Raw genomic sequence first — 115343 nt, 5'->3', positions numbered from 1 at the left:
ATTCTTTTTTACTAGGAAATCTTTTGTTAGGCAATCCTCTGGAGTATGCGGGATTGGAAATGACGCTATTGGGGCCAAAGATTGAATTTCATAAAAAAACTGTCATATCACTTACTGGCGCGCCCGTCGAGCCCTGTTTAAATCATCAACCGATTCCCATGTGGGAAAATATCATTGTTCAGGAAGGAGATATCTTATCGTTTAAAGGCGTAACGAATGGAGTAAAAACATATTTATGCGTATCGGGGGGAATACAAGTTCCTCAAATATTAGACAGCAAATCTACATATTCTTTGGCACAATTTGGCGGGTACCAGGGCCGAAAATTAAAAATTGGAGATGAGCTGATGCTTGCAGAGCCGCTGCCAGGTGTTTTTAAACAGGCGGGGAAACGAATTCCTAAGGAATTTATTCCATTGTTCAATAGAGACAATGAAATACGCGCGGTGATGGGACTTTCCAGCTACCGCATAAGCGATGAGGGCATCAAGTCGTTTCTTAATTCCGATTGGAAGGTTTCGTCGGAATCCGATCGTGTTGCATACCGGTACAAAGGAGAATCGATTTCTTTGAAAGATTTAGATTCCCCCTTTGGATCGGGTAATAGTCAGTATGGTATCGTCGATACGGTCTACCCAATAGGTGTAATATTAGTGCCAAACAACGAAGAAGTGATTGTTTTGTTGAATGATGGTACTTCCGGTGGAGGCTTTGTTACCATTGGTACTGTGATCAGTACCGATCTGGATATTATCGCTCAATCGAGACCCCTTTCCACCACCCGTTTCTCAGCCATCACTGTAGATAAAGCGATACAAGCGAGAATGGAAAGGCAGAAAGAAATAACCCGATTAACTGAGCTTTTAAGAAAATAAGGAGGATGCAACCACCTAGCCAAGCCGACACTAGGTGATTGCATTCAAAATATTTATGCGGTAATAACCGTACCAACATTTTGTCTCTTACAGACTGTCTGACAATGTGATTCTGCTGAACAGCATTGGGAGCATATATTATTGCCGTTGAAAGGGCAGTACAACATATCTTCAGTGATGAATTCACCTTGGCAACTTCCGCAGGTATGAACGGTTTCATTATATTCATTAGGGTGAGCCTGCTGCTGGATTTCTTCCATAGGCCGTGCAGTAAGGTAAGTTTTACCTTTTGTAACAAGAGCAATAATGATGCTGATCAGGCTGGAGAGAACACCTGCAATAAGTGCGGCTAATCCAGATAAAGTTGGGCCCCATGTACCGGAAGCCAGGATTGTGCCGATTGTACTAGAGATTATGATTGAAACCACGCCCACAGGATTCCACTCTGGTAAAAAGCCACGGCGATGCTCGATATGAACTTGGCCTAGCTTTAACCATTTTTTAATGATGATTGCATCTGTCACTAGGATTGACGCCCAGGCAAACAGAAACACACCCTGGAAAGTAAGCATTGGCCCGATATAAGTCAATACCCCGCATAGCATACTGATTATGGCAAGTACAGCGGTTGTTACCACCCAGAATACTCTTCCAGGTGTGAAGTGGAAAACTCTAGCGAAGAAATTTGCCAAAGATGTGGAGCCGCTATATAAATTTGTAACATTAATGCGTAGTTGTGTGAGAATAGCAAACGCCGCTCCCCAAATTCCCATGGCTGATACAAAATACACACCAGGATTATCTGTCATATAGCGAACACCAAACCAAATACCGAGCAACCCGGAGATAAAGAAACAGATAAGCGCTGGAATAAAGCCTATGGCAAATACACCGATTTTGAATTCTTCTTGTTTAATAAAACGTGCATAATCTGAAATTAGCAGCGCGATAATTCCAACTAAACCATTAATAATCCCAATACATGTGACCAGTCCGATCCCACCAACATGTTGGCCTGAAGGCAGAAAGCTTAGCCAATTTGCGTGGTCGAATTGGCGGTTTGCAGTCATAAAGATACCGGAAAAAAGAAGAATCAGATAGACTGGGAGTGAATACTTCTGAAATTTGTCTAGCTGCTTCACTCCGTACCAATTGAGAGGGACGACAGCTAGACCTAAGATAATCATTAGAACCCATGTCGGTACGAATTTAATGTATTCATGTACCGCTATAGCCATTATTGATCCTTCAATGGCACAATACATAATGAAGTTAATAGCATAGATGAAAGAAGTAATGGAAGCACCGATGAATCCGAAACCGGCACCGCGTGACATTAAATTTACATTTAATCCATTCTTAGCTGCCAAATAGGCTATGATAATCCCAAGAAATCCGGCGACTATAGTTGCGTAGATTTCGGCAATGAGGGCATTAATACTACCAAATTGTATTGCCATTAAACTTCCCATCTGCATAAAGATCATCGCTGTTGCGACACCGATCGCTACGTTTGTGACATTGAACCAGGGCATACGCCAATGCTTAGGTACTCGCTGTAGTGCATAATCTTCTTTTTGTTCATTCTTTTCATTTTTGTTTACTTTTAAAATCTCGGCCATTTAGATCGCTCCTTTTAAAATCAGTAGAGAAAAAGATGGGGGGTGAAACATTCAGTTCTAAAAAAGTTAAGACCAATATTGTAAGGTTCGTTTATACAACATGTTACGATACTGTTCCGTTGATGTCGGAAGGACATTGCCCGTTGTATAATCAATGATTACTCCGTACCGGCGAATTACATCAAGCTCATCAATTTCTCCAGCTTTAAATTTTTGTTGTACTAATAAAATGTCAGTTTGCATCCATTGCTTACGATTAGCACGAATATAATCCCTTTCCTGTACTGTGGCCTCTTCATCTATTTCAAATAGATCAATTTCGCGGTCGATTTCTTTGATCACAACCCCATAATCTTTTCGGGCACGTTCAATTGAAACGTATTGATCGATTACGTCCTCAAGCACAAGCTGCGGATCTCGCTCAAGCGAATCTCCTAATCCACCACCACCAGCAGCAGGGCGATCAAAGGAATCCCCTTGCTGTAAAGGAATGTTGGAAAATACTGTACCGAGAAAATGAGGGTCTTCGCTTTCCGGATTGAGCCAGGCTCCATGAGGCTGAGAAGGAAGACCCCCATTTATTCCCCATGTTACTGAACGGGAGCGGTCACAGCAGTAGGACATTACTGCATCCTCGCAAAGGGTTAATGTTCCCCCCTTGCGAACCCCTGCTCCGCCGCGGAATTTTCCTGGACCTGCTGAATCAGTTACAATTTCATGATGTGTGGTGATAACCGGAGAGAGACGTTCCTGACCTTCACAGGGCTGGATACTAAGACCGACACCGAACACCGGAGACATGGCATTAGCACCATCTTTAAAGGAACGGCCTCCATGTCCGCCCGCCATCCAGTCATACCACATAAAATAGTTGTTATAGCCATCACGGCGATCCGATCCACCAATCAGCAGATATTCCAGGTTAAATGAGCATGCAATAGCTCTTTCTGGCATGACTTGTGACCATAATTCAAAAATCGCGTTCATAATTTTTTCATAAGCCCCTGAACAAAAGCCGGTGACGGCTACTGGATGAGGAGCATTAACGACCGAATTTTCCGGTAATTCAACATGGACAAAGCGGTAAAAGCCGGAATTCAGCGGTATATCCGGGAAGAATGTTTTCGTACCAGAGATGACTGCAGAGAAGGAGGCACCAAAGCCGGAATTTAAGAAGGTGCTAACGTAAGAATGGGAACCTCTTAAATCATAAAAAATTTCATCTCCTTGAATGCTTAAACTAACGTGGATTGGGATCAACTGATCACCCAACTCCGGGTCCATATCGATATAGTCTGTTGTCTCCCAAGTTCCATCTGGCAGTTCTTCAATACGAGCCCGCCCCAATCGTTCTACATAGTTTTGCACCTCTTCAAAAGCAGTAACAACAGTACTTAATCCATATTTTTCAATAAGCCGCACCAGCTGTTGTTCCCCGACTTTTGTAGCCTCCGCCTGAGAGCGTAGATCGCCAAGACGTTCTTCCGGAACACGCATATTAGCAACCATTAGGTTCGCAACATCCTTCAAATATTGGCCTTTGCTCCAAATGCGAACGGGAGGAATTCGCATACCTTCACCATAATGGTCCTTGGACTGGACGTTAAAGGAGCCGGGTACACTGCCACCCACATCTGCCCAGTGGCCGTTGCATTGCATAAAAGAAATGAGTTTACCTTGGTAAAAGACTGGTCTGACAACTCTCACATCACAAAAGTGAGTGCCTCCACGATATGGATCATTAACCAAGAACACATCTCCTGGATGAATGTCTTCCCCAAAATCCTCGAGTACTGCTTTGGCGGTCAAATGAAGCGTACCAACATGTACAGAGATATCTTGTGTTCCTTGCATAATCGTATTGCCTTCTGCATCGCAGATCGCTGAGCTGAAGTCACGGCTGTAAATGACGAAGGAATAGCAAGTCCGTAAAATTTGCTCGGACATCTGGTCCACCAGGTTTACAAAAGCATTCTTAAGTACTTCGAAGGTTACGGGGTCTAAGCGTGTATCCAAAGACTCAGTTTTATTCATGATTTGGCCTCCATATCTTTGTAAGTTAAAATAAGATTTTTACAGGAGTCAACTTCTGCAATAAAATCAGGTGGAATAACAACCGTTGAATCTAGCTGGTCAACGATAGCAGGACCAAAGAAAATCGAACCAACGGGAAGTATAATCCGATCGTATATAGTAGATTCGATGAAACCACCACTTTCTTCAAAATAGACCTGGCGACTACCTTTTATGGCATCGCTCAAATTTCCTTCCGGTTGTTCTACCTGAAGATCAGGTTTTGGCACAAAGCCAGTTGCAGCAACGCGAAGCCCGTAGATTTCAACGCTTTGTTGTCGATTGGAGAATGCAAATTCACGTTCATGTTCTTTGTGGAACTGCTCCAGTGCTTGTTCCAGTGATGTAATAGGACGTGATATGGACACAGACAGTGAGCGCCATTGGCCTGTGTAGCGCATATCAATAAAACGTATCAGTTGGGAATCGCCCTCGTTCACTCCTTCTTCTGCCAAGAGATCTGCTGCTTCTATTTCCATCCGAATAAACTCATTCTCCAATTCAGTTAAAGATACGTCGATTATATTCTTAAGATAGGTTTTGGAAATATCGTGCCGCACATCGACCAGCAGGCAGCCCATGGCTGAAGTAATTCCTGGGTGAGGAGGTACGATAACGGTTGGGATTTCCATTTCCTTTGCCAGATGAGCGCCATGCAGTGCACCTGCACCTCCAAATGCCACCAGGGCAAAGTCACGGGGATCATAGCCACGACGAACAGAAATAAGACGGAGGGCGTCACACATATTTGCGTTTGCAACCTTGATGATGGCATTTGCGGCTTCTACCTCGGTATAACCAAATGGTTCAGCAATTTTGCGTATGGCTTCTAGGGCTTTCGATTTGTCAAGCGACATTTGTCCATCAAGTAGTTCCGTACCCAAGCGTCCTAACACGAGGTTGGCGTCACTGTTTGTCGGTTCTGTTCCGCCTTGTTGGTAACAGGCAGGTCCTGGCGTTGCCCCAGCACTCTGAGGACCATTGCGTAGTGAACCCCCTCCATCAATCCAGGCTAGACTCCCGCCACCAGCACCGATGGTCAAAATCTCGATGCTTGGGAATCCGATCGGATAACCGTATTCGATGTACCAATCTTTTGTGACACGCACTTTTCCATCGTACATTAGAGAAATGTCCGTACTCGTTCCACCCATATCGAGACCAATGGCGGATTGGAAGCCACACAGTTTAGCGATATGGGCACTTGCAATGGCACCAGCAGCAATCCCAGAACTTGCAAGGCGAGCTGCATAACGCGGTACCGTTTCTGACGTCATCACACCACCGCCTGAGTGAAGTACAAGCACGTCACCGTCATAACCGTCGTCATTCAATGAAGCAGAAAGTTCCTGTATGTAATTGCTAACTAGGGGTCCAAGCACAGCGTTTGCAATCGTTGTACTGATTCTTTCATGTTCAAAAATTTCCGGTAATGTTTCACTGGAAGTGCATACGTATATGCCTGGAATTTCCTCTTGTAGAATTTCTTTCATTCGCTGTTCGTTCTGTCCATTTACATAGGCATTCATAAACCCGACTGCGACGGATTCAACGCCGCGTTTTTTTAAAATACGGACCAACTCCCGGGCTTCTTGTTCATTTAGCGGGGTTATGATTTGCCCATTGTAATCAACCCGCTCGGTGATTTCAAAGCGATCACGGCGCTGGATATAAGGGGGAGCTACATCCTGATAAGTATCCCAAAGATCCAGTTTGGTACCGCGTCGGATTTCTGGCACATCACGAAAGCCCTTAGTTGCAATGAAGGCTGCCTTTGGTAAGCGTCTGGTAATCAATGCGTTGGTTCCGACTGTTGTTCCATGAGAGAAAATAGTAATTTCATCTAGAGGAACCAAGGATTTTTTAACAGCATCAAGAATTCCTCGTGCTGGGTTGTCATTCGTAGAAGAGACCTTTGTTACAGCAATTTCTCCTTTTTCTTCATTGAAAACAAATACATCTGTAAAAGTACCGCCTACATCCACGGCTACCCGGTATTTTCCCATGGTGCACTCCCTTTCTTGTATGATTAAAATAGAAATCTTTCATAATAAGGGTATTAGCAATTTTCATACCAAGGTCAGAATATTTAAACACATTAAACATGTGGAAGAACTCCCTTATCTCATGGCGTATAACTAATTCAAAACTTGTAAATAAAATAGAAGCCTTTTTACAAGCCTTATTAAATAGAAATTGAATTGGAACTATTACACTTTTAAGAATGTAGAAGGCTGGCTACAACAAAAAAAGTATATAAGCTAAGTTTCGAAATTGAAATGGCATATTCAGAAATGAAAGTCTATATCAGAAAAAGAAGTACGAAAGGAACAAGTTACAAAGCAGTTTCACTTTTAAAAGAAACGAACTAAATTGGGTGTACGGCGATACAAAAATAAGCTGCCAATGAAAATTGGCAGCTTTCATTTTCAGTGAGTGTTTGAATACCCACCACTCACATATTCTGATACGCATTCTGTTCTTTCCTTTTCTTTTTCAACCTAACTGGCAATATATTGGTGACAATGGCGATACTCAATATGATGATGATTAAACCAATTAAGGTATTGAAAAAGAATGACTCCCCAAGGAAAACGATGCCCCAGATGACGCCAAAAACAGGAACAAGAAATGTTACATACAAGGTTTTGACTGCGCCTACACTGTTTATTAAGTAAAAATAAATCAGGTACGCGACCGCCGTACACAGAAGTGAAATGCCCAGAATCGAATAGATAACTTCTGCAGGCGGCATCTTGTGTGGCATGCTTGTGATAGCAAATGGCACAAGCAGAACGCTTGCACCCAACTGTTGCCCAATCGCGATGTCCAGCGGTTTTGTCTCTTTAAATGTGCGGGCGGCGTATATTCCGCCGAAGCCATAGGACAAAGCCGCCAACAAGGTGCAGGAGGCAGATAAAAGGGTTGTTTTATCAAGCGGGATTGGGCTCCAGCCCACAAGTACAGCCACTCCTACTATACCAATAATAAGTCCTGTAATCTTTTTCATAGTAAGTGGCTCTTTGATCCAGCCCCACGCAACCAGCGTGGTAAATAGCGGGGTCGTCGCATTGAGGATGGAAGCCAGCGAAGCGCTTAAATGAATTTCTGCCGTACAAATAAAGGAGAAGGGGATAGCGGCGTTTAATCCGCCGAGAATAAGGTATTGTTTCCACTTCTTCAGGATGTTTACCCGGTACTTAATCAGGAGTGCATACAGCAGTAGCGCGATTCCCGCCAATAGAACGCGCAGCTCAACTGTAACGAATGGCCCGATAACAGGCGTGGCGATTCGCATGAATAGATACGACCCACCCCATAAGGCTGCCAGTAAAAATAATGCACCAAAACCTTTGCGATTCAATTTTTCTAAGCTCCTCTCCACTCTGTCTTTAAAACCTGTTTCTATGATATCATTCTAAGATTCTTTCCGCGAATATACTTTTCTAATATTGCTTTCTTATTCATGAACGGTAATGACAACGATGTAGGTGTGCTAAACTTTAAACCAGGAGGTGACAAGATGAAAGCCGAATTTTGGCAGGCAATCGTGGATTGTGATCAGGATTATGATGGAGAATTTTACTATGGGGTGCTGACGACCGGCATTTTCTGCAGGCCCTCATGCAAGTCGAGACTTCCAAAAATAAACAATGTCAAACTTTTTCAAAGCATAGAAGATGCAGAAAACGAAGGCTTTCGCCCGTGCAAAAGATGCCGTCCGCAGCTCTTGGTGAACCGATCGTCGGCTGAAGAACTCAGCCCACTTTTCATCCGTATTTTCTAAAGAGATTGGGCTGCCCCCATCAAAATACCGAAGCGTTAAAGAAAGCAGATTATAGGCCTTTGCTTACATATCAGTTCTTTATCTATTCTACGATTCATAGAATACTGCTAGAAACATTAAAACTTTTAGTTTCTTCCCACAAATAGTTTTGCTATAATTTATTTGTTACGAAATTGTCAATTTTTTATAATAAAAAGATAAGTAAGGGGGCAATAAGTATGAAAAGTATGAAGTATCTTGTAAGTGCAATGCTGCTCGGAGCAACACTTGCCGGCTGTAGTTCCAACTCTTCCAGTAGTGCAGGAGGGGCGGCGCAGCCGAGCACATCTGGTAAATCTGCCGATTCATCCAGCCAGCAAACAGTCAATGTGGCAGCTGACACAACTTTCCCTCCTTTCGAAACGCAGACGAATGGCAAGGTAACAGGCTTCGACATTGATTTAATCAATGCAATTGCCAAGAAAGAAAATCTAAAGGTAAATATGAAAACCATGAACTTTACCGGCCTTATTCCGGCCCTTCAAGCGAGCCAGGTGGATATCGCGGTAGCAGGCATCACGATCAAAACAAGCCGCGAAAAGGTGGTTTCATTCTCCAACGCTTACTATAAATCAGGCTTGTCCATCCTGGTGAAGAAATCGGATTCCTCCGTTAAAGAACTGAAGGATTTAGCCGGAAAAACCGTCGCAACCAAGAAAGCAACCTCTTCGGTTGATATCCTGAATAAAGTTGGCGGCGTCAAAGTGCAGCAGTTTGATAACATTGACGATGCTTACAACCAACTAGAAAATGGAGGAGCACAGGCTGTTGTATTTGACAACCCTGTTAATCTTAACTTCATGAAATCCCATCCTGAAGTGAAGACTGTTGGCGGTCTTCTGACAGGGGAGTATTACGGCATCGCTGTTCGCAAAGATGCACCGGATATCCTCAAAAAAGTCAACGATGGGTTTAAGAAGATGCAGGATAGCGGAGAATACGCCGCGCTCTATAAACAGTATTTTGGCGATGATAAAAATGGCCTTGTAACGACTACAATCGACCCGGCAACGGTTGCCCTGCATGACAAGTAATCCTACAATTTAACGGATGGATGATGGCATAGCACAAATTGGGGCTATGCCATCCTTACGTCAAGGTAAGAAAGGTAGTTGAATATATGGAATTCTTACAGGCCATTCAAGATGCGATGCCGCAGCTGCTGCATGGTTTGGTGTTTACGATTCAATATTCCATTCTGGGTGTACTTTTCGCATCCATTATTGGTCTAGTCGCCGCGTTTATGAAGCTTTCACTGTTTACGGTACTTCGCATTATCAGTAATGTTTATGTGGAAATCTTTCGCGGTACACCCCTGCTCGTACAGGTATTATTTATTTATTCAGGACTGCCACTCGTCCTCCCGCTTCATCAGTGGTTTGGTGAATCGTATCTTATTATTGCGGCGACAACAGCTCTTGCACTGAATGAAGGGGCCTACATAACGGAGATTATTCGGGCAGGTATCCTGTCCATTGATAAGGGCCAGAAAGAAGCCTCGGAAAGCATCGGGATGACAGGCTTTCAGGCCATGTGGTTCATTATCCTGCCGCAGGCTTTTAAACGAATGATTCCGCCGCTCGTGAACCAGTTTGCGCAGACGATTAAAGACACATCGCTCTTGTCCGTTATTTCTGTTGGAGAATTAATTTACTCGGGACAGATTATTATTGCGCAAACGTTTCAGGCTTTCCAGATCTGGACAGCGGTTGCATTTCTGTATCTCATCCTGATTTTCACCCTTACGCAGATTGCCAGGAATTTGGAAAGGAGATTTCAGATTGATAAGCGTTAAAAATTTAAAAAAATCATTTGGATCCCTTGAAGTTTTAAAAGATATCAGCATTGATATCCATCCGCAGGAAGTGGTGGTCGTTATCGGTCCTTCCGGAAGCGGCAAAAGCACCTTCCTTCGATGCCTAAACTTCCTGGAAAAGCCCACAAGCGGCCATATTATAATCGACGATATCGAGCTAACCCACCCGAAAACAAACATCACTAAACTGCGCCAGCGGGTGGGAATGGTTTTTCAGCGCTTCAACTTGTTCCATCACCTGACTGTTATGGAGAATATCACGATTGGTCCTCGCAAGGTGCTAGGCAAATCAAAAGAAGAAAGCGACAAGTTAGCGAGAGAGCTTCTCTCTAAAGTTGGACTCGCAGAGAAAGAAAAGAGTTATCCGGATGAACTGTCCGGCGGCCAGCAGCAGCGTGTAGCCATCGCCAGAGCACTTGCGATGAAGCCGGAAGTCATGCTGTTCGACGAACCAACCTCAGCGTTAGACCCGGAAATGGTGGGCGAAGTTCTACAGGTTATGAAGGATTTGGCGAAAGAGGGGATGACGATGTGTGTCGTCACCCATGAAATGGGTTTTGCGAAAGAGGTCGGGGATTGGGTCATCTTTATGGACCAGGGCTACATTGTAGAAGAAGGAACGCCGCAAGAGATCTTTTCAAACGCGCAGGAAGAACGCACGAAATCTTTTTTAAGCAAAATATTATAGCCTCTATATAAAAGAAGTGCTGGCTTGTATATGGCCAGCACTTTTGAACGTGTGCAGAAAGGATTCAACGTTAAATTATTGTTTATTACTGAGATTGTTTGTTTCATACACCAGTAATGACCCGTGATCGTCATCCGGTACGGCATAAAGCCGCATCTCTTGGCCGGCCTTCTCCAGGAACACCGGATTACGGGTAATCACATGTCCTTGCGGAGACAACTCAGTTACAGGTACTTCGCGAATGGTATTCAATGTCTTCATATCAACCAAGGCTAAACCGCCCAACTCGAATGGCTTCGCGTTGCCGGCTGCAGGATTTGGAAATTCAGTAACCCCGCTTAAAATCATTTTACCTTGCCCGACATAATGTCCGTCTTGATAATCCACATAGAAACTAGCGTTTTCTTTCACAAGCAGTTGTTGCCCTTTTTCGTTCCACTCATAAAACTTGCGTGAACCCCAGCTGTTACCGATAATTTTTCCGTTTTGGCCGTCGCGGACCAATCCACCGATGTGATCATGAACGCGGAATGCTACTGTTGCTGTCATAGCCTGCGGATCCACTTTATAGACAATGGATTCGCTGTTGGGACGATATTGAGCTACGGGAACCCAAATATTTTTTCCATCGAAATCGAGGCCGCCCGGATGATAGATGTCCCCTTCACCCAGTCGAATATCCTTTATGAGCTTACCTTGTTTATCAAAGACAAACAGATGACCGATTCCTTTTCCGGGCGTGCGATCATAGCCACCTTGTGGGTGGTCATATTTCACAGGCGTTTGGGTAACTTGAACAGCAGACATATAAAAGAGATTCCCAACACGAACCAATCCCTGTGAATGATAGTTATTAAATTGGAGATCAATCTTTTCTTTCTGCTGCCATTTCGTGTTTCGAGTGAGATTGTCGAATAGTGAAGCTAGATTCTGCCCCTCTGTGTTAGCCTGATACGTTTTAGAAGTTGCCATAGTTGGTCCGTTACCTTTAGACATAGCCAAAGCGGTTGACCCGGTACTAGATGCCGCAAAAGCCATTAATCCAGTGCTTATTGATACAATTACGGCTGCTGTTAATGTGGTTTTTCGCATGATGCCCTCCTTATTCCGTATACACTTTGCGAATATGCGCCTCTTCCAGCCTGCATGAAGTTTGGCGGTCGGGGTCAAAATTTGTATGTTGTTTCAATAAAATGTTACTTTGTTTTCAACGATAAAAAAAGGCTTTATACGGAAGCTTTACAGGAACATTACACGGCTTTTACATTTTGAATCTACGAAAACGCCCTACTACGTTTTTTCTTATCCTATAGGAGATTATATTTTGCTTTAACGTGTTGAAGTGAGTTGAGCTATTTTTTAAATGGGATCTCCGGTCCCGAAACACCCAAGGAAAACATCGTGAGGCGCATGGCCCGCGATGTTTTTCTCATTTTGCCCGGCGCGCATTCCATTTCCTGATTATAAACAGCAAAAGCCCAAGTGCTACAGCAGCGGATGCGAGGAGTATAAGGTGCGGGATATTAAGTATTTTAACCTGCAGCCTAATCTGGTTGTTCTGACCAGGAATCAGATCCCACTGATAAGTTGAGGCCTGATTATACAGGACCCTGTTGGCGTTGCTCATCGAGGCTTGAACCGGCAGTGTGACATTTAATTTTAAATCCATATTTTTTGCAACTAGACTGGTTAAAAACTCTTTGGATTGTTCGTTAAGGGCAATGGGAATCTTGTTAGCGAGATTAGCGCTGGATAGATCGATGTGTGTATTAAGCGTATAGATGTCATAAAACCAGTTGCCGGATTTCACGAGCTGCTCGGAAGTTGTTTGAATGCTTGTTCCAGCGAGGCTGTTTAGCTCAATTGTGAGTTGATTGATGCTACTTAAGTGCTTGCTGCCCTGAATGCCGGCGTAGTCCTGGTCATCTGTGATTGAAGTTTTATAGCCAGCCTGTTCGCTTTTTGTTTTCATTTGCTCCAGGGTGCCTGCATCCCCGAGAAAAGCGGTCGCTGTTTTCGCTATGTCCAGTTTATAAGCTAAATCAGCTGAACCATCTTTGTTTAACGTAATATCCACGTTTCCTCTGACGCATCCTGTGAGCAGCACAAGGAGAAGTGGAATCAGAACATAATAGAATCGTATTTTTGTACCCATATATTTCACCCGTCACTTATCGTATTTTTCTAGTGATTGCCGCTTATTGCCGTTTGTAAACTTGCTGATACAAGATACTCTGTTTAAAACCGAAGTATGCGTAATGCAGCTTGACGAATAAATATGTTTAACTTATTATTGTCATGACAAGTAAATGAGCGGGAGGGATGGAAACTGGACTCAAACGCATTTGATGAATCCATGGGTTTTATTATCGGGCAAACCTACAGGAAAATTATTCAATTATTGTTTCACCGGTTAAAAGATTATGGTATTACGCCTGAGCAATGGACGGTTTTGTACCGTATAAGCCAGGAGGACGGGATCAATCAGAAAGAAATTGCGGTCCGTACAGGAAAGGATCAGCCGACAACGGCGCGTATTTTAGATGTTCTCTATAAGAAGGGCTTCGTACAGAAGGAAATGAGCACAGCAGACCGCCGGGCTTTTCTTGTTTTTCTCACGGATAAAGGAAAAACGATTGTGGAACAGACGATACCCATTGAAAAAAGTGTGATTGGAGATCTCGTGTCAGGCATCAATTCTTCTGAAATAGAGCTTGTTAAAAAAGTTCTGATTCAAATGGGTGAAAATCTAAAAAATAATACCAGAGATTAGGAGTGCGGTGCTTTGGAACAACAGAGTCAAAAACTATGGACGGGAAATTTTATTGTTTTAACGATTTGTAACCTGCTGCTATTCTTGAATTTGCAAATGACGCTGCCTACATTTCCCTCATATGTAAAGGAAACTTTCCATGCGAATAATCTTACCGTAAGCCTGGTAACCAGCTTATTCGCGATTGCCGCTATTATAAGCCGCGTTTATGCAGGGGGCGCTCTACAGAAAGGGAAAAGAAATCAAATTCTCCTTATAGGACTATGTATTGCCGCGCTTTCGACAGCGGGATATTACTGGTGTGGAGCCGTTTCTTCACTTCTTCTACTACGAATCGGATTTGGCATTGGTTTTGGAATGACGAGTACGACTTTTCCAACAATGGTATCCAACATTATTCCGGCTAAACGGATCGGAGAGGGGATGGGCTTCTTCGGGTTATCGACAAGCCTTGCCATGTCCATCGGGCCCATGATTGGGTTGGCTCTGCTGGGATCTTATGGTTTTCACACGTTAGTCATTGCAGCAACTTTGATTACCTTCATCATTTTTCCATTAGCCCACACTGTACGAAACCTGCCATCTCCGCGGGAAGAGCATGCTTCAGTCCAAGTGGCGGGCAAACGCAGAAAAATTATCGACAAGAAGATTCTCCTTCCATTCTTCTTAAACTTTATGCTTTCTGTTACGTATGGCGGCCTGCTCAGTTTTTTAGCGTTATTTGGAAAGGAAGTACATATCTCCAATGTGGGAAACTTCTTCCTGATTAATGCCTTGGCCGTATTGCTCATTCGTCCATTCTCTGGCCGGATTTTTGATAGAAAGGGCCATATTGCCGTGTTGATTCCGGGAGCTGTTCTGGTGATTCTTGGGTTGATTTCTTTGTCTTACTCAACATCGATGGGCCGCTTAATGCTGTCTGCTGTATTTTATGGGCTTGGGTTTGGAATTCTGCAGCCATCTATCCAGGCCTGGATGATTAAAGAAGTGTCGCCAGGCGAGCGTGGCATGGCTAACGGAATGTTCATCAATTCGATTGACTTAGGGGTAGCTGTCGGTTCAATGTTGTTGGGAGTTATTGCTTCAGCCATCGGGTATATGGTAATGTACCGCATTTCGGCTTTATTTATGATCATCTTCCTTATTGTGTACATCTTTGCAGTGCGCGCTCAATTCAGGCATACAAAAAAATTGGATCCCTATAAAAAGATGAGCGCTTAGCAAGAACAGAGAAGCCACCCATTCCATTAACAGGAAGAGTGGCTTCTTTCTTTTCCAACCATAACGAATTTTAACAAGGTAACATAGTGACAAACACCACGGTTAAAACGGTTGCGTTGAACGCGAGCGTACAAACGAAGCAGCGTAGTGAGAATAAAGACCTAAGAAAGATATTTCAGGGTATTAGGAAATGGATTGAAATTACTATTATGAGAAAGTAATAACAAAGCGGGAGGAATTTTAAGAATTTTGCAGAAATATCTTAAGACATGATAAAATAGGGAAGGGGAAAACTTCTTGAGCGGTGCAAAGCAGTTTATAACAGGTGAGATGTCTGAAAAGAGCCCTAAGCTACAGAATGTAAATAAAAGCTCTAAGGTTTTTATACAGAAGCTGAGCTGTGAACTTCAGTATGAGAAAGATCAACTTTCTTTTTACAAAGAGACATTGCAGCAGCAGGACTGCCTCACTTTTCGCTTGCAGCGTAATTTCCTAGATTCTTATATTTTTACTTTTTCAGAAGGTAAACTAGCTCAAGAATTTGGAATCACAACACAAACCATTTACGGTTACACGTTAGAACAAGTGCTGCCGGATAAAGAAGTTGAGCGGGTCAGAGGTTGCGTTGATCGAGCTTTTGCAGGAACTGAAACGAAAGGCAGCCTTTCGTTCAGCAACCGCACCTTGCAATACTCTCTTCAGCCTGTTAGGCAGGCAGGAGGTATTATTGAGGTTATCGGTACTGCATTTGATGTCACGTTCTTAACAGATGAACTTCAAGCCGTCAGAAACAGCGTGGATGCGGCTAATTCAGAAATCGTTGAGATGGAGCAGCAGATAAAAAAATCAGAAATGCTGCATGTTTTAGGAGAATTGGCGGCCGGCATCGCGCACGAAATTCGCAATCCTATGACGTCCCTGAAAGGGTTCGTTAACCTGCTTCAGGAGAGCATCGATGGGTTCCCGTCCTATTTTGGCATTATGAATTCTGAATTGAAACGAATCGAATCGATTGTGACAGATTTCCTTTCGCTGGCGAAACCAACTGTTTCCGTTTTTGGTCCTACAGACATTCGGCATGTATTGAGCGAAACGATAGATTTAATGAGAGCCCAGGCGCTGCTCTACAATGTGGAGATTGAATCGGACTTTTCGGACAATCTGCCTTTTTTAAATGGCGATAAAAATCAATTAAAACAAGTCTTTATCAATTTATGTAAAAATGGGATAGAATCAATGCCGAACGGGGGTAAGCTTAGAATCGTTATTCAAAGGGATGGCGCAAATAAGGTTTTTATTTTGATTCAGGATGAGGGCTGTGGCATTCCCCTTGATAAGCTGAATAAACTGGGAGAGCCGTTTTTTACTACGAAAAATCAGGGGACTGGGCTTGGACTTAAGGTTAGTTATAAAATTATAAAGGATCACCAGGGCACCATAGATGTCCGCAGCCAGGAAGGAAAGGGAACCACGTTCGCAATCACGCTTCCGGCCCAAGGTGATTAATGCAAAAAATCTGGCTCACCGCAAGCCAGATTTTTTGCTGGTCTGCTTTTGGCTATCAGGCGTACACGACAACATCGAGGGTTTTTCTGCCGAATCGGTCCGCCTGTCCGGCATTTGCGACAAACAGATCCAGTTTGTTTCCTTTAATGGAACCCCCCCGATCCTCAACAATGTATGTCCGATGTAGCGCCGGTATGTACAAATGTGTTCCAATTGGTATATTAGAAGGAGCCGCAATCGTTCTTCCCGCAACAGCGATTCTGCCTGATGCGGTTATACAATGCTTGCTGTGGGAGCCGCCTTCGTCTGCAGAATAAGCAGTGATGACAAATTTTTTCACCTGATGGTGGCTGCTTCGGTGAGCAGTTTGTGCACTTGCAATGGAATCAAATAGCATCAACGGCGCAAAGGCCAATAGAATAAGGGATAATATAATCTTGGCGTATTGAATGAGTTTTTCCTCCTAAAACTAAAATCGCTCGGCTTGTATGGGCCGTTCCGGATGATACATACAATACAGGAAAAATGTGACCAATCTTTTACCATCCTTTTATATATTTGTGGTGGAAATAGCTGGGACATGATGTGTGAAAGCAGATTTTGAAGTTTGGCGTAAATGTGGTACAGTAATACACGAGAAGAGCGGTTGAATCAGGGGCAGTGATTGATATGACAATAATTCTAAACCACACAACACTACATACGTACAATAAAGAGTCTTAAACCGGAATACGAGTTTGAGGCTTTTTTGTTTCCTTAGGTAAAGAAATATGGAAGGATGAAAGAGAATGGAAGCCCACCATAAATCGTCAATAGCAGCCGCCTGGCTGAGTCTTTTTAGCAATATTATACTTACCATTATAAAACTGATTGTCGGGCTTTTGTTTCACAGTCAGGTCTTGATAGCAGATGGCATGCACAGTGCGGCAGATGTGGTGGCTTCGCTTGCATCCCTGGGCTCGATGAAAGTTTCAAACCTGCCAGCGGATGAGGATCATCCATACGGGCATGGTAAAGCGGAAATTATTGCTTCCGGCGTTGTATCTATATTGCTGGCGCTCGCTGCCTTGATGATGGCGTATAAGTCAATTGAGGCACTATTCACACCGGCTGAACCTCCGCATATACTTGCACTGGCGGCAGCTATACTGTCTCTTATATGGAAGCAGATCCTATATGTTTATACGGTGCGCATTGGCAGACAGGCGAACAGCAAAGGCCTGCTTGCCACGGCGTATGACCACCTGGCTGATGTATACGCATCGGCTGCAGCGGTGGTTGGAATTGGCATTGGCCTGCTTGGGCTCCACTTTCACCTTCCCTATTCTGAATATGGGGACCGGGCGGCAGGGTTTATTGTCTCCCTGCTTGTACTTAAACTGGCATTTGAAATGGGAAAGGAATCTATGTACACCCTTATGGAGGGCAATATTTCAGGTGAAAAGATTGAAGTATATGTCGAGGCTGTGATAGCCAATCCTGCCGTTAAACGTATTGACCGTATCCGGGCGCGTGAGCACGGCCACTATATTATCGTAGACATCAGGGTAGGCGTACCAGGTGATCTCACCATTCAACAAGGGCATGATATCTCACGCGAGATCAAGCAGGCCATTATGTCCAAGGATCCTGATGTTCAGGAGGTTCTTGTACATCTTAACCCGTGGTACGAAAAAGAGGGCAGCTGATACCAGACCAGCTACCCTTTTTGCCGTTAAATCGCCAGTTACGTGTTGGAAAGAGACAAACTTTTCTTTTTACAAATCGCCAAAATAGCATCCAGCGTTCTGGAGGATGCCGTTGTGTTGTGCAGCTTTTTCGCATTGGCTTTGAGCCTTTCACGCATCATGGGACTGGTAAGGAGAGACGAAAGGGCACTGGACACCTCGCTCATGCTGCTTGCCTGCATCGCCACCTGTGATTGTGTTAAGAATTTCGCATTCTCCTGCTCCTGGCCGGGAAGCGGCTTATAAAGCAGCATGGGAAGCTGAAGTGCAATGCCCTCAGATATGGTAATGCCCCCGGGCTTCGTAATCATGACATCAGCGAGCGCCATCAATTCATGAACAAAATCAATATAACCCGTAACAACGGTAGGGTGGTGGAAGTTGTTCACCTGTTTCTCCAGGTGTTTGCGCAAACGCCTGTTATGGCCGCATACGATAATGAGCTGGAATTTCTGTTTAACCGCTTCAAGCGCCTTAAGCAACCCGTCATCAATGATGCCGTATCCGCCTCCCATGACGAGCACAACGGGTTTATTTGGATCCAGTTTATATTTAGCGGCTAGCTGGCTAGTGTCATATGTATGGCAGAATTTACTGCGCACCGGAATCCCGGTAACTTTAATGAGAGAGTCAGGTATCGCGTACGCATGCAATTGCTTCCGGACCCCTTCCGAACCAACTACATACAGATCCGTGTGCGGGTGAACCCAATAGCTATGCGTGCTGTAATCTGTTATAACGGTAACCGTTGGAATATCCGTAAAACGATTTATTTTAAGCATGGACATAATGCCGGATGCTATGGGAAAAGTACTTACCACAACGGACGGTTCGATTTTTTCAATGAGCTTTCGAATTCGCATCATTCCCAGATGCAAAATTTGATTCAGAAAGAAAGAGTGCTCATCCCGGCTCTTCTCATACAAACGGCCATACAGGGTGGGAAATGACTTGACTCCCTGTATAAAAATAGAGCGGCTAATCGAATTAAAAAAAGGATAAGCCCATTCCATTACGTCAATCAGGCAGGTTTCCACGCCTTCCGGATACAGTTGGGCTGCATCCGCAATAGCTCTGGCAGCCTGCTGGTGGCCTTCTCCATAATTGCTGAAGAGAATGAGCACTTTCTCCTTTATTTGCATACAATGGTTCTCCTACTGTTGAATTGTTAATCCGCCGACTAAACTTATTTTATCATTTCCTTCAAAATATAAAGCGAAAAGAATGGGGAAAGTTCGGATTAATATATAAAGGCCAGATTCAGATGAATTATTGTATAATTTTATCAAAGTCCCATATAATCTTATCAAATTCTCATGAAGAAGATAAAATTTGATCATATTTTTGCCTTATACTGATTTTTACCGCCAAAATATCGACAAAATAAGTCAATAAGACTATAATAGTGGGCTGAGTATTACTGATTACAAAATAATATTTGCCGGCCGGATCGTATAAAAACTTGTGTGTTCTTTAATAGTATGGTTTGCTCCATTTGTTTGTACAAGCTATTTTATTCGAGATGATCCCATTTGGCCGGTTAGCAATAGATGGAGGAAATTATGTTAAAATCCAGTGTTGCCATTTTATCCGGAAAAATAGCCGGAAAGGCAAGTAAAATTATTGGCAATGGCGGCAGCAACATTCCTGGTATCGTAGCGAGGAAAATCGATCCTTCTCTGCTCCGTTCACTAGCCGTTCAGGTAGAGCATATTATATTGGTTTCCGGTACAAACGGTAAAACAACTACCGCGAACTTACTGGCTTCCATTCTGAAAGCAGCAGGAAAGCGCGTCGTTAACAATGAAGAAGGTGCGAACTTACTTACAGGCATTACAGCCTGCCTTGTTAATAACGCCACTTTTTGGGGCAAGCTTGCTTATGATTATGCTGTCATTGAAGTGGATGAAGCCTCGCTTTTGAAAATGACCGACCAGGTACGTCCTGAAATGGTGGTCATTACTAATTTTTTTCGGGATCAATTGGACAGGTTTGGCGAGATTGATATCCTGATTGACCGGGTGCTAAAGTCGATCGAACCGACCGATGCGAAACTACTCCTAAACGCCGATGATCCGTTTGTGATGAGGCTTGGCCTGATGGATAAAGAAAAAGTTTTCTTTGGCGTCGGTAGTGAGGCTTTTTCAACGGAATCCGGGAGGGTAAGCGAATCAAAATTCTGTCCGGTGTGCGGAAATGAACTGCAGTACAAGCATGTACATTACGGACAGCTCGGCGATTATGAATGCACATGCGGTTTTGCAAGGCCTGTGCCCCGTTATGAAGTGGAAGAAATTCAAGCGGGTGACGAGGTTTCCTTTACTGTTGCGCAAACAGCGTACAGGCTTTCGTTACAAGGCATCCACAATGTGTACAATGCGCTGGCTGCTGTAGCGTGTGCGAGGGAACTGGGGGTAACTGAAGCGGATATTGCAAAAGGTCTGCAGTCGTATAAAGCATCGAATGGAAGAATGCAAACTTTCGAATTCAATGGCTATCCCTACACGCTTAACCTCGTAAAAAACCCGGCAGGGGTGAACATCTCGCTGGCAGAGGTTTTGTCTGATGAGGAGCCTAAGCAGGTCGCTTTCGTCTTAAACGACCTTGTATATGACGGATTTGATATATCCTGGATTTGGGATGCCGATTTTGAGCGGCTGAATCGAGGCGATATTGAGCGCGTGGTGTGCAGCGGGCTGCGGGCGCGTGATATGGCCCTTCGCATGAAATACGCAGGGATAGATGAGGATAAGATTAATGTGATCGAATCCAATGAAGGTATGGTTGATGAATGCCTGAGCCATCCCATGAAGACCTACATTTTACCAAATTATACGGCGCTGGAGCCGGTTAAGAAATATCTTGAGAAAAAAGCAAATGCGTAAGTTTTGGAAGGAGCGGCCATGTACCTGACACTATATCATTTCTTCCCTGAAAAACTAAACCTTTACGGTGACCGGGGAAATGTTATTACCATGCAAAAACGTTGTGAATGGAGAGGGATCGAGCTTAGGGTGGTTGAAGTTCGCTCAGACGCCCCTCCTTTGCACGAAGCGGATATTATGCTGATTGGCGGAGGCAGCGACAGAGAACAGGATTTAGTGACCCGGGATTTAGAGAAAATAAAAGACGAGTTTAAATCCGCAATTGATGATGGAGTTAGCTGCCTGGCGGTATGCGGAGGTTACCAGTTTCTTGGGGAATACTATCAGTTGCCGAACGGGGACAAGCTCAAAGGCATGCAGCTTTTTGACTTCTATACGGTATCAAAGCCAGGCCGTCTCACCGGAAATATCCTGATGGAATCGGATGCGTTCGGCAGAATTGTTGGTTTTGAAAACCATGGGGGCAGAACGTATCATGAATATGACCCGCTGGGACGGGTGGTTAAAGGGCACGGCAATAACGGGGAAGACAGCAAAGAAGGCATTCATTATAAAAACCTGCTGGGTACATATCTGCACGGTCCCGTACTGCCTAAAAACCCATCCATGGCTGATTATTTAATCGGCCAGGCTATGCTCAGAAAATACGGAACGTCCGATCTGATGCCGTTGGATGATCGGATGGAAGAAAGTGCAAAAGAAAAAATCTGGGATAACAAGATGAAAGAGCAGTAACCTAAGAGAACCATCGCGAGTCAGCATCTTCGCGATGGTTTTTCGTTGTTCAAATCTTTTCCGTATGCTGCCCATGGCTGCTTTATCACTCCTTGCTGGTTAATGTCTCTGTGCCAATTTGACGGGAAGGGGAAGAGTTCTGCAAATCTCGTACAAGCTGGTGTGCCTCATTAAACAGCGCAAAGTTGAACCCCTTGTCGCCTAAATCAAGAAACGCATCTTTTATCTGCTTGCCCTTACCAGCATGTATCGGAACATTTTCCAAAGTCCTGGTGCACCAGTTATCAACAACGTCAGCAAATCCGGCAAAACGTTCGTGCCAATTCTTCCTATCTTCATTTGTCATCCGGCCGTTAATGCGCCAGTCTACTAGAATCTCCATCATTTCGGCCGCGTGAATGTAACTTTGTCCCAGGGCCTGCATTTCTTGTTTCAGGTAGGTCAGCCTCTCACACCGTTCTTTAAGAAGCGGACTGAATTTAATCGCTTTCTCTGCCTGTTTCACGTTATCTTCCAGCTTTCGTACGTCCTGCAACAGGGAAAACGTTTTGTGCCTCAGAATTTCCCCCTCCTTGATGGGTGCAGCCTGCTCTAGCCAGAGGGCAATTTCTCTAAAACGCGCTGCTAAAGCATCGGCACCTTTCGAAATGGAGGTTGCCGCCAAATTCGTGTAATCGGGGGGAAGAATGAACATATTAACGATTACCGCAATTACAGCACCAATTATCGTATCCACGATGCGATCTATTCCGTAACTGTAATTTCCAAGTACACTTCCAACGGTCAGGACCATGACTGTGCTGACTCCGACCTGGGAAATGGCTTGACTTGGGAGCTTGATCCAGCTTGCAACCGCCATTCCAATAAATACAAGCAGGGCTATGCTCCAATCGTGAATACCCAGGTAACGTGCAGCGAAATAGGCGATAATCACACCGCCGATAATGCCGATTACACGCTGATAGCCCTTCATAACTGAATCTTCAACGGTTACCTGTACACAGAGGACGGCAGCAAGGGGGGCGAAGAAGGGCCGGGCTGTGCCCGTCATCTGGGCAACATCCCACGAGATGCCTGCCGCCAGTGCAGCTTTCCAGATTAAGCTTGTCCGGTGGATAAAACGCCATAAGGAAATCCTTTTTCTATGCAGTTTATTTGTCTGTTTGCTCATAAAGAGATTCCTCAGCTTCATTTTTTTACATGCGGGTCAAGTCTGCGTGTGGTCAATCTTTTTATTTATCCTTACCCACCTCAGGCCTTTTTAACTTTGGCAATTTAACAAAACTTGTATGAATGCTTCAGGCAGAAGAAACAGGAACCCTTACGAAAGAGGGTATGAACCTTGCGTTATTTATTTGAGCAGAAAGGGTACGAGATAAGCAATAAAAGTACCCTTGATCATGAGTAAAACCATCCTTCGGCAAGATGGTTTTACTTGGATAGATTGCGCTATTGAGCCTTTTCAAAAGCCATGACAATAATGGTGCGGTTAAGCTCCTGGCTTAGCTGCTGTTCCAGCTGCTGGATTTTCTGGACCTCACCCTCATTTAACGGTGCCGGAGGGTATTGATCCATGTATTCGTTTTTCATAACTTCACCTCCTGAGGGGTAGTATAACCATCTTATTAACCTGAAGGCCTAATTTTTATTGATTGTTTATTCCAGTGAAGGTAAAAAAGATTTTTCTACTGCTTAACCGTAAAAGGGGTATCATCCTTGGAACAGTCGTGTTTCCTGTACTAGTTAAAATCAATGTGCAGCCAGGTAAGGCGTGGAAACAACTGCAATACTCCTACTAATTTTAAGCTACACAGCTTGGTGGAAAAGTGATACAGTTAACGGGTGATCATTTTTGCACGGTAAAGGAGTAATGTAAGGTGAAACATCATGCTGTATTAACACCAAGTGTTAACATGCCGTCACTTAAGAAAAAGGTGGCCAGTCCGTGGACTGTATGGTTTGTGACTTCTCTGGCTTATCTGTTTATTGTGAGCCAGCGGACGGCGCCTGGTGTGATTAGTGACCATCTGCTGCGTGATTTCCACACGACCGGTTCTGTATTGGGGATGGTTAGCGGCCTGCAATTCTTTATGTATATGATTCTGCAAATTCCGGTTGGTCTGTGGGGAGACCGGTTTGGACCCGCCCGTTTTCTTGTGTTTGGCGTCATCTGTAACGGTGCTGGAACGCTGATATACAGCATAGCGACCAGCTTGAGCTTCTTGCTTATAGGCCGCGTTCTGGTAGGCCTGGGGGATGCGATGATATGGGTAAACTGCGTCCTGCTCTTGAGTATGGTGTTTAGCCGGGATGTATTTGCTGAGGTCCTTGGTTGGACGGGAACAATGGGTAACCTGGGAGGCATCCTCACGACCATGCCGCTTGCCTGGTGGGTTACAGTCTCGGGCTGGCGTGTTCCTTTTATGGTTATGGGCATTATCCTGATTGTACACGCCACATGCATGATTTGGATTTTTCGCAAAAGCCTGGCTTCCCATCCGATGGCACCGGCTGCGGAGGACGGCAAAACGCTGCACGTTCTGCGAGAAATTCTTTTTCAAAAAAATTCTTGGCCCCCATTTCTTTGCCACTTCGGTATCGTCGGAACATACGCAGGTTTTATCAGCCTGTGGGCAGTCCCGTTCCTGCTTGACACGTACAGCATCAGCCGAACAGCCGCAGCGGGAATTGTAGGATTCGGGCTGTTAGGTGCGGTTGCAGGCGGTCCTCTGTCAGGTTTTGCAGCTAAGAAAGTAGAGGAATACAGAAAGCCATACATTGCGGTTCATGCGATGGTGGTGGTAATGTGGCTGCTATTGGCTCTTACTGGCGCTTCCTTGCCTTTGTGGGGGGCATACGTGTTGTTCTTTCTGCTGGGGTTTGGGAACGGCGGAAGCATGCTCACTTTTGCTTCCATTCGTGAAACGTTTCCGGTAAATCAGGTTGGCGTGGTATCCGGACTTGCGAATACCGGCGGTTTCCTGAGTGCGGTGTTAATTCCGCCGCTGATGGGGATTGTACTTGATCATTTGGGCATGCATGCGGCATCCTCCTACAGGCTGGCGTTTGTCATTCCTTGTCTGTTCTCTGTTGTTGGCTGTATTGGTTCCATCCTGCTCCCGGTACAGCGGCGGGTTAAGTAAGAGATAACACTGGCAAAGATAAGGCGCTTATTGAAGATGAAGAGCGGCCTTATCTTTTTCTCTCATAAATTAAAAAATAGTACGTATAAGGATTGTTCACATCGGTTATCCCCTGACGACTGGACACAATCCGCCACTCCGTTGACTTAATTTGCGGCAAGAAAACGTCCCCCTCAAACCGTTCCTCAATTCGTGTGACATACAGCTTGTCTGTGTAGGGTAAAAACGTTTTTATGACCTCGGCTCCACCGATGACGAACAAATCTTGATTGATGTATGTGTCCAGGATTTCATCCACGGAATGAGCAATGGTACACCCTTCCGCCTCGTAGCCGGGGTCTCTTGTTAAAATGATATTCTGTCGGCCGGGCAGTGGTCGCCCAATCGCCTCGTGTGTTTTTCTTCCCATTACAATCGGGTGGCCCATGGTGACTGTTTTAAAATAAGCCAAATCAGCGGGAAGATGCCATGGCAGGCTGTTATTTTTCCCTATAGTATTATTCAGGTCGATTGCCACAATAATTGCGATCATGCTGTTCCTCCTCTAAAACACTTTTCTATGCGATAACTGCCAGTAAAGCTGATTCCCATCGGAAAGCTGGGCGAGCTAAAGTTTCTAATGGTAGTTTACCCTGAATCGATTCTTTGCGTTGCAGCTTCTGGACATATCCCCTACAATTTAAATCATCGGATACTTTTATGCCGACATGCTCGCTGAATAGGGAAGGGGATTGCTGTGTCCATAATAGTTGAAATTTTAAGCAAAATTGGCCAAATGAAGCAAGCAAATCAGCTGATTTCAAATACCTGGGGTACAGGCGTTACAGCCAATCTTCTAATGGCACAATCCCAGGTGGGCGGTCTCATCATCGGTGCCTACGATAATGAGGCCATGATAGGTGTATCATACGGGTTTATCGCGTCTGATGAATTTGGCATTTTTCTCTATTCACACATGCTTGCTGTTGAACCCGAATATAGAAACAAAAAAGTTGGTGAGCTTCTTAAGCAGCGGCAGGCAGTGGAAGCAAAGGCGAGAGGGTATAGGTATATTAAATGGACGTTTGACCCGCTTGAAAGTAAAAATGCATACATTAATATTAGCAAACTGGGTGCGGTCTGCCGGGTTTATAAGGAAAATTTCTATGGAGAGATGGACGATGATTTAAACCGCGGCGCGCCGACTGACCGGCTGCTCGCGGAATGGGATGTCTTACATTCGCGCAATGAGCATGCTGCATCAGCAGATGGGGCTGTTCAAGGAGGGTATAGTTATCCGGTTAAGCTGGCTGAAACGGAAAATGGGAGTCCTATCCTTGTAAACTGGGACGCAGTCGAAGGAAATTTAGTGGCTATCCCCATACCTGCGGATATTCAAGAGATAAAAAAACAATCCATGGACCAGATGCTGTGCTGGAGGCGGGAGATAAGAGCGGTGTTAACCCACTACTTGTCGCGGGGATATACGGTAACCGGTTTTGACCGGGTGCCGGGGGGTGCTGTGCACTATTATCTGCTGGAGCGAACTAAAGCATCATCATGAGGAAAAGGATCGGCGTGATCGCGAACCAACACGATTAGTCCAAATTTTGATCGACACAAATACCAAACTGAGTCATCATAGTCAATGGCACCCGGTATTTACCAGTTGGCTTTCGGGCTGTCTCCTTGACAATGCGTGTGAAATCTTATATTATAGTTCTTGTGCCGCTAATGCGGTACGATGGAGGATTAGCTCAGCTGGGAGAGCATCTGCCTTACAAGCAGAGGGTCGGCGGTTCGATCCCGTCATCCTCCACCATTGGCTATCGCGGGGTGGAGCAGTTGGCAGCTCGTCGGGCTCATAACCCGAAGGCCGCAGGTTCAAGTCCTGCCCCCGCAACCAAAATATTCATTCTTTCAGCGTCGAATTGACATCTGCGTTGGAATGAAATCAGTGGTACCCGCAGGGTGCAGCCAAAATATTCATTCTTTCAGCGTCGATTAATTTCAATTGCATAGAATGAAATCGGTGTTACTCGCTAGGGTGCAACCAAATATGGAGCCGTGGTGAAGTTGGAGTTCACGCTGGACTGTCACTCCGGAGGTCGCGGGTTCGAGTCCCGTCGGCTCCGCCATTTATTCAAGAAGTAAACGCTCCTCTCACCCGAGAGGAAGTTCTGCTAAAAGCGCAACGTCCTGTTGCAACGCAGAACCTCGCACATCCTGTGCGTCGGAGTCCCATCGGCTCCGCCATTTTATTTATTTAATTCTACAGATGAAAACGACGCGGACATAGCTCAGTTGGTAGAGCACGACCTTGCCAAGGTCGGGGTCGCGAGTTCGAGTCTCGTTGTCCGCTCCATTAATATTCATTCTATCTACGTCGAATAAACTGCTTAGCAAAGAATGAAATCAGAAATACCCGACAGGGTGTTACATACACTTATTTCCTGCAATGTACGATTCACTTTTTATGTTTCGAACCTTACTATTTACTCGGGAGTTCTACATTAAGCGTTAGACACTATGCTCACCCGTTAATCGCTGTGAGACAGTGGAAGACGTTTTGCGAACACCCACCTGCGAGAGCGGGTTATGAAACATTTAAGTGGAGCGGCATAGGCGGGGCTACATACAACGCAAACACTTTTCCTCGTGAAAAGTGTTTTTTAATTTTAAAGAGCCTCCCATCGCCTGGATATGAGGCTTTAACTAAACAGGTATTTCAGTTCCTTCGAAAAATATTTCCAATAAATCCCTCGAAACCGCCATCCTGGCCGTTCTGATTTGGATTGTGCGGACCTTTATTGATTTTCATTGGCCTTTCACCTCTTATCGCGTTAGTTCTAGATTAGGTTTTATTTGATGTGCTATTCATAGAGATAGCGGTGGGCTAGAGAAGGTCGGGGTGTAATGATGCCATCAACACCTAGCTCAACCATTTTTTGGATATCATTCAGGGTATTGACCTGATAGGGTACGATCTTGAGGCCGTTTGCTCGCGCGGTATCAATAAATAATTCGGAAACCTCCTGCACCGGTGGATGAATATAGGAGCAGCCGTACTCCCTGGTATATGTCCACGGATCATTCAAAAATCCAAAATAGAGCAGAGCGTACGGAATTCCTTTGCATTTTTTCTGTAGTATCTTCAGGCTTAGCGGGTTAAAGGTTGAAATCACAGATCTTTGCTTCATATTATACTGAATAATTTTATCGATCACATACTGCTCAAGACCGTTTTTCATATCCAATAAGTTTTTGAGCTCAATATTTACGATGATGTTGTGCTTCGATGCCAGGCGGAGCACTTCATCGAGGGTGGGAATTTTCGTTCCTTTAAAAGCCGGGTTTTTCCAGGAACCCACGTCAAACTGCCGGATTTGCTTCAGTGTATAATCGCTGATTTGCCCTCTTTTCTTCAGAATGCGGCGCAGTGACAGGTCGTGAAAAACCACTACCTGCTTATCCTTTGTTAATTGGACATCGAGTTCTATTCCGTTAGCGCCTTCGGTGAGTGCTTTTGAAAACGACAGAATCGTATTCTCGGGGTACTTTATGGAAGAGCCGCGGTGGGCGTATATTAGAAAGATATCATTCATGGAGTATCCTCGCTTATATCAAACTGCTTTCTGTATAAAATTATGCGAGGTGCATAATACTAATGAATGTAATTGGGCATTAGCCAAGAGGTAAGGCAGCGGACTTTGATTCCGTTATGTAAAAGGTGCAATCCCTTCTTGCCCAGCCATACATCTAACTAAAAGTCCGGGGGAGAAAATCCTGGATTTATAAACGTCAAAAACCCGGAAAATCCTCAGGGAGGTTTCCGGGTTTTTGATGCAGTTAATTTATATTAAAAGCTCAGTTTTTTCCGCCTTATGCCAATCGATAGCACGATACCAACAAGTATAAAGTTGGTTAAAAGCGACGTACCGCCATACGATACGAATGGCAGTGTAATCCCGGCCACAGGCATAATGGCAAGGTTCATCCCGACGTTTTCAATGATTTGGAAGGCGAACATTCCGACCACTCCGGCGATATAATACGCAGAGAAATAGTCGGGAGCATTCAAGCCTAACTGAATCATCCGGTAGAGCAGGAAGAAAAAGAGAAACAACAGCAGGCTCGATCCTATGAAGCCAAATTCTTCGCCGATAGCGGAGAAGATGAAGTCTGTCCACTGCTCGGGTACCCAGTTCCCCTGCGTCTGTCCCGCGTTGGCAAAACCTCTGCCGAATAACTGGCCAGACCCAACGGCTGTAATTCCCTGCGTAACCTGATAACCGATTCCTTTCGGATCCGCATTCGGATCAATAAAGGTAATAATCCGCTGTTTCTGGTGCTTCATCACAGGCAGGTTATTGATAAAGTGAACCGACTGGTCGGGAAATATCGTTCGTATTGTAAAGATGAATCCGGTTAGAATAGCAAGGATGATCAGAAAGACAGCCAGTTGCTTTCTTTCTAAAAACAGAATCATCATAGCGCCGGTGATGCCAAGCATAACAAGAGCCTGGCCAAGAGCCGGCTGGGCAAGCGTTAGTGCAAACGGCACAAACATAACGCTGAGAATGACGAAGCCATGTTTGAAACCGAACGTTTCTCCTTTTTCTTTCGCTTTCTCCATGTAATCCGAAATGGTTAAAATCAGAAAAAGTTTAGCAAATTCCGATGGTTGAAATTGAAAGCCGGGGAGCGTTATCCAGCTGTGCGCCCCATTTTTCGCAGGGAAAGCAAATACGACAAGAAGCAGCAGGATCGTAACGAAGTATCCGATCCATGATAGCTGGTTTTTTAGATTTCGATAATTAAAAAAGGTAAATACAATCAGGCTGATGTACGATAACACCTGCCAAATTATTTCGCTCTTATATTGATTTTCAATACCAGCGCGATTCACTGTTGCTGAATAAATAGCAAGCGTGCTGAGGATAGAAATGCCGATTAAAGGTAAAACCATAAGGAAATCGAAATCCCATATCCGACGCTTCACCCAGGAGATATTCTTGGAAAAAAACTCTTCCATTATTTCCTTTCACTGCCTCTCTTCAATAATACAGAAATAGAAGTTTCTCTAGACGACTATCATACCATTCTTTTACCTAATTAAACACCCGGCCAATAGTTGTAGGCCGGGTTTTTTTTAGTCCGTGAGAATGTCAGCTTCGATGCCTGTTTGTTGATTAAAGATAAGATTTACCTTTAACCGTTCCGGGACGAACTGGTGGTAATCAGCCAAATAAACGGCAACGCCATCAATAATTTCCTGTTCGGTGAGCCTGATGTTCTGTTGATCTCTTCTTGCATCGGCTGCAAAACCAGAGGAGGGATTAAACTGCAGATCGACATCCACATCTTCCGGTGTGCAGTTTAGTCTTTTTGAGGCGAATACACAGCACGCATCGACCACGTCCTGCTCAAAAAAATGAATTTTCAAAAAGTGCACTCCTTCCCGTTTGTTAATTCCCTATTACCTTAACCGGAAACAAGGGTGAAATCAATTTTTGCAGGTATTCTAATTCCCTATCTCTTATGGATGATTATAAAAAATAGTGATTAAAATAACCTGAGAACCCTTCCTATATTTTAATTAGGTGTTATAATGTTAGAAAATATAACATCAACGGGCAGGTGATTTAACATGAAAGTGGAGGTCGAGACTACCTACAGGGTGCTTCTGAACGATGCAGACCAAAGCATTCTGCTGGCGACTCTTACTTATATGATGGGACAAAGACGGGATCGTATACAGGAATTGCGGGGAAAAATTGAACGCTACGAGCGAAAGAGGGAGCAGGAAAGAAATGCCTATCAGCAGATGTCAGCCATTCGCAGATGGCTGGCCGCCAGGACGCCAGAACATCACCTTGCCGTCGAACAATTGGTTTATGTTAAACAGCCGATGATGGAAATAGAACGATTAGCAGGGGAGCTAAGCCGCCTGCAAAGGGTCGCGGAAACAGCAGGGGCGGACTCTAAAGCTACCCTGTATATTCCAGCGGGGTGCAGCCAGGAACTGCTGGATAATTATGAGGAAAGGGGAGGTAAGCGTGGATAAAGTAGCTGTGCTCAGTACAGGAATGGATACCATATGGATTATACTGACCGCCGCCATGATTTTGCTTATGGAAGGCGGCTTTGCCCTGCTTGAGGCAGGATTTGTCCGCCGCAAAAACGCTGTAAGCATCATTATGAAGGTGTTTGTCGATATTACATTTGGCACGCTTTGCTATTATGCGGTAGGGTTTGCTTTTATGTACGGAAAAGATGCACACTCACTGGTGGGCATCACGGGGTTTATGCTTAAAGGCGATTTAAGCCATTTAATATACCCTTTCAGCCATGATACATTTTTTGTATTTCAGGCAGCATTTGTTATTGCGGTCATCTCCATCGTTTCAGGTGCGGTAGCAGAACGTATTCAGTTTCGCGCCTATGTGATTTATACCGTTTTTATGACGGCGCTACTCTACCCCTTATCCGGTCACTGGGTATGGGGAGGCGGCTGGCTGGGAAAGCTGGGCATGCTTGATTTCGCAGGTTCTGCGACCATCCATGCTCTTGGCGGATTCAGCGCGCTCGCGGCTGCGATAGTGCTCGGGCCCAGGATTGGCAAATATACGGAGCGAAGCGGTGTGATTTTACCAAGTAATATACCGCTGGCTTCAGTTGGCGCCTTTCTTCTTTGGTTTGGCTGGTTTGGCTTTAATGCGGGATCAACGCTGAGTGCATCCGATCCCAGAATTGGCCATATTGCCCTGACCACCATGCTGGCGGCATCATCAGGCGGCGCAGTTACGCTTTTGTACACGCTTTTTCGCTACAAAAGAGCAGATGCTCCGTCAGTCATAAATGGCTCGCTTGCGGGGCTGGTGGGCATCACAGCTGGTTGCGCATTCGTCAGCGATAATGCAGCTATTCTCATAGGGGTGATTTGCGGGCTTGCGATGCTGTGGGCTACGGACCTTCTTGACCGGTTTAAAACTGATGACCCGGTAGGCGCATTTCCTGTACATGCCGTATCCGGCTTAATCGGAACGCTTGCCGTTGGAATCTTTGCAAATAAAGGTGGCCTCTTATACGGTTTCGGGTGGCACTTGCTGGGCGTTCAAGCCCTGGGGCTTGTTGTTATCGCTTGTTGGGGGTTTGTTGGGACATGGGTTTTTCTGAAGCTGCTGTCCCTTGTTATGCCGCTTCGTGTATCGCCGGAAGATGAAGCGGTCGGACTCGATATTGCTGCACACGGTATGCTGGCTGTGACGGATGCGGATATGATTCATATTAAGGATAAATAGTGAATAGTATGATGCTTATCACTGCTTCTCCCTTTTATGCTATGGTACATTGAGTAAAAGGGGGACTTTAGCAATAGGAAATTGGACGATAGCGCGAGGAATATTGCTGCGTATATACAGTTAGCCTCTAAAGTTTGATACAATAGAAGTGGAGGTGTACGCAAATGGATTACAGTAAGATGTGCCCCAAATACGAATCGGCAATTGAACTTTTAGGCAAGAAATGGTCAGGCTTAATTATTCGTGTTTTGCTGGGCGGCCCGCGCCGCTTCAAGGATATAAAAGCTCAGATTCCGGATATGAGCGACCGCATGCTTACGGAAAGAATACGGGAGTTTGAGGAAGCCGGAATTATGGAACGTAAGGTATACCCGGAGACACCGGTTCGAATAGAATATGAATTAACAGAAAAAGGAAGAGACCTGGAAAATGTCATTCTCTCCATTCAGAGTTGGGGAGATCGGTGGATGTAAGTAAGCCAGACCGCTTAAGGGCGATCTGGCTTTTTTTCCTGCGCAATATAAGGTGATCCGGATTAAACAATCAGTCAAACCTTAAGTTGCACACGCCGCACTGTTATTCTGGGGCTGTTTCTGGTACGATGTAGAATAGTATGCGGTGTAGAAGAAGGAGATTTTTCATGAGAGAGATAACCTGTCCATATTGTACGAAAGAGTTAACGGGGAATCATCGTTACGAGGTCAGATGCTATCACTGCGGCAAGTACATCTATTTAACGGAAGGGCTTTCACCGGAAGATAATATGAGGCGCCTGCAGGAAATGGTTCCACAATACGCTTATGCCTATGTGCCAAAAAAAGTACGGGAATATGTTGATAAGTATGGCCTGGCACAATCGGGGCCAACAACGCTGAAATGGTTTAAAGACAATGAAGCAGAAGCCAGGCAAAAAATCGAAGCATTTATTTCAGAAAAAGTGGATCCGGAGACGTTATCAGAGCTGCACCGTGCATACAAAGGCGACGCACCATTCTTGCTTTATGTGCTGGACAAGCTGCGTTTTCCGGTGCCGCGCGCTCCGCTTGAGTGGGATATCGACTCATTTGACAGCGCTGAGTTTTAATTTGTAGGAGGAAGGCCCCTGTTCCTGAGTGAGTGGACGGGGGCCTTCCACTATCTATCGGCATGGATTTCCTGTCACTGCTATTGCGCGTTCGGGACTCTGATGATAGATTAAGGACATAAAAAGATGCGCACTTTATAAGAAGTAGCACAGTGGAGTTGAGAGCATAATGATACAGACGGAAGAGCGTATGGGGCTCAGGCAAAAGCCTTCACCGGAAGTGCTGTACTTTCGCGTGGAACAGATGAAGAAGAAATTCGAAGCGGCTGGTGATGTCACGAATGCGAGAAAAGCAGGCGAATTGCTGCAAAAGCTAAGGAATAACGAAATTACCGCCGCTTTCTGCGGGCATTTCTCAGCCGGGAAGTCTAGTATGATTAACATGCTGCTGGGTGGTGAAGTCCTCCCTTCAAGCCCTATCCCGACAAGCGCCAATGTTGTCCAGATTAAAACCGGTAAATCGGGTGCCCGCATCCATTTAAAGAATGGGGAAACGATTGAGTTTGGCGCCGGCTATAATGTAGATGAACTGAAGCAATATGCCATAAACGGTGGGGAAGTAGAAACCATAGAATTGCTTCATCCTTCTAACCTTCTTAATATTCCGTTGAGCATCATGGATACACCCGGGATTGATTCCACGGATGATGCGCATAAAGTGGCGACGGAATCCTCCCTTCATATGGCGGACATTGTCCTGTACGTAATGGATTATAACCATGTGCAGTCTGAGGTGAACTTTCAATTTACCAAGACGCTCAAAGACAGAGGGAAACCCGTTTTTCTTGTCATAAATCAAATTGATAAACATGTTGACTTTGAGCTACCGTTCAGCGAGTATCGGCGCAGCGTAGCGGAGTCTTTTGCCCACTGGGATATTCATCCTGACGGGATTTATTTTACGTCGCTGAAGGACCCCCGCCATGCTGAAAATGAATGGCCGAACCTGTTAAAAAAGGTAAAAGAGCTATTCAATGCCCGGGAATCGCTCATCGCAGATAGCGTTTATCATGCTTCTCTCTACCTGATCGAGGAGCACGGCCGCTTTATTCGGGAGCAATCTGATGAGCGACGGGAATCATACCTGGAGGCAATAAACCATGCCAATCCGCACGAGATACTTTACAACTATCATTCCCTTGTTGAGCATCTTGCAAAGATACAGATGCCCGCAGAGCAACTGGAGGAAGAGGGAAAAGCGGAACTGCAGCACATTCTGGATAATGCGCCATTAATTCCGTTCGAGACGCGCGAGTTTGCTCGTCTTTTCCTGGAAAGCAGGCAGCCTGGGTTTAAGGTAGGATTTATATTTTCGAGTGGAAAAACCAGAGAAGAACAGCAAAAGCGGCTTAATACGCTATATAATGATTTATCCGAAAAGGCATCGGCGAATCTTGAGTGGCATATTAAAGAAATGCTGCGCACCCTGCCGGCCCGGCATGGATACGACGACAGCAATTTCATGAAGGAAGCCATGGATTTCCACGTTTCGTTTTCCCATGATTTATTAATTGATACGGTTAAGCCCGGTGCGATGAATAATGGCGAGTATGTGCTGAATTACTCCAAAGACCTGGCCGAAAAAGTTAAAGCGCTGTTTCGGCGGGAAGCACTGGAGTTGATTGAGAAGGCGGCCGGTTCCCTGCGCAACAAGCTGCAAGCTGAAACTGCGGATGGGGCCAAACAATTGGAGGAACAGAAGCAGTGGAAAGAGTCTGCCGAACAACTCGTCCGCCTGAAGGAAAAAGAAGACAAGGCGGTCCACTCGCTGATGGATTTATTGCAGCACGGCACAGCCGGAGAAGAGAAGGCAGCACCGCTTCAGGGGACACACACAGACGTACTGGAAGTGATTGAAGAAGATCGTAGGTCATACGTAAGTGCAGCCGCTCCGGATAAACCGGTTGCCTTAAAACGCCATCAAACGGCTGATCCTTCACGCCAGTTTGCGACGGCCATGCGCAGGGATTATAAGGGACAGCTCATAGGCACCGCCGCAATGCTCCAGCAGGCTTCATCTCTAATTTCCAGTGTGCCCGGGCTGTCCGGTGCAGGCAGGGCCATGCTGCAGCGTGCAGAAAGACTTGAGCGGAACCGGTTTACCGTCGCTTTATTCGGTGCGTTTAGTGCAGGTAAATCTTCGTTTGCGAATGCCCTGATGGGTGATTTGATCCTGCCCGTATCACCCAATCCGACCACGGCTGCCATCAATAAAATATTGCCGCCGGATGAAAATAATCCGCATGGAAGTGTGCGGGTACGGCTGAAGAATCTGCGCGATATTACCGAGGATGTTATCCACTCGCTGGCCGTATTTGGACTTAACGGGCAAACGGTGGAAGATGCGATCACACTGGTGCAGAGCCTGGATCCGGCTTCTATTCAGCCTACTGCCAAGCCGCATTATAGTTTTCTGCGGGCAGTTCGGCAGGGATTCGCAGAAACCCGGGAGTTCTTAGGTACTGAACTCGTCATCGGACTGGCTGAATTTCAGGAGTTCGTCGCCCGGGAGGAAAAAGCGTGCTTTGTGGAATGGATCGAACTGTACTATGACTGTCCTTTAACTCGTCAGGGGATTATTCTCGTTGACACCCCAGGAGCTGATTCAATCAACGCGCGGCATACCGGTGTGGCGTTTGAATACATTAAAAATGCGGATGCGGTTCTGTTTGTTACGTACTACAACCATGCTTTCTCGCATGCAGATCACGAGTTTTTGATTCAGCTAGGGCGTGTGAAAGATTCATTTTCGATGGATAAAATGTTTTTCATTGTAAATGCTGCGGACCTTGCCCGCAGCGAAGAAGAGCTTGAGGGTGTTGTCAAGCATGTTAGGGATAATCTCGAAGCATGCAGCATACGAAATCCAAGAATTTATTCCGTTTCTTCACAGACTGCTCTGCTGGCAAGAATGGCTGCCGGACAAACATTAACGGAATCAGCCGAGAAAATTTACCGGAAAAGGCTTGGTTTGACCCAAGAAGCTGGGCTGCCTGAAATCGACGAGGCACTCCGCTTCTCCGGTCTATGGCATTTTGAGGAAGAGTTTATTTCCTTTACGGTTGAAGAATTAACCCAAATCGCGGTTCGCTCTGCTTTTGATGAATGCAAACGGTCCATCGGCACACTAGATGAGTTGATGGCGCGTGCGAGGCAGGACGAAAATACGCGAAACCGGCAGATAGCTGAAGCCAAGCAGGCCAGAGAGTATGCGGTACAGACAGTGGAGGGGTTGGATCAGGAAGTTATCCTAAGGTCGCTGCACAATGAAATCCATGAGCTGGCGTACTATGTCAAACAGCGTGTCATGCTGCGGTTCAGCGAAGCTTTCCGTTACTCCTTTAATCCTGCAACGCTAAAGAGTGACGGAAGCAGCATGCAGAAACTGCTTAGAGGCAGCCTGGAAGAGCTTTCACGTTTTCTTGCCTTTGATCTCGCGCAGGAGATGCGGGCGACGGCGCTTCGTACGGAGAATTATATAAACAAATCAGGCCAGCAAGAACAGGAGAAACTTAATAACAAACTGGGGATAGCGGATTTCTCGCTGCGTCCATGGGAGAAGAAAGAATATGAGACTCCCGATTTTTCTTCGAACCTGCCGGAAGATTCAACGCAGGAACTAGCGCAGCCGCTCAGTCTGTTTAAGAATCCAAAGCAATTTTTTGAACAGGGCGGGCAGGAAAAAATGAAAGATCAGCTAGATAAACTGTATCACGTTCCGGTCGGCCAATACGTTGAACTTGCAGAAAAAAGACTGCATGATTTTTACGAACCTGCTTATGAAAAGCAACTTAATGAAGTAAAGCAGGCAGTTGTTCAAGAGATTTTGGAGCATTTTGAAGGGGTGCTTGCGGCTCTTTCTATGAATATTGATTTGGATAAGTTAGCGCAAATAAGACAGCAGCTCAATGAATTGTACCTGAACGCTGAGAAGGCTTATTCCTGATCTTCAACCACCAAGGCTGCCGGTGTTCCGGCGGCTTTTTTTTTATGGATGACGTGTGGCAAAAGGGTCTGTTAACAGCAGGGGAAATTCAGCAGCATTCGCTCTGAACGGGTAAATATCTCTAGAAAGCCGAGGACTTCTTTGTCTGCAAAGATGACAGGCTGCTTTCTGCGAAAAAATATATCTTCATCATTTAGCTTATGAAAAATGCTTTCGTTGCAGTCGAAGAAAAAGATCCTCCCCGCATCCATGCAATAGCTGTGGAATTCAGCCGAGCGCCCTTGGTGGGTATGCATGGAGTCGCTTCGGCTCCTCACTTGTGTTTCCCACTGCCGGTAATCGTTGAGTGGAATGACAGACATGTGTATAACCGGTGATTTACCATGGGAGAAGAGAAGATGGGATACCTGGATTAGTTCGTTGAGATCCCGCGTCAAATTAATGAATCGGATGGATGGGGGCATACTGTGTACTCCTTTGCTCCTTTTCAATAAGTATCACCCCCTGCAGAAAGAGTTAAACAGAAGATCAACATGAAATAATCGGGGAATAAAAAATTGAGAATTTTAGAACATTAAATAGTTAGCGAAATACTACTAGGTATGCTGTTACAAATTTGTTACAATTAGATCCAGACAGCAAACGAAATTTAAACGGTTGGAGGTTACCTTATGCCTGAAACACAATTGAAAGAGATTTGTGAGGAATCTTACCACAGACTGAAAAAGGTGTGCATGGAGGTAGAAAAGTTTTTAAATTCAACCACGCTTGCCCAGCTTGTAGAAGCGTCCAAGGAACCTGAACAATATGAAGAATACTACCGGAACTATTTGTCAGATTTTCGTCATCTGCTAGTAAACTGTGAGAACGCTTACGAAAAATTAGGGATTTGCCTGCGCCGCGCTAAGTTTAATAAAGAATTTTCCGAAGAGGCACTTTACCTCGTATACCACACGTGCGTGAATGGATTCTTCTATCCAAAAGGCGAAGTATATGAAGAAGATGGACGCAACTCTTATACGGGCCGCGATGCTATTATTTTCCACAAAGAAGTGGATCAGCGTCTGAAAGAGTTGACCCTTGGTCTTTCGAAGGTATTTGAGTATCTCCGTGATGAGCTGCAGTATTACGAAACAGACTATATTACAATGAAAAGAATGAAAGTTGTACAGTAGAATTTATTTATACTTTTTTACCCCTTCGACAGCGAAGGGGTTTTATTTATTGTATAATGAATCATTTATCTAAATAGGTTCCGAAATTGTTCCGTCAGCTGTTCAAAGAAGCTGCCCGGAATCATTCGAGGCGGTGCAGCACTTTTTTGTCTTGGTTCTGCCATTTGGAGGGCACGCGACACGTTCATTAAACCGTAGCCAAAATAATGATCCCACCCGGGAGAACCATAATCATCCGCCGAGGTACGCAGAATGTTCATCACTTCACTGTTGGTAAGCGTCGGGTTTACTGACCGTATCAACGCTGCGGCCCCTGCTACATGCGGACAGGCCATAGAGGTACCGGATAGGGCTGCGTATTGGCTGCCTACATACGTGCTTGGTATTTCTACACCCGGAGCTACAATGTCCAGATAAGCACCGTAGTTGGAGAACGTCGCCCGCTTGCCAGCTGAATCTGCAGCGCCTACCGATAAAACCTCAGGATAGGCAGCTGGATAGCTTGGCTGTGATGTGTTGTCATTGCCGGATGCCGCGACAAGCACGACATCTTTTCCGTAAGCATACCGGATTGCTTCATGAAGGGCGCTTGAAGGGTGATAATTCCCGATGCTCATATTAATCACACTGGCGCCGTGATCGGCCGCCCATACAATTCCCTTTGCAATGTCCAGAGAGGAACCGCTTCCGTCCGCTCCTATACCCTTGACCGGCATAATCTTGCTGTTCCAGCTGATTCCCGCGATACCTTGATTATTATTTGCAAGGGCACCAATGATTCCTGCCACATGGGTGCCATGCCCGTTGTCATCCTGAGGAGGAGATGATTCATCAAGTACGTTATATCCCCCGGCGATCTTACCTGCAAACTCAGGGTGCTGATAATCAATGCCCGTGTCGACTGTAGCCACAACCACGTTCGCCTTCCCCTGGGTAATATCCCACGCATGCTCCATGTCAACCATGGGCATATCCCACTGATAGCGTGAGTAGTATTCATCGTTCGGAACTGTCCTGTGCAAAAGCAGGTAATTGGGTTCGGCATAAGCTACATCTGTTCTTTGGGAGAAATGATCAATAAGCCAGTGAGAAGAATGATTCGCCGATTTTATTACATATGTTGAGTTGTGCCGGTTTTTAACCTGCCCGTTTACCTCATGTAAAATCTTCTGAAGTTCTCCATCTGTAGGCTGCCTCTTGAATTTTACGGTCACCTCGTTTTTCATGTAGTGTGACTTGTTGTTGCTGTTGTGATGAATCGTCACAATATGGGTGCTGTTATCAAGCCTGGTTCGTGCTTGTTTTCCTTTCCCGATGTTATCCAACTGCAGGAGTCTAGGCCCGCTTTGGTGAGGATTTGGCATCTGTTCCGTAACAGTTGTACCGGGTTTTTGACTGCCCGTGCGATGTAAAGCCAGAGGAGACACGAGAAAAAGAAGCACAGCAGCAACCAGGGCAAGTGCTGCATATTTTAATGGATTGCGCATCCAAATACCTCCCATTTTGCCTTTAGATCAAGGGTTTTGTTTAATAGGATGGGCGTGAGGGAAGAAATTATGAAAGGACAAATATGGCATTGTGGAAAATGGAAAAAAGAAAAATTATAAAACAGTCATAATTTTTAGAAGGGATATCTTTCTCTATGTCGAAAAATATAGTAAAGTGTTGTATAACAAGCGAAAAAAGAGAAATACGTAGACATTTTTATGAGATGGGGGAAACCAGACATGACTACCAAACACAGGTCACAGGATATTTTATTGTTGGATGAAACCGCTAACTTAAAAGACTACGAAGAAGCAGCCCGCAACGCCAGGTGGCAAGATGCCGAGCAATATTTTTCCTGGCATGATACAGGTAAAGTAAACATGGTTTATGAAGCCATTGACCGGCATGTCGACAATGGCCAGGGTCAGAAACTTGCCCTGTTATATGCAGACGGAATACGCGATGAACAGTATACGTATCAGCAACTGCGCGACCTCTCCTGCAAGTTTGCGAATGGACTGCGCTCGCTGGGTATACAAAAGGGCGATCGGGTTTTTATATTTATGCCGCGCAGTCCTGAACTGTATATTGCCATGCTGGGAATTATCAGAATTGGGGCAATTGCAGGGCCCTTGTTTGAAGCTTTCATGGAGGAGGCGGTGAAGGATCGGCTGCTGGATAGCCGTTCAATTGCCGTTGTCACAACTTCGGAGCTTCTTTACCGTATACCAGTCGATTCCCTTCCAGATTTAAACCATGTCATTTTAGCCAATGGCAACGAGATAACCGGCCCGAAACAGGTGTTATATCGTGAACTGTTACAGGTATCGGACGAATACGTAATGGAATGGGTTGACCGGGAAGATGGAATGATTTTGCATTATACGTCTGGTTCTACAGGAAAGCCAAAAGGTGTCCTTCAGGTTCACGATGCCATGCTGCACCAGTATATGGCTGGGAAGTGGGTCTATGATCTGCGCGAGGGAGATATATACTGGTGTACGGCAGACCCCGGGTGGGTTACAGGTACATCGGCTGGCATGTGGTCCCCCTGGTTGAATGGGGTGACAACGGTTCTGCGCGGCGGACGCTTTAAGCCGGCAGATTGGTATGCCACTATCGAGAAATTCAAAGTTACCGTATGGTTTAGTGCACCAACCGCGCTCCGTATGCTGATGGGTGAAGGTGACGAACTGCCGAAGCAATATGATTTATCTTCTGTCCGCCATATCCTTTCGGCGGGAGAACCGTTGAATCCTGAAGTCGTCCGCTGGGGGCTTGATGTGCTGGAACGCCGGATTCATGATAACTGGTGGATGACGGAAACCGGCGCGAGTACGTGTGCCAACTACAGATCGATGCCGATTCGCCCAGGATCAATGGGCAAACCGCTGCCGGGCATCAAGATGGCGATTGTTGACGATGAAGGGAACGAGCTTCCGCCCAATACAATGGGCAATCTTGCTATTAAGCCTTCCTGGCCGGCGATGATGCGCAAAATCTGGAATAATCCAGCAAAATACGAAGAATATTTTGCCACGGGCTGGTATATGTCAGGCGATTCCGCTTATATGGATCAGGATGGTTACTTCTGGTTTGAAGGACGTGTGGATGACGTAATCAATACCTCAGGGGAGCGGGTGGGCCCGTTTGATGTGGAAAGCAAGCTGGTTGAACATCCTGCGGTTGCTGAAGCTGGCGTTATTGGGGTTCCGGATCCGGTTCGGGGAGAAATCATTAAAGCATTTATTAAATTACGAGCAGGGTTCGAGGAAACAGATAAGTTAAAAGAAGAAATACGGCTATACGTAAAGGAGCGGTTGGCTGCGCATGCTGCACCGCGGCAAATCGAATTTCGCGACAGGCTGCCAAAGACGCGTTCCGGTAAAATTATGCGCCGCGTGTTAAAGGCGTGGGAACTGGGGCTTCCAACAGGTGACTTGTCTACAATGGAAGATTAATAAACAGTTAAGAGCGGCAGAGTTGTCTGCCGCTCTTAACTGTTGGTATCGGAAGTATGTATCACTTTTAGGTGATAAACTATTTTGAATTGGTAACATTAGGTCCCATTCTTTTGTTGGTATGGAAAGTTTATGTGCTTCACAGTAATGATGGTGCCTTGAGAATTTTTTTAATGGGACCTACGGTCCCGAAACACCCAAGAAAAACATCGTGAGGCGCATGTCCGCACCTTTCTTTACCCTTGTTACACAAAGCGGCCGTAAAACTTCTATGAGGGGAAAGGAGAGAGCGGCATGGCCCGCGATGTTTTTTTTAACATTTATTTGACAGAGGCAATCGAAATGCGGTCCACTGCCTGGCGAATGGACTGCAGTTCAGTAAGTAGTTCATCATCGAACCGGTCATCTAATTTTTCTACTTTTTCCTCTAGCTGAATGACAAGCTGCGCAACCCGGGCTAGTTCATCTTTATTTGGCAGATTGTTATCATTAAGTATTTGATCCATCGTTTTTTTATATTGTTCCTGTGAATAGAAGAACCACTTCTGCAGCTGGCCGGTCCATGCGGCGTATTCCTCGGTTTTTACCCAGTCATCTAACGATTTACCCCAGGTTTTTTCTAGAACATCATACCAGCTTTTCCACAACTGAATTGGATCGAATGTATTGTTCATTAGACTCACAATCCCCTCCTGTGTATGTGTTAACCTACTCTTATCTATTATAGTAAAGGCTTGGAAAAAATAATACAAACAAAAATTTTGAACAATTCGAAACTATGGTTTACACCTAGGCCTGTTGTCATACATTTTAAAAGGAAGGTTCGATTTTTGTAAGAAAAAAGAAGGATTTACAGGAAGGGAATTTCCTTCAATCGGAGAAATAGTCGGTAGGAAGCGTAGTGTTTCGGTTTTCAACTTTGGGGGGAGTCACTTATGAAAAAGATACACCAGATTGAACAAGTCACATCTTCTGCTGAAACCATCGCTGACAGCGCGAATCATATTGTTGCGCAGGGTGACCAGATTAGCCGCTGGCCTCCGTGGCGGCGTCTGATACACAGGAAGTGGCCGCAGCTTCCCAGCAGCAAACCGCAACGATGGAAAAAATTAATGCCGCTTCAGAAGTGCTCGCGAAAATGGCCGAAGAACTGCAAACACAGGTAAGCCGGTTCAAAATATAGGGGAGTAGAAATCCACCTTTTTCTTCGGTAGAATGAAGGAATAGAGGGTGGAGGTGAAACAATTGGATTATGTAGATCAAAACCGGGTTTCATTTGATAAATTGGCCAATCAATCCGGCGTGAAATGGCGTCATAGAGATTTAACTATACAGTTCATATCCGCTTTTCAAATGCTATTGGGCGGCAGCCGCGTGCTGGACTTGGGATGTGGTGCCGGACACGACTCTTTGCGGCTTAAACGATACGACCTTCAAGTGCAAGGTCTTGATATCAGTGAAGTAATGCTTCAGCAGGCAAAACAATCTGTACAGGATGTGGAATTCATCCAGGGGGATTTCAGAAGTATCCCAACCGGCGATTCAATCTATGATGGGGTATGGGCTAATGCCTCTCTGATATATATAACGAAGGAAGATTTAAAGAAGGCACTGGGCGAGGTCTACCGGGTTATGAAGCCCGGCGGTGTATTTTTTTCTTCTTACCGAATTGGTGAGGGAAGCATCGTGGTAAACAACATTTTTAATCAGCTTTACCAGCAGGAAGAAATAGAAATGATGTTGCGATCTGAAGGCTTCCGTATATTTGATCGTATCAATACAGGTGTGCAGGATGAACTATTCATCAGTCTATACGCTGTGAAACAATAACAGAGTTACGTAGAAATTCCGGGTGCATAACCCGGAATTTTTTTAATTTTGTAGCCACACTGAAAATAACAACATTTTTGTTTGCGCCATAGGAGTATTGGATAGGGGGGAAGATGGTGTTAGGATAATGTAGTAAACAGACATTTCTGCGCCGTCCTTGGCGTACGAATTAATTTGGGGGTGTCTATCTTGGACGCAAAGACTGTGAAAGAATCCAGAACGATAAAAGCAAAACTGGTCCTCCCATCCGACACTAATAACCGGGGTACCATCTTCGGTGGCAACGTGATGGCTTACATTGATGAAGTAGCCGCTATAACGGCAATGCGCCATTCCCGCTGTTCTGTCGTAACAGCTTCTATTGATTCCGTCGATTTTATCACGCCGGCAAATGAGGGTGATTCTGTCTGCCTTGAAGCCAGCATCGCATCAGTTGGACGTACATCTATGGAGATTTTTGTTAAGGTAATCTCTGAAAATCTGTATACAGGTGAACGGAAATTGACGACCACCGCATTCACCACTTTTGTTGCGCTGGATGAGAATGGGAATCCTCACCCGGTTCCGGCCTTAATTCCGGAAACCGAAGAAGAGAAAAGACTCATCGAGAACGCCGCTGAAAGAAAACGGATGCGCGAAGAGAGAAGAAAGCACAACAGCAACTTCGTTAAAGATTTAAAAATCGATAAAAATATCTAAGGCTGTGTGCCCGAAAGCCCTGCATTGCTGATTAAACATCCGATGCAGGGCTTTTTCTTAGGCAATCCCCCAATTCCTACCGAATAGGCACTTGCCCGTGCCTGAGGGCGATTGACCTGAATAAGGATAGTAGGGAAGAAAGTTAAAAGAATTTGAGGGGGTTTACCATGCATTATGGTTTCGATCCTGCTGGGTACGGCAGTGATTATGCAATGAAGTACCAATATCATGTTGAGAAAAAGGTGTATTATGAAGTAAAATGCCGCGAGTATGCTCACCACAAAAAGTACTACAAAAAGTATTATAAGAAATATTGCTATCACAAAGAAATGGTAGCTTTCTATTCTAAGAGTGTGCAGGCGCCATACGCAGGGATGCCATACGCAGGGATGCCATACGCAGGGATGCCATACGCAGGAATGCCATACACAGGGGTGCCTTATGGCGGGGGAAAATGTTCCGGGGGATACCCTGCGTATCCGATGATGCACCATCACCACGGCCATTATTCGAGCAGCTATTGAGAAAAACATCGCGGGCAATGCCGCTCTCTCCTTTCCCCTCATAGAAGCTTTTACGGCCGCTTTGTGGAACGGCGGGCGGACCGGCAAAAACATCTGGGTATCTCAATGATGGAGACAGTTTGCCGGTCTTTTTCGCCCTCTGTTCCACACACTCCACAAGGGTAAAGAAAGGTGCGGACATTCGCCTCGCGATGTTTTCCTTGGGTGTTTCGGGACCGGAGGTCCCATTTAAAAAATGCTCTACGCACTTCAACACGTTAAAACAAAGTATACTTTCCTATATGAATCAATTTCATAACTCAAAACCCTTGAACGGTAAGGTTCAAATCAACATCAAAAAAGGAGTACCTCCCCAAATCTCGAATAGAGTAGTTGTCCAGACAACTCAATGAGAAAGGTTGGTCTCCTCATGTACTCAATTCGGCAAGGATGTTTATTTTCCTTGCAAGATTTATTAGATTTAGAACCTACCCAGCGCTACACAGCAATTTTTGAAGGGATAAACATCTTTCCTTTGCTAAAAAGTGTATCAAAGAAAGTGCGGAAAGGTGCTCCACAATCACTTAATTATCCCTCCATGATTTACTCTTTATTTGCTCGTATTTTAGAAGGCATTCCAACGGTTAAGCTTCTTGTTCGTCGCTTAAAGAAAGATATGCTCTTCTTTTTAGACTGCGGTTTTGCTCTTTCGGATCGAATTCCATCTGAAGCTTCTTTTTCCCGCTTAATCCGTAAAATCAAAACCTCAAACGTGCTGGATGAAATGAATCACGCACTTCTCCTACAAGCAATTGAAGAAGGTTTTATAGATGGTGAGCATATTGCTATTGATGCGACTCATATTGAAGCGAGAGATCAGGCCCCACACAAGGAGGAAAGTAAAGTAGGAGAACCCGTCAAAGAGCCTAAAAAACGGGGTCGTAAGAAAAAAGAAGCCTTTGAATCATACAAAAAAGAACAAGAAGAGATTGAAAACGCGCTTCCACTTTTTGAACAGAAAATCGAACAACAATTAAACCACACCTTCGGTGAACTTCAAAAAGAGATGCCATGCATTCCTAAGTGGGGAATTAAGAAGAACTCTGAGAACAAAAATGTTTTTTGGTTTGGATACAAGCTTCATTTAGCTGCGGAAACTAAAAGTCAATATATCTTGGTTCACTTGCTCTCTTCAGGAAATATGAACGATGCGAAAGCTGCTATTCCTGTTAAAAGGAGTGGCTGAGCGTTTTCCCGTTCTTAACATCACGAAAGTGATGGCAGACGCTGGATATGACTACAATCCGATCTACGAACAGATCCATCGCATGAAGGCGGATGGTATTATTGCTTATAATAAGCGAAATGAAGCACCAGCTATCGGTGTTGACAAGCATTTTGCACCCACATGTGTACGGGAGCATTCCTATCGTTATGACAGCTATGATAAGAAATACGAGACACTCAAATATACAAGACCGAAGGAATGCAGAGAATGTCCGCTAGCTCATGACACGTTATGTCAAAAAATCATTAAAATCAAAAAGACAAAGGATTTACGGCGTTACCCTGCTCCTGCCAGAGGAAGTAAGGCATGGAAAGAACTTTATAAAGAGCGTACTTCTGTTGAACGAGTAAATGCCTATTTAAAAGAATATTTCCAGTTAAATAATATCCGATACCGTTCTGGAGAACTTGCAAGAGTTCTCACTGATTTAATATGCTTACTGTTCAATGCCTCTAAAATTGCCGTTGACCGTATTAACACCAAATTAAATTGCAAAGCAGCCTAAGATATTACGACGACCTTAGGTCGTTTTAAAATCAAAATGCCGAAATTCTGGGAGCCTAGCATCTGAGCAAAAAATGATTATGAAATTGATTCATATGAAAAAAGCGCCCTGACCGGGCGCTTTATTTTTGGGGCCACCCGATAAACTGGTGGGCGCGTGTAAACAATGTCGGGTATACCAGAAAACCGAGCATGATGCTTGTAAGAGCGCCTGCTGCTGTAAAGGAAAACATAATTAAGAGCTGGTATCGAACGGCTGTAACCGGGCTGACGCCCCCGATAATTAATCCTGTCATCATGCCAGGAAGCTGTACCAATCCGACGGTTTTAAGCGAATCGATCGTCGGTATCATTCCCGCCCGGATCGATTCTATATTCATCCGCTCACTTGCCTGCTTTGCTGTAGCGCCAAGCGATAAAGCAACCAGTATTTCCTGCTCCATGGATTCGGTCCGCTGTTTCATCTGGTTAAGCAGCAGGGAACATACTACCATACTGCTGCCAATAATCATTCCGCCAATCGGGATTATAGCCTGCGGTTCCGCTTTTACAAGATGAAGAATGAGCATGAGGCCCAATGTAAAAGCTGTAACGCAGCTGTTTGTTATAAAAATCCGCCAGAAAATATTGGGCACTCCTTTTCCACGTTGTGCGGAATTCCGGGAAGCGACGAAAACCATAATAAAGAGCATAAGCACAATAAAGATGCTGCTGTGGGAAGAGAATACGAACTCAAGTACATATCCCACAGCAATAAGCTGTATGGTTGCCCGTATGGTACCGATTAACAGATCGCGCTCCAGCTTTAAGCGAAGCCAAAAGGACGTAAGCATGGCTACGAAAACAAAGCCAACTGTTATAACCGTGGCAGTTACCGTCATGGTTGTATTCCCTCCCCACGAAGCTGGCCGTTCACAAGATACCAGATGGTACCGCCCAACCGTTGCGCTTGTTCCGCGGAATGGGTAATCCAGAGAATGGTATTTCCAGCCTGATGGTAGCTTTGGATTTCATGCTCGATTAATACGGTACTTTCCGCGTCAAGCGCAGCGGTTGGTTCATCCAGCATTAAGACTGGCGGATTAAGTGACAGGGAACGGGCAATATTGACTCTTTGTTTTTCCCCGCCTGACAAACGTTCAATTGGCCGATCAAGATAAGAGGAGGAAAGAGCAGCCCTATGCAATAAAGATTTAAGCTCGCCATCGGATGGGCACCTTCCTTTTAGAGAAAGAGGATAAGCGAGATTGTCCCCCACAGTACCGTGAAAAAGGGTGGGCGTCTGGAAAACATAGTGGACTTCACGGCGAAGCCATGTAGGTTCATAGTCGACAAGCGGCTTGTCCCGGTAAAATATGGTGCCCTGGTCCGGTTCTTCAAGACGCGTAAGCAGTCGGAACAGCGTGCTTTTTCCTGTGCCGGAGGGGCCCATAACCATAATAAAAGATCCTTCAGCAATGGAGGCACTGGTGCCCGCCAGTGGTGTCAGAGGTCCTGATGGCGTTTCATAAGCTTTATGTACATGTTCGATACGGATGATTTGCTTAAGTGCAGGCAATCTGTTTTCACTCCTGATCATTTATTATGTTGCACCCGACAAGAATGACGGGGAATATAGAATATTGTAATATAAACAAGGGAAAACAAATATACTGGAAAAATTAAGATTTTAAGAGAGGGGCAGGGGAGTTTGGATCATGATGGTGCAGTGCAGCATGCATGGAAAATCGCCTATCAGCTCGTTTTGCACGAGGAGTATTCTGTAGTATCTTCAGACTCCCAAGTTATACATCTGGTTCGCAGCAAAGGCCGGGAACTTCACTATATCCGGCTTGTAATTTCCGATTATCTATGGGGAGCCACCCTATCCCATGACATAGAGCAAGGGGCTAGAATGCTGGAAGGTATGAGGCGGAACATGCAGGCAGGTACAGCCCAAGGGCTTATCGTCTATTTGTTCTATAAACCTCTTACGGAAGATCTGGAAGCCCATTTTCGCGAACCGGGCCTTGCAGAGCTCGGCATCAGACTTGATGCAGCCACCCTTATTCTTCCGGAACAGCAATGGGCAGGTATGCAGCCCTCTACTTTCCCCAATTTATTTGGACAGGATCGTATTACCGGCACACCGATAGACGAAGGAGAAGAGCATCCTCCCTCTTATTGGGCCCATAAGATCGACCAGTTGGAGCAACAGAAAGAACAGGAAGTGCAGCAGACGTTTTTCTACGGGAAACCCCATGTGACTTATGGTTTGCTTTTTATTATTATAACCGTATTCGTTTTGATGGAATTCGCGGGAGGAAGCCAGAATCCAGATGTTCTTATACGGTTTGGGGCCAAAGAGAATGCGAGAATTGTGGCAGGCGAGTGGTGGCGTTTGATTACGCCTATGTTTCTGCACATTGGTTTTATGCACATCCTCTTAAATGGTTTTGCTCTGTGGCAGCTTGGTACGGCAGTGGAGCAAATATATGGATCTTACCGATTTCTATTCATCTATATGCTGGCAGGCATTGCCGGAGCTGTGGCAAGCTTCGTATTCTCTACATCCTTGTCAGCTGGAGCGTCAGGTGCGATATTTGGTTTGTTCGGCGCGCTGCTGTATTTTGGTACGCAGAATAAAGTGCTTTTCTTCCGAACGATGGGCCGCAACGTTATTGTCGTGCTGCTGGTCAACCTCGTGTTTGGTTTCGTTTCTATCGGCATGATTGACAATTATGCCCATCTCGGCGGATTGTTTGGCGGTTTTCTCGCTTCTGCAGTAGTCGGTCTGCCTCGTACCCGATTCAGGCCAGCGCAGCAAATTGGCGCATTTATCATATTGGCTGTTCTTTTATGGGCCGGTATTCCGTGGCAAAGCTTCTAAACGATATATACCGGTTGCAGGTAAGCCTCTTCCTACTTTTGCATGAGTAAAAGACAGGGAGGCTTTTCCGATTGGGTACTATTCTATATAATAAGGGATGAACGTGATTTTTCACAAAAAGGGGCAGGAGAAATGAACCAGTTTAAACAGAGTATGTACAAGCTAATTGTTGAGACGTCTACCAATTTGCCGCCGGATGTCCGCCGTGCGATTGTAACTGCACGCCAAAAAGAAAGCGCTGGCACGCGTTCCGCTCTTTCTCTTTCAACAATTACCCAGAATATTCAGATGGCTGAGGACAATATATCGCCGATTTGCCAGGACACAGGGATGCCAACCTTTGAAATTCGCACGCCTGTGGGAGCCAATCAAATCGAAATGAAAAAAGCCATCCATGAAGCTCTTGTGGAAGCGACGAAGAATGGCAAACTTCGCCCGAATTCTGTGGATTCCTTAACGGGGGAAAATAGCGGGAATAACTTAGGCGAAGGCACGCCTGTTATTCACTTCAGCCAGTGGGAGCGCGATGATGTTGAGGTGAAGCTCATCCTTAAAGGCGGCGGCTGTGAAAATAAAAATATTCAATACAGTCTTCCAATGGAAATTGAAGGCCTTGGAAAAGCCGGCCGGGATCTGGATGGCATTCGCAAATGTATTCTGCACAGCGTGTACCAGGCGCAGGGCCAAGGCTGCAGCGCCGGGTTTATCGGAGTTGGCATTGGCGGCGATCGCACAAGCGGATATGCGCTGGCCAAAGAACAGCTGTTCCGCAAAGTGGATGATGTGAACCCGAATCCTGAATTAGAAAAATTGGAAAATTACATTATGGATAAAGCTAATGAACTGGGCATAGGAACCATGGGCTTTGGTGGCGAAACAACGCTGCTCGGCTGCAAAGTAGGTGTAATGAATCGCCTGCCAGCGAGTTTCTATGTATCTGTTGCGTATAACTGCTGGGCGTTCCGCCGCCAGGGTGTTACGCTTGATGCCGCAACCGGCGAGATTAAGGACTGGCTGTATAAAGAGGGGCAGGTCGACCTTAACGAAGGTATGGCAGCAGCTGGACAGGAAACAAGCGAGCGGCGTGAAGTGGTGCTTGAGTATCCGATCAGCGAAGAACAGGTTCGCAGCCTACAAGTGGGAGATGTTGTGATTATAAATGGCCTGATGCACACAGGCCGCGACGCTTTCCATAAATATATGATGGATCATGATTGTCCGATTGACCTAAACGGCGGTGTTCTTTACCACTGCGGACCGGTTATGCTCAAGGATGAGGCTGGTGAATGGCACGTAAAAGCGGCCGGACCAACAACGAGCATCCGGGAAGAACCTTACCAGGCTGATATTATGAAAAAATTCGGCATCCGCGTAGTAATTGGAAAGGGCGGCATGGGTCCGAAAACGTTAAAAGGTCTTCAAGAGCATGGCGGCGTATACTTAAACGCCATCGGCGGTGCTGCGCAATACTATGCAGACTGCGTGAAAAAAGTAGAAGGTGTGGACTACATGGAATTTGGCATTCCGGAGGCGATGTGGCACCTCCAGGTAGAAGGCTTCGCTGCAATCGTAACAATGGATTCGCACGGCAACAGCCTTCATGCTGATGTAGATAAAAACTCTCTGGAAAAACTATCTATGTTTGCTCAACCCGTGTTTAGCTAAGGATCTACCTTGAAACCCACGCAATGTACTTAAGGCCGCTGACCGTTGTCAGCGGCTATTTATATCGTATTCGCTTTTAAGTATTAAAGTGGTTTTCTGCTGGGACCGATAGGTCCCTTACTCTTTGTGATATGGAGTTTATGTGCTTCACAGTGTTGAAGTGCCTTGTGCCACTTTTTAAATGGGAGCTCCGGTCCCAAAACACCCAAGAAAAGCGTCGTGAGCCGCATGTCCGCACCTTTCTTTTCCCCATGTAAGGAGGTCACAACCGATCCTTTAATAGAATCTCTGTAGGCGGCATAGTACCCGTGACAGCCGTTAACAGGAAAGTGTTTGGCATATGTAGTACAATAAGGAAGGAAAGGGAGTGAAACATGTTTTACTGGCGTTCTGTTCTGCTCGTATTTTTAGGTGCCTGCAGCTACGGTATGCTGTCCACCTTTGTTAAATTGGCTTACAAGGATGGTTTTACGTCTGCTGAAGTAAGCGGCAGCCAAATGTTTATTGGAGCCTGCCTGATGTGGGTGCTTACCCTCATTCTCGGGCGCGGAAAAACGAGTCCCCGGCAATGGCTGCTTCTGATTGGCGTTGGAGTCGGCACCGGGTTAACCGGTATTTTTTATTACCAATCTCTTCGTTATATTCCTGCATCCATTGCGATTGTGCTCTTATTTCAATTTACATGGATTGGCGTTCTTGTTGAGTCCGTTTTAACCCGAACCCGGCCCGGAATGGACCGGATAGCAGCGCTCGTCCTTCTATTTATAGGTACCATACTGGCAGGCGGTGTACTGGAGGGAGAGCTTCGCAACTTTTCTTGGATGGGCCTCATATATGGCCTGCTTTCCGCTGTTACATACGCTTTCTTTATTATTTGCAGCGGACGCGTAGCGACATCCGTTAATCCCTGGCTCCGTTCTTCTTTCATGTTAGTAGGTGCCGTTCTCATTACCTTTATTGTTTACCCGCCGGTATTTCTTGTGAATGGCTCGCTTGTCCACGGCCTGCTAAAATGGGGCATTCTGCTTGCACTGTTTGGCGCCATTGTTCCTACGTTGTTTTTTACGTTTGGAACACCGCACATAGGAGGCAGCCTGGCTACCATAATGGGATCTGCTGAGCTTCCGATGGCCGTCTTTATGTCAAGTTTTGTGCTAGGGGAGCAGGTTAGTATCGTGCGCTGGCTGGGTGTTGCCATCATTCTGGTCGGCATTACGATTCCTGAACTTACCAGGAGGCGCAAGAAGAGGTTCAAACAGGTTGAACAATAGCTGCATATCTCTCTTATTATGGGGAGAATAAATATAAAGGAGTGAATAGACAGTGGATTTTCAAATGGAACTTTTTAAAAGGCTCACAGAAGCAAAGGGAGCTCCTGGTTTTGAACGCGAAGTGCGCTCCATTATGAAGGAATACATAAGCCAATCAACTGAAGAAATTGTCTATGATAATCTTGGCAGCATATACGGTGTACTCCGCGGCAGTGAAAACGGCCCGGTCATTATGGTCGGCGGGCATATGGATGAAGTCGCATTTATGGTAACGCGCATCACGGATGAAGGGTTTATCCAGTTTCAGCCGCTTGGCGGATGGTGGAGCCAGGTTCTGCTCGCACAGCGTGTAGAAATAGTAGCTAAGAACGGTGTCATTCCTGGCGTTATTAGTTCCATACCGCCGCATGTCCTGCCGGAGTCGGCTAGAACCAAGCCTATGGACATCAAAAACATGTTTATCGATGTTGGCGCTGACAGCAAAGAGGACGCTGAAAAGATCGGCATTCAGCCAGGGCAGCCAATCCTTCCGGTGTGCCCGTTTACCGTTATGGGAAATTCGGATAAGATGATGGCCAAAGCATGGGATAACCGTTACGGCTGCGCGCTTGCTGTTGAAATGCTCCGTGAGATGAAACATGAGTCCCATCCGAACACAATTTATGGGGGAGCAAACGTGCAGGAGGAAGTTGGCCTGCGCGGGGCGGCCACGGCGGCTGAACTGATCAAACCTGACCTGTTTTTTGCCCTCGATGCAAGCCCTGCAGGGGATATTCCAGGCGTCGATAACGGTATGGGTAAATTAGGCGACGGCCTCTTAATGCGCATTATGGACCGTACGATGGTTACCCATCCGGGTTTGCGTGATCTGATGATTGACACAGCTGAGGAATTAAATATTCCTTTCCAATTTTTTGTCTCACCGGGCGGAACAGACGCAGGGCGCGTGCATTTAACTGGTAAAGGGGTTCCTTCGGCTGTCATTGGCATTCCGGCTCGTTATATCCACAGCCACGCTTCAATTATTCATAAAGCTGACTATGAAGCCGCTAAAAAACTGCTGCTGGCTCTCCTGAAAAAGATCGATCGTACAGCAGTGGAGAAAATCAAGGAACGCTAGCCATAAATTCCTTTGTTAAGCTAAGGAGGCAAAATATGCAGTATATTTACCTTCAGCGCAAAGAGCTTGCTGATGGCAGGCTTGAATACACGTATCATTTCGACGATCACGGACTTTCACCTAACAACCTGGTGCTGCGCAACCTTTTTTATACCATGCTCGATACTGCAGGGCCAGAAGTAGATACCGTTGAGGTGGAGTATAGCGACACTGCGATGGCAAAGCAGCTGGGCATTAACCGGGCGGTAGAATGGCTGCAAGTGATGGGGGCGGCTGATGGGGAACAAAAGGAATACTGGAAAGAGGGGGTTCTTCTGAGCCGTACTTTCTGTGCGGCGGCTACGCCGGAACGGCTGGCCTATTTGCATGCCATGAAGGAATTGGATGAAGTGTATCGCATTAGACTTCTTGGAGATGGCGACGAGAAGATACATCTGTATTTTGCAAAAACGCTGTCGTTGCGTTTGGATAGAAAAAAAGAAGAAATTTTTTTGCAACTTCTGCTGAATAGAAATGTTCCACATAAGATTTTGTAGAGAAATAGTGAATTTCGTTGGTTTTTGTTTAGAAATCGCTAATTTTCCTTAAATTCCTATTGTATAATGCTTCGTTTTATATTATTCTTTTAATTGACAACTTAATCAAATAGGTTGAGAGTTGTCTTTCCTTTGCCTCGATTTTACTCGGGGTTTTTTTTATTTCCTTAAAACCTTTTTTGTGAAACCTGCCAGCCCGTGATTCCGTATAAGAAGGTAGGAAGAAGAAGCCGAGGCAGGGAGGAATTTTAATGGAGCATCAGGCCCGACGTCTGCTTGGTCTTGTTATGTCGGCCGGTTTTGTAATTGTTACTTTCGTTGTGATTACCGGCATTATTAAAGCATCACTATAAAATTGAGAAAAACATCGCGGACCATGCCGCTCTCTCCTTTCCCCTCATGGAAGTTTTACGGCCGCTTTGTGGAACGACGGACGGACCGGCATTAGGGAATCTTAGCTAGTGTCAAGCGCAGGCGATGGCCTTAGATTCCTTTATACCGTTTAGGTGCGACATTTGGGTATCTTAATGGTGGAGACAGTTGCCGGTCTTTTTCGCCCTCTGTTCCACACGCGCCATTAGAAAACTAGGTTGCGCCAAGCTATAGCGAAGGCAGCAACCTAAGTTGCACTTATGCCGAAAGGTAAAATCGAAACACCTTTCGGCCTGGGGGAAAGAAAGGTGCGGACATGCGCCTCACGATGTTTTTCTTGGGTGTTTCGGGACCGGAGGTCCCATTTAAAAAATCGCTCAAGGCACTTCAACACTGTGAAGCCTATAAATTTTTACCATAAAAGAGAAAGGGACTAAGTGGTCCCCGTTCCAAACCACTTTAACGATTTAAAATAACATATAGTTTCTTATACGTGAAACAAAAACCCCCTCCAGCCAGAAGCGAGGGGGTTTTGCATTGGGTTTAATTCACTCTTCTTCCTACCTCTATCCAGAATGGCTCCCGAAGCACGACTTTTTGAATCTTGCCTGATGCGGTTTTGGGAAGTTCTGGTACAAACTGTACGGATTTCGGGCATTTGAAGTGGGCCATTCTTTCCCGGCAGAAAGCTATAATTTCCTCTTCGGAAGTTTCCGCGTCCGGTTGCAGAACGCAGACGGCATGGGGAACTTCGCCCCATTTTTCGTGCGGAATTGAGATAATGGCGGCTTCGAGTACAGCAGGATGCTCATAAAGCGCGCCTTCAATTTCAATAGACGAAATGTTTTCCCCACCGCTTATGATGATATCTTTTTTGCGGTCGACAATATCGATATAGCCGTCTTCATCAATCGTTCCCATATCCCCCGTGTGGTACCAGCCATTTACGATCGCTTTCGCCGTTTCTTCTGGCTGGAGCCAGTATCCTTCCATTACCGAATTGGATCGACAGATAATTTCGCCTGTTTCCACTCCATTTGGGGTAACATCTTCTCCATCTTCATTGACAACCCGCACTTCCATATTTAGCATGCTGATGCCGGCTTTTGCTTTTAGCCGATGAATTCTGTCCTCATCCCCTTCCCGGCTGATCTCTTCTTTCATATGGGAAACGGTAAGAAACGGGGAGACTTCCGTCATGCCATAAACCTGGATAAAGGTCCAGCCTAATTCTTTTTCGACCGATCTAACGAACGATGGAGGCGGAGCAGACCCCGCAATGACCACGCGCATATTCTGTTTCATATTCAGATTCTTAGCATCTGGATCATTTAAAATCATATTAAGTACGGTAGGGGCCATACAGGCAACCGTTACGCCTTCATTTTTAACCAGTTCAAGGATATAAGAGGACTGAATTTTACGTATCATGACATGGGTAGCTCCCATTCCTGTAAAGGAGAAGGGCGTTCCCCAGCCATTGACATGGAACATGGGCAGCGTGTGAAGCAGCACATCATCATCATTAGCTTTCACGTGGATGATGGTATTAACCGCATTTATGTATGTACTGCGGTGCGTTTGAATAACGCCTTTGGGGCGCCCGGTGGTACCACTTGTATAAAGAATCATGGTTGGGTCTGTTTCCTCAAGCGCTGTATGTACAGCCAATTCGGAAGCGCTTTCGGTAAACGCGTTATAATCGATCCAACCACCTGGTGTACTGTGGCCAGGTACGGAGAGGGTTACAAAAGTTTCCACTTGGCTCAGTTTCTCTGCGATAGGTTCAACCTGCTGGGCCAGTTCAGCATCTACCAGTAACACTTTTGCTCCGCTATGATTAACGATGTATTCATATTCTGCCGGTACGAGCCGGGTGTTCAGCGGAACGATAAGAGCGCCAAGATAGAAAGCGGCGTAGAATACTTCAAACATCTCCAGGCGGTTCGGCGACAGGATTGCAATTCGATCCCCTTTTGTGATTCCCTGTTGCTGCAAGGCATTGGCCAGCCGGTTGATTCGTTTCTGAATCTCTCTGTATGTGATTCGGCGATCCCCATCAATTACGGCTGTTTTGTTAGGGTAGTGATAAACGGCTCTCTTTAAGAAGTCCTGAATGAGCAAGGGTACATGCATGGGTCTCCACTCCTTTATGTATGGTTACATTTTAAAAATAACATAAATTAATAACAAAATCTGCCCACTATTGCGAAAATTTTTTACACAAATTTGTCTTCTCTCATATGTACATTTATCAGGGGACACGCGGGCTTGGAGAAAGCCGCTCTGCCCCAAAAACTTGTATGTCGGGAAAGGAGCGGCATGGCCTGCGATGTTTTTATCATTATTCAATAATAAAGGAGCGAATGCTTTTGATCGGATCATTCATGTTGCGGCCGTCGCCAAAGAAAAGTTGAACCGGGCCTTCTTCGCCACGAATCGGTTTGCCGTCGATAGCAAAACAGAGGATAGCGGACCCGGCATCGTCGAGTGAAAGCTTCGTTTCAGCCCCATCCGGGTGCTTGCATATAACCATCGAGGAGCCTGCCTCGGGTTCGGCGTTTTTCAAGAAAGGAGCAAAGGCTATTCCATAATCACCGGCAATTCTTTTCTTTTCGGCGAACAGCTTTTCCGTTTGCTTAGTCGGAACACCCTCCCTTAACTCGCGATCCCACTGCCTTCCGATCGCTTCCAGTGACCGGTCTTCTTCATCTTGCTGTTCTTCCCCAATCCGGGCAAAGAAATCTTCCATTTTAAAGTTTCGATCATCGAAGATCCAGACGCTTGGGTCTAGGGTGATTGCGTATTTAACTTTTCCGCTAATGGTTATAATGTCTGACATATTACTCTCTCCCTTTCGTTAGTGGATCTGTTATCAGAAAAACATCATGAGGCCATGGCCTCACCTGGCCTCATGTGCCATTCTTCTGTTCTATATGAAAAAAAAGGCGGCACCGAGTATGAGATACACCACAACCAGGAGTACACCCTCAAACCAATTCGTGCTTCCATCTCTGGAGATGGAGGATGCAATAAAAGCAGCCACAGCAATGGAGGCCAATTCAAACGGAGTAAATACAAAGTCCATCGTTTTCCCGAAAAACAGGCTGACAAAAACGAGTGTGGGCGCAACAAACAGGGAAATCTGCAGGCTGCTTCCTACGGCGATTTCTACCGATGCCCCGATTTTATTGCGAAGCGCCATAAAAACCGCTGCGCTGTGTTCGGCAGCATTGCCGACAATGGCGATCACAAAGGCACCGACAAAAAGTTCAGACCAGCCCAGGCTTCTTGAAACCTGTTCGACGCTATGTACCAGCCATTCACTTGTTAGGGCCACCAGAGCAGTTGCTCCAATCAGCACAAGAAAAGCCACGGTTCTGCTCCACACCTTTTCCTGAGATTCGTGTTCAGTGGTAGGATCGGACAACTCCGCTTTATGGGTGACAAGCGAGAATAACAGCCATAGAACATAGGCGATAATCAGCAGCCCGGCAATGATCAGGCTTAACGTGCTGATTCGGGGGTGGTCCAGCGCACTCAAAAAAACCGCGGGGATAAACAAAGCGATTACCGCGAGCATCATCATCGAAGAATTGTGGCCTGCAAGGTAGGCGTTGAATCGCTGGGTTTTAAATTTAAGCCCGCCCGCCAGCACGCTTAAACCTAAAACCAGCAGCAAATTGCCAATAATGGATCCGGTAATGCTTGCCTTCACCATGTCGAACAATCCTTCTTTGACCAAAAAAATTGCGATAATCAGCTCTGCTGCATTTCCGAAGGTAGCGTTGAGAAATCCGCCAACCCGCTCTCCTGCGTAGTGCGCCACATTTTCGGTAGCTCTTCCCAGCAGAGCAGCGAGCAGTACGATTGCGATGGACGTGGTGATAAACTGGAGAACTGCCGAGTGGCTGAAATAGTGGGCCAGCGCGCTGGCCGCCGTAAACAGAGCAATCCCGCTATAAAAAAGCTTTTGTCTCAACAGCTTCACCCCGGTCTGTATAAAATGAAGGGCACTTCTTTTAGTTTAAACATGCGCGCCGGCAAAAACAAGCGCCGCTCTATTTGCGTGTAGAGCAGCGCGGCGATTATTTGCAAAATATATGTTGTCCAATTTTTTTGATCTGCGGGCGTGTCCAAATCCAGCCGGAAGTCGCAGTATCCGGGTTGAAGTAATAAAGAGCCCCGCCCGATGGATCCCAGCCATTCAGCGCGTCCTGAACAGCCTTTTTGGCAGTTTCATTAGGTGTCAGGTAAATTTGGCCATCGGACACTGCTGTGAAGGCTCCGGGCTGAAAGATAACACCGGTTGGCGTGCTTGGAAACGATGCGCTCTTAGTCCGGTTCAAAATAACGGCAGCAACAGCCACCTGGCCCTCGTACGGTTCACCCCGTGATTCACCATATACGGCATTGGCCATCATATTCAGCTCATTCTGCGAAAGATTATAGGAGGATTTCGGAACACGGCCTGTAGTCGATGTGGTGCCGTCAGCGTCCCCGCCACCCCCTGCGGTATCGGACGTGTCCGATGCACCGGGGGCCCAGTCCTTAGTGGCCTCCCATAGCTTGAGTTTCGTTCTTGGGCCAAGCACACCGTCAATGTCCGTCATGCCGAATTCATACTGGAAGTTGCGCAATGACCAGTATGTGCGCCAACTGAATACTCCATCAATTGGACCGGTGTAATAGCCGAGAAATTTCAGGCGCCCCTGCATCTCCGTGACATCTTTGCCGGATTCACCAACCGTCACGATGTTCTGGCTGAATACAGAATGGGGAACCGGAAGGGAGGGCAGGATCAGGATGCTGGCGAAGAGAAGCATGCCGGCCAGCAGTGCTGCGGTCCATTTGAGCTTTTTCATAGGGACCTCCTTTACAAAATTTGAAGGTGATTACCCATATTTTGAACGATAAATAGTAAAATCATGTGTATAATGAATAACGAGAAGAAGGTAATGATTGGAGAAATGATCAACGATGGACCGAAACCTTGAGAACATGGCGAAAAGTTGTAAAGCGCTGGGGCATCCCGTTCGGCTTCGGATCCTGCAGCTGCTTGCCAGACAGGATGGCTATTACTGTGGAGATATTGTGGGACTTGTCCAGATGGCCCAGTCTACGGTGTCTCATCACCTTAAAATTTTAAAAGAAGCCGGCCTGGTGGTCACAGAAGAAGAAGGTACGTTTGTTTGTTACAGGGTGGATCGAGAAAAGATGAAGGAAACCGCTCAATTTCTTCTTTCGTATTAACTTACAAAACAGAATAGAGGAGGCTGTGTTATGAATTTAGGAATCGAGAATAAAGTAGCGCTGGTGACAGCAGCTAGCAAAGGAATCGGCCAGGCTATTGCAATGGAGCTTATCCGCGAAGGGGCACAGGTCGTTATCTGCAGCCGCAGCGAAGACAGAATCAATGATTCGGCCAGGCATATTGAGGAGAAGACTGGCAAGAAGGTGCTGGCTTTAGCAGCGGATGTTTCCACTAAAGAGGGAGTTAACGGTTTACTTGACCAGGTGTTAAAGCGATACGGCCGGATTGACATGTTAGTGGCCAACGCTGGAGGGCCGCCCGGTGGACAGTTTATGGATTTTGCTGACGAAGACTGGCAGAAGGCATTTGACACCAATGTGATGAGCGTTGTGCGCCTTGTCCGGGGTGTTGTGCCTTCCATGCGGAAAACAGGCGGCGGCCGGATCATCACGGTTGCTTCCACATCCGTTAAAGTGCCGATTCAAGGCCTGGTGCTTTCCAATGTAATGAGGACAGGTGTGGCAGGTTTAATGAAAACGTTGTCTATTGAGCTTGGCCCGGACAATATTCTGGTTAATACGGTATGCCCGGGGCGAATTGCGACGGATAGGGTGCGCCAGATTGACGAAGCAAGAGCGGATAAGCAGGGAATTGCCATCGAGAAAGTGGAGGAACAGATGAAAGCTGGGATCCCGCTTGGACGATATGGAACCCCGGAAGAATTTGCCCGGACGGCAGTGTTTTTGCTCTCTGATGCCAATACATATGTAACCGGCTCGACACTCATGATTGATGGCGGAATGGTGACAGCTTTATAAAAGTTACGCCCTTACCTGGAAACAAGTTGCGTTCGCCTATGCGAATGCATAAAATGTAAATTAAATAGATACCACAAGGAGGAGTTCCGATGGCCGAAGCAAAAGAAAATGGGGTAGTACGAATAGCGGATGATGTAGTAGCGGTTATCGCGGGCATCGCGGCAAGCGAAACAAACGGCATTGCCGGCATGTCCGGAGGCATTACCGAGGGGCTTGCACGCCGGGTAAGCGGAAAGAATGTACAGAAAGGCGTTCAGGTTGAGGTTGGCGAATTTGAGGCTGCCATCGACCTCCGCGTTATCGTCTTATACGGTACGAAAATCGATGAGACATGCCGTGCCTTGCAGGAAAATGTAAAAGAGGCCGTTGAATCCATGACGGGGCTCCGTGTGGTTGAGGTTAATGTAAAAGTAGAAGGAGTGGAATTTCCAAGAGAAGAGAAGGAACATCTTCCCGAAGTGAATCGGGTTAAATAAATCAAACGGGTTTAAAAGGCTGCCGTCTATCGGCAGCCTCTTTCATGCTGGCAACAATCTCCGAATGCGATGCATGCATATATCCGCACCTGGGGATATTATGCATACATGCAAAACAGGAGGGATAGCAGTCATGCCGAAAAAGCTGCGCGATATCATGACCACATCTGTAGAAACGGTAATGTTAAAGGATAACGTCTATGAAGCCGCTGTTAAAATGAAAGAAAGCGACGTGGGGATCATCCCTGTAGTGGATGAAGACCGCCGCTGTATTGGACTGTTAACGGATCGCGATATTGTGGTTCGAGGGGTTGCGGAGAAGAAGCCCAATTCTTCCGCCATTGGCGAGATTATGAGCAAGCGCCTGATCACAGGCAGGCCGGATATGACAGTTGATGAAGCTAGCCAGGTTATGGCCAAAGAGCAAATTAAACGGTTGCCGGTCATCGAAAATGATAAGCTCGTCGGAATGGTTGCACTTGCTGATCTTTCCAGAAATAGGGAAACGTCCGATGAGGCAGGCTTTGTCGTTGCGGAGCTCTCCGAGACACTTGGGATGCACCTCCAGGAGCCCAATCATTTTCAATAATCTTACAGACTCTACCTTCTTGCAGGTAGAGCTTTTTTTGTCGTATAATCGAACGTGTGTTCCGTTATATTGGATTGCAGAAAGAGGTGAGGCAAATGCTGCAGTATCCGGCGGAGTATGAGGAATTTTCTTTGTTGGTTAAGCGGCATGTGGTATACACGCTTATTTTGCGTGTGCTGCCGGGTGACAGGCAAATCATAGAGCATGCGGCTCCCCGGCTTATGCGAGGGTACCTCTCCGCTCTTTCAGAAGCTGAGGCGCCCATCGAACAGGCGCTGCGCCAGGTACGCCTCAGAATGAGGGATATAGGCGGCCGCATTCTTGAAGAAAGGCAGGAAGCGCACGCGAGGGTTGTCACGGCACACTTTCGCGGCTTTACCTACACCCACCGTTATATGAATAAGATCCTTGTTGCCGAATGTGAGAAAACGGTCAAGCTTTTTTTGAATGGAGGCAGCAGGGCCTACCAAATTTAGCCGTTGTTTTTCCTTGCATCAAGTGTCCGGGCTACATAGAATGATTCAAGAGCGACCGGAAAGGAGGAAAAACGCGTGGGTTTCTTTAATGGGGATACTGAGGAAATCTTTGCGATTATAATTATAATCCTGGTGATTGTCTGGTTATTTAACTCCTTTAATTAAAGGACAATTAAAGGGCAAAAAGAAGTTAACGGTTGTATGCGCCGCCGTTGCCTTCTTTTTGTCTCTGTATTCCCCGTTCTCTTCTACAATATGCGGGCAGGGAGGATGCGTACATTTTACCCTTCGACGTAAAAAAAGGTTCCGCTGGCAGCTAAAACAAGCTCTGCCCTCTCATTGTAAATTTTGCATTCGCACACACACATATGGCTGCCCTTGCGTAGCAGGGACGCGGTTGACAACAGCTTTTCCCCTGTTCCCGGAGATAGATAGTTTATCTTCATTTCGCTCGTGACACATGGTTTGCCACTTACATGATTGGCGAGAGCCCCCATTGTATAATCTGCGATCGTTGCCGAAATCCCGCCGTGTACGATTTTTAGGCGATTGTACATAAAGGCTGTAATCGGAACTTCGAACCGGTAGGTCCCATCTTCAAGGTATTCTCCCTGCAGCCCGAGAAAACCTGTAAGGTAGGCGGCTTTCTGAGCGCGCTTGTACTCTATCGCCTGTCTGGCCAGAAAGAGGATCTGTTGCTCGTCGTCTGTTCCGTTTTCCAAAATATCTGACACAAACTCGGCTAGTGCTTCTTTATATTGTTCCATGTTATATGGCTCCTTTGCTGGTGGGTCTGTCTTTTATTTCCCCATTCGATGAAAATCTCCTCCCCGCAGCCAGGGTTAACCAACGAGTATGGTACACTGATAGGAGAGGGTGGATGCTTCGAATTCCGTTAGGTTACAATAAGGTTAGCAAGCCAGATGGAGTTGATTATGAATCTTAAAGATGTCATTGAACAAATAAATGGGCGTATTGCCCGCAGCATTCTTGATGAAAATGGCTTTTTAAATGGGGATACTAGGCAGGAGGAAGGGGAAGACAAAATACTTCTCCAATACCTTCTAAATGAAAAAATGGTCGCCCAGCAGGCAAAAAAACTTACCGATAGCGAAAAAATTGTGCTGGCTTTTTTTATTTTTGGCGTTGGACATGATATGGTTACATACCGTCAGCTTGAAATGTGGTCCCGAACCGCTCCCTACTGTATTATCAGCGGGCTTACCGGCCTTCGCCGCAAGGGGCTGGTTTATACACTTAGACGCCTCTGGGGAGAACTTGCCTATATCATGCCATATGACCTGCAAAAGATTTGGCGTGTATATTTGCTTGGCGACAATCATAGCGATACAAGCGCAGAGGGGTTGGAAGCAACAAACCCATCTGTTCTCCTGTGCGATGTGCTATTTTCTTTGCTGCAGGCGCATCGAACCCAGCCGGTTTCCCTGACTAAACGGGGCCTTCCCGGTGTACGGCTGCGGCGGGAATGGTGTGATTTTCTTACCTATGAAGAGGAAGCATTTCATATGTTTTATCCTGCTGGCCAGGAGGATGGCACGGCCATCTATGTTTTCTTTCTTGAACTTCTAAAAGAGATGCAGCTGCTTATTCCGGGTGAACGGGGGCAGGAGGAACTGATTGTAAATGAAAAAGCGAGCGCACAGCTGTTTGTCGGGGATGCCAGCACCGTCCAGGCCAGGTTATATCCCACAGTAAAGAGAATGATAGAAACGCAGCATCCGCTCTATCCCATAATATTTGAATGGTTAGAGTCCCATCTGGAGCAATGGGTATGCATGGAGGCTGTTTGCAAGCAATGGACACAACGGATTCCGCATGTTGGCAGATTACTGGATGCGGTCGATGAAAAAAGGGAAGCGGTCCTGGCGGCCGGCCGCAAATTTACCGAAGAGGTCGTTCCACTGTTGGCCATGTTTGGCTTTGTTTCCCTGGTAGAGACAAGTCGGGGTGTTCATATGAAATACTTGCAAAGTGATATCCCCCGCAGCATCCCATTGGAAGGCGAAGCCGAATATACAGGGAATACAGGATATGGGTATGTGCAGCCAACTTTTGAGGTACTCTTGCTTCCGCACGCACCCTACGAAGTACGTTGGGGTACGGGTGCTTTCAGCCATTTAGCGGAAAGGCAGGAAGTATGGATCTTCCAGCTAACGCGGCGATCGGTTCAATCCTTTATTGGGAATCATGGGGCAGCAGTTGAAGATATCCTCCTCACCTTAAGCGGCATCCATAGCGGGGATGTTCCAGAGAATGTTTACCAGCAGATAAGAGATTGGGCACGATTGCACCAGACTGCTTCTTGGGAGCCGGTTGTATGGATTACCTGTCCTAACCTGGAAACAGCTAACCAGATAGAAATGGACCCTGTCCTTTCTCCTGCTATTAGAAGGAAAATAAGCGGGCAGGAATTCCTGGTGGATAGCGCTGCGATGCCTCTCTTGACAGAGGCAATGGAGAAGTGGGGCGTACCGCTTCGCGAGAATTATTCGGGTGGAGATCAGGCAAAACCTGTTCAGCGCACGCCTGGAAAAAAAGAAATAGCAGGCACCGATTACAAAGTGGAATCGGTGTTTCCAAATCTGGCAGATGCGCTGCCTGAACTTAAAAGCATTCCGTCGATTTGGTACAAAAACTGGCAAAAATATCATGGATCCACACTTCGTTCTTTGCTTGAGGCCGCTATTGCCATCGCGATACCAGTATCAATGGAGTATGCAGGTGAGAAGCTGACCGTAACCGTTGAGGAGCATACGCAGCACAACGGGCTGCCTGCGATTATTGCAGCGCATGAAAGCCGCCGCATAACTATTCCGTTCGCTGATATCGGCCGCATCCAGTTGCTTCTCCCCAAGGACCTTCTCTTTGAATAAAGAGCGGGCTCATGATACAATAGGTAACGAGGTGAGATTATGTCAAGTAACACAGCTATTCCAGCTGCTCTGGATCGGAATGAGCTGATCAATCGTGCCTATGAGATTGGGAAAAATCTTTTGCATTCACAAGAAATGCAAGATTACCTCGTCTCTCGCAGCAGAATGCAGAGCGATCCGGTGGCAAGCACAAAAGTTACATCTTTCAATAAATTGAAGGAGCTGCATGAAGAGGTTCAGCGGTTTGGTAAGTATCACCCTGATTATAGCCGGGTTTCAGCTGAAATCCGCAAAGAGAAGCGTGAACTTGAGAAGCTTGAATCTATTTCATTTTTTAAGAAGGCTGAGAACAACCTGGATGAACTACTCTACCGCGTAAGCCGAACGATTGCAGATGCGGTTTCCGATAAAATTAAAGTTCCAAGCAATAACCCGCTTTATGAAATGGCAGGCGGCTGCGGTGGTGGCTGCGGCACAGGCGGAAGCTGTGGATGCAGCACGAAGAAGGCTTAACGGTTAAGCACGCAATTTTGACAGCCACGTCCGCAGCAGAGGGGTGTATCGTTTAATAATGATACCTCACAGCGGAAAACGATTCGGGTATTCTGCATACGAACGAAGTGCGGGATGATTACCCAGGAGCTGGCTGTATACGAATGGGCCGCCTGCACAATCAGGCGGCCTGTTTTTTCGATGGCGTCATTTATATCAGCCAGATAAATCTCTGAGCCATCGAGGTATAAAAAGTGGGCGCCGGCAATTTTTTGGTAGCGAGCGCCACTGAACAAAGAAGAATGTGTCAGGGTGTGACAAATCGAATCAAACAATTCTTCCATTACACATACACTCCCGCCTTAAAAATCTTTCGCTATTCTACTATTACACAAACCCTTGCAGGCTTCAACAAAGGATGATACGATTCATAGGAACAGACGAGAAGGAGAATTTACCATGAGAGAACATCGTCTAGGAATAGCTGTCTTCGTAAAAAACATTAAGTCAGCCCGCAACCTTCGGAAATTCGGAAATGTACACTTCATATCACGGCGGCTTAATTATATAACGATGTATGTTCCGGCGGATACAATTGACCAAACAATTGAGCGTATTTCCCGCCTAGATTTTGTAACGCGCGTAGAACGATCCCATCGTCACGAAATACCAACGGTCTACGATAACGCCAAACCTGACAAAGCAAAAGAAATCGATTATAAGATGGAAGAACAGCAGATTATATCGATTATTAAGGGAGAACTCCCAGCGGAAGTGTAACGGCTCCAGAACGAGGATCGCCAGGCAGAGCCAAATAGGACGCTTTTTAGACATTGCTGTGTTCTACATATCGCAGTTGTTTATCTTCTAATCAGAGAGATCAGCATTGTCTCTCTGATTCTTTTTTGTATATTACATGCTATAATAGTTGAAAAGTGCGAAGTGTTCAAAAAAGGATGGTGGGCATGCAAAACCACATCAAAAGTAAACTCCGCTTCGCTTCATTAACTGTCATAACCGCCACGTATTTTTTTATTCACACAGCTGATCCCTGGGCTCCCCTTATATTTTGGGCGCTAACAGGGCTCGGATGGATCATTGCAATTGCCGTGTATAGCTGGAAAAAAAGAGCAACGGAAGCGTTTTTGGCATCGAATGAACGGGTATTGCGGATTTTTGACTTTATTTTTGTTTTGGCTTACATAGCGATAACAGGTGGTGTAGCAGAGAGTCCTTATTTGATACTCATCTATTTAGGGATTGCTTCTGTCGGCCTCTACGACACAAAGAAGGTAGGCCTGTTGTATTCGGTCGCGGCTCTGGCAGCACTTGTTGTTTTTGATATGAGCTGGAACTGGTACTGGAGCGAAACTTTCGAAACAACCACGCGCGCATTGTCTCACCTTATTCTCCTGCCATTGTTTGGGTTTCTAGCAGATCTGCTGATTGCCCATTTCCGCCAAATCAAAGCGGAAGAACAGATAGTGCTGGATGAGCTTGTTACAAGTCTGGCTAAAGCTATCGGAAGCAAGGATGCTTACACACTGGGGCACTCAACTCGCGTGAAAGCCTATTCGCTGGCCATAGGGAAGGAATTACAATTAAGTGAGGAAGAAATGTTTACGCTTACGTATGGAGCGTTGCTGCATGATATCGGAAAGATTCATATTCCATCAAGCGTGCTCAACAAGACAGGTAAGTTAACCCGGGATGAGTGGAGCCAACTGCTTACCCACCCTGATGAAGGCGCCCGAATTGTAGGCAATATGAGCAAGCTTGCCGGTGTCCGCGATATTATCCTCTATCACCATGAACATTTCGATGGGAAAGGCTATCCCTGCGGACTCAAAGGCGATGAGATTCCCTTTCTTGCCTCTCTGGTACACGTCGCCGACTCCTTCGATGCGATGACCACGACTCGAAGCTACAACGAGCCAAAAACTATTGAAGAAGGTATGGCTGAACTTCTGTACTGCAGTGGAACCCAGTTTCATCCCCTGGTCGTACAGGCCGCTATGCAGGTGTACCATAACGGTAAATGGCCGCATTTTCAGGTGGGCCCGGCCGCACAAGAAGTGTGCAGGTTGGTCCAGTTACCTGATTAACACAATATTGTCATATTAAATAGCTTACAAATCTTTTTATCTTCCAACTATTGGCGTACAATAAAAGTGTCAAAATATCTCGAATTGGGGGAAAGAGATTGTGTTTGATAAAATAGTTGTAGCCATTGATGGATCGATACTTAGCCAAAAGGCATTAGACGCTGCGATTGAATTGGGTAAGGGACGGAGTGCTTCATTATCCCTTCTGCACGTCGTGAAAGAGATCGTCATTCCACCTTATGTTATGGGAGAGATGGCATTCATTACGCGCGAATATGATGAGGATTTCACAGCTGCTCTTCGTAAAGAAGGGGAGGAACTTCTAGATATAGCGAAAGAAAGGGTTCATAAGGCCGGACTCACAGCCGAGGCACATGTCATTACCGGAGATCCGGCGAGCGTTATTCTCGACTTTTCTAAAGAAAATCATATGCAGCTTATAGTTATGGGCAGCAGGGGCCTAGGCACGTTTAAAGAAATGATGCTTGGCAGCGTCAGTCATCGGGTGTCGCAAGTTTCGGAATGTCCGGTACTCATTGTAAAATAAATAAATAGCATGTTGAAAGCTCTTCCGGGTTGCCGGGAGAGCTTTTTTGATGCAATTGAATGGGAAATAATTACAAATAATTTGTAATGTGGTATAATATGGAAAAGGAGATGATCCATATGACCGATGTAAGCACGTATGTACAGGAATTAATCGAAAGAGGACTGCAGCTCGGAGCAAGCGATATCCATATTGAGCCCATTCTCGACGGTGTGCAAATCCGGTTTCGGATGAATGGGGTACTGCAGGAAATGGAATGGAAAGAGGAGGTATGGGGCCCGCCGCTTGTTTCCCGGCTGAAGCTTTTGAGCGGCATGGATATTGGCGAGAGGCGCCTGCCCCAGGATGGAGGCTTCTCCTTTTTTAAGGAGCAGGATGATGGCAAAGAGGCCATCGATATTAGAACGGCTACCCTTCCGACTATTTACGGCGAGAAAATTGTCATGCGGCTTTTGCCGCATCACACTCGTTTTCAGTCGCTTGGTTCATTAGGTATGGAACCCTTTCATTGCAGGGCTGTTAAAGAAATGCTTCTGCAGTCACAAGGAATGATCTTGATTGCTGGACCTACAGGATGCGGAAAAACCACAACGATGTATGCGATGTTGCATGAACTGCAGCGGGAAGGGCGGAATGTGGTGTCTCTTGAACAGCCGGTTGAATATAGGATTGCAGGCGTCAATCAGGTGCAGATACACCCGCGCTCCGGTTTGTCCTTTCACGAAGGCTTGCGGGCTGTACTTCGCCAGGACCCGGATGTCATTCTCGTCGGAGAAATTCGGGACAAGCAGACCGCTGAAGTGGCAGTGCGGGCAGCACTAACAGGCCACTTAATCATCTCTACGATTCACACGCAGGACACATTGAGCACGATTGTTCGGCTGCTTGACATGGGAATTGAACCTTATCTTGTTAGTTCAGCTATAAAGGGGGTGATTGCCCAGCGTTTAATTCGCAGGGTCTGCCCTGCCTGCTACAGAAGGAGTACAGGCTGCAAGGAATGTGGAGGAACGGGTTTCGCCGGGCGAACCGGGATTTATGAAGTATTAAAAATAGAGGAGGATCTCCATCCCTATATTTTAAACCGAAGCCCAGTTGATGAGATGCGCAATTACGTCATATCCAATGGCTTTTGCCCGTTGTCTTCGCTTCTCGAAGAAAAAATTATACAGGGAGTGGCTGAAACCCATGAATTTCAGCTTTATACAGCATATGAACGTAAAAATTCCCTGGTCTGATCACAACCTGCCGCGGCTCAGCCACCATCTGTCCTACCTGCTTGAAGCTGGGATCCCGCTGCTTGAAAGCCTCTCTTTGACAACCGAGCATTTTTCCGGCAAAGAAAGGCGTCAGTTATTGGTGGTTCGATCACAGTTGGAGGAGGGACAGGCGCTGTCTCGTGCGATGGGTTATATGACTGTCCCCCCTCTGTTTGTTTCACTGCTTGTGGCAGGAGAGCAGCATGGGGAATATGCCTCTAGTTTCTCTTTTGCCTCCCGGTACTACAGGGAGAGGGCGGAGTGGAAACAGAAAATTTCGCAATTAATTGTTTATCCGTTCGTTTTGTTATGTTTGTCTTTGGCATCTTTATGGTTTTTGTTTGATTTCATTCTTCCTCAGATAGGGGAAATGTACAGCACCCTGAATATTGCACTTCCTCTAATAACACGCATTGTGATTCGTGTTTTTTCGTTCCTATCTTCCTATGGCTTATCTCTTGTGTGCCTGCTGATTTGTGCTGTGGGGCTTATAGCCCTGTTTCACAAAATGAAGAAGTTTGCCCTTGCCGTTTCTTCTGTCCTTTTTTATCTGCCTTATAGCTCACAATGGATGAAAATCAAATACAGCCATTACTTCTCCATGCAGGCCGGGCTTCTGCTGGAGGCTGGCATTTCTATTCTGGATATATGCCTGCTGTTCCAGCACATGGCCCCCTGGCCCTTGTATCGCCAGTTAATGGCTCGGTGTGAACAGGGTTTGCGGGAGGGAGAGCCGCTGAGCCGGATGCTTAAAGCCAGTGCCTCTTTTTTCACATGGGAAATCGTTAAATATACGGAACTAGGTGAGGAGGGCGGGCAGGTGGGCCAGTGCTTAATCTTTTACAGCCAGCAGGCGGAAGAAGAAAGAAAAAGAAAGATAGAAAGGCTGATTCGGCTGCTGGAGCCTTTGCTCCTTCTCACGATTGGTTCGCTTGTGCTTGTGGTGGTGCTGTCGTTTTTTCTTCCGGTGCTCCATATGGTTAATTCTTTGAATGAATAGGAAAGGAAGCGAAATCATGAAAGGCATGTTAAAGCATGTAAAACGGGAAAAGGGCTTTACCTTGATCGAAATGCTCATTGTAATTGCTATCATAGGGATTTTTCTGGCACTGGCACTCCCGGATTATAAAGGAACCGTTGCGAAGGCGCAGGACAGGGGCTGCAAAGTAAACCAGAGGCTAATTTCAACTGCGCTTGAATCCTATTACATAGACAATGGAAACCAATATCCGGATGAAACGACAGCACTTACCACGCTGGTAGAACGGCATTATTTACAATCCATTCCGAAGTGCCCATCTAATGGCACATACACAGTCAAGAAGTCCACGGATGGTTCAACCATGGAGGTAAGCTGCAGTGTTCATAACTAATGGAAGAGGGCAGGCACATGGAGAGGGAGGATTTACCCTCATTGAAGTGGTAACATGCCTTGTTATTATGAGCCTTCTTATAATAATGGTGCTTCCGGATGTGAGACACGCGTATGCAAGAGTTGTTACCCGTCAGTATATAGATCAATTAACTTTGAATCTATACAGTGCCGCTAGCTACGCCAAGGCACGGGCTGTCCCAGTGAAGGTTGTATTAAACGCCAGCAGGGGGACCTACCAGATGTATTTCTTTCGTCCAGGTGTTGCTAAAGAAGAGAAGGTTCCGCCCGGTTATAGCCTGTTTTATTCGTTTACAGATGGCACTTTTGCATTCACCGCCCAGGGGCATATCACCAAAGCCGGGCGGATCACCCTGCTTGACCCGGATATGCATACAACAACGCTCACCCTTTATATGGCCGGGGGGAGATTTATTATTGAGTAAAGGAACAAACAGGGAGGATGTCCATGAGAGAGTGCGGCTTTGCCTATCTTGAAGTGGTGTTTGCTCTTTTTCTTATGGTAGGTGCGATGGCGGCGGTTGAATCAACACTCCAGGTTTTGAAACAAAAGACCGCGGACAGCACTTGCCAGACAACGGCCTATTTGCTAGCAAAGTCAACCATTGAACAATGGAAAGTAACCAGCGGAGATTTTGCAACTTCAACGGCCCAAGAGCAAATAAGTGGGATGGTGTATACCATTACGATGGGTGTGTCATCAGTGTCAGAAATAATTGATCGGTGTGAGGTGACAATTGCATGGAAAGTCAATGGCACAGGAAAATCCATTACGCTCACGGCCTATCGGTATACACCAAAAGCGGCCGTGGCCGGATTTTATCAGCTGAATCCGGGTTCACGCTTGTTGAGGTACTTGTTTCTTCTATGATTACGGCCCTGCTTGCCATCCTCTTGCTAACAAGTTATATCCAAACGGTGAAGTACACGCAGCGGGTGAAGGATGTGGCTCTGCTAGAGGCGGAAGGGCGGGCTTTTTTTTCCTATATAGAGGGAGAAATTCATAAGGGCCACGGTTTTGGCCATACATCGTCAAAGATGTATTTCTGGGATTATGCCAATAACATGATTACATACGAAATCTGGGGCTCTAAAATAAGAAGGCAGCTTGGCTCGGAAGGGTTTGTGGTGATGCTGACCTTTGTACGGTCAGTAACATTTGATACAAATAAAAATGGAGCAAGCGTACTTGTTACGCTCGAACGCAACCATGTACAGTGGCAGGGAAGTATTTTTCTTGCATCCCGGATAAACGAATGAACAAAGTAAACCAGAAGGGATCGTCTCTGCTCCTTGTCCAATTTTATACGACGGTTTTATTAATGGTGGTTGTATACGCGGTTTCCTATCTACTATCCATACGGGATGTTGCTAACAATGATGTTTGGCGGACCAAGGCCTATTATGCAGCAGAAGGAGGCATATACAATGCGTGCGAACAAATTGGCGGCAATACCGCTACCTCAATTTTTATGTATCAGATAGATGGGAGTTCAGTTAAGGTGGAGGTCATAGGGCGTATTGGGGATCAAGTGGCACTTAAATCGAGTGCTCTACTCCCGCCTTATTATGCAGCGGCGTTTGTGATAAACGTAAATACAAAAACAGGCAAGATCACCAGCTGGGAGGACATAAAATAGTCGGCAGAGCAAATCCGGCAGAGTTTACGCAACGAGATTAGATTTTAAATTTCCCGGGCAAGCTAAGAGTATAGCATAAAACAAAAAGGGGTAAGCCATATGTCGTCATCCCAGGATTACGTTCGTTATTTAACGGAAAGGTTTGTCCGTTACGTAGAAACGCCCAAGGAACAAAGAGTTAAAAAGCAAAAAGAACCGTGGAGCTACCGCTGGTTTGGGATGCTTCCACTTGCGGTGCGTTTGTTGGTTGGCAGGAGAATCAAATAACTCATCGATAAGGAGAAGGAGCGTTGATGCTGCTTCTCCTTGTTTTTTAATGCAAATGTGCATTGCGATTACTTGTTTGATTTAATGGATTTCCTTGGGGTTCTAACAGATAAAATAAGCCGCCATTGATGATGTCCACTTCGATGCGCGGTTCGTGCTGCCAGCGCAGTTCGTCTATTCGTTTCTGGCTATAATCCGGAGCATCTTCTTCATCCGTATCTTTTTTCGTATAGAAGTATTCAATAATGGATAGCTCTTCGTTAAGGCGCTGTCTTGCGTCAACAGCCCATGCAGGATCTTCACGCTGGATAATTTCTGAAACATACTGCTCTAACCGGTTTGCAGCAGATTTAATGCCATAGACAGGGCGGACTGTGAATGTGTAATCAGCCATAACCGGGCTGAGATTGTAGTTTTCCATTTTGCTGAAGAACTGATCAAAGATGGTTCCATTGATCATGTTGATCCCTAACGACAAGAGAATATCCTTTTTTCTGTCGCAAATAAAGGATATTTTGTAATTCACATTTAGCCAGGGAATCAAGCCGGCTCGCTCCGCTTTTTCGCCGGGGCGCTCAAAAAGGCGTACATATTGGCCGCGTTTGCGGGCCGAAGAGAAAAACTGCAGCAGCCGCGGGGAACCAAAAGATATTTCCTCCCCGCGGACCACGTCATCCGGAAGGTTCTCCTTATCAAAAATGAGGGTCATAAACATCGGCTGCGGCTCGATGTTTAGCCTTTCAACATAAGTCCAGTAAAAGGGGCGGTTTCCCAAATCTTTATCTACTTCTATTGGTAGCCGTACTTTAAAATAAGATGGGTGAACCTCCGTATAAACCGCTTTATGTGCATCAAGGTAGCGTTCTAGAAAAGCCCTTACCTGTTCCTGCTTCATGGCAGCACCTCATCTGAAATGGAGACGGGGATTGAATTTTTAGCTTTGATATTTTTCCGTTCCCCGCGAATTACTTCCCCGAGATTGTCCATTTTAATCCTCAATTCTCCTTCGCTTTCGGAGCCAAGTACAATCTCGATAAGATTCTGTTCGATGGATCCATTAAACTGGAGGCGATCAATAATGACGTCTAATTCACCAATGACCATTTCAAACAGGTTAATTTTTTCATAAAGAAGCCGTAGAATCTGTTCTTCAATCGTATTGATCGTTGAAAGATTATAGATAAATACATCGCGTTTTTGTCCCAACCGGTGAACGCGCCCAATGCGCTGTTCGACCCGCATCGGATTCCATGGCATATCAAAATTAATCAGCCGGTTGCAGAATTGGAGATTTATCCCTTCACCGCCAGCTTCTGTCGCGATCAAAATCTGTGCTCTTTGTTCAAACAATTGGCTCATCCAGTCTTTTTTGCCTCGTTTAAACCCGCCGCGAAAGAGGACGGATGTAATTCCATGCTGGGCCAGGATGTATTGCAGATATTCTTGAGTGGCACGATATTCGGTGAAAATGATTGCTTTATCATTTGACTCTTTAATGATTTCCATCATTTTCTCGGCTTTGGAATGTGTTTCGATTTTCCTTATCATATTAAGGATTTCATCAATTCTTGCTCGTATAGGTGAATCCTCGGGGGCCCTGTCGTACATATTGCCAAGCGTTGTAAAAGCAGCATGCCGGCTTGAGCAAATTTCACGCTGAAGCGTTATGAGCGAAAGTGGGTTTTTAAAATAGCCTGCATGGTATTCTTCACGAATAAAGCTTGTTACTTCCTCGTATAATTGGCGTTCGGACGGAGAAAGCTCAACAGGGACCGTTATAACATGACGTTCAGTGAAAGTGACAGAACCATCCGCGCGTCGGTTGCGGACCATTATTTTTTTAAGTTCCTTTTTTAAGTTTTCTCCGTTTTTTACTTCCCGCTTACCCTTGGCGTACGCTTGGTGAAAATCATCCGAACGTCCAAGATGTCCTGGCTTTAAGATAGTAATCAGGTTGTACAGTTCATTTATTTCGTTTTGTACAGGGGTGGCCGTCAGTAGTAGGCAATATTTCTTTTTGACTTCTTGTATGAACTGATAATTTCTTGTTTTTTTATTCTTTAATTTATGTGCCTCATCTACAATAACCAGGTCGTAATCCTGATTTAGGATAATCTCTCTGTGCGGGGGGCGTTTCGCTGTATCAACGGATGCGACGACACAGTCGTACTGCGTCCACATATATTCTTTTTTTTGGGCAACAGCCGGAATAGAAAATTTGGAGTTTAGTTCGCGTACCCATTGGACGACAAGCGATGCAGGGACCAGAATTAATACTTTTTTTACGAGGCCTCTGATCATGTATTCTTTTAAAATCAATCCGGCCTCAATTGTTTTCCCTAAACCTACCTCGTCTGCTAACAGTGCTCGCCCATGCATCTCCTGAATGACACGTCTGGCAGTATCAATTTGATGGGGAAGGGGGTCAAGTTTTGGAAGATGACGCAAACACTGTAGTTCATCGAAGTTGCCGATTGCAGTTGCCTGTTCAGCTTCCCAGGCAAGCTTATATATTTCAGGATGGTGCCAGGGTCCGTCCTCACATAGTCGCTGCTCGAGTCCATCAATCCATTCCCGCTTAAAGGAAACCGGCACATCGTTCAAGAACCTTCACCTTCCTGATTCCGAGAGTAAGAGATAGTACAAGTTTGTGAAATATTCCGTTCTGTTATGTATGAATGAGAGGGTTGATTAACATATATATGTGGAGAAGAAATTATCTGTATTATATTGCCACTGGATTTGTTATTATACATACTTACTTTTTGATTTTTTAAAAAACAAAGCTAAACATAAAGAATGGATTCTTGCCCAACAGAAATATGCAGCTTGTATTAATTTGTGTATTTCACGTATTTTGAATGGAGAATCCCTTTCTACTTCCAATGTAGGAGCTGAACTCAATTCCTCTATTAAAAATGAAGCCATTCGCAAAGCTAAAAAGGCTGTTGCAGATTATAGACAAGGACTTGCTAAAAAGGTTCCGACCTTTAAATCACGAGTCCCTATCAGCATCAACAACCAAAACTGGGATACGAAGTGTGTCAAAGGTAAATGGTATGTTGGTTTTGTCGTCGATAAAAAGAAAAAATACCTTCCTGTTGAAGAGAATGAGTTTGTTACCCGGTTTTCCAACAAAGGATTACATACGAGAGGAAACAAGTTAAAAACAAAGCAACAAAAAAGCTGGTAAAAAAAGAAGTTCGGGTGGACAAGAATCGAGAAAATCGTTCAATCATTCAGCTTTTGCGAAAAGGATCCGATTGGTATCTGGCCATCCCTGTTGAAATTTCTTGTGAAATTACCACTTTCTCAATTGTTCCCCAAACTTTTATTGGTGTTGATGTTGGGCTACGTCATCTTGCGGTTATATCCGAACCAAAAAGTGGCAAGAGACAGTATTTTTCAGGAAAAGAAATTGGGTACATTCGTCGACATTTTCGTTCCCTGCGGCGTTCTTTAGGTAAAAAGAAGGCACTGCGTGCAATTAAACGTCTGGGTCATAAAGAAAATAGATGGATGGAAGATTACAATCGAAAATTAGCCAAAAAAATGGTTGATTTTGCCCTGCAGTTTGATCGACCTGTTCTTAAAATGGAGCAATTGTATAACATTCGTCAAACATGTAAAACAACGCAATGTTCGGGTTATCTTTGTTATTCCGAAGTACACCTCTCAAGAATGCTATAAATGCCATCACATTGAAAAGGGAAATCGCAAGAAAGATGTATTCCACTTTAAGAAATGCGGGCATCGCGATCATGCCGATCATAATGCTTCAAAAAATATAGCCTTGTGCACGAGCGTAGCGGTGTAGAAAATTCCATAAGCAATTTTTGATATACTATGTGCTCGTAGAGCAAAGCCTTTGCGGGAGGGTAAGCGTGACATTACCTATGGTGTCTGCGATGAAGGCAAGGTCAGAAATGGAACAACGGATAATGTCGTGAGATATCATCTCTGCCAGAGCAAGTCACTACCGAGCTTCCACAAGGAAGCCCCTGACTTTAGTGGGCGGGAGGAAGTCACTTGGTACATAGCCATGTCAGCATGCCTGATTAATGCTTCTGCGCTGTCCCCGTGTTCGGGATTGAGGGAGGGCACCTTTAGAGAGGAGTGTTTCTTAATGCGGAGGTGATCAAGGGTGCATAAGGAGACATGGATGGGCAGAGCGTGAGACAAAATATTTTGTGGTTCGTGGAGATAATGGGTTGTTTTTGTCAACAATACGTGCTACCATAATGATTCGCCTATAAAGTAGCTAACTAAAAGTTGTGTTGGAAAAATAAAGTTATTGATTGTTAAAGCAAAATGATATATGATTATTAAGTCGCCGCTGATAACTGATTGGTTTTGTGGCTGACTGATAAAGTTCCTTGAAAACTGAACAGTGAAATGCCAAATGTGCGATTGACCCAGAATTCAATTCTGGATTTTATAAGTAAGACCAGCTCGTATGAGCGAACAGCATCGAACCTTTTTGGAGAGTTTGATCCTGGCTCAGGACGAACGCTGGCGGCGTGCCTAATACATGCAAGTCGAGCGGACTTTGGAGAGCTTGCTTTTCAAAGTTAGCGGCGGACGGGTGAGTAACACGTGGGCAACCTGCCTGTAAGCCTGGGATAACTTCGGGAAACCGAAGCTAATACCGGATAGGATGCAGAACCGCATGGTTCTGGATGGAAAGTTTTCGGACACTTACAGATGGGCCCGCGGCGCATTAGCTAGTTGGTGGGGTAGTGGCCTACCAAGGCGACGATGCGTAGCCGACCTGAGAGGGTGATCGGCCACACTGGGACTGAGACACGGCCCAGACTCCTACGGGAGGCAGCAGTAGGGAATCTTCCGCAATGGACGAAAGTCTGACGGAGCAACGCCGCGTGAGCGATGAAGGTTTTCGGATCGTAAAGCTCTGTTGTCAGGGAAGAACCGCCGGGACGACCTCCCGGTCTGACGGTACCTGACGAGAAAGCCCCGGCTAACTACGTGCCAGCAGCCGCGGTAATACGTAGGGGGCAAGCGTTGTCCGGAATTATTGGGCGTAAAGCGCGCGCAGGCGGTTTCTTAAGTCAGGTGTGAAAGCCCACGGCTCAACCGTGGAGGGCCACCTGAAACTGGGAGGCTTGAGTGCAGAAGAGGAGAGTGGAATTCCACGTGTAGCGGTGAAATGCGTAGAGATGTGGAGGAACACCAGTGGCGAAGGCGACTCTCTGGTCTGTAACTGACGCTGAGGCGCGAAAGCGTGGGGAGCAAACAGGATTAGATACCCTGGTAGTCCACGCCGTAAACGATGAGTGCTAGGTGTTGGGGACTCCAATCCTCAGTGCCGCAGCTAACGCAATAAGCACTCCGCCTGGGGAGTACGGCCGCAAGGCTGAAACTCAAAGGAATTGACGGGGACCCGCACAAGCGGTGGAGCATGTGGTTTAATTCGAAGCAACGCGAAGAACCTTACCAGGGCTTGACATCCCGCTGACCCCTCTGGAGACAGAGGCTTCCTTCGGGACAGCGGTGACAGGTGGTGCATGGTTGTCGTCAGCTCGTGTCGTGAGATGTTGGGTTAAGTCCCGCAACGAGCGCAACCCTTGTCCTTAGTTGCCAGCATTCAGTTGGGCACTCTAGGGAGACTGCCGTCGACAAGACGGAGGAAGGTGGGGATGACGTCAAATCATCATGCCCCTTATGTCCTGGGCTACACACGTGCTACAATGGATGGTACAACGGGCTGCTAACTCGCGAGAGTATGCCAATCCCTAAAAACCATTCTCAGTTCGGATTGCAGGCTGCAACTCGCCTGCATGAAGCCGGAATCGCTAGTAATCGCGGATCAGCATGCCGCGGTGAATACGTTCCCGGGTCTTGTACACACCGCCCGTCACACCACGAGAGTTTGCAACACCCGAAGTCGGTGAGGTAACCGTAAGGAGCCAGCCGCCGAAGGTGGGGCAGATGATTGGGGTGAAGTCGTAACAAGGTATCCGTACCGGAAGGTGCGGATGGATCACCTCCTTTCTATGGAGAATCGGCACACTGGCACTTTCACTGTTCAGTTTTCCAGGAACTTCTTCTTGGAATTGAATACAAAATGAGATACACTAAGTATCTTGCTGTCTGGCAATATTGGCGAAGGGGTCACACCTGTTCCCATCCCGAACACAGAAGTTAAGTCCTTCAGCGCCGATGGTACTTGGGCGGCAACGCCCTGGGAGAGTAGGACATTGCCAGGCCGGCAACCTTGCCGAAAAAAGGATCGTCTACTAAAAGCGCAACGTGCCATCGTTAACATGCGCAACGTCCTGTTGCGTTAACGATGTTAGACCGTCCTGGTCGTCGCTGTTGCAACGTAGACGTTAGCCCATCCGTGGGCGTCAATTTTGCACTTTGAAAACTGAATCATGGAAGAAACAATGCGCAATAGGAAAATCCAATTGTAAAAACCTTTTAGGTGAAACCGGATTTCCATGAAAGAAAGCGGCATGAGAAGCGAGAGATTCAAGGCGCGGCAGGACCGAGCAGCGGAGCGTATGCTTTTGATACGTGAGCAGCACAGGGACAACGCAACGCAGAAGATCGACGCTGATCAAGACGCTTGATTGGAAACCAGAGGTTAAGCTATGAAGGGCACACGGTGGATGCCTTGGCGCCAGGAGCCGAAGAAGGACGTGGCGAACTGCGAAATGCTCCGGGGAGCTGTAAGCAAGCGTTAATCCGGAGATGTCCGAATGGGGAAACCTACGATTCGTAATGGGATCGTACTCCTGCCTGAATCCATAGGGCAGGTAGAGGCAGACCAGGGGAACTGAAACATCTAAGTACCCTGAGGAACAGAAAACAATAGTGATTCCGTAAGTAGCGGCGAGCGAACGCGGAGAAGCCCAAACCGGAAGGTTCGCCTTCCGGGGTTGTAGGGCGTCTCACATGGAGTTACAAAAGACGGTCATAGATGAAGCGACCTGGAAAGGCCCGTCACAGAAGGTAACAACCCTGTAATCGAAATGGCCGTCTCTCCGAGACGTACCCTGAGTACCGCGAGACACGTGAAACCTCGTGGGAAGCTGGGAGGACCATCTCCCAAGGCTAAATACTACCTGGCGACCGATAGTGAACCAGTACCGTGAGGGAAAGGTGAAAAGCACCCCGGGAGGGGAGTGAAAGAGAACCTGAAACCGTGTGCCTACAACTAGTCGGAGCACATTAACTGTGTGACGGCGTGCCTTTTGTAGAATGAACCGGCGAGTTACGGTTGCGTGCGAGGTTAAGGTGAGAAGCCGGAGCCGCAGCGAAAGCGAGTCTGAACAGGGCGATTCAGTACGCAGCCGTAGACCCGAAACCGTGTGATCTACCCATGTCCAGGGTGAAGGTGCGGTAACACGCACTGGAGGCCCGAACCCACGCACGTTGAAAAGTGCGGGGATGAGGTGTGGGTAGCGGAGAAATTCCAATCGAACTCGGAGATAGCTGGTTCTCCCCGAAATAGCTTTAGGGCTAGCCTCGGATTTACTGTACCGGAGGTAGAGCACTGATTGGATGCGGGCCCCTCGCGGGGTACCAAATTCAGTCAAACTCCGAATGCCGGCTACAGATATCCGGGAGTCAGACTGCGAGTGCTAAGATCCGTAGTCAAAAGGGAAACAGCCCAGACCACCAGCTAAGGTCCCTAAATCTTCACTAAGTGGGAAACGATGTGGAGTTGCCCAGACAACCAGGATGTTGGCTTAGAAGCAGCCACCATTTAAAGAGTGCGTAATAGCTCACTGGTCGAGTGACTCTGCGCGGAAAATGTAACGGGGCTAAGTGAAGTACCGAAGCTGTGGCTTGACACCGTAGGTGTCAGGGGTAGGGGAGCGTTCCTGCAGCGGTGAAGCTCGACCGGAAGGACGGGTGGAGCGGCAGGAAGTGAGAATGCCGGTGTAAGTAGCGAAAAGAAGGGTGAGAATCCCTTCCGCCGAAAGCCTAAGGGTTCCTGAGGAAGGCTCGTCCTCTCAGGGTTAGTCGGGACCTAAGCCGAGGCCGAAAGGCGTAGGCGATGGACAACAGGTGGAAATTCCTGTACTACCTCTACTTCGTTTGAGCAACGGAGGGACGCAGGAGGGTAAGGCAAGCAGACTGCTGGTTATGTCTGTCCAAGCAATGAGGCGTGTGTATAGGCAAATCCGTACACTGTAACGCCGGGTTGTGATGGCGAGGGAAATTTAAGTACCGAAGTTCCTGATCTCACACTGCCAAGAAAAGCTTCTAGCGAGAAGTAAGGTACCCGTACCGCAAACCGACACAGGTAGGCGAGGAGAGAATCCTAAGGCGCGCGAGAAAACTCTTGCTAAGGAACTCGGCAAAATGACCCCGTAACTTCGGGAGAAGGGGTGCCCCGCTAGCGTGATAAGCGTGAGGGGGCCGCAGTGAAAAGGCCCAAGCGACTGTTTAGCAAAAACACAGGTCTCTGCGAAGCCGCAAGGCGAAGTATAGGGGCTGACGCCTGCCCGGTGCTGGAAGGTTAAGGGGAGCGGTTAGCGCGCAAGCGCGAAGCTGTGAACCGAAGCCCCAGTAAACGGCGGCCGTAACTATAACGGTCCTAAGGTAGCGAAATTCCTTGTCGGGTAAGTTCCGACCCGCACGAAAGGCGTAACGACTTGGGCACTGTCTCGGCAAGAGACTCGGTGAAATCATACTACCTGTGAAGATGCAGGTTACCCGCGACAAGACGGAAAGACCCCATGGAGCTTTACTGCAGCTTGATATTGAATGCTGGTATGATTTGTACAGGATAGGTGGGAGCCTTTGAACCCGGACCGCCAGGTTCGGTGGAGGCATCCTTGGGATACCACCCTGATTATGCCGGCCTTCTCACTCGCATCCCTTATCGGGATGGAGGACCGTGTCAGGTGGGCAGTTTGACTGGGGCGGTCGCCTCCTAAAGTGTAACGGAGGCGCCCAAAGGTTCCCTCAGAATGGTTGGAAATCATTCGTAGAGTGTAAAGGCACAAGGGAGCTTGACTGCGAGACCTACAAGTCGAGCAGGGACGAAAGTCGGGCTTAGTGATCCGGTGGTTCCGCATGGAAGGGCCATCGCTCAACGGATAAAAGCTACCCTGGGGATAACAGGCTTATCTCCCCCAAGAGTCCACATCGACGGGGAGGTTTGGCACCTCGATGTCGGCTCATCGCATCCTGGGGCTGAAGTAGGTCCCAAGGGTTGGGCTGTTCGCCCATTAAAGCGGTACGCGAGCTGGGTTCAGAACGTCGTGAGACAGTTCGGTCCCTATCTGTCGTGGGCGCAGGAAATTTGAGAGGAGCTGTCCTTAGTACGAGAGGACCGGGATGGACGCACCGCTGGTGCACCAGTTGTTCCGCCAGGAGCATCGCTGGGTAGCTATGTGCGGCCGGGATAAGCGCTGAAAGCATCTAAGCGTGAAGCCCCCCTCAAGATGAGATTTCCCACAGCATAAGCTGGTAAGACCCCTTATAGATGATGAGGTAGATAGGTTCGGGGTAGAAGTGCGGCAACGCATGGAGCTGACGAATACTAATCGGTCGAGGGCTTAACCCAATTTTTAAGGAATTCCTAACGCATCGTTACTTCCAGTTCAGTTTTCAAGGTGCAAACCTTTAGTTTTTAAAGGAATCAGTAATCTGCTGTGGGCCCGTTGGAGAAGCGGCTTAACTCACATGCCTTTCACGCATGCATTCAGGGGTTCGAATCCCCTACGGGTCACCATTCATATCTCAAATTATTGGAGGATTAGCTCAGCTGGGAGAGCATCTGCCTTACAAGCAGAGGGTCGGCGGTTCGATCCCGTCATCCTCCACCATATATTAATCCGCAGTAGCTCAGTGGTAGAGCAATCGGCTGTTAACCGATCGGTCGCTGGTTCGAGTCCGGCCTGCGGAGCCATTGTCGCGGGGTGGAGCAGTTGGCAGCTCGTCGGGCTCATAACCCGAAGGTCGCAGGTTCAAGTCCTGCCCCCGCAACCAATTTATTCATTCTTTCAGCGTCGAATAATATTCTTTGCAGAGAATGAAAGCGGTGGTACCCGTCAGGGTGCAACCAATTTATTCATTCCAACTACGTCGAATTGACCACCTTCGCTGGAATGAAATCAGTAGTACCCGCTACGGTGCAACCAATACTGATAATGAATTTATATGGGGGTATAGCTCAGCTGGGAGAGCGCCTGCCTTGCAAGCAGGAGGTCAGCGGTTCGATCCCGCTTACCTCCACCATATACTGTGCCGGTGTAGCTCAATTGGTAGAGCACCTGACTTGTAATCAGGGGGTTGAGGGTTCAAGTCCTTTCGCCGGCACCATTGATGTTGATTTTAACTACGTGGAATAAGCCTCGGAGTTAAAATCAAATCATTAGTACCCGCAGGGTGCACCATTAATATTCATTCGATATACGCCGAATAAACTTCTTAGCAAAGAATGAAATCAATGGTACCTGATAGGGTGCACCATTTTTTTTGCGGAGCCGTGGTGAAGTTGGAGTTCACGCTGGACTGTCACTCCGGAGGTCGCGGGTTCGAGTCCCGTCGGCTCCGCCATTAAATAATAATGTAGACGGCACTCTCACCCGAGAGGAAGCTCTGCTAAAACCGCAACATCCTGTTGCAACGCAGAGCCTTGCACATCCTGTGCATCGGAGTCCCGTCGGCTCCGCCATTTATTTAATACATACAGTTGGCTCGGTAGCTCAGTCGGTAGAGCAGAGGACTGAAAATCCTCGTGTCGGCGGTTCGATTCCGTCCCGAGCCACCATGTATTTGGAGGGGTAGCGAAGTGGCTAAACGCGGCGGACTGTAAATCCGCTCCCTTGGGTTCGGCAGTTCGAATCTGTCCCCCTCCACCATTATGATTGGGGTATAGCCAAGCGGTAAGGCAACGGACTTTGACTCCGTCATGCCCTGGTTCGAATCCAGGTACCCCAGCCATTTTAGCTTTATTATGTAAGAGCCATTAGCTCAGTTGGTAGAGCACCTGACTTTTAATCAGGGTGTCACTGGTTCGAGTCCAGTATGGCTCACCATTTTAATCAAAAGTGATGAGTATGATCATCTGCAGAATTCTTAATAATGCGAACGGGACTCTCACCAGAGAGGAAGTTCTGCTAAAACCGCAACATCGTGTTGCAACGCAGAACCTCGCACATCCTGTGCATCGGAGTCCAGTATGGCTCACCACTATACCCATAAAAGTGAAGCATGCGCTTTGATGTAGGTCCGAATACTTTTATGGGGCCCAAAAGAAATGGGTAACAATATGTGCGGGTGTGGCGGAATTGGCAGACGCACTAGACTTAGGATCTAGCGCTTCGGCGTGGGGGTTCAAGTCCCTCCACCCGCACCATTAATATTCATTCTAACTACGTCGAATAATCTTCTCTGTAAAGAATGAAATCAGTAGTACCCGGTAGAGTGCACCATATGCGGACATAGCTCAGTTGGTAGAGCACGACCTTGCCAAGGTCGGGGTCGCGAGTTCGAGTCTCGTTGTCCGCTCCATTAGTGTTCATTCTAACTACGTCGAATGAACATCTTTGCGAAGAATGAAATCAGTGGTACCCGATAGGGTGCTCCATTATTATCGAGTTGTAACTGCGTCGATTAACTTCATTGCTGAATTCGAATCAGATGTACCCGCAGGGTGCTCCATCTGTATATTGCGGGTGTAGTTCAATGGTAGAACATCAGCCTTCCAAGCTGAATACGTGGGTTCGATTCCCATCACCCGCTCCATTCGTATGTGCCCGTAGCTCAATTGGATAGAGTGTCTGACTACGAATCAGAAGGTTGGGAGTTCGAGTCTCTCCGGGCACGCCATTTTTTTCTGCCCAAAAAAGCCAGACCGTGATACATCCCAGATCTGGTGCTTAATAATGGCGGTCGTGGCGAAGTGGTTAACGCATCGGATTGTGGCTCCGACATTCGTGGGTTCGATTCCCATCGATCGCCCCATATCATAATGGAGAAGTACCCAAGTGGCTGTAAGGGGCTCCCCTGCTAAGGGAGTAGACGGGTTAAACCGTGCGAGGGTTCGAATCCCTCCTTCTCCGCCATTGTGGGCCTATAGCTCAGTTGGTTAGAGCGCACGCCTGATAAGCGTGAGGTCGGCTGTTCGAGTCAGCCTAGGCCCACCATTCACCCTTGCCGGGGTGGCGGAACTGGCAGACGCACAGGACTTAAAATCCTGCGGTAGGTGACTACCGTACCGGTTCGATTCCGGTCCTCGGCACCATTAACTTACAAAATTATAAGCCTTGCTTCACTAAATACATAATAAGGAGCCTCGCCATATTGGCGGGGCTTTTTTGCTGTTTTTGCTGATCGTGTATGAAGAATACTCAAAACAACGATTCTGTTTCATATCAACATAACCATGTTAACTTCGGCTTGCCTTCAATCAAATTAAACGACGACATATGATTGACACATTCCAGCGCTATGCTAATAATTAAAGAAATATTCAAGTATTGGGCAATATTGTATGAGAATCTAAAAAAACATCACACCCCAAGCATAGTTTATTTAACAAGTGAATAGCAGAAGCGGATTAAACTTTTCTGCTTAGGACTAAGAAGCTGCCTGTCATATAGACGTAAGGCGGCTTTCTATTCCGTGGGAAAATGAAGCCAGATGCTTCATAAATATAAACACCATCATCTCTCTAGGAGGATGTCGAACTTTTTATTCGGTCACGCCAAAATGTACGGTAGTGGTATAATTGTATACATAAAAAGATAGTGAGTAGAAAGGAAATCAATTATGCCATTTTTACGTTTTAAAGGAATTGATAAGGATTTGTTAAAAAACATCGCACCCACAATTGTAGAGGAATTTTCCTATATAGCTAATGTTCCCGAGGAGATAGTAAAAATCGAGCTTTTACATATCGAGCCTATCCTAAATTCGCCTGCCAGTCTGGAGATTTTGATGTTTCAAAGGGAAAAGGAAAAACATGATGCGCTGGCAGCGAAGCTCCATGCCATTTTAAGGGAAAATGGCTACGACAATGTCCACATCTTTTTTGTTATGCTGACCCCTTCGCTTTATTATAAGGAAGGGATTCCATTAAAGGAGGTTCCTACCGCAAGGAATTCGATAGCTACCCCCAGGTAGAGGAAGTGAACTGAAGAAGCGCTCATTAAAAACGTGATTTAGAGAGTAATGTTCGGAAAAACACTCTATTCATGTTTTTTTTGTCCCTATAATCAAGAAATTAAGAGCAAAAACTAAACATTGTCATTTTCACTGTAAAATTTATTCAGAATTCTACTAAAAAAGCATTGAAATTTTTCTGAATCATGTTAGGATTAAAATTGTTACAACGCATAAAATAATACATACCGCGAATGAAGACAGAAGGAGAGAATGCGGGCAGTAAACGCCGCATCGCCGAAGGAGCAAGACACCCATTTAAACTCTCAGGCAAAAGTACTTCTGTTTGACGCAACTCTGGAGAGAGCTGGTTATATAACCGGCCACCAAAGGGGAAACCGGGTTTGCCGGGTAGCTCTCAGGTACAAAGGACAGAATAGGGATTGACACCCTATTTCTGTCCTTTTTTGGTTTTTAAAAAGGGAAAGCATTTCTTTCGGAGGTGATGGTTTCGTATGGCAGATTTAAAAAAGACACCGCTCTTTTCCCTTTATCAAGAGGGCGGGGCAAAAACAATTGATTTCGGCGGATGGGACCTGCCGGTGCAATTCACAAGCATTAAAGAAGAACATGAAGCGGTCCGTACAAAAGCGGGATTGTTTGATGTTTCGCATATGGGAGAAGTCGAAGTGAGTGGGCCGGATGCGTTAGCTTTCGTACAGAAAATCACAACAAATGATGCATCGAAACTGGACGTTGGCCAGGCGCAGTATTCCATTATGTGCTACCCGGACGGTGGTACGGTGGATGACCTGCTGGTGTATAAGCTGGCGAGGGATCGGTATCTGCTCGTTATTAACGCAGCGAACATTGAAAAAGACGTGGACTGGATGAAGCAGCACATAGAAGGCGACATGCAATTGCACAATATATCAGATGATACAGCGCAGCTGGCTCTGCAGGGGCCGCTGGCTGAGCAAGTGCTGCAGACGCTAACCGACGAAGATCTTTCTGCGATTAAATCGTTTCGTTTTAGAGCGGATGTGAAAATTGCGGGTGTTCAGGCGCTTGTTTCCCGCAGCGGCTACACAGGTGAAGATGGATTTGAGCTTTATACAAAACCTGAAAATGCCCAAACCCTCTGGCGTAAAATTCTTGAAGCAGGCAAGGGAGAGGTGCTTCCCTGCGGGCTGGGTGCCCGGGATACGCTTCGTTTTGAAGCAAGGCTTCCTTTGTACGGCCAGGAACTTAGCGCTAGCATCAGTCCAATTGAAGCGGGTGTCGGGTTTGCTGTAAAGACGGATAAAACCGTCCCGTTTATCGGGCAGGACGCGCTTAAAAAACAAAAGGAACAAGGGGCACCTCGAAAGCTTGTAGGGGTAGAAATGATAGGGCGCGGCATTCCGCGGACTCATTATCCGGTATATGCAGGTGAGGAGCTAATCGGTGAAATTACAACCGGAACGCAGTCGCCAACGCTTAAGAAAAACGTCGGGCTTGCTTTAATCAAACGGGAATTTAGCGAGCCAGGAACTCAGCTGCACGTAGAAATTCGCGGGAAAAGGATCGAAGCAGTTATCGTGCCGCTTCCTTTTTATAAGCGATCAAAATAACGAAAAACAATGGGGGAGCAAAAAATGAGCCAAATAAATGCGGCATTTAAATATAGCTCAGAACATGAATGGGTGGAAGTTTTGGATGGGGGAAAGGTGCGCATCGGAATTACGGATTTTGCCCAGCATCAACTGGGGGACATTGTATTTGTTGAGGTGCCTGAAGTAGGCTCAACGGTTAAAGCCGATGACAGCATGGGAACGGTTGAATCCGTCAAAGCCGTTTCAGATATTTACGCGCCCGTCTCAGGTGAAGTTGTGGAGGTTAACAGTGCGCTGGAAGATACGCCTGAGACCATCAACACCGATCCGTATAACGGTGGCTGGATGGCTGTTGTTGCGCTGGATGATACTGCCCAACTAGAAGGTCTTATGAACGCGGAGGAATATGAAGCGTTTGTAAAAGAGGAGGAATAAAAGTGAATTATCGCTATCTCCCGACTACAGCGGAGGACCGCAAGGAAATGTTCGAAGTGCTCGGTATTGCTGACATTTCCGAACTATTTGAAGACATTCCGGAGAGCATCCGTTTTGAAGGTGAATTAAAGGTTCATGAAGCTCTGTCTGAGCCTGAATTAGTAAAATATATGGGCCAGCTTGCCGGCAAAAATGTAAATGCGCAGGAATACGCCTGCTTCTTAGGCGCCGGTACGTATGACCATTACATCCCAAGCGTTGTGAACCACGTCATTTCGCGTTCCGAATTTTATACGGCCTATACCCCTTACCAGCCGGAGATAAGCCAGGGTGAGCTGCAGGCTATTTTTGAATTTCAGACAATGATCTGTGAACTCACAGCGATGGATGTGGCGAATTCCTCTATGTATGATGGGGCAACAGCATTGGCTGAAGCCGCGGCGATGGCCGCGGGCAAAACCAAGAAAAGCAAAATCGTTGTCTCGCATGCGGTTCATCCGGAATCCCGGGCCATCCTGGAAACATACGCAAAAGGGCAGAACCTCGAAGTTATAGAAATTGGATGCGTGAACGGCTTAACGGATCTTAAAGCGCTCGAAGCGGCTGTTGATGCGAATACTGCAGCGGTGCTCGTCCAGTATCCCAACTTTTTTGGCGGGATAGAAGACCTGGCTACTATTGAGCAGATTGCACATGGACAGAAAGGGTTGTTTATTGTTAGCTCCAATCCGCTGTCTCTTGGTTTGCTAAAACCGCCGGGTCAGTTTAACGCGGATGTTGTAGTCGGCGACGCCCAGCCATTTGGCATCCCGATGTCTTTTGGAGGCCCTCACTGTGGTTATTTTGCGGTGAAAAAAGAACTTATGCGCCAGATTCCGGGACGTATTGTTGGACAGACCAAGGATGAACAGGGGCGCCGCGGTTTTGTACTGACACTGCAGGCGCGCGAACAGCATATCCGCCGGGAAAAGGCGACCTCAAACATTTGCTCCAACCAGGCGCTGAATGCGCTGGCCGCTTCGGTGGCGATGACCGCGCTTGGAAAACAGGGCGTCCAGGAAAGCGCCCGCTTAAACGTGCAGAAAACGCAGTATGCCAAGCGTGTAATTGCTGCACTTGAACGCTACGAAATCGTGTTTGACTCACCCGTATTCAATGAATTTGTAGTGAAAACACCTGTGTCTGTCGGCCAAATTAATAAAGAGCTGCTGGCACACGGCATTATCGGGGGATATGATTTGTCCCGTGAGTATCCGGAGCTTGCAAACCATATGCTGATTGCCGTTACAGAACTCCGGACAAAAGAAGAAATTGATCGCCTTGCGAAAGGATTGGAGGCAGCATCCCATGTCTAATTTTTTTGCCAATCAGGAAAAGGCTCTTATCTTTGAACTAAGCAAACCCGGCCGCGTTGGCTATAACCTTCCTGAATGCGATGTTCCGGAGATTGATATTCAGGAAGTGATTCCTGCGGGCACTACACGCGATATACCGGCTGAGCTGCCGGAGATTAGCGAACTTCAGTTGATGCGCCATTATACGGAATTATCACGCCGCAACCATGGCGTAGACTCAGGCTTTTACCCGCTCGGATCCTGTACGATGAAATACAATCCGAAAATCAACGAAGACGTAGCGCGCTATGCTGGTTTTGCTCGCATTCATCCCTACCAGCCGGAAGAAACGGTGCAGGGTGCCCTGCAGATGATGTATGAGCTTCAGCAAGATCTCGAGGAGATTACCGGCATGGATCGGGTTACCCTCCAGCCCGCGGCAGGCGCCCAGGGAGAGTGGACGGGGCTTATGCTCATCCGTGCTTACCATAAAAACCGGGGCGAGCAGCGGACCAAAGTTATTGTGCCGGACTCCGCGCATGGTACGAATCCCGCATCAGCAAGCGTCGCCGGACTTGAAACCGTTACAGTAAAATCGGACGCAGACGGGAACGTTGACGTAGAAGAACTCCGCAAAGTAGTCGGACCGGATACAGCGGCTCTCATGCTGACCAATCCGAACACACTTGGCTTGTTTGAAAAAAATATCGTGGAAATTGCAGAAGTCGTTCATGAAGCAGGTGGCCTGCTGTATTACGACGGTGCGAATGCGAATGCCATACTGGGTAAAGCACGCCCGGGCGACATGGGATTTGACGTGGTGCACTTGAACCTTCATAAGACCTTTACTGGCCCGCATGGCGGCGGCGGACCTGGCTCCGGCCCGGTTGGTGTCAAAGAAGCGCTCGTTCCGTTCCTGCCAAAACCGCTCGTTGTTAAAGACGGTGACACCTATCGGCTTGACTTTGACCGTCCGCAGTCTATCGGTCGCGTAAAAGCTTATTATGGCAACTTTGGCATCAATGTGCGTGCTTATACGTATATCCGCACAATGGGGCCGGAAGGGCTGCGCCTTGTGTCGGAAAACGCCGTACTGAATGCGAATTACATGATGCGCAGGCTTGCGCAATATTATGATCTGCCTTTTGACCGCGTATGTAAGCATGAATTTGTTTTATCAGGCAGACGGCAGAAAAAACAGGGCGTGCGCACACTGGATATTGCCAAACGTTTGCTGGATTTCGGCTACCATCCGCCAACGATTTATTTCCCGCTTATCGTTGAGGAGTGCTTAATGATTGAGCCGACTGAGACCGAATCGAAGGAAACACTGGATGAATTCATCGATGTGATGATTCAAATTGCAAAAGAGGCAGAAGAGACGCCGGAAGTGGTGCAGGAGGCGCCGCACAACACGGTAATCAGCCGTCTTGATGAAGTACTGGCTGCGCGCAAACCGATCCTGCGCTACACAAAAGAATAATGGTTTACAGTTTACCCGTCTGCCTTGGGCAGGCGGGTTTTTTGCGTCTGTGTGGGCACACTATATACAGATTAGGTGAACAGATTGGAAAGGAGCGAAAGCCGTGCTTACCCAAGACCAGCTTTCCCGGTTCCGCAGTCTGCTACAAGAGCAGCACAAAGAGTTAGCGGACAGGCTGCAGGAAAACGACCACTACCAGCTTGGATTGGCTGCCTTTAAAGAATCCCTTAGCGAACTTTCAAATTACGATAACCACCCGGCCGACCACGGTACGGAGACGTTTGAGCGCGGAAAAGATCTTGCGCTCAACGAACATACCGAAGAAGAACTGCTCGATATGGTCAGGGCGTTGGAAAGAATAGATAGCGGAAAATACGGCATGTGTGAAGTATGCGGCAAGGATATACCCCTGGAGAGGCTAGAAGCACTTCCTACTGCCACCCGGTGCATCGAGCATGCCGTCGAAGTTTTTATTCCGCAGGAGAGGCCTGTCGAAGAAGATGTATTGTATCCGCCTTTCGGTAACTCGCGTGAAGAGGGCGAAGATATCGTCCACTATGATGCAGAAGACAGCTGGCAGGATGTGGCCAGATACGGTACGTCTGAAACGCCTTCCGATTTTTACGATCCATCAAAATTCAGCTACAGTGAAATGTTTATCGATTCGGATGACCCTGTAGGCTATGTAGAAGACATAGAAGGTTTTATCATTACGGATATATATGGAAAAAATGTGGATGTCAGCACCGATCATGCCCTTCATGAACAATACGAAACGCGTCTGGATGAAGAAAATGAAAAGGATGGGCTGCTCTAGGCTGCTCTAATCAAAATAAGCGAGAACGGGGATGATCCTTGTTCTCGCTTTTTGCGTAAGACAGCAAAGCATACTTTCCTATCTGCTCCCTTAGCTTGCGGCATGGGGCAGCGAATTTTTATTTACCGGGTCGATCTATTTGTTAAGGGCATCATTTTCTCTTGCAAAGAACTGGTCTAGGTAATCATCATGTCTCATCTCATCTTCTGCATAATACACATCATCAGCATAGGTGATTTCGGTAAGGTCCTTACAGGATGAACAATAGCACCGGCTTTTTTCCCACAGCACAAGCTCCTCGCCACAGTAAATGCACCTGTCTGCAATCATGATAGAACCTCCATAACATCAGATTCAGGATGTCCCTGTTTAATACTTTACCCGCAAAATACTTTTTGAAACGGAAATATTAAGAAAAATTAAATAAAGATTTCCGCTGTCTTTGGATGCAGGAACATTGTCGTCGACTGTGTTACAATATAAATTCAGCCATATGTAAAGGAGAGATTTACGATGGAAAAATGGCGTTTTATTGATACAGGGAGCAGCTCTCCCGCCATGAACATGGCAATTGACGAAGCCATGCTTCTCATACATAGCCAGGGAAAAACAAAACCGTCCGTGCGTTTTTATACGTGGAATCCCGCGACCCTTTCTATCGGGTATTTTCAGAAAGCAGCCACGGAAATTAATTTGGATAAAGTAAAAGAATACGGCCTTGGATTTGTTCGCCGCGCTACTGGCGGACGGGCTGTACTTCACGATAAAGAGTTAACATACAGCCTTATTGTATGCGAAAGTCATCCCGCAATGCCCTCCACTGTAACGGATGCATACCGGGTAATCAGCGTTGGGCTGCTTGAAGGCTTTAAGGCCATCGGGCTTGATGCTATGCTTGCGGATCCGCATACCGATAAAGAAAAGTTTGCAGTCCCTTCATCCTCAGCCTGCTTCGATGCACCATCAGACTATGAATTAATTGTTGAAGGCAAGAAGGTGGCAGGCAGCGCCCAGACTAGGCAGAAGGGTGTCATCCTGCAGCATGGTTCCATTCTGTTAGATATGGATGCTAACATGCTTTTTGATGTGATTAACCTGCCGAATGAAAAAGTGAAAGAACGCCTTAAGAAAAACTTTCTTGATAAAGCGGTGGCCATAAATGATGTGCGTTCCCAACCTCTATCTGTTGAGGAGGCTAAAAAAGCTTTTCGTCTCGGCTTCTCCAAAGGGCTCGGCGTTGAACTTGTAGATGATGAGCTTACGGAAGAGGAACGTGAATTAGCGGAGCAGCTGTGCCAGGAGAAGTACGGCAGTGACGCGTGGAACTTTAAACGGTAAAGGATTCATCGATTATAGGGGAAAAGTGTGCGGCAAACGGTTATGAAATCAATATATTGTGGATTTAAAACATATGTGCACAATATGTTGACGATGGGTAGATTGTAGGGTAGACTGTAATAGCACTTATACAATTTACCAAATTGGCAGTCATGTGGTCAATCCACATTTGATTTTATAGGAGGCTGAAAGATGGAGGCAACTACACAAAAAGCGGGGAAATTCACGCTAACAGGACTAAGTGAGAAAATATTTTTAGATCGCTATGCGCTAAAAGACCCGGTTGCAGAGCATGTCGTGGAAGGCGACACGGTTCTGGTGTTAACGCATGATGACCCGAAATTCCCGAAAAAAGAAGTGGGCGTTGTGCAGAAGCGTGACGGCAAAACGCTCCATGTAGAGCTGCGCAATGGAACGATCGTTACAGCGGATGCTGATAAAACATTAAAAACACTTGAAAAAACTCCGGAAGAAATGTGGGACCGTCTGGCGCGCACGATTGCTTCCGTGGAGGAAACACCTGAGAAACAGCAGGAGTGGACAGGCAAATTCCGTGATCTGCTTGCTGACTGGAAGCTTGTTCCGGGTGGCCGCATTGCAGCGGGTGCCGGTGCAAACGATGAACTTACACTGTACAACTGCTATGTCATACCTTCACCGCATGACAGCCGCGGCGGCATTATGGACACACTGGGCCAGATGACCGAAATCATGGCACGTGGCGGCGGGGTAGGCATTAACCTTTCAAGCCTTCGTCCGCGTCGTTCCCCGGTGGTCGGCGTAAATGGTTCATCCAGCGGTTCTGTATCCTGGGGTGGACTATTCAGCTACACAACAGGGTTAATTGAACAGGGCGGCAGTCGTAGAGGAGCGTTAATGCTTATTATGAACGACTGGCATCCGGACCTGCTCGAGTTCATCACGGTTAAGCAAAACATGGGCATGATTACCAATGCCAACCTGTCAGTAGCCATCAGTAACGGCTTTATGAAGGCCGTTAAAGAAGATTTAGAATGGGAGCTTAAATTCCCGGATACAACCGATCCGGATTATGATCAAACTTGGGACGGCGATCTGGATAAATGGATCAAGGCCGGTAAAGAAGTGAAAGTGTACAAAACGGTTAAAGCCCGTGATGTGTGGCATACAATCATCGAGTCTGCGTGGAAATCCGCTGAGCCAGGCATTGTGTTTATGGAATACTACAACCAAATGTCAAACAGCTGGTACTTCAATCCAATTATCTGTACCAATCCTTGTGCTGAGCAGGGACTGCCGGCCTGGGGCGTGTGCAACCTGTCCGCTATCAACCTCTCTAAATTTACGAAGGATAACGAGGTGGATTGGGACAGCCTGTCCACTGCTGTGCGCCATTCGGTCCGCTTTCTGGATAACGTGGTTGATGCAACACCTTACCACTTCGCGGAAAACGAAGCCAACCAAAAAGGCGAGCGCCGTATTGGTCTGGGTACAATGGGCCTGGCTGAAATGATGATCAATCTCAAAATTCGCTATGGCAGCCCGGAATCACTTGAATTCCTGGACAAGTTGTATGGCTTTATTGCGCGTGAATCTTACCTCGCTTCTGCAGAAATTGCTTCAGAGAAGGGAAGCTTCCCTCAGTTCGATGCGGATTTATTCCTGCAAAGCGGCTTTATGAAGCAGTTTGATGAAGAACTGCGTGCAACAATCCGTGAGAAAGGCATGCGCAACGTAACGGTTCTTACCCAGGCTCCTACGGGCAGCACAGGTACCATGGTAGGCACTTCTACCGGAATTGAACCTTTCTATGCGTTTGAATATTTCCGTCAGAGCCGGCTTGGATTTGATAAGCAGTATGTTCCAATTGCGCAGAATTGGATCGAGGAAAACAATTCAGACCAGCTGCCGGATTACTTCGTAAGCGCCATGGACTTAAGCGCTGAAGACCATATTCGCGTGCAGGCGGCCATACAGACATGGGTGGACAGTTCCATCAGTAAAACCGCCAATGCTCCTGCTGACTTCACAGTGGAAGATACGAAAGCACTGTATGAGCTCGCATTTGACCTGGGCTGTAAAGGTGTCACGATCTACCGTGACGGAAGCCGTGATGTGCAGGTTCTGACAACTCGTGAAGAAGATAAAGACGGCAACAAAAACAACAACAAATCCGAGCAAAGCACGCCTAAAACTGAATCCATCGAGGAACAGCAAGAAGTGCAGGCGAAAGACTACCGCCGCCGTCCAATGCGTCTGAAAGGTGCTACATACAAAATGAAAACACCTCTCGGCAAAGCATACATCACGGTTAATGAAGTAGATGGTGCACCATTCGAAGTGATTGTAAATGTTGGGAAAGCAGGCAGTGACGTATTTGCTATGTCGGAGGCGCTCGGACGTGTATCGACTCTGTTCCTCCGCTTTGGTGAGCTGCCGGACGGCAACAAAGCCCGCCTCCTTATCAAACACCTTAAAGGCATTGGGGGTTCGGGCGCAGTAGGCTTTGGCGTGAACCGGGTCGATTCGATTCCGGATGCTGTAGCAAAAGCCATTGAGTTCTATCTAAACGATAGCGAAGAAGATATTGAAATGTATGAATCATCTTCAGCTGCTGCCATCGAACCGGCTCCACATACCCATGATACCGATGAGGATGGGGATGTATATCGCGAAGGGCTTGACCTTTGCCCGGAATGCGGCGCAGCGGCGCTGGTAGCAGAAGAAGGTTGTAAGCACTGTGAATCCTGCGGCTATTCGAAGTGCAGCTAAGCGCTGTAGTTAAATCTTTGTACTAGGGTATTTGTAGGATCTCATAAAGTTTTGGATCTTGTAGAACCTCAGTAAGTTTGGCATTAGAAACATAAAGTGTGACAAATGTTCATGAAGTGTGACATTTGGATTTATGGAAAGTGTTTTGTAGCTTACTTCACTTTTCATAGAGTGTGACAAACGTCGTTTTTGATTAAGGAACGTCTAAGTTGGATGGATTTGACAAAGAAGTTTTTGATATTCCGGAGTGAAAATTAGTCACTAAGTTTGTCAAAAATTAAACGTTCCATATAGTTTGTCAAATTGGTCACAAAGTTTGACAAACGGTTGTCTTTAATAACATGGTTCATTAAAATCAAAATCCATAAAATTTCACAAAACAACAACAAGAAAAGGCATCATTTGAGCACTTCAATGATGCCTTTTTTAGTGCGCCCGGCATGGGCATTATCTATAGGGTTCAAGTCCCGAATGGTGAAGGCAGTAGTAACCATAGCTTAAGGCAAGGGTGTCGACCGTGAGGTCGAATCTGAAGGAAGCCGGCGGCAAACCTCCGGTCTGAGGAACACGAACCTCATATAAGGCTAACATTCGTTGGATGAGTCTGCTAAACAAGACGAAGTCCATACTGCCGAAGGCGAATGAGAGTAAATGAGGCAGATAGATGGAGGGGAAGATAATGTTCTTACCCGGGGAGATCTGTCTGACATGCCGAGTTCCCTTGGCAACCTTATCCGTGAGGATAAGCTGAACAGACAGAAGTCAGCAGAAGCCATAGTACATGGGTTGTGACGACAAACCATGGAAGGGCTGAACATTATGGAGAATGAAAGACAAGGCGTTCGAAGACACGCGATGAAGGCAGACAATCCGAAAGGACTTATCTGAAGGAAGAAGTGGTGAATCCACGGGGAACTTCAGAAGGGCGGAGTGTGCGTTCGGCACAAATTGGGCCTTTCATTCACGCAAGGAGTATACGTTATGATTGAACAATTGCTGTCACGGAACAATCTCTTACTTGCCCTAAAGCAAGTGGAACGGAATAAAGGAAGTCATGGCGTGGACGGTATGTCAGTTAAACTCCTACGAGCACATATTAAGGAACACTGGCATGACATTCGCCGTTCCATCGAGATGGGCTCCTATAAACCGAGCCCAGTCCTTCGGGTCGAAATCCCGAAACCGAACGGCGGCGTGAGGCAGTTAGGCATCCCTACCGTGACCGACCGTTTCATTCAACAGGCACTTGCGCAAGTATTGACGCCTCTCTTTGACCCTGGCTTTTCTGACCATAGTTATGGATTCCGCCCTGCAAGGCGTGGACATGATGCCGTAAGGAAAGCGAAGCGCTACATGCAGCAGGGATATAGGTGGGTGGTCGACATGGATCTGGAGAAATTTAGCGATATTAATTTAGAGTGGCCCTCGCCTATTTAAGTTAATTAACGTTTATTATCTATGTTTTTCTAATTAAATCGCAGTATTTCAGAATTACGTACCCGTTCGGGCACCGTAAGGTGCTTGAAAACAAGTTACTGGTTTACCGCATAAGCCTATGACAGTACGCATTTTACGCATCGGATGGCGTTGAGAAAGTTGTTTTAAGTCTGTAATGGTGATGTGTAGATAAATTTGAGTCGTATTTAGGCTCTTATGGCCTAATAATTTTTGAATGGCCACTAAATGAGCGCCTTCTTGCAAAAGGTGAGTAGCACATGTATGTCGCAATTTATGGGGAGTGACTTTCTTATCGATACCAGCTCGTGCCGCATATTTCTTAACCATAAACTGAATAGCTCGAGAAGTTAGCGCACCTCCCTTTTTGCTGACAAAGAGCTCAGAAATAGTGCTAGTTCTAGAAGTGAGGTAATCCTTAATGACGTCTTCAACGATTGAATCCAGTGGTACATATCGCTCCCGTCCCCCCTTTCCTTGAATCAGAATTCGTTTCTCTTCCCAATGGACATTACGTAGCTGGAGGGAGCAGATTTCACTTACTCGTAGTCCAACTGAGTAGATCAAAGTAAGGATTGCCCGGTCACGGCGGCCTAAAATAGTTGTGGTGTCTGGTTGGGTGAGTATCTGTTGAATTTCTTTGTTTTCTAAGACCACTGGAAGTCGTTCCGGTGTATCGAGAAGTTTCGGCCATTTTTTTCGTTCATCTTGTTTAGGAGTTATTATCTCCATAAGAATGAGATAGTCGATAAATGCTGAAAGGGTGGCCAATTTACGTTGCACAGCAGAAGAACCATTCTTACGGTCAACACGAAGGTAGCGGATATAATCCACAACCATTTTAGCTTTGGAGGGATTGTCCATTTGTGGGTAGTCATTTCTACAAAATGTTTGCCAAACTTTCATATCGATGGCGTAGGCATCGGCGGTTTTAGGACGACAACCTCGAACAAATTGGGTATAGTCGAGAAATTCTCTAAGAATGGCTTCATTATTCATGCTTTTTCTCTCCTGACACGGGTGGAATATTTCTGCGAAGTAGGCTAACGGCTTTTCTGATATCCTCGAAATCGGCGTGAGCATAGGGGGTGGTTTCTTTTAATGACTTATGTCCAAGTGCTTTAGCTATGACTTCTACTCTTCCACCTCGTTGGATAAGATGAGCCGTAAAAGTATGACGAATGGTATGAGGGCTAACAGGCTTTTCAATATGAGCAGCTTCGGAATATTTTCGTATACGCCTTGTTATGGTCCATGGTTTAATACGAGTTCCTTTTTGATTCAATAGGAAAGGGCCCGATTTGGCTTTGCGATAGAGTCCAACATACTTTTTTAAGTCGCCAATAGCTGCTTTAGGAATAGCTGTTTGACGATCACCTGATTTTCCTTCTCGTACATGAATCCAGCCTTCTTTTAGGTCCACATCTTCGATGTTTAGAGCACTCAGTTCTCCGACACGGAGCCCTGTTGCATAGAGTACCAAAAGAGTAATAAAGTCCGTAAAACCTTGGTTAGTTGAGCGATCAGGTGCAGAAAGTATACGTAGCATCTCTTCTTCCGTTAAATAGGTTTGTTCTTTCGGTTGTTTGGGTACCATTTTAAGTGCCTCCATCGGATTTTCAGTTCTCCAGCCACGGTCTATGGCGTAAGCCATAAATGAGCGAAGGTGGGATAGATTTTTGTCTATCGTACAAGGAGAGATTCCGGCTTGTCTACGAGCACTAAGCCAGCGAATGATGTCTACGGCACGTAACACCTCAATTCCTTTCTCCAGACAATGTGGACAGCCTACGGCAAATCGAGTAAGACTAAAACGAAATTCCTTTAACGTACCCTTCGAATATTTCTTCATACCCTCTGCAGTTCGAAGGAATTCTTGAATTTGTTCTGCTAATTTTCCTGTAAGAGGTTCAGCTATGGGAGTCATCGTATATTTTCGACGTAGTGGTTTATTTTGGCTAGATACGTTAACAATTTCCAACTTGGGTTTTGATGAACAAGACATTTCGTTGATAGGGTGTGACTCCAGTGTTGCTTCTATCTCTGGGTTTTGAATCCGAGTATAATGAAGGGTTGTTGTCAGCCGTTTATGGCCTAACCAGTCTTTGATTTGTACGATATTGCCTCCTTGTTGATACAGATGACTTGCACAAATATGGCGTAGTTGATGGGGGCGAAGGGATTTTTCCCACATCTCATGATATTTCCTAAAGGTAGCACCTATTAAGTTGTTGTCCATCGCTTCTTTCCGCCAGGTTAAGAATAGCGGTGCGTTAGGTTCAAGATCATTACGCGTAGCTAAATAAATCTGAAGTAATTCTAATATCTCATTAACGACGGGAACTCGCCGTTCTTTTCGCCCTTTTCCTTCTCGAATGATGAGAACTTGTTCTTCCCATAGAATATCTCTGATCTGTAAGTTTGCTGCTTCTCCAGCTCGAATGCCGGAGGCATACAAAAGAGCAAATAAGGCCAGATTACGCTTTCGGATAGGGTCGAATTGACGACGGCTCAAACAACTGTCGATTTGCCTTTTTAATTCCTTTAGGCAATCTTGAATTTCCTCTATTGAAGCGATCTCAGGTAAGGATTGATAAAGATCTAGATTCGTATACCTTAGATGACGAGCAGGATTTTCTAAACGTAATTCTTGCTGCACTAAATAATTAAAAAAAGAACGAAGTTGACTAATGATTACATTTCGGTATCCAAGAGATTTACTTTCTGTACGTTCAATACAGTAGTTCTCCAGGTGAACGAGTTGAACGTTTTGAAAGTTGATGGATAAGTTCTCCAGATATTGAGCTAGCTTTTTGAGTTCCCGCCAAGTAGCTTTCACCACTTTTGGCGTATATCCTCGAATAATGGTTTGATATTCTCGATAATCCTCGATGATAGATTCCATAAGATGTGTACCTCTCTGAAGTTAGTTTACAAGATCTCACGATCTTGTCTAGGGATGATCCTATGGGTCTATCTTATATCGCTAAAGAGAAATTCTTCGACAAAGTGAATCATGATCGGTTGATGAGGAAGGTAGCGGAGAAAGTAGAAGATAAAACGGTTCTTCTCTTGATTCGTCGATTTCTTCAAGCGGGTGTCATGATACATGGAGTTGTCAGAGATTCGGAAGAGGGCACGCCGCAAGGTGGTCCACTAAGTCCGTTGCTTTCCAACATCGTATTAGATGAACTGGATAAGGAACTGGAGAAGCGAGGACACAAGTTTGTCCGCTATGCAGACGACTGTAATATTTACGTTCGTACACGTAAAGCGGGAGAACGGGTGAAAGCATCGGTGACCAACTTTATTGAAGAAACACTCAAGCTTAAAGTGAATCAGGAAAAGAGTGCGGTAGACCGTCCATGGAAACGCAAATTTCAAATGACCTTGACGAATAGAGTACATGAGGAGACCACCTTTCTCATTGAGTTGTCTGAGCAACTACTCTATTCGAGATTTGGGGAGGTACTCCTTTTTTTCATGCCCATTGAACCTTACGGTTCAAAGGATTTGAGTTATGAAATTGATTCAATTGAAAAAATTTTACTAAGCATGAGTTACTGAATATCCAATAACTCATGCTTACTACAACAGATCGAACAATGCAGAACATATTCCAAAATGTCCTCTTCTCCAGATTGTATGCTTGTCACAGGTCCATCTGGGTCAGGGAAAACACACTTTATCAATTATTATGTGCAGCAACATAATAAGCCACAAGGGGTAATTCTGAATACGCGAGTTCCATTGCCAGCAACCGTTCAATCTATAGCAGAAAAATTTCTCAGGGAATTAGGTGAACCAGATCCCCAATTCTCAAGCATTCGCATAAGCACCGATCGGGTAATTGAGTTGATAAACTTGAAGGTTGAATTAGTGATATTGGATGAATTCGAAGGGTGTGTGGACCCAAATAGGGGACGTGTCGTATATGAAGTGGTTGACTGGATCAGAACGATAATAAATGAAACTTCACTGCCGTTTGTGTTATTCGGTCTAAATCAGTCGAAAAACATTATCAACAGCAATGAGCAGTTGAAAAGGCGGTTTTCGATACAACATGAACTAAAGCCTTACTCCTATGACAGTGCGGAAGGTCTAAATCAATTCAGGGAGTTGCTGTCTGAACTAGACATGAGATTGCCTTTTATAGAATCGTCACTGCTGGCAGAAGAGGATGTTAGTAAAAGGATTTATTACGCAACTGATGGAGTGGCCGGTCCAATCCTGCATTTAGTACGTCGAGCAGCTGTGATAGCTATGAATAAGGACCATGATCGCATTGAACGGGGTGACTTTGCTGAGACATTCGATTACATGCACCTGATTAATCAAAGTAAGCTCAACCCTTTTTTGACTGAGCATTTGTGAAATGCCGTCACAAAAAATGCATGAATAGAATCCATAGCAGTTCTCTAATGTCTAGGTTATGAGAAAATTGCTATGGGAGGTTCGTTTTTTCAGGAATTGTCAACGGGCTTTTTCCCGCATCTCCCTTGATAACCGCCTTAAGCTTGCCTTCAGACAATCTTAAGGCGGTTTTTTACGTTTGTCTGGGCCGGGAAAACAGGCAAATGTCTAGGACATATGTCTCCATAATTACGTACTTTATCATGAACAATTACAAGGGAGGCGATACGGATGGATCGTTTTGGTGAAGAAATTGGGGTCATTCTGGTTCTCTTTATTCTCTTAGTGATTATTGTGTGTTCGTGCGGCAGGGGTTGTTAAATAAAAAAGGTCGCTAGGCGACCTTTTTCACCTACCTCAAATGGACAAACCCTATAGGTAAGTGTGTGCTCGCCAGGAGTTACGAAAAAGTTCCGTGGGCTATTCAAAACCGACCAATATGCAAAGTGGTGAACAAAAGGTGGCTCCAAATTTGGTGGCCATTGGCGAGTAAGTTGTATGGTAACAAGACAATTGCCTAACACTTGCCCCTATGGATCCACATAAATTAGTATCATCAAAAAAAAGCGGCGGATATAGGAAGTATGGCTGTTATAGTAAGCGAACAATGTTTTACCAATGCTTAGAAAGCCAGCTTTCTTCTGTTTTGAATGGTTTGAGTACGGTTCATACCGTAATCCACAAGACTTTAGAAAATAGTGTAAATCAAACACCGCACTTGAAGGAGTGACCATGAATAAAAAGACATTCGACTACGGAGGGACGTCCAAATGGGCTTGTTTGCTTTTGCATATAGAGCAATTGTCCATTTCGTCTACTAGAAAATATGCAGGTTCTCCATGTGTGGCGTGATCTTCATATGGAGCGTCCTTGCCATGGTAAAAAACATCATATGCTGTTAGTGCCTTTAATTGTTCATCACACAAGACGGAAAAACTCAGTTCTTTTTCTCTAACCATCTTCTTTAAATTGTCAAGGTTGTCTGTTGATATGGCTACAATGTGTACATTTCTGCTTTCAAAAAAGCCTTTACTTTCCTCCAAACCTTGGAGGTCTTCGAGACAGACGGGTCACCAAGACCGCAATCAAATGCCAGCCAACCTGATTCCCACGATAATTTTCAAATGTAAACTGGTCCACAGACGTACTCGGTAGTGAAAAGTCAGGTACTTTAGCACCTAAAGATAATACCATCAATCTCATTCCTCCTTTTGGTACTCTTTTCATGAAATCATCATGAATGTATCATGACTTATTGTAAATGTTCCTTATTTTGAAGGGGGATAAACCTCAATTTTGTACAAGTTAAACTGGAAGGCACTCTTTTCCGGGTTATTCTAAAAACCAAGTAAAAATAAACAGCTAGATTGGCTGCTTTGTTATATTATGCTTATGTCATAATCAACAGTATCGAAAAAATGGTCTGTTATTATTTAAACTAGTTCAGAAAGGAAGCGAAAGGAAAATGATAAAATCCATTCTTCTTTTTATACTTGCTGGTCTTGCTGAAATAGGGGGCGGTTATCTAGTATGGCTCTGGTTGCGTGAAGGAGCTTCATACTGGTTAGGCATTTTGGGCAGCCTTTTTCTTGTCATATATGGGGTTATTCCTACCATGCAGACTTTTCCGTCTTTTGGAAGAGTGTACGCTGCCTATGGGGGGGTATTTATTATGTTGTCGGTGTTATGGGGATGGGGAATCGAAAAGAAGACACCAGACCTTTATGACTGGGTTGGTTCAATAATTTGTCTTATTGGTGTTTCCATCATACTCTGGGCACCGAGGACCTAATTCAAATTTGTCTAAATTCAAAAGTTATGCTTTTGACGCTTTACATAACTAGGAAGCAATCAGTTAACAAAAAAGGGAAAAATGAGTTGTGATTCATTTTTCCCTTTTGACCGTAATAAATAGCTATTTGCACTAAGATAGCTTATTAAACAGGTTGCGATATATGGAGCATAATATTAATTAGAAAAGAACATATGAACCGGGGCCAACCAACGTTATACCAACTGCGACAGCAATTAAGACAAGATTGTACTCAAATCCACCTTCTGTTGCCCAGTATCCGTTTTTACCATGTACGGTAAAGATGGAAACGAGCATTGTGATAACGATCAGAGCGGCTCCAATTGGGGTTAAAACGCCTGCTGCAAACAAAAGTCCACCTATGAGCTCACCTGCTCCTGCAAGGACGGCCATCAGCATACCGGGTTTTGCACCAATGGATTCCAACCACCCTGCGGTACCCTTTAAACCGGCACCTCCAAACCATCCAAACAATTTTTGTGTACCGTGTCCTGCAAAGGTTAGCCCTACAACTAAACGGATAATTAAAAGTCCAAGATTAATCATTTTTTTCACCTTTTTAATTTATTAATTTAATATTATTCCAAGATCAGAACTTTTGACACTTCGCCGCAAATCAGAAGTGAGTCGCCTCAGTAGTTGTTCTTCGGATGCCTTCTTCGATAATCTCTTCCGCTTTATCAGGGGTTTGGGCGTGTCCTTCTACGATAACTTTTGTGAAGTCCTTTACCCGAAGAAGGTGAACATATTTGTCATGTAATTAACGGCCATTTCCATAGAAGCTGCTGGCCCTTCGGAATACACCCCGCCTCTAGCATTTAAGAAAGCAATTTTCTTGTCAGTAACCAGACCAACAGCACCTTCAGGAGTATATCTGAATGTTTTACCTGCCTGGTTTAAATAATCAATATACGTATGGAGTACAGCTGGAATGGTCAAATTCCACAAGGAACGCGAATACCACTTTATCAGCTTCAAGAAATTGTTCCAGGTATTTAGTAACAATATCAGTAGCTTTCTTTTCTTCCGGTGTAAGCTCTAAGCCTTTCCCAAGCTTAAACATGCCATTTATCATGTCTGTATCATAATAGGGAAGATTTTCCGCGAATAATTCGAGATCACCATTCGTCTCATTGCTCGTTCATCATTTACATCAAAATCGGAAAGAAAAATAGCAGCATCGTTTCCTCCTAACTCTAATGTCATGTTTTTAATGGTGTCTGAAGCCGACTTCATAATTGATGTAGCCGTCTTTGTACCACCTGTGAATGCAATTTTAGCGACTTTTGGATTGGTTGTTAATTCTATCCCCACTTCAGCCTCTCCATGAACCATATTAAGTACACCTGGAGGAAATTCATCTGCAATAATTTTCGCTACAAGGCTAACAGCAAGGGGAGCGAATGGACTTGGTTTGAACACCATCGTATTACCGGCTAAGAGAGCGGGAGCAATCTTGATGGTAGAAAGGGATATCGGGTAATTCCAAGGCGTGATGGCAGACACAACGCCGATTGGATCGCTAGTGATAATCGTTCTGCCGTTTTCGTGCTCTTTGATGTTGTCTTTAAGTACGTCCTTCACTGTATTGCATGTATATTCCATCCACATGAGAGAGACAGCAAATTCACCTTTTGCATCATAAAAAGGTTTTCCATGTTCACGCGAAAGAATCTGAGACAGCTCTGGAGTTTTATCTTTTAATTTTTGAATCGCTCGTTGCATCCGCTCGATTCTTTCGTCGAATGTTGTATTTTTCCATGTATGAAAAGCTTTTTCTGCGGCGTCGATGGCTCGAATGGTTTCCTCCCTTGTATTCAGAGGTCCATACCCCACAATTTCAGATGGATTGGCTGGATTTTCCCTAGGATATGTTTTTTCTGTTGGTACGTAATCACCATTAATAATGGCATGAACAATTACTGGATTTATAGCCATAGTAATCTACCACCCTTTCTTAATTGGGCTTAAAAAATATAATTAATAAAATATGTTGATATATCAACTTTATTTATTAATTATGTTGTTGTATCAACTAACTTACAGATACATTGTAAATAAAAATGTTTCAAAAGTCAATTATGATTTGACTCCAATCAAATTTTGTAATGATGTGATTAAGAGTAGTTTACTCCACTATGGGTATTTACCTATTGAACAGTTAAAGGGGATTAATGTAAAACAAAATACATTGCACGTCGTAAAAAGAAATAAGATTGATACGATTAGAGGCGGCTCATGAAGGCATATTGTATATTCAAAGTACCAATTCCCGATGTTTTTCAGTTGGCGGAAGTCAGGATTTATTCTGGGTCACTTCGACTTGACTTTTTACTTGCCATATACCAGTCCCTATTTATGAATAAATATCCTTCTTGTGGGGGATAAGGACATGGAAGCAATGAATTGGATTAAATAAATATCGGAACAAGGTACAGTACGTTGATGATACAGAAGCAGGACTTCGAAATGGTGCTAAGATTGTATTACAATAACATATGGATCACAGCATCTCCGAGACAATTGTGGATACTAAATTAAAAACACTGTATCAGAGTTTGTGAGTTGCACACTTGCAACTTACAAATAAATGAGGTGATTACCTTGAAACAGAAACGTGCTTGGATTGGCTATATTATGGCTCTTGGATCCGCTGCTTTAGTCGGACTTTTCACCGTCTTAAACAAGTGGTTGCTGGTAGAAAATGTTCCTGCATTAACAGCAGGAGCCTGGACATATTTCGCAGCTGGCATTGCTTTGTTGCCCTGGGCATTACATTACAGAGGACTAAAATTTAAAAAACCGCTTGTGACTATTGGATGGCTTTTGGCCGGTTCGGTTGTTGGACCGAGTCTTTATTTTATAGGGCTTCAACTAACATCGGGTGTAGAAGGTGTATTGTTAATTAACACCGAATCTGTTTTTACCGCATTTTTAGCGTTTGTTTTCTTTAAGGAAGCAATGACAGGGAAAACGCTTTGGGCAAGTATCGCAATCCTCTCAGGAGGAATCTGGCTCTCTTGGTCTGGCAATAGCCTCCTATCTACCAATGCACTAGGAAATCTTTTGATTGCTTTAGGATATGTAGGTTGGGCAACCGAAAACAACTTAGGCCGAGTGCTTGGAGAAGATATTCCTCCAGCTACATTGGTTTGTTTAAAAGCACTTGTAGCTGGCATTATTATGGGAATCTTAGCCCTTGCATCTGGCGAACCTATTACCATCTCTTGGCATCTCGTACCTGGAATTTTAGCAAGTGGGGCATTTTCACTAGGATTATCGTTAGCTTTATTTTATATTGCTATGGGGTATATAGGTGCTGGGCGTACTGGTTTGATTTCCTCCACTTCCATGCTGTGGGGCGTTATTGGTGCTATCTTGCTGTTAGGCGAGTCATTAACAATTAAAGTTATTGGCGGCGGATTGTTGATGCTCGTTGGTGTAGCAGTATTTGCATGGGAATCTTCACGGGAATCACAATAAGTAGAGACAATAGTATACCGTCACTAACAAATCTGTTGAATTCGATTGGCTTTCTTTTAACAGCCTGAAATGAAGTGAAAAATTAGTGCACATTTAATAACTGTGAAGGGGAGAAAGTTTTATGGCAAATAACAACATTCTTGGAATACAAAAGTTGGGTTTTCAATGGCAGGCTGAAGATCCATTTCTCGTAACTATGCATCATAAAGATGATTATCCTCCAGGAAATGAAAAGCAGGGACTTAATGCCTCATTGGAAGGCAGGAATCTCGGTGAAGATTTTGCATTGAAGGATGGCTTTAGAATGTATCACGGAACAACCGTTCCAGGGTTTCCTGCCCATCCTCATTGTGGGTTTGAAACAGTAACACTCGTTGTAGAAGGTTTTGTAGATCATTTTGATTCTACTGGAGCAGCAGGACGCTATGGGAATGGGGATGTACAATGGCTCACAACAGGTGAGGGTTGTCAGCATAGTGAAATGTTCCCACTTATACATCAGGATAGAGAAAACCCGCTAGAGCTTTTTCAAATTTGGCTAAACCTCGCATCAAAGAATAAATTTGCTGAGCCAGAATTTAAGATGCTTTGGGCTGAAGACAACCCAGAAATACAGTCAATTAATTCAGAGGGGGCGAAAACCACTGTAAAGCTGGTAGCGGGGAATTTACAGGGGAAAAACAGTTTAGAGTCAACCAAGTCTTCTTGGGCAAATGACCGAAATCATCATGTGGGAATTTATCTTATTAGGATGGAACCAAAAGCCAATTTCACTCTACCTGCTGTATCGGCCACATTGAACAGAAATTTATATTATTATGAAGGAAATGAAATTCGTATAGATGGAACATTAATTGGAGATTCTCACCGTGTAAAGTTAATGGGTGATCAAGATATCGAGATTACGAACGGAACGAAAGATGCTTATATGCTGGTTCTTGAAGGTGAACCGATTAATGAACCTGTCGCACAATATGGACCATTTGTCATGAACACAGAACAGGAAATTCATGATGCTTTTAACGAATATCGAAGAACACAATTCGGAGGCTGGGAATGGGGTAGTTTTGAACACGTGAATGAGCGTGGTGCGGGTAGGTTTGCCCGCCATTCAGATGGGAGAGTCGAAAAGAGGTAACTCTAGCCATGTATCATTGGAATGGTTACAGGTGGTTTTTCTGATTCTGCTACATGTGCAGGAGGTGCTAACCCATATGCTACAAGGTGTTACTGTAGGTCAGGAGCGAAAACTGATTAATATGTTCAAGCAGCTCTAAAACAATAATTAAACGTACAGCTACAGTTGTGGAATGGGATAAACAAGAAAAGCGAACCAATGGAGCCAATCCACATTCTCGATTGGCTTCTTTTATTGAAACAAGGGTTTATGAAAAATGAACATAGTTTTTAACAGAGCTTTCATGTAAATGCCGCTTAAAACACACATAAGTAAATCGATTTTGTGCTCAACAAATACTTTACTCACTTTCTCTTTGCTTGCCCTTCAACCGTTGTTCTAACACATGAATCATGAACAAGAAATGTTCTGCCTCTCTAACAACATGGTCGGCTAAAAGGGGATTGATCACATTTTTAATTTGGCAGGCTTTAATTAATTCCCACCCTGTCTTTTTAAAGTTTCTTAACTCCGTTGTTGTATTTTCACTGTCTTTATTCATTTTACCGATGATGGGGTAAGTCGGCTTCTTGTGAAAGAGCTAATTAAAAGATTCCTTTTAAAGTTTCTGAAACCGTATACCAGTTGCTGCTATCCTCATTTAACCTTCTAACAGCCTGAACACTATCGGGTGTATGATGTGCCAGTTTTTCTTGTTGTTCAAATTAATGAAAAAACGGTCAGTTTGTTGAATTAAATCTGCATCATTTCAGCTCATTCCTTCCCCTCTAATTTTTTCGATTAACTCCAGTAAATGAAATTTAGATTGGTAGAGGTTAGGAACCGGAATTTTCTAACGTAAATAACCTGTGCCCATCACTAGAGCATGCGGGTTTGTTTGCACCACGGGCCGTTAATTGCTGGAGTAAGGAGCGATACTGTGAAATTGATAATTCATTATTGATGTAACACCTCTGAGCAAAATCCAATAATTCATTAACCGTTTCAGGCTTTTGCTTTTTACTTGCGATAAAGCCAAAGATTAAAGTTTCAAGTTCCATAAAATCCCCTCCATTTCATATTCGATCACATGATAACCAATAATTGGAAATATCATTATTTTAGAAAATTAAAACTTGCGACAGAATGTTACAAGTTTTTCGATATGTTTTCTTTATAGTAAGAAGTAGCAAAAAGGAGGAAAGGTATGGACAACTATATTCAGGGTAAATTTTTTCTAGCTTCCGATGGTGCTGCTACGCTCAACATTCATGACGCCCATATGGTTTCGCTGAGCAATGGAATGGCAATAAAACTGCTTTATAATGGAGAATGGGTTAGTGGTATTTATATAGACGGTGATGTTATCTATAGTAAAGGCAAGGAAAGGCTGCGAATAGGGGATAACATTCGAATAAAAAAGTAAACGACAATTTTATGCTGATATTGGCGAAATGGGTGCCATAGTTATGTACGTTTTTAACATAAAATGTTGGAGTTTTTGATTAATCGCCGTTTTGAAATTTGTTGGAATGCAAAAAGACCGATCCAAGACGTCAGAATCGGTCTTTTTTACATAAACCAAGTGCTGCCTTATTTACATTTTGCATGTTATCACACGTTATTAGCATTCATCGAAAGAACGTTTTCCTTTTAGAGCCATTTCAAACATCTCAATTATAGCTAAGAACCTCTCGGCCTCACGAAATACATGGTCGGCCAGCAATGGATGGATAATACTTTTAACACGGCATTCGTTAATTAAATCACGGGCAGTCTTTTTAAAATCACGAAGTGATTTTACAGATACCCTGTTTTGGTCAAGAAACTGGCTAAGAAGAGGAGCAGTTTGTGATTGTGGACGCATAGAATCTAAATCCCTAGCTTGAAATAATAATTGATCAAAATCATGGCTGAAGTCTTTAGCTTGTTCAACAAGCTTCCGCTCAGATGGATCCAGAAGGTGGCCAATAAATTTCGCATGATCCGCCATAATACGTAGGAAAAACACATTTTCATCGATAATGGCATCTGGCAGTGGTTCTAATTGACCTTGATTTAACTCTGTTAATCTCTTTCTGAAGAAGTTTGCTTCTCTACTTATATGGTCGATAAGTAGAGGGAATAAATTAGCTCCTGGCAACCGGCACTGTAAAATAAGCCCAAGAAGTTTTCTTTTGTAAGCCCAAATATGGGAGACGGCATTATAAACCTCTGCATTAAATTGTGCAATCTGTTGGGGATCGGTATCCAAGGTAAAAGCATGCGATTGGCTCTCAATTTGTTCAAAGATACGAAAAAATTGTTGGGCTTCATTTATGAGCTGAGTATCCTCACAACGAAGACCAAGGGTAATAAACAACGAATGTTCTTTCATAATACGGGACCAAAATCGAATTTCATCTAGCGATTGTGTAACAAATCTATCGGACACGAACGAGCCTCCTAAAATGAAATTTTTTCAGGATAAGATATGCATAAATGTTCTGATGGGTGCACATTGTTAAATAGACATAATGACATTGCATTATCAGACTTTATTAAAAGTATTTCACACAAAAAATTGGGCTGTCTCAAAAAGGGGGGTCCGATGTTATCAAATCCCAAAAAAGGACTCTTATCACTATAAAAAGTGGTATGAGTCCTTTAATTTTGGGGTGAATGTCTATGTCTTCATTCGTTGGAGCTTTACATAATATGATGACATTCACCCAGAAGTTTTCGCCTTCTTTAATTTACAGTTTGTAATATTATCGGGCTTTAAAAAACAAGGCAGTTTTCCTAACGCATTGGAGACCTTCCTTGTTTACAATCAACTCATTTTCGGACGTTAATAGAAATTAACTAAGTCTACTCTTCTCCTCGGAAACAACGGGCACAGTTGAAGCAATTAGAACAACGGAAACAATTAAAGCAATTAAAACAACGGAAACAATTAAAGCAACGGGCACAGTTAAAGCAATTAGAACACATACCAGAACACATACCAGAACACATACCAGAACACATACCAGAACACATACCAGAACACATACCAGAACACATACCGAATTGTCGAGCCTGATCACTACTTGCAGTACTGGCAGTGTCATAGGAAATCATTGGGCCCGACTGGAACTCGCCAACATTCAACCCTTGAAGATCTTTTTGGAAATCATCCATTTTTACAGCCTCCGTTTATTAAATTAATACATTCTGCGGTAGCGTAACCAGCAGTTGAAAGGGAAGACAGAACGAAGAGAATCAGAAAAAGCGTAAAGAGTGAATACACCAAATACTTTGAATACTATCTTCGACAAAATATGAACTCTAATGGGCTATTGTTACTGATATCTAACCACAACAACAAAGACCCGAAAAAAATTATTAGACACAGCAAAGCGGCCCACCTGAAACCAGATGGGCTGCTTTTGTTTTTTTAACGTTATCGGACGTAATGGGGTTGACCACCTCAAAAATAGGCACTTCTATATTTTTATCGCCAAAGAACTCATCAGCTTAGAATTCAGGATATAGTAAAAAGGTCAACCACTTTCAGTTGACCTCTTCATTGTTATATTGTTGTTGAACCATATTATTGTCGCGTGTATTTTGAAGCAAATCGTTGCAGTTGTGGCAAAATTATGCTTCAAATCACTAAGGAGATCGACATTTCCAAGCAAACGTCCGATATCATTGACCCAGAGTTGTTGAATAAAGCATATTACGTTGTGACTCTTTGTGGAGATGCGAGTGATAAGTGCCCGATGACACCTCCTCATGTAACACGCGACCACTGGGGATTTCACGACCCTGCGAAAGCTACCGGTACGAAAGAAGAAAAATGGGCTGTATTCCAACGTGTGCGTGATGATATAGAGAAAAGAATTAAGCGTTTTGCAGAAGAAGGTAAATAAAGAGGATTTTTGAAAGACCGGATATCCATTGTTCAACGGAAATCGATAGTGCACTATGGCTGTTTCGGCAGCCGGTTTTCTTTGTTCATCTATTCGGTAGTAATGTTCATAAACCAAAAGGAAAAATTGGACAGCAAAATTGCTGTCCATTACGTTAAAAATGCCAAGCTTTATACGTCACGCATGTTTATTGCTTTCCTTTTTTAACCCATTCTGCAACTGTGACCACACGTTTGGTTTGATGATGCACAGCATTTTGGAAAGCTTGAACATCACCAACCATCTTATTGTCTTGGCTAACGGATACACTGGTTCCGTAGGGATTACCTCCTGCCCCATAAAGAAGAGGGTCTGTATAACCCGGAGCAACAACAATTGCACCCCAATGGTACATGGTTGTATATAATTGAAGAATCGTCTGTTCTTGACCACCGTGAGCGTTTTGAGCAGAAGTCATGGCACTTACTACTTTGTTAACCGTTTTGCCCTGGAACCAAATTCCGCCGGTGGTATCTAAAAATTGCTTCATTTGTGAAGCTACATTTCCAAAACGAGTAGGTGTGCTGAAAATAATGGCATCTGCCCATACAATATCATCAGGTGTAGCAATTGGAATATCTTTTGTGGCATCAACATGAGCCTTCCAAGCTGGATTTCCCTCAATAACTGGTAGAGGAGCAAGCTCTTGAACTTTTAGAATTTTCACTTCTGCACCTGCTTGTTTTCCAGCTTCAGCAGCCCACTGAGCTAATTGATAATTGGTCCCCGTGGTGCTGTAATAAACAATCGCAAGTTTAACGGACATGGCATAAGCCTCCTTTAAGGATATTTATATCATCATTCCCTAAGTTTCCCTTGATGTTCATTGAATAAACTTAGCGTTGTGTTGCAAACAGGGGATGTTAGTAAGAACTAGCGGAGATCTTTACTTCGATAGGAGGGCTGCTTCAGCAGTCCATTTTCGTTCCGCTAACGCAATATAGCGTAATAAATTAATAAAAACCTATGCTGTTTTATAGGTTATTTATTACAATAACGTGTTATCTTATCATCACACAAATGCCTAAATGGGAATATGGTAAGATTAAACGTGCAATCACCAAATCGAAAGGAATCATCGTTCAAGCGGCTGCCTTTCTCGCTCCAGCAATGAAACAAGAGATCATCTATCGCCTTCTAACTGGAGAAGATGGAGAAATGTTCTATAATAATATGCTCTTACATCATGAAGCTTCAGGTATCCAAAGCAATCCACTATGTTAAAGCTAATTTCGAGCGTTCGCTTACGGTGGATCAGATTGCCCGTGTCGGTAACATGAGCGTTTCCACTTTACATCATAAATTCAAAGCAGTAACCACACTGAGTCCCATACAATATCAAAAGCAAATTAGGCTTCAGGAAGCACGAAGAATCCTTTTAAGCGGCGGAGTTGATGTGACCAGAGCTGCTTTTCAGGTCGGCTATGAAAGCTTGACGCAATTTAATCGTGAATACAAACGACTTTTCGGGCTGCCGCCCCTAAAAGATATTCAAGCCATTCGAGCAAAACCAAACTTAAATATAATGCAAGCAACTCACGATTGAATCGAGAAATTCATCGCGCATAACTGCAGTTAGCTTAATGATCTTCGCAGGTCTAAAACTTTATTTTCCTAGTCTACAACTTTTTTTCTCAGTCTAATTCTTTATTTTTCAGTCTATAACTTTATTTTCTCTGAACAGTTCCACAGGAAGATAAGCAGGATAACAGACCGGGTGAAGTCATTAGTTATACTATTTCTGACAACGAATTGGCAAAATATCGGCAGCTTCCACCGGTGAAAGCTAAAAAGCCAATGACCCTCCGTTACGGTAAAAAACAACGATCAGCTGACTAAACAATAGTGTGTTTAGGCACTATTATATATTCGACTAACAGTAAAAAGTAATGGGGATCACTCTTTAGATCCCCTTGCCTGATATTTCAAAAGGGAGTAGTTTCGGTGGACGAAAAGAGAGGGCAACAAGAAACGATCGATAAACTCGTTGATGCCATTTGCAGGTTATTTCTATATGCTGCGGTTGTTTTTTTCATTCTGGGCATTGTGTATGCCACAATAGGTGCGAGCATCTTAATAGCCGCGCTGATTATATTTCTTTTACTGTTTAGATACACATATAACCATGCTTAAGATGGGTAGGTCATTTTCAGACTTGCCCCTGTTTCTATTGGTAGTGTTCACTATTTACATTAAGAAAACCTGATAGATATGTAAACCACACATAAGCTTTCTAAGATCGCTAGGGTTGGAAAACCGTATCGGAAATTTGTATGCCTATTCTTATGATGTAACGTAGTCATACCTAAAGTCGATCCTAGTGCTCCTCCGATCAGAGCTACTTTCCAAAGTGTTTTCTCCCTTATTCGGTACTCGCCACGTTTTGCTTTTTGTTTATCTGCATACATCACACAAAAGCCAACCAAATTTATGATCATCAAATAAAGCAACAAACATTTGAACATATTTTACTACCTCTCCAATGATATCTTTTATCTTCATCATACATAAGAAACATGATTAGAAAAACAGCAATTAAAGACATTAATTACGAGGGGAGGGTGGATGTATGAAAAAGTTTGTTTGATGTAGGGAAGAGCAAAGATTCGCTATGCCCCTAATTTATTGTTTGAAAAGGGAGGTATTTTTTAACCAAATTTATAAATTCTTTATCTTACCGGTTTGGTAATGTATCCGTCAAACCCGAATTCCAGTGCTGCCTCAATTTCGTCTTTCATTGCGTAAGCGGATAATACGACGATGGGAACATGAGTTAGATGGTTCATGTTCAGAATCTAAGTAAATAATCGGTAACCACTTATATCAGGCATTTGCAGATCCATTAAAATAAGATTTGGTGTTATTGTACCGATGTGGTGTAAGCATTCCTCTCCAGAAGTACACACAATAAGCTCATAATTGGGCATATGCCTCAGAAATATTTCATTAAATAGTGCGGTGTTATCCTCATTGTCATCGATCATTAATATCTGTGGAAACATTGGTCTTCTCCTTGGGGTCCCACCAACAAAACGCGGAAAACATACGCTAAGCAAATTTCGACATGAAAAAAGCCGATTTTTCCTACGCTAAGGAATCAACGGCTTTTGATTTTTTAGTCCTGTTTACGGATTAAAATTCACATCAAAAAGATTGCACGTTTGCATCTTTTCGGGAGCCTATTCTCTAACCTAAGGTTTCGAGCATTCCAATCCAAAATCTGTGTGTCATTTATATTTTTAACGTTTTTTGTATTCTTGTTAGTTCTTTGAATAAAAATCCACCTTTTCATAAGAATTTGTAATAGGATTGAATACCTCGCCCTTATTGTTGATTTTTCTATATCCAAATGCATCTGCAAGCACAAAATAATTATTTGGAGCAGGGTTACGAGATAAGAAAACCATGATTTCAGAGTTTTTATCTTTATCTTTATTAGCTTGTTGTTCTACTTTATAAACAACCTTTTCAGTTTCACGCTCTTGTTTAGAATATTGTTTTGGTTTGTGCACAATACCTTTGCTATCAACTTTCTCAGGTACTGGTGTTTTGTTCTTCAGATAAGTATCCAGAGTCACTTCGCCACCATAA

The 115343-nt window shown here is 45.3% G+C and carries 104 protein-coding genes, 24 tRNA genes, 3 rRNA genes, 1 other RNA gene, 7 pseudogenes and 1 riboswitch (2 of these 140 only partly in view); of the genes and pseudogenes, 98 read left to right on the top strand and 41 right to left on the bottom strand.

Features of this window, described 5'->3' with window-relative positions:
• On the top strand, positions 1-875 hold the 3' portion of the coding sequence (locus PP175_RS18990; RefSeq protein WP_272439813.1) for a 5-oxoprolinase subunit C family protein. The gene continues 103 nt to the left of window position 1, outside the view; the window shows 875 of its 978 coding nt (coding positions 104-978); its start codon lies beyond the left edge, outside the window; its stop codon occupies positions 873-875.
• Positions 876-928: 53 nt separating this feature from the next.
• On the opposite strand, the gene PP175_RS18985 is transcribed toward PP175_RS18990, so the two are convergent.
• The 4 genes from PP175_RS18985 to PP175_RS18970 form a co-directional block, all read right to left on the bottom strand.
• Entirely contained in the window at positions 929-2497 is a 1569-nt protein-coding gene (locus tag PP175_RS18985) for a purine-cytosine permease family protein (RefSeq protein ID WP_272439812.1), read from the bottom strand.
• A 66-nt stretch (positions 2498-2563) separates the two neighbouring features.
• Positions 2564-4531 (bottom strand): hydantoinase B/oxoprolinase family protein, encoded by a 1968-nt coding sequence (locus PP175_RS18980; RefSeq protein WP_272439811.1) that lies wholly within the window; start codon positions 4529-4531, stop codon positions 2564-2566.
• Entirely contained in the window at positions 4528-6576 is a 2049-nt protein-coding gene (locus tag PP175_RS18975) for a hydantoinase/oxoprolinase family protein (protein WP_272439810.1), read from the bottom strand. The genes PP175_RS18980 and PP175_RS18975 overlap by 4 nt, the downstream gene beginning before the upstream one ends.
• A gap of 449 nt (positions 6577-7025) precedes the next feature.
• On the bottom strand, positions 7026-7934 hold the full coding sequence (locus PP175_RS18970; protein ID WP_272439809.1) for a DMT family transporter: 909 nt from the start codon (positions 7932-7934) through the stop codon (positions 7026-7028).
• Between the two features lie 159 nt (positions 7935-8093).
• Between PP175_RS18970 and PP175_RS18965 the strand changes: the two genes are divergently transcribed.
• From PP175_RS18965 to PP175_RS18950, 4 genes are all read left to right on the top strand, one after another.
• Entirely contained in the window at positions 8094-8357 is a 264-nt protein-coding gene (locus PP175_RS18965; RefSeq protein WP_442870390.1) for an Ada metal-binding domain-containing protein, read from the top strand.
• A gap of 218 nt (positions 8358-8575) precedes the next feature.
• A complete protein-coding gene (locus PP175_RS18960) occupies positions 8576-9430 on the top strand; it encodes a basic amino acid ABC transporter substrate-binding protein (RefSeq protein WP_272439808.1) in 855 nt (284 codons plus the stop codon).
• Between the two features lie 86 nt (positions 9431-9516).
• The gene (locus tag PP175_RS18955) at positions 9517-10191 is read left to right on the top strand and encodes an amino acid ABC transporter permease (RefSeq protein ID WP_272439807.1); all 675 of its coding nucleotides are present in this window, start codon (positions 9517-9519) and stop codon (positions 10189-10191) included.
• Complete coding sequence (locus PP175_RS18950) at positions 10178-10900, top strand: amino acid ABC transporter ATP-binding protein (protein ID WP_272439806.1); 723 nt, start codon at positions 10178-10180, stop codon at positions 10898-10900. The genes PP175_RS18955 and PP175_RS18950 overlap by 14 nt, the downstream gene beginning before the upstream one ends.
• A gap of 75 nt (positions 10901-10975) precedes the next feature.
• On the opposite strand, the gene PP175_RS18945 is transcribed toward PP175_RS18950, so the two are convergent.
• Both PP175_RS18945 and PP175_RS18940 read right to left on the bottom strand, forming a co-directional pair.
• Positions 10976-11992 carry a DUF6454 family protein gene (locus tag PP175_RS18945; RefSeq protein WP_272439805.1) on the bottom strand — a complete coding sequence of 339 codons (1017 nt, stop codon included), beginning with the start codon at positions 11990-11992 and terminating at the stop codon, positions 10976-10978.
• Positions 11993-12329: 337 nt separating this feature from the next.
• Positions 12330-13055, bottom strand: coding sequence for a hypothetical protein (locus tag PP175_RS18940; RefSeq protein WP_272439804.1), 726 nt, complete (start codon positions 13053-13055; stop codon positions 12330-12332).
• A gap of 201 nt (positions 13056-13256) precedes the next feature.
• Here PP175_RS18940 and PP175_RS18935 point away from each other — a divergent pair, with 201 nt between their 5' ends.
• The 3 genes from PP175_RS18935 to PP175_RS18925 all read left to right on the top strand — a co-directional run bounded on the left by PP175_RS18935 (position 13257) and on the right by PP175_RS18925 (position 16400).
• The gene (locus PP175_RS18935) at positions 13257-13673 is read left to right on the top strand and encodes a MarR family winged helix-turn-helix transcriptional regulator (protein WP_272439803.1); all 417 of its coding nucleotides are present in this window, start codon (positions 13257-13259) and stop codon (positions 13671-13673) included.
• 12 nt (positions 13674-13685) lie between these two features.
• Complete coding sequence (locus tag PP175_RS18930; protein WP_272439802.1) at positions 13686-14894, top strand: MFS transporter; 1209 nt, start codon at positions 13686-13688, stop codon at positions 14892-14894.
• Between the two features lie 297 nt (positions 14895-15191).
• Positions 15192-16400, top strand: coding sequence for an ATP-binding protein (locus PP175_RS18925; RefSeq protein ID WP_272439801.1), 1209 nt, complete (start codon positions 15192-15194; stop codon positions 16398-16400).
• Positions 16401-16455: 55 nt separating this feature from the next.
• On the opposite strand, the gene PP175_RS18920 is transcribed toward PP175_RS18925, so the two are convergent.
• Complete coding sequence (locus tag PP175_RS18920) at positions 16456-16740, bottom strand: 3D domain-containing protein (protein WP_272439800.1); 285 nt, start codon at positions 16738-16740, stop codon at positions 16456-16458.
• A gap of 448 nt (positions 16741-17188) precedes the next feature.
• Between PP175_RS18920 and PP175_RS18915 the strand changes: the two genes are divergently transcribed.
• A complete protein-coding gene (locus PP175_RS18915) occupies positions 17189-18088 on the top strand; it encodes a cation diffusion facilitator family transporter (RefSeq protein WP_272439799.1) in 900 nt (299 codons plus the stop codon).
• 38 nt (positions 18089-18126) lie between these two features.
• Here the strand turns inward: PP175_RS18915 and PP175_RS18910 are convergent, their stop codons facing one another.
• Positions 18127-19269, bottom strand: a complete 1143-nt coding sequence (locus PP175_RS18910) for an MGDG synthase family glycosyltransferase (RefSeq protein ID WP_272439798.1) — start codon at positions 19267-19269, stop codon at positions 18127-18129.
• Positions 19270-19689: 420 nt separating this feature from the next.
• On the opposite strand from PP175_RS18910, the gene PP175_RS18905 reads away from it, so the two are divergent.
• Together PP175_RS18905 and PP175_RS18900 are read left to right on the top strand one after the other, a co-directional pair.
• The gene (locus tag PP175_RS18905; RefSeq protein ID WP_272439797.1) at positions 19690-21012 is read left to right on the top strand and encodes a MurT ligase domain-containing protein; all 1323 of its coding nucleotides are present in this window, start codon (positions 19690-19692) and stop codon (positions 21010-21012) included.
• Positions 21013-21030: 18 nt separating this feature from the next.
• The gene (locus PP175_RS18900; RefSeq protein WP_272439796.1) at positions 21031-21747 is read left to right on the top strand and encodes a type 1 glutamine amidotransferase; all 717 of its coding nucleotides are present in this window, start codon (positions 21031-21033) and stop codon (positions 21745-21747) included.
• An 85-nt stretch (positions 21748-21832) separates the two neighbouring features.
• Here the strand turns inward: PP175_RS18900 and PP175_RS18895 are convergent, their stop codons facing one another.
• Complete coding sequence (locus tag PP175_RS18895; RefSeq protein ID WP_272439795.1) at positions 21833-22918, bottom strand: FUSC family protein; 1086 nt, start codon at positions 22916-22918, stop codon at positions 21833-21835.
• A 278-nt stretch (positions 22919-23196) separates the two neighbouring features.
• On the bottom strand, positions 23197-23337 hold the full coding sequence (locus PP175_RS18890) for a hypothetical protein (RefSeq protein WP_272439794.1): 141 nt from the start codon (positions 23335-23337) through the stop codon (positions 23197-23199).
• A gap of 287 nt (positions 23338-23624) precedes the next feature.
• Here PP175_RS18890 and PP175_RS18885 point away from each other — a divergent pair, with 287 nt between their 5' ends.
• Positions 23625-24890 (top strand): MFS transporter, encoded by a 1266-nt coding sequence (locus PP175_RS18885; RefSeq protein WP_272439793.1) that lies wholly within the window; start codon positions 23625-23627, stop codon positions 24888-24890.
• Between the two features lie 49 nt (positions 24891-24939).
• Here PP175_RS18885 and PP175_RS18880 read toward each other — a convergent pair whose 3' ends face one another.
• Positions 24940-25422, bottom strand: coding sequence for a dihydrofolate reductase (locus PP175_RS18880; RefSeq protein WP_272439792.1), 483 nt, complete (start codon positions 25420-25422; stop codon positions 24940-24942).
• Between the two features lie 204 nt (positions 25423-25626).
• On the opposite strand from PP175_RS18880, the gene PP175_RS18875 reads away from it, so the two are divergent.
• From PP175_RS18875 to ssrS, 6 genes are all read left to right on the top strand, one after another.
• Positions 25627-26433 carry a GNAT family N-acetyltransferase gene (locus PP175_RS18875; protein ID WP_272439791.1) on the top strand — a complete coding sequence of 269 codons (807 nt, stop codon included), beginning with the start codon at positions 25627-25629 and terminating at the stop codon, positions 26431-26433.
• 182 nt (positions 26434-26615) lie between these two features.
• Positions 26616-26691, top strand: a tRNA-Val gene (locus PP175_RS18870).
• Positions 26692-26699: 8 nt separating this feature from the next.
• Positions 26700-26775, top strand: a tRNA-Met gene (locus PP175_RS18865).
• Between the two features lie 155 nt (positions 26776-26930).
• Positions 26931-27007, top strand: a tRNA-Asp gene (locus PP175_RS18860).
• Positions 27008-27158: 151 nt separating this feature from the next.
• Positions 27159-27234: transfer RNA gene (locus PP175_RS18855), tRNA-Gly, on the top strand.
• Between the two features lie 82 nt (positions 27235-27316).
• A non-coding RNA gene (ssrS, locus tag PP175_RS18850) (6S RNA) lies at positions 27317-27505 on the top strand.
• A gap of 237 nt (positions 27506-27742) precedes the next feature.
• On the opposite strand, the gene PP175_RS18845 is transcribed toward ssrS, so the two are convergent.
• Positions 27743-28474: a glycerophosphodiester phosphodiesterase gene (locus PP175_RS18845; RefSeq protein ID WP_272439790.1), complete on the bottom strand. Its 732-nt coding sequence runs from the start codon at positions 28472-28474 to the stop codon at positions 27743-27745.
• A 73-nt stretch (positions 28475-28547) separates the two neighbouring features.
• Here PP175_RS18845 and PP175_RS18840 point away from each other — a divergent pair.
• Positions 28548-28623: transfer RNA gene (locus PP175_RS18840), tRNA-Gln, on the top strand.
• 105 nt (positions 28624-28728) lie between these two features.
• Here the strand turns inward: PP175_RS18840 and PP175_RS18835 are convergent.
• Positions 28729-29838: an FtsW/RodA/SpoVE family cell cycle protein gene (locus PP175_RS18835; protein ID WP_272439789.1), complete on the bottom strand. Its 1110-nt coding sequence runs from the start codon at positions 29836-29838 to the stop codon at positions 28729-28731.
• Positions 29839-30021: 183 nt separating this feature from the next.
• On the bottom strand, positions 30022-30315 hold the full coding sequence (locus tag PP175_RS18830) for a DUF2653 family protein (protein WP_272439788.1): 294 nt from the start codon (positions 30313-30315) through the stop codon (positions 30022-30024).
• A gap of 204 nt (positions 30316-30519) precedes the next feature.
• Between PP175_RS18830 and PP175_RS18825 the strand changes: the two genes are divergently transcribed.
• The 5 genes from PP175_RS18825 to PP175_RS18805 all read left to right on the top strand — a co-directional run bounded on the left by PP175_RS18825 (position 30520) and on the right by PP175_RS18805 (position 37203).
• On the top strand, positions 30520-30936 hold the full coding sequence (locus PP175_RS18825) for a hypothetical protein (RefSeq protein WP_272439787.1): 417 nt from the start codon (positions 30520-30522) through the stop codon (positions 30934-30936).
• 22 nt (positions 30937-30958) lie between these two features.
• Positions 30959-32173, top strand: coding sequence for an ammonium transporter (locus PP175_RS18820; RefSeq protein ID WP_442870485.1), 1215 nt, complete (start codon positions 30959-30961; stop codon positions 32171-32173).
• Between the two features lie 164 nt (positions 32174-32337).
• Complete coding sequence (locus PP175_RS18815) at positions 32338-32646, top strand: winged helix-turn-helix transcriptional regulator (protein WP_272439785.1); 309 nt, start codon at positions 32338-32340, stop codon at positions 32644-32646.
• Positions 32647-32813: 167 nt separating this feature from the next.
• On the top strand, positions 32814-33257 hold the full coding sequence (locus tag PP175_RS18810) for a hypothetical protein (RefSeq protein ID WP_272439784.1): 444 nt from the start codon (positions 32814-32816) through the stop codon (positions 33255-33257).
• Between the two features lie 169 nt (positions 33258-33426).
• On the top strand, positions 33427-37203 hold the full coding sequence (locus PP175_RS18805) for a dynamin family protein (RefSeq protein WP_272439783.1): 3777 nt from the start codon (positions 33427-33429) through the stop codon (positions 37201-37203).
• Positions 37204-37274: 71 nt separating this feature from the next.
• On the opposite strand, the gene PP175_RS18800 is transcribed toward PP175_RS18805, so the two are convergent.
• Complete coding sequence (locus tag PP175_RS18800; RefSeq protein WP_272439782.1) at positions 37275-37694, bottom strand: hypothetical protein; 420 nt, start codon at positions 37692-37694, stop codon at positions 37275-37277.
• Positions 37695-37874: 180 nt separating this feature from the next.
• Here PP175_RS18800 and PP175_RS18795 point away from each other — a divergent pair, with 180 nt between their 5' ends.
• Positions 37875-38378, top strand: coding sequence for a DUF3907 family protein (locus PP175_RS18795; protein WP_272439781.1), 504 nt, complete (start codon positions 37875-37877; stop codon positions 38376-38378).
• Positions 38379-38443: 65 nt separating this feature from the next.
• On the opposite strand, the gene PP175_RS18790 is transcribed toward PP175_RS18795, so the two are convergent.
• Positions 38444-39865, bottom strand: a complete 1422-nt coding sequence (locus PP175_RS18790; protein ID WP_272439780.1) for a S8 family peptidase — start codon at positions 39863-39865, stop codon at positions 38444-38446.
• A 240-nt stretch (positions 39866-40105) separates the two neighbouring features.
• On the opposite strand from PP175_RS18790, the gene acsA reads away from it, so the two are divergent.
• A complete protein-coding gene (gene acsA, locus PP175_RS18785; protein ID WP_272439779.1) occupies positions 40106-41827 on the top strand; it encodes an acetate--CoA ligase in 1722 nt (573 codons plus the stop codon).
• 320 nt (positions 41828-42147) lie between these two features.
• On the opposite strand, the gene PP175_RS18780 is transcribed toward acsA, so the two are convergent.
• Positions 42148-42510 (bottom strand): DUF4349 domain-containing protein, encoded by a 363-nt coding sequence (locus tag PP175_RS18780; RefSeq protein WP_272439778.1) that lies wholly within the window; start codon positions 42508-42510, stop codon positions 42148-42150.
• Positions 42511-42762: 252 nt separating this feature from the next.
• Here PP175_RS18780 and PP175_RS18775 point away from each other — a divergent pair, with 252 nt between their 5' ends.
• The 5 genes and pseudogenes from PP175_RS18775 to PP175_RS18755 all read left to right on the top strand — a co-directional run bounded on the left by PP175_RS18775 (position 42763) and on the right by PP175_RS18755 (position 46652).
• On the top strand, positions 42763-42993 hold the full coding sequence (locus tag PP175_RS18775) for a hypothetical protein (protein WP_272439777.1): 231 nt from the start codon (positions 42763-42765) through the stop codon (positions 42991-42993).
• Between the two features lie 79 nt (positions 42994-43072).
• Entirely contained in the window at positions 43073-43657 is a 585-nt protein-coding gene (locus tag PP175_RS18770; protein WP_272439776.1) for a class I SAM-dependent methyltransferase, read from the top strand.
• Between the two features lie 189 nt (positions 43658-43846).
• Positions 43847-44356, top strand: coding sequence for an acyl-CoA thioesterase (locus PP175_RS18765; RefSeq protein WP_272439775.1), 510 nt, complete (start codon positions 43847-43849; stop codon positions 44354-44356).
• A 167-nt stretch (positions 44357-44523) separates the two neighbouring features.
• Positions 44524-44880, top strand: coding sequence for a hypothetical protein (locus tag PP175_RS18760; RefSeq protein ID WP_272439774.1), 357 nt, complete (start codon positions 44524-44526; stop codon positions 44878-44880).
• 409 nt (positions 44881-45289) lie between these two features.
• A pseudogene (locus PP175_RS18755) lies at positions 45290-46652 on the top strand (transposase).
• A 121-nt stretch (positions 46653-46773) separates the two neighbouring features.
• Here the strand turns inward: PP175_RS18755 and PP175_RS18750 are convergent.
• On the bottom strand, positions 46774-47532 hold the full coding sequence (locus PP175_RS18750; RefSeq protein ID WP_272439773.1) for an ABC transporter permease: 759 nt from the start codon (positions 47530-47532) through the stop codon (positions 46774-46776).
• Positions 47529-48209 carry an ABC transporter ATP-binding protein gene (locus PP175_RS18745; RefSeq protein ID WP_272439772.1) on the bottom strand — a complete coding sequence of 227 codons (681 nt, stop codon included), beginning with the start codon at positions 48207-48209 and terminating at the stop codon, positions 47529-47531. Before PP175_RS18745 ends, PP175_RS18750 begins: the two co-directional genes overlap by 4 nt.
• 132 nt (positions 48210-48341) lie before the next feature.
• Here PP175_RS18745 and PP175_RS18740 point away from each other — a divergent pair, with 132 nt between their 5' ends.
• From PP175_RS18740 to PP175_RS18720, 5 genes are all read left to right on the top strand, one after another.
• Positions 48342-49520, top strand: coding sequence for a rhomboid family intramembrane serine protease (locus PP175_RS18740; RefSeq protein ID WP_272439771.1), 1179 nt, complete (start codon positions 48342-48344; stop codon positions 49518-49520).
• A gap of 132 nt (positions 49521-49652) precedes the next feature.
• A complete protein-coding gene (locus tag PP175_RS18735) occupies positions 49653-51185 on the top strand; it encodes a fumarate hydratase (RefSeq protein WP_272439770.1) in 1533 nt (510 codons plus the stop codon).
• A 374-nt stretch (positions 51186-51559) separates the two neighbouring features.
• Positions 51560-52456, top strand: coding sequence for an EamA family transporter (locus tag PP175_RS18730; RefSeq protein WP_272439769.1), 897 nt, complete (start codon positions 51560-51562; stop codon positions 52454-52456).
• Between the two features lie 64 nt (positions 52457-52520).
• Entirely contained in the window at positions 52521-53576 is a 1056-nt protein-coding gene (locus PP175_RS18725) for a M42 family metallopeptidase (protein WP_272443324.1), read from the top strand.
• A gap of 35 nt (positions 53577-53611) precedes the next feature.
• Positions 53612-54112 carry a hypothetical protein gene (locus PP175_RS18720; RefSeq protein WP_272439768.1) on the top strand — a complete coding sequence of 167 codons (501 nt, stop codon included), beginning with the start codon at positions 53612-53614 and terminating at the stop codon, positions 54110-54112.
• Between the two features lie 915 nt (positions 54113-55027).
• On the opposite strand, the gene PP175_RS18715 is transcribed toward PP175_RS18720, so the two are convergent.
• The 4 genes from PP175_RS18715 to sleB form a co-directional block, all read right to left on the bottom strand.
• Positions 55028-56620 (bottom strand): long-chain-fatty-acid--CoA ligase, encoded by a 1593-nt coding sequence (locus PP175_RS18715; protein ID WP_272439767.1) that lies wholly within the window; start codon positions 56618-56620, stop codon positions 55028-55030.
• A gap of 208 nt (positions 56621-56828) precedes the next feature.
• Positions 56829-57326 (bottom strand): molybdopterin-binding protein, encoded by a 498-nt coding sequence (locus PP175_RS18710; RefSeq protein WP_272439766.1) that lies wholly within the window; start codon positions 57324-57326, stop codon positions 56829-56831.
• A gap of 90 nt (positions 57327-57416) precedes the next feature.
• Positions 57417-58466 carry a calcium/proton exchanger gene (cax, locus tag PP175_RS18705; protein WP_272439765.1) on the bottom strand — a complete coding sequence of 350 codons (1050 nt, stop codon included), beginning with the start codon at positions 58464-58466 and terminating at the stop codon, positions 57417-57419.
• Positions 58467-58572: 106 nt separating this feature from the next.
• Positions 58573-59349, bottom strand: coding sequence for a spore cortex-lytic enzyme (gene sleB / locus PP175_RS18700; RefSeq protein WP_272439764.1), 777 nt, complete (start codon positions 59347-59349; stop codon positions 58573-58575).
• Between the two features lie 115 nt (positions 59350-59464).
• On the opposite strand from sleB, the gene PP175_RS18695 reads away from it, so the two are divergent.
• From PP175_RS18695 to PP175_RS18675, 5 genes are all read left to right on the top strand, one after another.
• The gene (locus PP175_RS18695) at positions 59465-59737 is read left to right on the top strand and encodes an ArsR/SmtB family transcription factor (RefSeq protein WP_272439763.1); all 273 of its coding nucleotides are present in this window, start codon (positions 59465-59467) and stop codon (positions 59735-59737) included.
• Between the two features lie 30 nt (positions 59738-59767).
• Entirely contained in the window at positions 59768-60556 is a 789-nt protein-coding gene (locus PP175_RS18690; protein WP_272439762.1) for an SDR family oxidoreductase, read from the top strand.
• 89 nt (positions 60557-60645) lie between these two features.
• Entirely contained in the window at positions 60646-61032 is a 387-nt protein-coding gene (locus PP175_RS18685; protein ID WP_272439761.1) for an Asp23/Gls24 family envelope stress response protein, read from the top strand.
• Positions 61033-61165: 133 nt separating this feature from the next.
• Positions 61166-61621, top strand: coding sequence for a CBS domain-containing protein (locus PP175_RS18680; RefSeq protein ID WP_272439760.1), 456 nt, complete (start codon positions 61166-61168; stop codon positions 61619-61621).
• Between the two features lie 95 nt (positions 61622-61716).
• Positions 61717-62097 (top strand): YhjD family protein, encoded by a 381-nt coding sequence (locus PP175_RS18675; RefSeq protein ID WP_272439759.1) that lies wholly within the window; start codon positions 61717-61719, stop codon positions 62095-62097.
• A gap of 281 nt (positions 62098-62378) precedes the next feature.
• Here the strand turns inward: PP175_RS18675 and PP175_RS18670 are convergent, their stop codons facing one another.
• A complete protein-coding gene (locus tag PP175_RS18670) occupies positions 62379-62864 on the bottom strand; it encodes a PaaI family thioesterase (protein ID WP_272439758.1) in 486 nt (161 codons plus the stop codon).
• Positions 62865-63032: 168 nt separating this feature from the next.
• Here PP175_RS18670 and PP175_RS18665 point away from each other — a divergent pair, with 168 nt between their 5' ends.
• Both PP175_RS18665 and PP175_RS18660 read left to right on the top strand, forming a co-directional pair.
• The gene (locus PP175_RS18665; protein WP_272439757.1) at positions 63033-64991 is read left to right on the top strand and encodes a hypothetical protein; all 1959 of its coding nucleotides are present in this window, start codon (positions 63033-63035) and stop codon (positions 64989-64991) included.
• A gap of 39 nt (positions 64992-65030) precedes the next feature.
• Positions 65031-65504 carry a YlbF/YmcA family competence regulator gene (locus tag PP175_RS18660; protein WP_272439756.1) on the top strand — a complete coding sequence of 158 codons (474 nt, stop codon included), beginning with the start codon at positions 65031-65033 and terminating at the stop codon, positions 65502-65504.
• Here PP175_RS18660 and PP175_RS18655 read toward each other — a convergent pair.
• A complete protein-coding gene (locus PP175_RS18655) occupies positions 65501-65827 on the bottom strand; it encodes a hypothetical protein (RefSeq protein ID WP_272439755.1) in 327 nt (108 codons plus the stop codon). The genes PP175_RS18660 and PP175_RS18655 overlap by 4 nt on opposite strands.
• A gap of 115 nt (positions 65828-65942) precedes the next feature.
• Here PP175_RS18655 and PP175_RS18650 point away from each other — a divergent pair, with 115 nt between their 5' ends.
• From PP175_RS18650 to PP175_RS18600, 11 genes are all read left to right on the top strand, one after another.
• Positions 65943-66263: a YlbG family protein gene (locus tag PP175_RS18650; protein ID WP_272439754.1), complete on the top strand. Its 321-nt coding sequence runs from the start codon at positions 65943-65945 to the stop codon at positions 66261-66263.
• A 185-nt stretch (positions 66264-66448) separates the two neighbouring features.
• Positions 66449-67588 carry an HD-GYP domain-containing protein gene (locus tag PP175_RS18645; protein WP_272439753.1) on the top strand — a complete coding sequence of 380 codons (1140 nt, stop codon included), beginning with the start codon at positions 66449-66451 and terminating at the stop codon, positions 67586-67588.
• 100 nt (positions 67589-67688) lie between these two features.
• Positions 67689-68135 (top strand): universal stress protein, encoded by a 447-nt coding sequence (locus PP175_RS18640; RefSeq protein WP_272439752.1) that lies wholly within the window; start codon positions 67689-67691, stop codon positions 68133-68135.
• Positions 68136-68254: 119 nt separating this feature from the next.
• The gene (locus tag PP175_RS18635) at positions 68255-69373 is read left to right on the top strand and encodes a GspE/PulE family protein (protein WP_272439751.1); all 1119 of its coding nucleotides are present in this window, start codon (positions 68255-68257) and stop codon (positions 69371-69373) included.
• Positions 69324-70394 carry a type II secretion system F family protein gene (locus tag PP175_RS18630; protein WP_272439750.1) on the top strand — a complete coding sequence of 357 codons (1071 nt, stop codon included), beginning with the start codon at positions 69324-69326 and terminating at the stop codon, positions 70392-70394. Before PP175_RS18635 ends, PP175_RS18630 begins: the two co-directional genes overlap by 50 nt.
• 16 nt (positions 70395-70410) lie before the next feature.
• Positions 70411-70767, top strand: coding sequence for a competence type IV pilus major pilin ComGC (locus PP175_RS18625; protein WP_272439749.1), 357 nt, complete (start codon positions 70411-70413; stop codon positions 70765-70767).
• A complete protein-coding gene (locus PP175_RS18620; protein WP_272439748.1) occupies positions 70754-71212 on the top strand; it encodes a prepilin-type N-terminal cleavage/methylation domain-containing protein in 459 nt (152 codons plus the stop codon). The genes PP175_RS18625 and PP175_RS18620 overlap by 14 nt, the downstream gene beginning before the upstream one ends.
• 23 nt (positions 71213-71235) lie before the next feature.
• Entirely contained in the window at positions 71236-71658 is a 423-nt protein-coding gene (locus PP175_RS18615; RefSeq protein WP_272439747.1) for a type IV pilus modification PilV family protein, read from the top strand.
• The gene (locus tag PP175_RS18610; protein ID WP_272443323.1) at positions 71553-72047 is read left to right on the top strand and encodes a ComGF family competence protein; all 495 of its coding nucleotides are present in this window, start codon (positions 71553-71555) and stop codon (positions 72045-72047) included. Before PP175_RS18615 ends, PP175_RS18610 begins: the two co-directional genes overlap by 106 nt.
• On the top strand, positions 72044-72427 hold the full coding sequence (locus tag PP175_RS18605; RefSeq protein ID WP_272439746.1) for a hypothetical protein: 384 nt from the start codon (positions 72044-72046) through the stop codon (positions 72425-72427). Before PP175_RS18610 ends, PP175_RS18605 begins: the two co-directional genes overlap by 4 nt.
• A gap of 99 nt (positions 72428-72526) precedes the next feature.
• On the top strand, positions 72527-72694 hold the full coding sequence (locus PP175_RS18600) for a YqzE family protein (protein ID WP_272439745.1): 168 nt from the start codon (positions 72527-72529) through the stop codon (positions 72692-72694).
• A gap of 46 nt (positions 72695-72740) precedes the next feature.
• Here PP175_RS18600 and PP175_RS18595 read toward each other — a convergent pair whose 3' ends face one another.
• Entirely contained in the window at positions 72741-73589 is an 849-nt protein-coding gene (locus PP175_RS18595) for a YqhG family protein (protein WP_272439744.1), read from the bottom strand.
• Positions 73586-75298 (bottom strand): DEAD/DEAH box helicase, encoded by a 1713-nt coding sequence (locus PP175_RS18590; RefSeq protein WP_272439743.1) that lies wholly within the window; start codon positions 75296-75298, stop codon positions 73586-73588. Before PP175_RS18590 ends, PP175_RS18595 begins: the two co-directional genes overlap by 4 nt.
• A 100-nt stretch (positions 75299-75398) precedes the next feature.
• On the opposite strand from PP175_RS18590, the gene PP175_RS18585 reads away from it, so the two are divergent.
• The 31 genes from PP175_RS18585 (at position 75399) to PP175_RS18440 (ending at position 91447) form a co-directional block, all read left to right on the top strand.
• Complete coding sequence (locus PP175_RS18585; RefSeq protein ID WP_272439742.1) at positions 75399-75887, top strand: hypothetical protein; 489 nt, start codon at positions 75399-75401, stop codon at positions 75885-75887.
• A 14-nt stretch (positions 75888-75901) separates the two neighbouring features.
• Positions 75902-76384: a transposase gene (locus PP175_RS18580; RefSeq protein ID WP_272439741.1), complete on the top strand. Its 483-nt coding sequence runs from the start codon at positions 75902-75904 to the stop codon at positions 76382-76384.
• Entirely contained in the window at positions 76269-76511 is a 243-nt protein-coding gene (locus PP175_RS30105; protein WP_442870484.1) for a zinc ribbon domain-containing protein, read from the top strand. The genes PP175_RS18580 and PP175_RS30105 overlap by 116 nt, the downstream gene beginning before the upstream one ends.
• Before the next feature lie 660 nt (positions 76512-77171).
• A 16S ribosomal RNA gene (locus PP175_RS18575) occupies positions 77172-78706 on the top strand.
• Between the two features lie 98 nt (positions 78707-78804).
• Positions 78805-78921, top strand: a 5S ribosomal RNA gene (gene rrf / locus PP175_RS18570).
• Between the two features lie 378 nt (positions 78922-79299).
• A 23S ribosomal RNA gene (locus PP175_RS18565) occupies positions 79300-82238 on the top strand.
• Together the 16S, 23S and 5S rRNA genes with 19 tRNA genes alongside form the textbook arrangement of a ribosomal RNA operon.
• A 91-nt stretch (positions 82239-82329) precedes the next feature.
• Positions 82330-82406: transfer RNA gene (locus PP175_RS18560), tRNA-Glu, on the top strand.
• An 18-nt stretch (positions 82407-82424) separates the two neighbouring features.
• Positions 82425-82500: transfer RNA gene (locus PP175_RS18555), tRNA-Val, on the top strand.
• Between the two features lie 8 nt (positions 82501-82508).
• Positions 82509-82583, top strand: a tRNA-Asn gene (locus tag PP175_RS18550).
• 4 nt (positions 82584-82587) lie between these two features.
• Positions 82588-82663: transfer RNA gene (locus tag PP175_RS18545), tRNA-Met, on the top strand.
• A gap of 173 nt (positions 82664-82836) precedes the next feature.
• A tRNA-Ala gene (locus tag PP175_RS18540) sits at positions 82837-82912 on the top strand.
• An 8-nt stretch (positions 82913-82920) separates the two neighbouring features.
• Positions 82921-82996: transfer RNA gene (locus tag PP175_RS18535), tRNA-Thr, on the top strand.
• Between the two features lie 160 nt (positions 82997-83156).
• Positions 83157-83233, top strand: a tRNA-Asp gene (locus tag PP175_RS18530).
• Positions 83234-83371: 138 nt separating this feature from the next.
• Positions 83372-83447: transfer RNA gene (locus PP175_RS18525), tRNA-Phe, on the top strand.
• A 7-nt stretch (positions 83448-83454) separates the two neighbouring features.
• Positions 83455-83538, top strand: a tRNA-Tyr gene (locus tag PP175_RS18520).
• A gap of 7 nt (positions 83539-83545) precedes the next feature.
• Positions 83546-83620, top strand: a tRNA-Gln gene (locus PP175_RS18515).
• Positions 83621-83639: 19 nt separating this feature from the next.
• Positions 83640-83715 (top strand) — tRNA-Lys (locus PP175_RS18510).
• A 237-nt stretch (positions 83716-83952) separates the two neighbouring features.
• Positions 83953-84035, top strand: a tRNA-Leu gene (locus PP175_RS18505).
• Positions 84036-84114: 79 nt separating this feature from the next.
• Positions 84115-84190: transfer RNA gene (locus tag PP175_RS18500), tRNA-Gly, on the top strand.
• A 160-nt stretch (positions 84191-84350) separates the two neighbouring features.
• A tRNA-Gly gene (locus PP175_RS18495) sits at positions 84351-84424 on the top strand.
• A gap of 7 nt (positions 84425-84431) precedes the next feature.
• A tRNA-Arg gene (locus PP175_RS18490) sits at positions 84432-84508 on the top strand.
• 59 nt (positions 84509-84567) lie between these two features.
• Positions 84568-84643 (top strand) — tRNA-His (locus PP175_RS18485).
• 9 nt (positions 84644-84652) lie between these two features.
• A tRNA-Ser gene (locus PP175_RS18480) sits at positions 84653-84744 on the top strand.
• 4 nt (positions 84745-84748) lie between these two features.
• Positions 84749-84825 (top strand) — tRNA-Ile (locus tag PP175_RS18475).
• Between the two features lie 9 nt (positions 84826-84834).
• Positions 84835-84923: transfer RNA gene (locus PP175_RS18470), tRNA-Leu, on the top strand.
• Between the two features lie 527 nt (positions 84924-85450).
• Positions 85451-85804: a DUF1904 family protein gene (locus PP175_RS18465; protein WP_272439740.1), complete on the top strand. Its 354-nt coding sequence runs from the start codon at positions 85451-85453 to the stop codon at positions 85802-85804.
• A 233-nt stretch (positions 85805-86037) separates the two neighbouring features.
• Positions 86038-86135: riboswitch (glycine riboswitch) on the top strand.
• Positions 86136-86298: 163 nt separating this feature from the next.
• The gene (gene gcvT / locus PP175_RS18460; protein ID WP_272439739.1) at positions 86299-87396 is read left to right on the top strand and encodes a glycine cleavage system aminomethyltransferase GcvT; all 1098 of its coding nucleotides are present in this window, start codon (positions 86299-86301) and stop codon (positions 87394-87396) included.
• 24 nt (positions 87397-87420) lie between these two features.
• Positions 87421-87813: a glycine cleavage system protein GcvH gene (gene gcvH / locus PP175_RS18455; RefSeq protein WP_272439738.1), complete on the top strand. Its 393-nt coding sequence runs from the start codon at positions 87421-87423 to the stop codon at positions 87811-87813.
• A gap of 2 nt (positions 87814-87815) precedes the next feature.
• Positions 87816-89168 (top strand): aminomethyl-transferring glycine dehydrogenase subunit GcvPA, encoded by a 1353-nt coding sequence (gene gcvPA, locus PP175_RS18450; protein WP_272439737.1) that lies wholly within the window; start codon positions 87816-87818, stop codon positions 89166-89168.
• Entirely contained in the window at positions 89161-90630 is a 1470-nt protein-coding gene (gene gcvPB, locus PP175_RS18445) for an aminomethyl-transferring glycine dehydrogenase subunit GcvPB (protein ID WP_272439736.1), read from the top strand. The genes gcvPA and gcvPB overlap by 8 nt, the downstream gene beginning before the upstream one ends.
• 103 nt (positions 90631-90733) lie before the next feature.
• Entirely contained in the window at positions 90734-91447 is a 714-nt protein-coding gene (locus tag PP175_RS18440; RefSeq protein ID WP_272439735.1) for a TraR/DksA C4-type zinc finger protein, read from the top strand.
• 135 nt (positions 91448-91582) lie between these two features.
• Here the strand turns inward: PP175_RS18440 and PP175_RS18435 are convergent, their stop codons facing one another.
• Entirely contained in the window at positions 91583-91777 is a 195-nt protein-coding gene (locus PP175_RS18435; protein WP_272439734.1) for a hypothetical protein, read from the bottom strand.
• A 183-nt stretch (positions 91778-91960) separates the two neighbouring features.
• Between PP175_RS18435 and PP175_RS18430 the strand changes: the two genes are divergently transcribed.
• The 4 genes and pseudogenes from PP175_RS18430 to PP175_RS18415 form a co-directional block, all read left to right on the top strand.
• On the top strand, positions 91961-92785 hold the full coding sequence (locus PP175_RS18430; protein WP_272439733.1) for a lipoate--protein ligase family protein: 825 nt from the start codon (positions 91961-91963) through the stop codon (positions 92783-92785).
• 192 nt (positions 92786-92977) lie between these two features.
• Positions 92978-95536: an adenosylcobalamin-dependent ribonucleoside-diphosphate reductase gene (locus tag PP175_RS18425; protein WP_272439732.1), complete on the top strand. Its 2559-nt coding sequence runs from the start codon at positions 92978-92980 to the stop codon at positions 95534-95536.
• 651 nt (positions 95537-96187) lie between these two features.
• A complete protein-coding gene (locus PP175_RS18420) occupies positions 96188-96328 on the top strand; it encodes a hypothetical protein (protein WP_272439345.1) in 141 nt (46 codons plus the stop codon).
• A gap of 189 nt (positions 96329-96517) precedes the next feature.
• Positions 96518-96943 (top strand): annotated as a pseudogene (locus PP175_RS18415) (reverse transcriptase domain-containing protein); the annotation flags it as partial.
• Between the two features lie 84 nt (positions 96944-97027).
• On the opposite strand, the gene xerA reads toward PP175_RS18415, so the two are convergent.
• Together xerA and PP175_RS18405 are read right to left on the bottom strand one after the other, a co-directional pair.
• Positions 97028-97990, bottom strand: coding sequence for a site-specific tyrosine recombinase/integron integrase (gene xerA / locus PP175_RS18410; protein WP_272439344.1), 963 nt, complete (start codon positions 97988-97990; stop codon positions 97028-97030).
• Complete coding sequence (locus tag PP175_RS18405) at positions 97983-99896, bottom strand: tyrosine-type recombinase/integrase (protein ID WP_272439478.1); 1914 nt, start codon at positions 99894-99896, stop codon at positions 97983-97985. The genes xerA and PP175_RS18405 overlap by 8 nt, the downstream gene beginning before the upstream one ends.
• Positions 99897-99982: 86 nt before the next feature.
• Between PP175_RS18405 and PP175_RS18400 the strand changes: the two are divergent.
• Positions 99983-100372, top strand: a pseudogene (locus PP175_RS18400) (reverse transcriptase domain-containing protein); the annotation flags it as partial.
• 186 nt (positions 100373-100558) lie between these two features.
• The gene (locus PP175_RS18395) at positions 100559-101365 is read left to right on the top strand and encodes a TniB family NTP-binding protein (RefSeq protein ID WP_334314221.1); all 807 of its coding nucleotides are present in this window, start codon (positions 100559-100561) and stop codon (positions 101363-101365) included.
• Between the two features lie 791 nt (positions 101366-102156).
• Here the strand turns inward: PP175_RS18395 and PP175_RS18390 are convergent.
• Positions 102157-102447, bottom strand: a complete 291-nt coding sequence (locus PP175_RS18390; RefSeq protein ID WP_272439731.1) for a peroxiredoxin family protein — start codon at positions 102445-102447, stop codon at positions 102157-102159.
• A 422-nt stretch (positions 102448-102869) separates the two neighbouring features.
• On the opposite strand from PP175_RS18390, the gene PP175_RS18385 reads away from it, so the two are divergent.
• Entirely contained in the window at positions 102870-103196 is a 327-nt protein-coding gene (locus PP175_RS18385; RefSeq protein WP_272439730.1) for a YnfA family protein, read from the top strand.
• A 180-nt stretch (positions 103197-103376) separates the two neighbouring features.
• On the opposite strand, the gene PP175_RS18380 is transcribed toward PP175_RS18385, so the two are convergent.
• From PP175_RS18380 to PP175_RS18370, 3 genes and pseudogenes are all read right to left on the bottom strand, one after another.
• The gene (locus PP175_RS18380; protein ID WP_272439729.1) at positions 103377-103763 is read right to left on the bottom strand and encodes a DoxX family protein; all 387 of its coding nucleotides are present in this window, start codon (positions 103761-103763) and stop codon (positions 103377-103379) included.
• A 70-nt stretch (positions 103764-103833) separates the two neighbouring features.
• Positions 103834-104352: pseudogene (locus PP175_RS18375) on the bottom strand (FMN-dependent NADH-azoreductase); the annotation flags it as partial.
• Positions 104325-105155 (bottom strand): annotated as a pseudogene (locus PP175_RS18370) (aldehyde dehydrogenase family protein); the annotation flags it as partial. The pseudogenes PP175_RS18375 and PP175_RS18370, both read right to left, overlap by 28 nt.
• Positions 105156-105821: 666 nt before the next feature.
• Between PP175_RS18370 and PP175_RS18365 the strand changes: the two are divergent.
• Positions 105822-106700: a DMT family transporter gene (locus PP175_RS18365; protein ID WP_272439728.1), complete on the top strand. Its 879-nt coding sequence runs from the start codon at positions 105822-105824 to the stop codon at positions 106698-106700.
• 121 nt (positions 106701-106821) lie between these two features.
• Positions 106822-107838: a pirin family protein gene (locus tag PP175_RS18360; RefSeq protein ID WP_272439727.1), complete on the top strand. Its 1017-nt coding sequence runs from the start codon at positions 106822-106824 to the stop codon at positions 107836-107838.
• A 340-nt stretch (positions 107839-108178) separates the two neighbouring features.
• Here PP175_RS18360 and PP175_RS18355 read toward each other — a convergent pair.
• A pseudogene (locus tag PP175_RS18355) lies at positions 108179-108586 on the bottom strand (DUF2935 domain-containing protein); the annotation flags it as partial.
• Between the two features lie 67 nt (positions 108587-108653).
• Complete coding sequence (yppF, locus tag PP175_RS18350) at positions 108654-108878, bottom strand: YppF family protein (protein ID WP_272439726.1); 225 nt, start codon at positions 108876-108878, stop codon at positions 108654-108656.
• A gap of 146 nt (positions 108879-109024) precedes the next feature.
• Here yppF and PP175_RS18345 point away from each other — a divergent pair, with 146 nt between their 5' ends.
• Positions 109025-109243, top strand: a complete 219-nt coding sequence (locus PP175_RS18345; protein WP_272439687.1) for a hypothetical protein — start codon at positions 109025-109027, stop codon at positions 109241-109243.
• A 198-nt stretch (positions 109244-109441) separates the two neighbouring features.
• Here PP175_RS18345 and PP175_RS18340 read toward each other — a convergent pair whose 3' ends face one another.
• On the bottom strand, positions 109442-110251 hold the full coding sequence (locus PP175_RS18340; RefSeq protein WP_272439725.1) for a DUF2935 domain-containing protein: 810 nt from the start codon (positions 110249-110251) through the stop codon (positions 109442-109444).
• 1207 nt (positions 110252-111458) lie between these two features.
• Between PP175_RS18340 and PP175_RS18335 the strand changes: the two are divergent.
• Positions 111459-111713, top strand: a pseudogene (locus tag PP175_RS18335) (arsenate reductase); the annotation flags it as partial.
• Positions 111714-111900: 187 nt separating this feature from the next.
• On the opposite strand, the gene wrbA reads toward PP175_RS18335, so the two are convergent.
• On the bottom strand, positions 111901-112518 hold the full coding sequence (gene wrbA, locus PP175_RS18330; protein WP_272439724.1) for an NAD(P)H:quinone oxidoreductase: 618 nt from the start codon (positions 112516-112518) through the stop codon (positions 111901-111903).
• A gap of 420 nt (positions 112519-112938) precedes the next feature.
• On the opposite strand from wrbA, the gene PP175_RS18325 reads away from it, so the two are divergent.
• Entirely contained in the window at positions 112939-113298 is a 360-nt protein-coding gene (locus PP175_RS18325) for a helix-turn-helix domain-containing protein (protein WP_272439723.1), read from the top strand.
• Positions 113299-113696: 398 nt separating this feature from the next.
• Complete coding sequence (locus PP175_RS18320) at positions 113697-113885, top strand: hypothetical protein (protein ID WP_272439722.1); 189 nt, start codon at positions 113697-113699, stop codon at positions 113883-113885.
• Between the two features lie 59 nt (positions 113886-113944).
• On the opposite strand, the gene PP175_RS18315 is transcribed toward PP175_RS18320, so the two are convergent.
• From PP175_RS18315 to PP175_RS18310, 3 genes are all read right to left on the bottom strand, one after another.
• Positions 113945-114190, bottom strand: coding sequence for a DUF1294 domain-containing protein (locus tag PP175_RS18315; RefSeq protein ID WP_442870483.1), 246 nt, complete (start codon positions 114188-114190; stop codon positions 113945-113947).
• A gap of 357 nt (positions 114191-114547) precedes the next feature.
• On the bottom strand, positions 114548-114736 hold the full coding sequence (locus PP175_RS30100) for a response regulator (RefSeq protein ID WP_442870482.1): 189 nt from the start codon (positions 114734-114736) through the stop codon (positions 114548-114550).
• 276 nt (positions 114737-115012) lie between these two features.
• On the bottom strand, positions 115013-115343 hold the 3' portion of the coding sequence (locus PP175_RS18310; protein ID WP_272439721.1) for a hypothetical protein. The gene runs 320 nt beyond the window's last position; the window shows 331 of its 651 coding nt (coding positions 321-651); the start codon falls outside the window, past its right edge; it ends in the stop codon at positions 115013-115015.

The organism is Aneurinibacillus sp. Ricciae_BoGa-3 (genome assembly GCF_028421645.1).
Lineage (GTDB): Bacteria > Bacillota > Bacilli > Aneurinibacillales > Aneurinibacillaceae > Aneurinibacillus_B.
This window is presented reverse-complemented; position numbering and strand designations above follow the sequence as displayed.

Coding starts and splice junctions, on each gene's coding strand:
- PP175_RS18985 (WP_272439812.1), bottom strand. CDS start 2,497: ATGGCCGAGATTTTAAAAGTAAACAAAAATGAAAAGAATGAACAAAAA.
- PP175_RS18980 (WP_272439811.1), bottom strand. CDS start 4,531: ATGAATAAAACTGAGTCTTTGGATACACGCTTAGACCCCGTAACCTTC.
- PP175_RS18975 (WP_272439810.1), bottom strand. CDS start 6,576: ATGGGAAAATACCGGGTAGCCGTGGATGTAGGCGGTACTTTTACAGAT.
- PP175_RS18965 (WP_442870390.1), top strand. CDS start 8,094: ATGAAAGCCGAATTTTGGCAGGCAATCGTGGATTGTGATCAGGATTAT.
- PP175_RS18960 (WP_272439808.1), top strand. CDS start 8,576: ATGAAAAGTATGAAGTATCTTGTAAGTGCAATGCTGCTCGGAGCAACA.
- PP175_RS18955 (WP_272439807.1), top strand. CDS start 9,517: ATGGAATTCTTACAGGCCATTCAAGATGCGATGCCGCAGCTGCTGCAT.
- PP175_RS18945 (WP_272439805.1), bottom strand. CDS start 11,992: ATGCGAAAAACCACATTAACAGCAGCCGTAATTGTATCAATAAGCACT.
- PP175_RS18940 (WP_272439804.1), bottom strand. CDS start 13,055: ATGGGTACAAAAATACGATTCTATTATGTTCTGATTCCACTTCTCCTT.
- PP175_RS18935 (WP_272439803.1), top strand. CDS start 13,257: ATGGGTTTTATTATCGGGCAAACCTACAGGAAAATTATTCAATTATTG.
- PP175_RS18915 (WP_272439799.1), top strand. CDS start 17,189: ATGGAAGCCCACCATAAATCGTCAATAGCAGCCGCCTGGCTGAGTCTT.
- PP175_RS18910 (WP_272439798.1), bottom strand. CDS start 19,269: ATGCAAATAAAGGAGAAAGTGCTCATTCTCTTCAGCAATTATGGAGAA.
- PP175_RS18905 (WP_272439797.1), top strand. CDS start 19,690: ATGTTAAAATCCAGTGTTGCCATTTTATCCGGAAAAATAGCCGGAAAG.
- PP175_RS18900 (WP_272439796.1), top strand. CDS start 21,031: ATGTACCTGACACTATATCATTTCTTCCCTGAAAAACTAAACCTTTAC.
- PP175_RS18895 (WP_272439795.1), bottom strand. CDS start 22,918: ATGAGCAAACAGACAAATAAACTGCATAGAAAAAGGATTTCCTTATGG.
- PP175_RS18890 (WP_272439794.1), bottom strand. CDS start 23,337: ATGAAAAACGAATACATGGATCAATACCCTCCGGCACCGTTAAATGAG.
- PP175_RS18880 (WP_272439792.1), bottom strand. CDS start 25,422: ATGATCGCAATTATTGTGGCAATCGACCTGAATAATACTATAGGGAAA.
- PP175_RS18845 (WP_272439790.1), bottom strand. CDS start 28,474: ATGAATGATATCTTTCTAATATACGCCCACCGCGGCTCTTCCATAAAG.
- PP175_RS18835 (WP_272439789.1), bottom strand. CDS start 29,838: ATGGTTTTACCTTTAATCGGCATTTCTATCCTCAGCACGCTTGCTATT.
- PP175_RS18825 (WP_272439787.1), top strand. CDS start 30,520: ATGAAAGTGGAGGTCGAGACTACCTACAGGGTGCTTCTGAACGATGCA.
- PP175_RS18820 (WP_442870485.1), top strand. CDS start 30,959: ATGGATACCATATGGATTATACTGACCGCCGCCATGATTTTGCTTATG.
- PP175_RS18815 (WP_272439785.1), top strand. CDS start 32,338: ATGGATTACAGTAAGATGTGCCCCAAATACGAATCGGCAATTGAACTT.
- PP175_RS18810 (WP_272439784.1), top strand. CDS start 32,814: ATGAGAGAGATAACCTGTCCATATTGTACGAAAGAGTTAACGGGGAAT.
- PP175_RS18805 (WP_272439783.1), top strand. CDS start 33,427: ATGATACAGACGGAAGAGCGTATGGGGCTCAGGCAAAAGCCTTCACCG.
- PP175_RS18795 (WP_272439781.1), top strand. CDS start 37,875: ATGCCTGAAACACAATTGAAAGAGATTTGTGAGGAATCTTACCACAGA.
- PP175_RS18790 (WP_272439780.1), bottom strand. CDS start 39,865: ATGCGCAATCCATTAAAATATGCAGCACTTGCCCTGGTTGCTGCTGTG.
- acsA (WP_272439779.1), top strand. CDS start 40,106: ATGACTACCAAACACAGGTCACAGGATATTTTATTGTTGGATGAAACC.
- PP175_RS18775 (WP_272439777.1), top strand. CDS start 42,763: ATGAAAAAGATACACCAGATTGAACAAGTCACATCTTCTGCTGAAACC.
- PP175_RS18760 (WP_272439774.1), top strand. CDS start 44,524: ATGCATTATGGTTTCGATCCTGCTGGGTACGGCAGTGATTATGCAATG.
- PP175_RS18750 (WP_272439773.1), bottom strand. CDS start 47,532: ATGACGGTAACTGCCACGGTTATAACAGTTGGCTTTGTTTTCGTAGCC.
- PP175_RS18735 (WP_272439770.1), top strand. CDS start 49,653: ATGAACCAGTTTAAACAGAGTATGTACAAGCTAATTGTTGAGACGTCT.
- PP175_RS18730 (WP_272439769.1), top strand. CDS start 51,560: ATGTTTTACTGGCGTTCTGTTCTGCTCGTATTTTTAGGTGCCTGCAGC.
- PP175_RS18725 (WP_272443324.1), top strand. CDS start 52,521: ATGGAACTTTTTAAAAGGCTCACAGAAGCAAAGGGAGCTCCTGGTTTT.
- PP175_RS18720 (WP_272439768.1), top strand. CDS start 53,612: ATGCAGTATATTTACCTTCAGCGCAAAGAGCTTGCTGATGGCAGGCTT.
- PP175_RS18715 (WP_272439767.1), bottom strand. CDS start 56,620: ATGCATGTACCCTTGCTCATTCAGGACTTCTTAAAGAGAGCCGTTTAT.
- PP175_RS18710 (WP_272439766.1), bottom strand. CDS start 57,326: ATGTCAGACATTATAACCATTAGCGGAAAAGTTAAATACGCAATCACC.
- sleB (WP_272439764.1), bottom strand. CDS start 59,349: ATGAAAAAGCTCAAATGGACCGCAGCACTGCTGGCCGGCATGCTTCTC.
- PP175_RS18695 (WP_272439763.1), top strand. CDS start 59,465: ATGGACCGAAACCTTGAGAACATGGCGAAAAGTTGTAAAGCGCTGGGG.
- PP175_RS18690 (WP_272439762.1), top strand. CDS start 59,768: ATGAATTTAGGAATCGAGAATAAAGTAGCGCTGGTGACAGCAGCTAGC.
- PP175_RS18685 (WP_272439761.1), top strand. CDS start 60,646: ATGGCCGAAGCAAAAGAAAATGGGGTAGTACGAATAGCGGATGATGTA.
- PP175_RS18680 (WP_272439760.1), top strand. CDS start 61,166: ATGCCGAAAAAGCTGCGCGATATCATGACCACATCTGTAGAAACGGTA.
- PP175_RS18675 (WP_272439759.1), top strand. CDS start 61,717: ATGCTGCAGTATCCGGCGGAGTATGAGGAATTTTCTTTGTTGGTTAAG.
- PP175_RS18670 (WP_272439758.1), bottom strand. CDS start 62,864: ATGGAACAATATAAAGAAGCACTAGCCGAGTTTGTGTCAGATATTTTG.
- PP175_RS18665 (WP_272439757.1), top strand. CDS start 63,033: ATGAATCTTAAAGATGTCATTGAACAAATAAATGGGCGTATTGCCCGC.
- PP175_RS18660 (WP_272439756.1), top strand. CDS start 65,031: ATGTCAAGTAACACAGCTATTCCAGCTGCTCTGGATCGGAATGAGCTG.
- PP175_RS18655 (WP_272439755.1), bottom strand. CDS start 65,827: ATGGAAGAATTGTTTGATTCGATTTGTCACACCCTGACACATTCTTCT.
- PP175_RS18650 (WP_272439754.1), top strand. CDS start 65,943: ATGAGAGAACATCGTCTAGGAATAGCTGTCTTCGTAAAAAACATTAAG.
- PP175_RS18645 (WP_272439753.1), top strand. CDS start 66,449: ATGCAAAACCACATCAAAAGTAAACTCCGCTTCGCTTCATTAACTGTC.
- PP175_RS18635 (WP_272439751.1), top strand. CDS start 68,255: ATGACCGATGTAAGCACGTATGTACAGGAATTAATCGAAAGAGGACTG.
- PP175_RS18630 (WP_272439750.1), top strand. CDS start 69,324: ATGAATTTCAGCTTTATACAGCATATGAACGTAAAAATTCCCTGGTCT.
- PP175_RS18625 (WP_272439749.1), top strand. CDS start 70,411: ATGAAAGGCATGTTAAAGCATGTAAAACGGGAAAAGGGCTTTACCTTG.
- PP175_RS18615 (WP_272439747.1), top strand. CDS start 71,236: ATGAGAGAGTGCGGCTTTGCCTATCTTGAAGTGGTGTTTGCTCTTTTT.
- PP175_RS18605 (WP_272439746.1), top strand. CDS start 72,044: ATGAACAAAGTAAACCAGAAGGGATCGTCTCTGCTCCTTGTCCAATTT.
- PP175_RS18600 (WP_272439745.1), top strand. CDS start 72,527: ATGTCGTCATCCCAGGATTACGTTCGTTATTTAACGGAAAGGTTTGTC.
- PP175_RS18595 (WP_272439744.1), bottom strand. CDS start 73,589: ATGAAGCAGGAACAGGTAAGGGCTTTTCTAGAACGCTACCTTGATGCA.
- PP175_RS18465 (WP_272439740.1), top strand. CDS start 85,451: ATGCCATTTTTACGTTTTAAAGGAATTGATAAGGATTTGTTAAAAAAC.
- gcvT (WP_272439739.1), top strand. CDS start 86,299: ATGGCAGATTTAAAAAAGACACCGCTCTTTTCCCTTTATCAAGAGGGC.
- gcvH (WP_272439738.1), top strand. CDS start 87,421: ATGAGCCAAATAAATGCGGCATTTAAATATAGCTCAGAACATGAATGG.
- gcvPB (WP_272439736.1), top strand. CDS start 89,161: ATGTCTAATTTTTTTGCCAATCAGGAAAAGGCTCTTATCTTTGAACTA.
- PP175_RS18435 (WP_272439734.1), bottom strand. CDS start 91,777: ATGATTGCAGACAGGTGCATTTACTGTGGCGAGGAGCTTGTGCTGTGG.
- PP175_RS18430 (WP_272439733.1), top strand. CDS start 91,961: ATGGAAAAATGGCGTTTTATTGATACAGGGAGCAGCTCTCCCGCCATG.
- PP175_RS18425 (WP_272439732.1), top strand. CDS start 92,978: ATGGAGGCAACTACACAAAAAGCGGGGAAATTCACGCTAACAGGACTA.
- PP175_RS18420 (WP_272439345.1), top strand. CDS start 96,188: ATGAGGCAGATAGATGGAGGGGAAGATAATGTTCTTACCCGGGGAGAT.
- xerA (WP_272439344.1), bottom strand. CDS start 97,990: ATGAATAATGAAGCCATTCTTAGAGAATTTCTCGACTATACCCAATTT.
- PP175_RS18405 (WP_272439478.1), bottom strand. CDS start 99,896: ATGGAATCTATCATCGAGGATTATCGAGAATATCAAACCATTATTCGA.
- PP175_RS18385 (WP_272439730.1), top strand. CDS start 102,870: ATGATAAAATCCATTCTTCTTTTTATACTTGCTGGTCTTGCTGAAATA.
- PP175_RS18380 (WP_272439729.1), bottom strand. CDS start 103,763: ATGATTAATCTTGGACTTTTAATTATCCGTTTAGTTGTAGGGCTAACC.
- PP175_RS18360 (WP_272439727.1), top strand. CDS start 106,822: ATGGCAAATAACAACATTCTTGGAATACAAAAGTTGGGTTTTCAATGG.
- yppF (WP_272439726.1), bottom strand. CDS start 108,878: ATGGAACTTGAAACTTTAATCTTTGGCTTTATCGCAAGTAAAAAGCAA.
- PP175_RS18345 (WP_272439687.1), top strand. CDS start 109,025: ATGGACAACTATATTCAGGGTAAATTTTTTCTAGCTTCCGATGGTGCT.
- wrbA (WP_272439724.1), bottom strand. CDS start 112,518: ATGTCCGTTAAACTTGCGATTGTTTATTACAGCACCACGGGGACCAAT.
- PP175_RS18325 (WP_272439723.1), top strand. CDS start 112,939: ATGAAGCTTCAGGTATCCAAAGCAATCCACTATGTTAAAGCTAATTTC.
- PP175_RS18315 (WP_442870483.1), bottom strand. CDS start 114,190: ATGATCATAAATTTGGTTGGCTTTTGTGTGATGTATGCAGATAAACAA.
- PP175_RS30100 (WP_442870482.1), bottom strand. CDS start 114,736: ATGATCGATGACAATGAGGATAACACCGCACTATTTAATGAAATATTT.